This is a genomic window from Acidovorax sp. NN32, assembly GCF_057597245.1.
In genome coordinates, this window is the sequence record NZ_CP199679.1 from 4,846,600 (window position 1) to 4,927,500 (window position 80,901).

The 80,901-nt window shown below is 65.9% G+C and carries 79 protein-coding genes and 2 rRNA genes (2 of these 81 cut by a window edge); 39 read left to right on the plus strand and 42 right to left on the minus strand.

Features of this window, described 5'->3' with window-relative positions; genetic code table 11:
- A protein-coding gene (locus ACT89O_RS22395; protein WP_487261228.1) for a hypothetical protein crosses the window boundary here: on the plus strand, positions 1 to 71 show its end. It extends 568 nt beyond the left edge of the window; only the last 71 of its 639 coding nucleotides appear in the window; the start codon falls outside the window, past its left edge; the stop codon is at positions 69 to 71.
- Between the two features lie 29 nt (positions 72 to 100).
- On the opposite strand, the gene ACT89O_RS22400 is transcribed toward ACT89O_RS22395, so the two are convergent.
- Positions 101 to 1,702, minus strand: coding sequence for a gamma-glutamyltransferase family protein (locus ACT89O_RS22400; RefSeq protein WP_487261229.1), 1,602 nt, complete (start codon positions 1,700 to 1,702; stop codon positions 101 to 103).
- A 164-nt stretch (positions 1,703 to 1,866) separates the two neighbouring features.
- Positions 1,867 to 2,850: a Bug family tripartite tricarboxylate transporter substrate binding protein gene (locus ACT89O_RS22405; RefSeq protein ID WP_487261230.1), complete on the minus strand. Its 984-nt coding sequence runs from the start codon at positions 2,848 to 2,850 to the stop codon at positions 1,867 to 1,869.
- A gap of 152 nt (positions 2,851 to 3,002) precedes the next feature.
- On the opposite strand from ACT89O_RS22405, the gene ACT89O_RS22410 reads away from it, so the two are divergent.
- Positions 3,003 to 3,914, plus strand: coding sequence for a LysR family transcriptional regulator (locus tag ACT89O_RS22410; RefSeq protein WP_487261231.1), 912 nt, complete (start codon positions 3,003 to 3,005; stop codon positions 3,912 to 3,914).
- Between the two features lie 128 nt (positions 3,915 to 4,042).
- Here ACT89O_RS22410 and ACT89O_RS22415 read toward each other — a convergent pair whose 3' ends face one another.
- The 9 genes from ACT89O_RS22415 to trpE all read right to left on the minus strand — a co-directional run bounded on the left by ACT89O_RS22415 (position 4,043) and on the right by trpE (position 10,457).
- Positions 4,043 to 4,759, minus strand: coding sequence for a uracil-DNA glycosylase (locus tag ACT89O_RS22415; protein ID WP_487261232.1), 717 nt, complete (start codon positions 4,757 to 4,759; stop codon positions 4,043 to 4,045).
- A gap of 70 nt (positions 4,760 to 4,829) precedes the next feature.
- Positions 4,830 to 5,633 (minus strand): indole-3-glycerol phosphate synthase TrpC, encoded by an 804-nt coding sequence (gene trpC, locus ACT89O_RS22420; protein ID WP_487261233.1) that lies wholly within the window; start codon positions 5,631 to 5,633, stop codon positions 4,830 to 4,832.
- Positions 5,623 to 5,787 (minus strand): hypothetical protein, encoded by a 165-nt coding sequence (locus tag ACT89O_RS22425; RefSeq protein WP_176887327.1) that lies wholly within the window; start codon positions 5,785 to 5,787, stop codon positions 5,623 to 5,625. The genes trpC and ACT89O_RS22425 overlap by 11 nt, the downstream gene beginning before the upstream one ends.
- Before the next feature lie 7 nt (positions 5,788 to 5,794).
- Entirely contained in the window at positions 5,795 to 6,832 is a 1,038-nt protein-coding gene (gene trpD, locus ACT89O_RS22430; protein WP_055395612.1) for an anthranilate phosphoribosyltransferase, read from the minus strand.
- Positions 6,833 to 6,855: 23 nt separating this feature from the next.
- Entirely contained in the window at positions 6,856 to 7,521 is a 666-nt protein-coding gene (locus tag ACT89O_RS22435) for a LysE family translocator (RefSeq protein ID WP_487257272.1), read from the minus strand.
- An 8-nt stretch (positions 7,522 to 7,529) separates the two neighbouring features.
- Positions 7,530 to 8,036 carry a DinB family protein gene (locus tag ACT89O_RS22440; RefSeq protein WP_487257273.1) on the minus strand — a complete coding sequence of 169 codons (507 nt, stop codon included), beginning with the start codon at positions 8,034 to 8,036 and terminating at the stop codon, positions 7,530 to 7,532.
- On the minus strand, positions 8,033 to 8,617 hold the full coding sequence (locus ACT89O_RS22445; protein ID WP_487261234.1) for an aminodeoxychorismate/anthranilate synthase component II: 585 nt from the start codon (positions 8,615 to 8,617) through the stop codon (positions 8,033 to 8,035). The genes ACT89O_RS22440 and ACT89O_RS22445 overlap by 4 nt, the downstream gene beginning before the upstream one ends.
- Positions 8,614 to 8,961 carry a chorismate mutase gene (locus ACT89O_RS22450; RefSeq protein ID WP_487261235.1) on the minus strand — a complete coding sequence of 116 codons (348 nt, stop codon included), beginning with the start codon at positions 8,959 to 8,961 and terminating at the stop codon, positions 8,614 to 8,616. The genes ACT89O_RS22445 and ACT89O_RS22450 overlap by 4 nt, the downstream gene beginning before the upstream one ends.
- The gene (trpE, locus tag ACT89O_RS22455; protein WP_487261236.1) at positions 8,958 to 10,457 is read right to left on the minus strand and encodes an anthranilate synthase component I; all 1,500 of its coding nucleotides are present in this window, start codon (positions 10,455 to 10,457) and stop codon (positions 8,958 to 8,960) included. Before trpE ends, ACT89O_RS22450 begins: the two co-directional genes overlap by 4 nt.
- A gap of 361 nt (positions 10,458 to 10,818) precedes the next feature.
- On the opposite strand from trpE, the gene ACT89O_RS22460 reads away from it, so the two are divergent.
- Both ACT89O_RS22460 and ACT89O_RS22465 read left to right on the plus strand, forming a co-directional pair.
- Positions 10,819 to 11,406 (plus strand): chalcone isomerase family protein, encoded by a 588-nt coding sequence (locus ACT89O_RS22460; RefSeq protein ID WP_055395601.1) that lies wholly within the window; start codon positions 10,819 to 10,821, stop codon positions 11,404 to 11,406.
- Positions 11,407 to 11,667: 261 nt separating this feature from the next.
- Positions 11,668 to 13,317, plus strand: coding sequence for a methyl-accepting chemotaxis protein (locus ACT89O_RS22465; RefSeq protein WP_487261237.1), 1,650 nt, complete (start codon positions 11,668 to 11,670; stop codon positions 13,315 to 13,317).
- Between the two features lie 7 nt (positions 13,318 to 13,324).
- Here the strand turns inward: ACT89O_RS22465 and gph are convergent, their stop codons facing one another.
- The 3 genes from gph to ACT89O_RS22480 form a co-directional block, all read right to left on the minus strand.
- Complete coding sequence (gph, locus tag ACT89O_RS22470; protein WP_487261238.1) at positions 13,325 to 14,035, minus strand: phosphoglycolate phosphatase; 711 nt, start codon at positions 14,033 to 14,035, stop codon at positions 13,325 to 13,327.
- Positions 14,036 to 14,115: 80 nt separating this feature from the next.
- Positions 14,116 to 15,639, minus strand: a complete 1,524-nt coding sequence (locus ACT89O_RS22475; RefSeq protein ID WP_487261239.1) for a hypothetical protein — start codon at positions 15,637 to 15,639, stop codon at positions 14,116 to 14,118.
- Positions 15,640 to 15,641: 2 nt separating this feature from the next.
- On the minus strand, positions 15,642 to 17,000 hold the full coding sequence (locus ACT89O_RS22480; protein WP_487261240.1) for an SPFH domain-containing protein: 1,359 nt from the start codon (positions 16,998 to 17,000) through the stop codon (positions 15,642 to 15,644).
- A gap of 228 nt (positions 17,001 to 17,228) precedes the next feature.
- On the opposite strand from ACT89O_RS22480, the gene ACT89O_RS22485 reads away from it, so the two are divergent.
- The 3 genes from ACT89O_RS22485 to ACT89O_RS22495 all read left to right on the plus strand — a co-directional run bounded on the left by ACT89O_RS22485 (position 17,229) and on the right by ACT89O_RS22495 (position 20,574).
- The gene (locus tag ACT89O_RS22485) at positions 17,229 to 17,927 is read left to right on the plus strand and encodes a response regulator transcription factor (RefSeq protein WP_487261241.1); all 699 of its coding nucleotides are present in this window, start codon (positions 17,229 to 17,231) and stop codon (positions 17,925 to 17,927) included.
- A 29-nt stretch (positions 17,928 to 17,956) separates the two neighbouring features.
- Positions 17,957 to 20,053 carry a sensor histidine kinase gene (locus tag ACT89O_RS22490; RefSeq protein WP_487262896.1) on the plus strand — a complete coding sequence of 699 codons (2,097 nt, stop codon included), beginning with the start codon at positions 17,957 to 17,959 and terminating at the stop codon, positions 20,051 to 20,053.
- 128 nt (positions 20,054 to 20,181) lie between these two features.
- A complete protein-coding gene (locus ACT89O_RS22495; protein ID WP_487261242.1) occupies positions 20,182 to 20,574 on the plus strand; it encodes a hypothetical protein in 393 nt (130 codons plus the stop codon).
- Between the two features lie 68 nt (positions 20,575 to 20,642).
- Here the strand turns inward: ACT89O_RS22495 and rpe are convergent, their stop codons facing one another.
- The gene (gene rpe / locus ACT89O_RS22500; RefSeq protein WP_055395586.1) at positions 20,643 to 21,323 is read right to left on the minus strand and encodes a ribulose-phosphate 3-epimerase; all 681 of its coding nucleotides are present in this window, start codon (positions 21,321 to 21,323) and stop codon (positions 20,643 to 20,645) included.
- Between the two features lie 88 nt (positions 21,324 to 21,411).
- On the opposite strand from rpe, the gene apaG reads away from it, so the two are divergent.
- The 4 genes from apaG (at position 21,412) to ACT89O_RS22520 (ending at position 26,535) form a co-directional block, all read left to right on the plus strand.
- Positions 21,412 to 21,819: a Co2+/Mg2+ efflux protein ApaG gene (apaG, locus tag ACT89O_RS22505; protein WP_121421421.1), complete on the plus strand. Its 408-nt coding sequence runs from the start codon at positions 21,412 to 21,414 to the stop codon at positions 21,817 to 21,819.
- A 165-nt stretch (positions 21,820 to 21,984) separates the two neighbouring features.
- Positions 21,985 to 24,000 (plus strand): site-specific recombinase, encoded by a 2,016-nt coding sequence (locus tag ACT89O_RS22510; RefSeq protein ID WP_487261243.1) that lies wholly within the window; start codon positions 21,985 to 21,987, stop codon positions 23,998 to 24,000.
- Positions 24,001 to 24,161: 161 nt separating this feature from the next.
- Complete coding sequence (locus tag ACT89O_RS22515; protein WP_121421423.1) at positions 24,162 to 25,421, plus strand: cation:proton antiporter; 1,260 nt, start codon at positions 24,162 to 24,164, stop codon at positions 25,419 to 25,421.
- Positions 25,411 to 26,535 (plus strand): YbdK family carboxylate-amine ligase, encoded by a 1,125-nt coding sequence (locus ACT89O_RS22520; RefSeq protein WP_055395579.1) that lies wholly within the window; start codon positions 25,411 to 25,413, stop codon positions 26,533 to 26,535. The genes ACT89O_RS22515 and ACT89O_RS22520 overlap by 11 nt, the downstream gene beginning before the upstream one ends.
- A 21-nt stretch (positions 26,536 to 26,556) precedes the next feature.
- Here the strand turns inward: ACT89O_RS22520 and ACT89O_RS22525 are convergent, their stop codons facing one another.
- Both ACT89O_RS22525 and ACT89O_RS22530 read right to left on the minus strand, forming a co-directional pair.
- Positions 26,557 to 26,955 (minus strand): tautomerase family protein, encoded by a 399-nt coding sequence (locus ACT89O_RS22525; protein WP_228899204.1) that lies wholly within the window; start codon positions 26,953 to 26,955, stop codon positions 26,557 to 26,559.
- Complete coding sequence (locus ACT89O_RS22530) at positions 26,937 to 27,161, minus strand: hypothetical protein (RefSeq protein WP_147433269.1); 225 nt, start codon at positions 27,159 to 27,161, stop codon at positions 26,937 to 26,939. Before ACT89O_RS22530 ends, ACT89O_RS22525 begins: the two co-directional genes overlap by 19 nt.
- Before the next feature lie 163 nt (positions 27,162 to 27,324).
- Here ACT89O_RS22530 and ACT89O_RS22535 point away from each other — a divergent pair, with 163 nt between their 5' ends.
- The 5 genes from ACT89O_RS22535 to ACT89O_RS22555 all read left to right on the plus strand — a co-directional run bounded on the left by ACT89O_RS22535 (position 27,325) and on the right by ACT89O_RS22555 (position 30,770).
- Positions 27,325 to 28,233 carry a LysR family transcriptional regulator gene (locus tag ACT89O_RS22535; RefSeq protein ID WP_487261244.1) on the plus strand — a complete coding sequence of 303 codons (909 nt, stop codon included), beginning with the start codon at positions 27,325 to 27,327 and terminating at the stop codon, positions 28,231 to 28,233.
- 45 nt (positions 28,234 to 28,278) lie between these two features.
- Positions 28,279 to 29,262: a thiamine-phosphate kinase gene (thiL, locus tag ACT89O_RS22540; protein ID WP_487261245.1), complete on the plus strand. Its 984-nt coding sequence runs from the start codon at positions 28,279 to 28,281 to the stop codon at positions 29,260 to 29,262.
- A 126-nt stretch (positions 29,263 to 29,388) separates the two neighbouring features.
- Positions 29,389 to 29,592 carry a YgaP family membrane protein gene (locus tag ACT89O_RS22545; RefSeq protein WP_010466405.1) on the plus strand — a complete coding sequence of 68 codons (204 nt, stop codon included), beginning with the start codon at positions 29,389 to 29,391 and terminating at the stop codon, positions 29,590 to 29,592.
- A 188-nt stretch (positions 29,593 to 29,780) separates the two neighbouring features.
- Positions 29,781 to 30,317, plus strand: a complete 537-nt coding sequence (locus ACT89O_RS22550) for an RNA polymerase sigma factor (RefSeq protein ID WP_121508328.1) — start codon at positions 29,781 to 29,783, stop codon at positions 30,315 to 30,317.
- Positions 30,318 to 30,416: 99 nt separating this feature from the next.
- Positions 30,417 to 30,770, plus strand: coding sequence for a hypothetical protein (locus ACT89O_RS22555; RefSeq protein WP_436130708.1), 354 nt, complete (start codon positions 30,417 to 30,419; stop codon positions 30,768 to 30,770).
- 36 nt (positions 30,771 to 30,806) lie between these two features.
- Here ACT89O_RS22555 and ACT89O_RS22560 read toward each other — a convergent pair whose 3' ends face one another.
- Positions 30,807 to 30,956, minus strand: coding sequence for a hypothetical protein (locus ACT89O_RS22560; protein WP_487261246.1), 150 nt, complete (start codon positions 30,954 to 30,956; stop codon positions 30,807 to 30,809).
- Between ACT89O_RS22560 and ACT89O_RS22565 the strand changes: the two genes are divergently transcribed.
- Positions 30,951 to 31,094 carry a hypothetical protein gene (locus tag ACT89O_RS22565; RefSeq protein WP_487261247.1) on the plus strand — a complete coding sequence of 48 codons (144 nt, stop codon included), beginning with the start codon at positions 30,951 to 30,953 and terminating at the stop codon, positions 31,092 to 31,094. The genes ACT89O_RS22560 and ACT89O_RS22565 overlap by 6 nt on opposite strands.
- 133 nt (positions 31,095 to 31,227) lie before the next feature.
- Here the strand turns inward: ACT89O_RS22565 and ACT89O_RS22570 are convergent, their stop codons facing one another.
- From ACT89O_RS22570 to ACT89O_RS22580, 3 genes are all read right to left on the minus strand, one after another.
- Positions 31,228 to 32,568: a ferredoxin reductase family protein gene (locus ACT89O_RS22570; RefSeq protein WP_487261248.1), complete on the minus strand. Its 1,341-nt coding sequence runs from the start codon at positions 32,566 to 32,568 to the stop codon at positions 31,228 to 31,230.
- 128 nt (positions 32,569 to 32,696) lie between these two features.
- Positions 32,697 to 33,878 carry an Acg family FMN-binding oxidoreductase gene (locus tag ACT89O_RS22575; protein WP_487261249.1) on the minus strand — a complete coding sequence of 394 codons (1,182 nt, stop codon included), beginning with the start codon at positions 33,876 to 33,878 and terminating at the stop codon, positions 32,697 to 32,699.
- 32 nt (positions 33,879 to 33,910) lie between these two features.
- On the minus strand, positions 33,911 to 34,951 hold the full coding sequence (locus ACT89O_RS22580) for an NAD-dependent epimerase/dehydratase family protein (RefSeq protein WP_487261250.1): 1,041 nt from the start codon (positions 34,949 to 34,951) through the stop codon (positions 33,911 to 33,913).
- Positions 34,952 to 35,093: 142 nt separating this feature from the next.
- Between ACT89O_RS22580 and ACT89O_RS22585 the strand changes: the two genes are divergently transcribed.
- Positions 35,094 to 35,978, plus strand: coding sequence for a LysR family transcriptional regulator (locus ACT89O_RS22585; RefSeq protein ID WP_487261251.1), 885 nt, complete (start codon positions 35,094 to 35,096; stop codon positions 35,976 to 35,978).
- Positions 35,979 to 35,999: 21 nt separating this feature from the next.
- Here the strand turns inward: ACT89O_RS22585 and ACT89O_RS22590 are convergent, their stop codons facing one another.
- Positions 36,000 to 36,944: a LysR family transcriptional regulator gene (locus ACT89O_RS22590; RefSeq protein ID WP_218301443.1), complete on the minus strand. Its 945-nt coding sequence runs from the start codon at positions 36,942 to 36,944 to the stop codon at positions 36,000 to 36,002.
- Between the two features lie 119 nt (positions 36,945 to 37,063).
- Here ACT89O_RS22590 and ACT89O_RS22595 point away from each other — a divergent pair, with 119 nt between their 5' ends.
- The 10 genes from ACT89O_RS22595 to ACT89O_RS22640 all read left to right on the plus strand — a co-directional run bounded on the left by ACT89O_RS22595 (position 37,064) and on the right by ACT89O_RS22640 (position 45,770).
- Positions 37,064 to 37,480, plus strand: coding sequence for a tautomerase family protein (locus ACT89O_RS22595; RefSeq protein WP_487261252.1), 417 nt, complete (start codon positions 37,064 to 37,066; stop codon positions 37,478 to 37,480).
- Between the two features lie 83 nt (positions 37,481 to 37,563).
- Positions 37,564 to 38,004 carry a lactoylglutathione lyase gene (gene gloA / locus ACT89O_RS22600; protein WP_487261253.1) on the plus strand — a complete coding sequence of 147 codons (441 nt, stop codon included), beginning with the start codon at positions 37,564 to 37,566 and terminating at the stop codon, positions 38,002 to 38,004.
- A gap of 143 nt (positions 38,005 to 38,147) precedes the next feature.
- Positions 38,148 to 39,776, plus strand: a complete 1,629-nt coding sequence (locus ACT89O_RS22605; protein WP_487262897.1) for a DUF4139 domain-containing protein — start codon at positions 38,148 to 38,150, stop codon at positions 39,774 to 39,776.
- 89 nt (positions 39,777 to 39,865) lie between these two features.
- Positions 39,866 to 40,342, plus strand: coding sequence for a universal stress protein (locus ACT89O_RS22610; RefSeq protein ID WP_121508323.1), 477 nt, complete (start codon positions 39,866 to 39,868; stop codon positions 40,340 to 40,342).
- Between the two features lie 18 nt (positions 40,343 to 40,360).
- Positions 40,361 to 40,888: a phosphatidylglycerophosphatase A family protein gene (locus tag ACT89O_RS22615; protein ID WP_431151064.1), complete on the plus strand. Its 528-nt coding sequence runs from the start codon at positions 40,361 to 40,363 to the stop codon at positions 40,886 to 40,888.
- Positions 40,885 to 41,412, plus strand: coding sequence for a CinA family protein (locus tag ACT89O_RS22620; RefSeq protein ID WP_487261254.1), 528 nt, complete (start codon positions 40,885 to 40,887; stop codon positions 41,410 to 41,412). Before ACT89O_RS22615 ends, ACT89O_RS22620 begins: the two co-directional genes overlap by 4 nt.
- A gap of 81 nt (positions 41,413 to 41,493) precedes the next feature.
- Positions 41,494 to 42,396 carry an alpha/beta fold hydrolase gene (locus tag ACT89O_RS22625; protein ID WP_487261255.1) on the plus strand — a complete coding sequence of 301 codons (903 nt, stop codon included), beginning with the start codon at positions 41,494 to 41,496 and terminating at the stop codon, positions 42,394 to 42,396.
- 218 nt (positions 42,397 to 42,614) lie between these two features.
- The gene (locus ACT89O_RS22630; protein WP_487261256.1) at positions 42,615 to 44,504 is read left to right on the plus strand and encodes a cyclic nucleotide-binding and patatin-like phospholipase domain-containing protein; all 1,890 of its coding nucleotides are present in this window, start codon (positions 42,615 to 42,617) and stop codon (positions 44,502 to 44,504) included.
- 85 nt (positions 44,505 to 44,589) lie between these two features.
- The gene (locus tag ACT89O_RS22635) at positions 44,590 to 45,078 is read left to right on the plus strand and encodes a nuclear transport factor 2 family protein (protein WP_218301436.1); all 489 of its coding nucleotides are present in this window, start codon (positions 44,590 to 44,592) and stop codon (positions 45,076 to 45,078) included.
- A 185-nt stretch (positions 45,079 to 45,263) separates the two neighbouring features.
- On the plus strand, positions 45,264 to 45,770 hold the full coding sequence (locus tag ACT89O_RS22640; protein ID WP_487261257.1) for a hypothetical protein: 507 nt from the start codon (positions 45,264 to 45,266) through the stop codon (positions 45,768 to 45,770).
- A gap of 400 nt (positions 45,771 to 46,170) precedes the next feature.
- Here ACT89O_RS22640 and ACT89O_RS22645 read toward each other — a convergent pair whose 3' ends face one another.
- Both ACT89O_RS22645 and ACT89O_RS22650 read right to left on the minus strand, forming a co-directional pair.
- Complete coding sequence (locus ACT89O_RS22645) at positions 46,171 to 47,724, minus strand: SulP family inorganic anion transporter (protein ID WP_487261258.1); 1,554 nt, start codon at positions 47,722 to 47,724, stop codon at positions 46,171 to 46,173.
- 130 nt (positions 47,725 to 47,854) lie between these two features.
- Entirely contained in the window at positions 47,855 to 48,712 is an 858-nt protein-coding gene (locus ACT89O_RS22650; protein WP_487261259.1) for a UPF0149 family protein, read from the minus strand.
- 216 nt (positions 48,713 to 48,928) lie between these two features.
- Here ACT89O_RS22650 and ACT89O_RS22655 point away from each other — a divergent pair, with 216 nt between their 5' ends.
- The 4 genes from ACT89O_RS22655 (at position 48,929) to ACT89O_RS22670 (ending at position 53,985) form a co-directional block, all read left to right on the plus strand.
- Positions 48,929 to 50,671 carry an FMN-binding glutamate synthase family protein gene (locus tag ACT89O_RS22655; protein WP_487261260.1) on the plus strand — a complete coding sequence of 581 codons (1,743 nt, stop codon included), beginning with the start codon at positions 48,929 to 48,931 and terminating at the stop codon, positions 50,669 to 50,671.
- Positions 50,672 to 50,679: 8 nt separating this feature from the next.
- The gene (locus ACT89O_RS22660) at positions 50,680 to 51,501 is read left to right on the plus strand and encodes a BUD32 family EKC/KEOPS complex subunit (RefSeq protein WP_487261261.1); all 822 of its coding nucleotides are present in this window, start codon (positions 50,680 to 50,682) and stop codon (positions 51,499 to 51,501) included.
- A gap of 102 nt (positions 51,502 to 51,603) precedes the next feature.
- On the plus strand, positions 51,604 to 53,466 hold the full coding sequence (locus ACT89O_RS22665) for an ABC transporter ATP-binding protein/permease (RefSeq protein ID WP_487261262.1): 1,863 nt from the start codon (positions 51,604 to 51,606) through the stop codon (positions 53,464 to 53,466).
- 90 nt (positions 53,467 to 53,556) lie between these two features.
- Complete coding sequence (locus ACT89O_RS22670) at positions 53,557 to 53,985, plus strand: GNAT family N-acetyltransferase (protein WP_487261263.1); 429 nt, start codon at positions 53,557 to 53,559, stop codon at positions 53,983 to 53,985.
- A gap of 66 nt (positions 53,986 to 54,051) precedes the next feature.
- Here ACT89O_RS22670 and ACT89O_RS22675 read toward each other — a convergent pair whose 3' ends face one another.
- From ACT89O_RS22675 to argS, 10 genes are all read right to left on the minus strand, one after another.
- The gene (locus tag ACT89O_RS22675) at positions 54,052 to 54,282 is read right to left on the minus strand and encodes a hypothetical protein (protein ID WP_147433794.1); all 231 of its coding nucleotides are present in this window, start codon (positions 54,280 to 54,282) and stop codon (positions 54,052 to 54,054) included.
- A 307-nt stretch (positions 54,283 to 54,589) separates the two neighbouring features.
- On the minus strand, positions 54,590 to 55,075 hold the full coding sequence (locus tag ACT89O_RS22680) for a putative toxin-antitoxin system toxin component, PIN family (protein ID WP_228899242.1): 486 nt from the start codon (positions 55,073 to 55,075) through the stop codon (positions 54,590 to 54,592).
- On the minus strand, positions 55,065 to 56,357 hold the full coding sequence (locus tag ACT89O_RS22685) for a THUMP domain-containing class I SAM-dependent RNA methyltransferase (RefSeq protein ID WP_487261264.1): 1,293 nt from the start codon (positions 56,355 to 56,357) through the stop codon (positions 55,065 to 55,067). The genes ACT89O_RS22680 and ACT89O_RS22685 overlap by 11 nt, the downstream gene beginning before the upstream one ends.
- Positions 56,354 to 56,836: an acyl-CoA thioesterase gene (locus tag ACT89O_RS22690; protein ID WP_055402488.1), complete on the minus strand. Its 483-nt coding sequence runs from the start codon at positions 56,834 to 56,836 to the stop codon at positions 56,354 to 56,356. The genes ACT89O_RS22685 and ACT89O_RS22690 overlap by 4 nt, the downstream gene beginning before the upstream one ends.
- Positions 56,837 to 56,903: 67 nt before the next feature.
- Positions 56,904 to 58,493, minus strand: a complete 1,590-nt coding sequence (locus tag ACT89O_RS22695; protein WP_487261265.1) for an RNA polymerase factor sigma-54 — start codon at positions 58,491 to 58,493, stop codon at positions 56,904 to 56,906.
- An 88-nt stretch (positions 58,494 to 58,581) separates the two neighbouring features.
- Entirely contained in the window at positions 58,582 to 59,379 is a 798-nt protein-coding gene (gene lptB / locus ACT89O_RS22700) for an LPS export ABC transporter ATP-binding protein (protein ID WP_055402495.1), read from the minus strand.
- A gap of 11 nt (positions 59,380 to 59,390) precedes the next feature.
- A complete protein-coding gene (gene lptA, locus ACT89O_RS22705; RefSeq protein ID WP_055402492.1) occupies positions 59,391 to 60,044 on the minus strand; it encodes a lipopolysaccharide transport periplasmic protein LptA in 654 nt (217 codons plus the stop codon).
- A 108-nt stretch (positions 60,045 to 60,152) separates the two neighbouring features.
- The gene (locus ACT89O_RS22710; protein ID WP_218301425.1) at positions 60,153 to 60,809 is read right to left on the minus strand and encodes a thiol:disulfide interchange protein DsbA/DsbL; all 657 of its coding nucleotides are present in this window, start codon (positions 60,807 to 60,809) and stop codon (positions 60,153 to 60,155) included.
- 80 nt (positions 60,810 to 60,889) lie between these two features.
- Positions 60,890 to 61,534 carry an SPOR domain-containing protein gene (locus ACT89O_RS22715; protein WP_055397987.1) on the minus strand — a complete coding sequence of 215 codons (645 nt, stop codon included), beginning with the start codon at positions 61,532 to 61,534 and terminating at the stop codon, positions 60,890 to 60,892.
- 9 nt (positions 61,535 to 61,543) lie between these two features.
- Entirely contained in the window at positions 61,544 to 63,253 is a 1,710-nt protein-coding gene (gene argS / locus ACT89O_RS22720; RefSeq protein ID WP_487261266.1) for an arginine--tRNA ligase, read from the minus strand.
- A gap of 203 nt (positions 63,254 to 63,456) precedes the next feature.
- Here argS and ACT89O_RS22725 point away from each other — a divergent pair, with 203 nt between their 5' ends.
- A complete protein-coding gene (locus ACT89O_RS22725) occupies positions 63,457 to 63,825 on the plus strand; it encodes a PsiF family protein (protein WP_487261267.1) in 369 nt (122 codons plus the stop codon).
- Between the two features lie 79 nt (positions 63,826 to 63,904).
- On the opposite strand, the gene ACT89O_RS22730 is transcribed toward ACT89O_RS22725, so the two are convergent.
- Entirely contained in the window at positions 63,905 to 64,351 is a 447-nt protein-coding gene (locus tag ACT89O_RS22730; protein ID WP_055397981.1) for a DUF2214 family protein, read from the minus strand.
- Positions 64,352 to 64,555: 204 nt separating this feature from the next.
- Positions 64,556 to 65,923 carry a dicarboxylate/amino acid:cation symporter gene (locus tag ACT89O_RS22735; protein ID WP_487261268.1) on the minus strand — a complete coding sequence of 456 codons (1,368 nt, stop codon included), beginning with the start codon at positions 65,921 to 65,923 and terminating at the stop codon, positions 64,556 to 64,558.
- Positions 65,924 to 66,153: 230 nt separating this feature from the next.
- Between ACT89O_RS22735 and ACT89O_RS22740 the strand changes: the two genes are divergently transcribed.
- Positions 66,154 to 68,829 (plus strand): hybrid sensor histidine kinase/response regulator, encoded by a 2,676-nt coding sequence (locus ACT89O_RS22740; protein WP_487261269.1) that lies wholly within the window; start codon positions 66,154 to 66,156, stop codon positions 68,827 to 68,829.
- A gap of 49 nt (positions 68,830 to 68,878) precedes the next feature.
- On the opposite strand, the gene ACT89O_RS22745 is transcribed toward ACT89O_RS22740, so the two are convergent.
- From ACT89O_RS22745 to ACT89O_RS22760, 4 genes are all read right to left on the minus strand, one after another.
- Positions 68,879 to 70,081 (minus strand): PIN domain-containing protein, encoded by a 1,203-nt coding sequence (locus ACT89O_RS22745; RefSeq protein ID WP_487261270.1) that lies wholly within the window; start codon positions 70,079 to 70,081, stop codon positions 68,879 to 68,881.
- A 409-nt stretch (positions 70,082 to 70,490) separates the two neighbouring features.
- The gene (locus tag ACT89O_RS22750; protein WP_487261271.1) at positions 70,491 to 71,138 is read right to left on the minus strand and encodes a response regulator; all 648 of its coding nucleotides are present in this window, start codon (positions 71,136 to 71,138) and stop codon (positions 70,491 to 70,493) included.
- Positions 71,139 to 71,168: 30 nt separating this feature from the next.
- Positions 71,169 to 72,104: a LysR family transcriptional regulator gene (locus ACT89O_RS22755; RefSeq protein WP_487261272.1), complete on the minus strand. Its 936-nt coding sequence runs from the start codon at positions 72,102 to 72,104 to the stop codon at positions 71,169 to 71,171.
- A 143-nt stretch (positions 72,105 to 72,247) separates the two neighbouring features.
- Positions 72,248 to 74,173 (minus strand): acyl CoA:acetate/3-ketoacid CoA transferase, encoded by a 1,926-nt coding sequence (locus ACT89O_RS22760; RefSeq protein ID WP_487261273.1) that lies wholly within the window; start codon positions 74,171 to 74,173, stop codon positions 72,248 to 72,250.
- 283 nt (positions 74,174 to 74,456) lie between these two features.
- On the opposite strand from ACT89O_RS22760, the gene ACT89O_RS22765 reads away from it, so the two are divergent.
- From ACT89O_RS22765 to ACT89O_RS22785, 5 genes are all read left to right on the plus strand, one after another.
- Positions 74,457 to 76,667 (plus strand): malate synthase G, encoded by a 2,211-nt coding sequence (locus ACT89O_RS22765; protein ID WP_487261274.1) that lies wholly within the window; start codon positions 74,457 to 74,459, stop codon positions 76,665 to 76,667.
- 260 nt (positions 76,668 to 76,927) lie between these two features.
- Complete coding sequence (locus tag ACT89O_RS22770) at positions 76,928 to 77,182, plus strand: cysteine-rich CWC family protein (protein ID WP_487261275.1); 255 nt, start codon at positions 76,928 to 76,930, stop codon at positions 77,180 to 77,182.
- A gap of 40 nt (positions 77,183 to 77,222) precedes the next feature.
- Positions 77,223 to 77,411, plus strand: a complete 189-nt coding sequence (locus ACT89O_RS22775; protein ID WP_063462131.1) for a 4-oxalocrotonate tautomerase — start codon at positions 77,223 to 77,225, stop codon at positions 77,409 to 77,411.
- Between the two features lie 99 nt (positions 77,412 to 77,510).
- Entirely contained in the window at positions 77,511 to 78,968 is a 1,458-nt protein-coding gene (locus tag ACT89O_RS22780) for a DHA2 family efflux MFS transporter permease subunit (protein ID WP_487261276.1), read from the plus strand.
- Between the two features lie 90 nt (positions 78,969 to 79,058).
- Positions 79,059 to 79,826 carry a class II glutamine amidotransferase gene (locus ACT89O_RS22785; RefSeq protein ID WP_487261277.1) on the plus strand — a complete coding sequence of 256 codons (768 nt, stop codon included), beginning with the start codon at positions 79,059 to 79,061 and terminating at the stop codon, positions 79,824 to 79,826.
- Positions 79,827 to 80,077: 251 nt separating this feature from the next.
- Here the strand turns inward: ACT89O_RS22785 and rrf are convergent.
- Both rrf and ACT89O_RS22795 read right to left on the minus strand, forming a co-directional pair.
- Positions 80,078 to 80,190, minus strand: a 5S ribosomal RNA gene (gene rrf / locus ACT89O_RS22790).
- Between the two features lie 154 nt (positions 80,191 to 80,344).
- Positions 80,345 to 80,901, minus strand: a 23S ribosomal RNA gene (locus tag ACT89O_RS22795) (it continues 2,322 nt past the right edge of the window).

Below are 80,901 nucleotides of genomic sequence, written 5' to 3' on the forward strand. Positions count from 1 at the left end.
ACCTCGACCTTGCGGAGACGATGCCAGCGCACGAGCTCGCCAAGCGGTTTCCGGCCTGCACAACGCGCTGAGCCGCCTCAGTGCGCTGCGCGCAAGGCCGTCAGAACGCTACCGCGTGCCCGTCCTTGCGCGGGTCAGAGCCTGCGATGTAGCTGTTGCCGTTCTTCAGCACCAGCTGGGCGCCGCCAAAGGCGAACACGCCGTTGCCCTCTTCCACCGTCACTTCGTGCCCGCGCGCGCGCAGCGCGGCGACCACGGCAGGGTCAAAGCCAGGCTCCACGGCCACACCCTGGCCGCCCGTCACGCGCCAGCGGGGCGCGTCGGCGGCCGCCTGCGGGTTCTGGCCGTAGCGCAGCACACGCAGCGCCATCTGGGTGTGGCCCTGGCTCTGCATGGGGCCGCCCATCACGCCAAACGCCATCTGGGGCGTGCCGTCGGCATGCATGGCAAAGGCCGGGATGATGGTGTGCGAGGGGCGCTTGCGCGGCGCCACCTGGTTGGCGTGGCCCGGGATCAGGTTGAAGCCGTGGCCCCGGTTCTGCAGGCTGATGCCCGTGCCCGGCACCACCACGCCCGAGCCAAAGCCCATGTAGTTGGACTGGATGAACGAGACCATCATGCCGGACGCGTCGGCCGCCGCCAGGTACACCGTGCCGCCGGGGCGCGGGGCGCCGTAGCCAGGGTCGCCAGCGCGCGTGGTGTCGATCAGCGCGGCGCGGCTGCGCAGGTAGTCGGGGTTCAGCAGCGCATCGGGTTTGACGTGCATGGCGTCGATGTCGGCGTTGTACTGGTGCAGGTCGGCAAAAGCGAGCTTCATGGCCTCGATGCTGGCGTGCACGGTCTCCACATCGTCCACCGGGTGAGCGCCGATGCCATGCGCGTCGAGCATGCCCAGCGCCATCAGTGCGGCAATGCCCTGGCCGTTGGGCGGGATTTCATGAACCACGGAATCACCAAAGCGCTGCTGAATGGTGCCAACCCAGTCGGCCTGGTGCGCGGCCAGGTCGGCCAGCGTCATGGCACCGCCATTCGCCTGCGCATGCGCCGCGATGCGCTCGGCGATCACGCCGCGGTAGAAAGCCTCGCCCTCGGTCTCGGCAATCAGCTCCAGCGTGCGCGCATGGGCTTCGCTGCGGAAGATTTCGCCCGCCTGGGGCACGCTACCATTCGGCATGAAGCACTCGGCAAACCCGGGCTGCGTGCCCAGCTTGGCCGCGCCCAGCGCCCACAGGCGGGCGATGGTGGGCGACACCGGGAAGCCATTGCGCGCATAGTCGATGGCGGGCTGGGCCAGTTGTGCAAACGGCAGCTTGCCCAGGCGCTTGGAGAGCGCCACCCAGGCCGACACGGCACCCGGCACGGTGACGGCGTTCCAGCCCGTCTCGGGGATGCCACCCAATTTTTCGAAGTATTCAGGCGTCCACGCTGCGGGCGAGCGGCCCGAGGCATTGAGGCCGTGCAGCTCCTTGCCATCCCACACGATGGCAAACCCGTCGCTGCCCAGGCCGCAGCCCGTGGGCTCCACCACGGTGAGCGCCATGGCGGCGGCAATGGCGGCGTCCACCGCGTTGCCACCGGCCAGAAGCATGCGCAGCCCCGCCTGCGCCGCCAGTGGTTGCGACGTGGAGACCACATTGCGGCCCATCACCGCGCTGCGGTGGGAGGCGTAGGGAAGGGACCAGTCGAGGGCTTGGGGGTTCATGTGATGGGACTCCATGGCGGGCCAGGACCCGCTCGGATGAAAACTGGCGTGTCCGAGGAAAAGGACACCGAGGAAGGGCCGCCCCGCACCGAGGGTGTCGTCCCCTCGCCCGCATCGCGCAGCGGTGCGAGAGCGGGGGGAAGGCGCGCAGCGCCTCAGGGGGGTTATTCAATGCTTATTTTGTGTTGGCGAATCACCGTCGCCCAGCGGTTGCTGTCCGCCTGCACCATGGCACCAAACAGCGCGGGTGTGCGCGGCGCGGCGGGCTCCACGCCCAGCTTGGCCAGGCTCTCGGCCACCTCGGGCGCCTGCACGGCCTTGGCAAAAGCCTTGTGCACGCGGTCCACCAAGGCGGGGGGAGCCCCGGCGGGCAGGTACACGCCAAACCAGGTCACCGACGAATAGCCGGGCAGGCCAGATTCGGCCAGCGTGGGCAGCTCGGGCGCCAGGGTGCTGCGCTTTTCGCTGGTCACGGCCAGTGCGCGCAGGCGGCCGGCCTTGGCGTGCGGCATGCCGGTGGGCAGGGAATCGAACAGCACATGCGTCTGCCCGGCAATCAGGTCAGGGATGGCCAGGGCCGTGCCCTTGTAGGGGATGTGCGTCATCTCCACACCCGCCTGGGCGCTGAAGGCGGCCGTGTTCAGGTGCACGATGGTGCCGTTGCCGCTGGTGGCGTAGTTGAGCTTGCCGGGGTGGGCCTTGGCGTAGGCAATCAGTTCGCCCACGGTCTTGGCGGGCAGCGAGTTGGTGACCAGCAGCACGCTGGGCGCGTCGGCCACATGGGCGACGGGCACAAAGTCCTTGCGTGGGTCGTAGGCCAACTTGGGCATGAGGTGGGGCGAGATGGCATGTGTGCTGCTGGTGGTCAGCAGCAGGGTGTAGCCGTCGGGTGCGGCCTTGGCCGCCTCGGCCGTGCCCAGGGTGCCGCCCGCGCCGGGCTTGTTGTCCACCACCAGTTGCTGGCCCAGGTCGGCCGCCACGCGCTGGGTGACCACGCGGGCCACCAGGTCGGTCGCGCCGCTGGCTGGGAAGGGCACGATCACCCGCACGGGGCGATCCGGCCAATTGGCTTGTGCCTGCGCGGCAGATGCCAGCACCAGCAGGCCGGCCAGGCCCCAGACACCACGGCCCCAGGAAAGTAGACGCATACAGAGCACTCCCGCAAAGAAATCGGACACAACAGAGGATGGGACCATCTTAGGAAGCCGCGCCTTGCTTGACTACCAGCATTTCAGCAAGTTGCTTTGCTGCCACGGCAAACCGGCGCATACTGCCAGCCTCACTCCCGGTTCGGTCACCCATGCGCCCCCACCTGCTGCAAGACACCACCCTGCGCTACTTTCTGGCTGTGGCGCAGAGTGGATCGCTCACCGAAGCATCGGCCCGGCTGCATGTGGCCGCCTCGGCACTGAGCCGCCAGATCGCGGGGCTGGAGGCCCAGCTGGGCACGCCCCTCTTTGAGCGCCACCCGCGCGGCATGGTGCTGACGGCGGCGGGCGAAATCCTGGCGGTGCACGCGCGCCGCACGTTGCTGGACGCCGAGCGCGCGCTGGGCGAGATCGGCGCGCTGCAGGGCCTGCGTGCGGGGCAGGTGCGCCTGGCCACATCGGATGCGTTTGCGAACGAACTGGTGCCGCGCCTGTGCGTGGAGTTCCAGCGCACGTACGCAGGGGTGCAGTTCAGCGTGATCGCCCTGCCCACGGCCCAGGTGCCCGACGCCGTGCGCAGCGGCGCAGCCGACATCGGCCTGTGCTTCAGCCGTGCACCGCACAAGGACATCGACGTGGCCTACCGCCAGAGCGCGCCGGTGCTGGCCCTGCTACCCCCGGGCCACCCACTGGCCAGCGCAGGCAGCGTGACCCTGGCGCAGATGGCCGGGTACCCGCTGGCCCTGCCCCCGGCCGAAACCACGGTGCGCCAGATGATCGACATCGTCTGCAGCCGCCAGGGCCTGCAGCTCGACGCCGTGCTCATCAGCAACCACGCCAAGACGGTGGTCAACTTTGTACGGCTGGGCGGCGGCCTGTCCGTGGCCAGCGAGATCGCCGTGCGCCACCTGGTGGCCGAGGGTGCCATCGTGGCCCTGCCCATCAGCGACCCCGGCATGGACCTGCGCGACATCGAAATCCAGACCCTGGCCGGGCGCAGCCTGCCGGTGGCGGCGCAGGCGTTTCTGGAACTGCTCAAGGAGCGGCTACCGCAGCCGTGGTAGCCCTTGGCGTCGGTTATCCGGCGTGCTGGTCATCACCCGGCAGCCCCAGGCGAATCGGGCCCCCGGGCACCGTGGCATCCACCGGCACCCCGCCGCGCGTGACGCGCAGGCGGTGCTGCAAACCCTGCTCAGTAACCGTGCTGCGCGCGAAAATCCCGCGCCTTGCCAAAGTGCCCATTGCCAATGAAGGGCACGGGCGGGCGCAGTGCCGACAGGGGCGAGGGGTGGTTGGATGTGAGCACCAGGTGCCCGCGGTCTGCGGGAATCCACGCGCGCTTTCCCTGGGCGTGCGAGCCCCAGAGCATGAACACCACCGGGCGCGGGCCTTCAGCCACGTGGCGGATGACGGTGTCGGTCAGTTCCTCCCAGCCCTTGCCTGCATGGCTGGCGGCCTGGCCCTCTTCCACCGTGAGGCAGGTGTTGAGCAGCAGCACACCGTTCTTCGCCCACTTGACCAGGCTGCCGCCGGGGTTCGGGAACGGGGGGAAGGCCACCCCCAGGTCGCGCTGCATTTCCTTGAAGATATTCTGCAGCGAGGGCGGCAGGCGCACGCCCGGCGCCACCGAAAACGCCAACCCCTCGGCCTGGCCCCGGCCGTGGTACGGGTCCTGCCCCAGGATGACCACGCGCACGTCCTCAGGCGGCGTCAGCTCCAGCGCGCGCAGCGGCTGGGGCGGAAAGATCGCCGCACCCGCCTGCAGCCGCGCCTGCAAGAACGCGAGCAACGCCTGCCCGCGTGCGCCAGCAAAAAAGGCGTCCACCAACGGCTGCCAGCCGGGCGCCACGGGCCAGTCGGCGGGGTTGGCGCTTTGGAGTTGGGGCGGGGTCTGGGGAGTTGAATTCATGGTCAAAATAGGCTCTAGCGCTTTACCATCAAGCGCAAGCAGCTATTAAAACAGGAGTTTTCACCCTCTCTCACCCAAAGAGCTTGGCCAGGGCCAGGCCCGGATCGTCCGCCCGCATGAAGGCTTCACCCACCAAGAAGGCGTGCACACCAGCTTCGCGCATGGCCTTCACATCGGCTGGCTTCAAGATGCCCGACTCGGTGACGAGAAGCCGGTCCGCAGGCACGTCCTTGAGCATGGAGAGCGTGGTGTCCAGCGTGACCTCGAATGTGCGCAGGTTGCGGTTGTTGATGCCGACCAGCGGAGTCTTGAGCTTCAGAGCCCGCTCCAGTTCGGGCCGGTCATGCACCTCCACCAGCACCGCCATGTCCAGGCTGCGGGCAATGGCCTCGAAGTCGGCCATCTGGGCGTCGTCCAGGCTGGCCGCAATCAGCAGGATGGCGTCGGCGCCCATGGCGCGCGATTCGTAGATCTGGTACGCATCCACCATGAAATCCTTGCGCAGCACAGGAAGCAACGTGCTGGCGCGGGCTTGTTTCAGGTAGTCGGGCTGGCCCTGAAAGAACTGCCGGTCGGTCAGTACCGACAGGCAGGCCGCGCTCACCTTGCCATCGCCTTCCATATAGCTCTGGGCAATGTCAGCGGGCTCGAAGTCGGCGCGCAGCACCCCCTTGCTGGGGCTGGCCTTCTTGATCTCGGCAATCACCGCCGCCTGGCCCTTGGCGATCTTGGCGCGCAGCGCGCCTTCAAAGTCGCGCGTGAGCACACGGCTCTCGGCGTCGGCGCGCATGGCTTCAAAGGACAGGCGCTTTTTTGCTGCCGCTACTTCTTCGTGCTTGACGGCGACGATTTTGTTGAGGATGTCACTGCTCATGGTGCGCGGCCTTTGGGTTGTCGGTTTCGGTGTCGTCGGACTCAGGGGAGCCCTGTTTCAGAATTTTGGTGAACACGCGGTGCATCACAAACCCGGCCACGATGAAAAGGGCAGAGATGCCCAGTGCAATCCAGGTGCCAGGGTCGCGCCACATGGCCGTGTCAGGCCGCCGTGGCCAGCGCGTGCGTGCGCGTGACCACCTGCTCCAGCTTGGCCAGCGCGGCGCCCGACGCAATCACGGCACGGGCCTTGGCCAAGCCTGCGGGCACCGAATCGACCACATTGGCGGCATACAGTGCCACGCCCGCGTTCAGGCACACGATGTCTTGCGCGGCGCCAGGCTCGCCCTTGAGCACGCCGATCAGCATCTCCCGCGACTGCTCGGGCGTCTCAACCTTGAGCGCGCGATTGCTCGCCATCGGCAGGCCAAAGTCCTCAGGGTGGATTTCGTACTCGGTGATCTGGCCGTTTTTCAACTCACCCACCAAAGTGGCAGCGCCCAAGCTGACTTCGTCCATGCCATCACGGCCGTACACCACCAGCGCGTGCTCGGCGCCCAGGCGCTGCAGCGCGCGCACCTGGATACCGACGAGGTCGGGGTGGAACACGCCCATCAGGATGTTGGGAGCCCCGGCCGGGTTGGTGAGCGGGCCCAGGATGTTGAAGATGGTGCGTACGCCCAGCTCCTTGCGCACCGGGGCCACGTTCTTCATGGCCGGATGGTGGTTGGGCGCAAACATGAAGCCGATGCCGACTTCTGCAATGCACTGGGCGATCTGCTCGGGCTTCAGGTTGATGTGGATGCCCAGGGCCTCCATCACATCGGCGCTGCCGCTTTTGCTCGACACACCGCGCCCGCCATGCTTGCTGACCTTGGCACCGGCGGCGGCGGCCACGAACATGGAGCAGGTGGAGATATTGAAGGTGTTGGCACCGTCGCCGCCCGTGCCCACGATGTCCACCATGTGGGTCGCGTCCTTGACGTGGACCTTGGTACTGAACTCGCGCATCACCTGCGCAGCGGCGGTGATCTCGCCGATGGTTTCCTTCTTCACGCGCAAGCCGGTGATGATGGCTGCGGTCATGACGGGCGACAGCTCGCCATTCATGATGAGCCGCATCAGATGCAGCATTTCGTCATGGAAGATTTCGCGGTGCTCGATGGTGCGCTGCAGCGCTTCCTGGGGGGTGATGGGCATGACGGTGTCTCCTGGGGTGGCGGTCAAGCCGCCGGTTGATCAGTAAAGGCCAGCTTGAGTCCGAAGCCGATGAACATGGCGCCTGCCAAGCGGTCCAGCCAGTGCATGCCGCGCTGGATGGCTGTGGCACGGCGCGCCATCCACGAGGCCGCCAGCGCCCAGCCCACATTGACGGGGATGGCGTTCACGTTGAACAGCACGCCCAGCAGCACAAAGGCCAGCGCCTTGTTGTCGGTGCCCGGCGCGATGAACTGCGGCACAAAGGCCAGGAAGAAGATGGCGACCTTGGGGTTGAGCACATTGGTCCAGAAGCCCCCCAGGAACACCTTGCGAAGTGGCGTGTGCTGCACAGGGGCGGCCTGCGCCGCCGCCAGCGCGGCCGTGTTGCCATTGTCGGCGCCAGGTTTGGACAGCAGCATGCGCACGCCCATCCACATCAGGTACGCCGCGCCGATCCACTTGAGCACCGTGAATGCCGTGGCCGACGTGGCCAGCAGCGCGCCCACGCCCACGGCGGCCGCGAAGATGTGCACAAAACAACCGGCCGTGATGCCCAGGCCCGCCACGATGCCCGCGCGCGTGCCGGAACGCAGCGCGTTGGTCACGATGTAGAGCACATCGGGCCCGGGCGTGAGGTTGAGCAGCCAGCCTGCCGCGATGAACATGAGCAGTTGATGAAGTTCGGGCATGGGTGTGTCTACCAGCGTCGGTCAGGTTCCAGTCGATGCAGGAAGGTCGTCAGCGAATCGCGCGGAGGCTGCACCGCATGCGCGGCCAGGATGCGCCCTGCTGCCCCCCGGTGGTACGTGCCATGCACAACCAAGTGGTTCAGGATCTCGCTGCGCGACATGCGCCCCGTGTCGCCGTCGGTGAAGCGGAACGCCACCGGTTCGGCCAGCTGCGCATCATCCAGCCCGCCCACGTACTGCACATACCAGTCGTCCGACGCGCGCACGGTATCGCTCAGGGTTGCCAGCTCCGGCGTTTCATCGGTGTTGGTGGCCCGGTAGGTGGTCTGGGGCAGGCCCTGCAGGTGGCTGGCAAAGATGCGGTCCACCACGTAGGTGTGGTTCAGGATGCGCACAAACAGACGGTAGTCGTCGGCAGGCAGCGCGCCTTGCGATGCCGCGCCCAGTGCCAGCAGTTCCTGGTTGGCCCAACGCTTGTACTGGAAAAGCTGGGCCAGGCCCTGGGGGGCTGTCATGCGCGCTGCTCCAGAAAGTTCTTGAGCATGGCGTGACCGTGTTCGGTGAGGATGCTTTCGGGATGGAACTGCACGCCTTCGATGGGCAGCGTCTTGTGGCGCACGCCCATGATTTCGCCGTCGTCGGTCCAGGCGGTCACTTCGAGCACATCCGGGCACGTGGCGCGCTCGATGGCGAGGGAGTGGTAGCGGTTGACGGTGAACTGCTCGGGCAGCCCGGCAAACACGCCCTTTTGCGTGGTGGTGATGACGCTGGTCTTACCGTGCATCAGCTCCTGCGCGCGGATGATGTTGCCGCCGAAGGCCGCGCCGATGCTCTGGTGGCCCAGGCACACCCCCAGGATGGGCAGCTTGCCGGCAAAGTGCTTGATCGCTGCCACCGAGATACCGGCCTCTGCAGGTGAGCAAGGCCCGGGCGAGATGACCAGGCGGTCAAGCTGGCCCGCGTTCAGGCGCGCCTCGATCTCGGCCACGGTGATCTCGTCGTTACGAAACACCTCGACCTCGGCACCCAGTTCACCAAAGTACTGGACGATGTTGTAGGTGAAGCTGTCGTAGTTATCGACCATCAAGAGTTTCATGCGGCGCTCCCGGCAGTGGCGGGCTCGCGCAGGCGGGCGAACTCGCGGTGTTCATAGGCAATGCAGACTTCCATGAGGCTGCGGTAGATGGCTTCGATCACGTCGGCATCGCCGCCTTCGGCCTGGGCACGTTCGCGCACACGGTCCACGATGGCCTGGATGCGCGCTTCGTCGCGCACCTGTTCCACGCCTTGCTTGATGCGGGCGGCCTGGGTCATGTAGCCCACGCGCTCCACCAGCAGGGGCACCAGCACGTCGTCCAGCGCGTTCACTTCGCGGCGCACTTCCTGCATCGTGGTGCAGGGTTTGACCTTGTCGATGGCCTTGGGGTCAGCAGTCGTCATTCCAGCCCCTCCTCGACCAGTTCGGCGGCGCGCAGCAGGGCGCGGGCCTTGTGCTCGGTTTCTTTCCATTCCAGCTCGGGCACCGAATCGGCCACCACACCGGCAGCCGCCTGCACGTAGAGCGTGCCGTTTTTGATGATGCCAGTGCGGATCGCAATGGCCACGTCCATGTCGCCCGCGTAGCTCAGGTAGCCACAGGCGCCGCCGTAAAGGCCGCGCTTGGTGGGTTCGAGCTGGTCGATGAGTTCCATGGCGTGCACCTTGGGCGCGCCGGTGAGCGTGCCTGCCGGGAAGGTGGCCTTGAGCACGTCCATGCTGGTCATGCCATCGTGCAGGATGCCTTCCACGTTGCTCACGATGTGCATTACGTGGCTGTAGCGCTCCACCGCAAAGGCTTCGGTCACCTTGACGGTGCCGGTTTTGGCGATGCGGCCGATGTCGTTGCGCGCCAGGTCGATCAGCATCACGTGTTCGGCACGCTCCTTGGGGTCGTTGATGAGCTCGACCTCGGTGGCCTTGTCCTTCTCGGGCGTGGCGCCACGCGGGCGGGTGCCCGCCAGGGGGCGGATGGTGACCTTGGTGCCCTCGTCGGTCTTCTCCTGGCGCACCAGGATCTCGGGGCTGGCACCCACCACATGGAAGTCGCCAAAGTCGTAGAAGTACATGTACGGCGACGGGTTCAGCGAACGCAGCGCGCGGTACAGGCTCAGGGGGCTTTCGGTGTAGCGCTTGTGGATGCGCTGGCCCACCTGCACCTGCATGAAGTCACCGGCCGCAATCAGCTCCTTGGCGCGGTTCACGGCGGCCAGGTAGTCGGCCTTGGCAAAGTCGCGCTGGGCGGGGTGGCTTTCGGTGGCCTTGACCACGGGGGCACTCACCGAATACTTGAGCTGCTCTTTCAGCTCGCGCAGGCGCTTCTTGGCGCGGGTGTAGGCCTCAGGCTGGGCCGGGTCGGCGTAGACGATGAGGTAGAGCTTGCCCGAGAGGTTGTCGATAACCGCCAGTTCTTCGCACTGCAGCAACAGGATGTCGGGGCAGCCCAGGGTGTCGGGCGGGCAGGTGGTCTCCAGCTTCTTTTCGATGTAGCGCACCGCGTCGTAGCCAAAGTAGCCCGCTAGGCCGCCACAAAAGCGCGGCAGGCCGGGGCGCAGCGCCACCTTGAACCGCTTTTGGTATGCCTCAATGAAGTCGAGCGGATTGCCCTGGGCGGTTTCGACCACCTGGCCGTCCGTCACGACCTCGGTTTTGACCTGCGCCCCAAAGCCGCTGGCCCGCAGCAGCGTGCGTGCGGGCAGGCCGATGAAGCTGTAGCGCCCGAAGCGCTCACCGCCCACCACAGATTCGAGCAGGAAGCTGTGCTTGCCGCCGTCCTTGGTGTGCGCCAGCTTCAGGTAGAGCGAGAGGGGGGTTTCCAGGTCCGCAAAGGCCTCGACCATGAGCGGAATGCGGTTGTAGCCTTCGCTGGCCAGGCTTTTGAATTCAAGTTCTGTGATCACGGGGAGGGCTCCCAGCTGTCGCAGCGCGTGTCCCTGTCAATGAAAAAGGGGCGCTGCGGTCCATTCAATCGGCCTCACCGCATCGGGGTGGAGGCCACGGGTGCACGCTGGGGCTGCTGCCCAGGTGCCATCAGGCGTTCAAAGCGACAGGCTGACGCCAGGGCCAGGCTCCCCGGTCGCTGCAACCTGTGATGAACACGTGGTGAATGAACATGGGCCAAAGTGTAGCAAAGCTTTTTTCAGGGCCTGAGTTGACGACTCTCAAGGCGAGATCGCACAACCACTCGAAAACCCTGTTGCGGCCCGGCATGAGCACTGCAACAATTTGAAACGAACGACCGTTCTTTTTTAGGAGTTGCGCATGAAGTTTCTCCAGCGATGTGCCGCAGCAGCCGTGGCCTGCCTGTTGGCGGCCGGTGCTATTGCCCAGCCCATCACCGTGGCCGACGTCAAGTATGAAGAGACGAGCAGCCTGAGTGGCAGCAGCCTTCAGCTCAATGGCGCAGGGGTTCGCTACAAGGCCGTGTTCAAGGTGTACACCGCAGGCCTGTACCTTGAAAAGAAGGCCTCGACTCCCGCTGAAATCATGGCCCTGAAGGGCCCCAAGCGCATGAGCATCACCATGCTGCGCGAGATCGACTCCACCGAGCTGGGCAAACTGTTCTCGCGCGGCATGGAGGACAACATGGACCGCGCAGCGTTCTCCAAGCTCATCCCGGGCGTGCTGCGCATGAGCCAGATCTTCTCGGACCACAAGAAGCTGCAGGCGGGCGACCAGTTCATGATCGACTGGATACCAGGTACCGGCACGGTGATCACGGTCAAGGGCAAGCCCCAGGGCGAGCCTTTCAAGGAGCCGGAGTTCTTCAACGCGCTGCTGGGCATCTGGCTGGGCAATGTGCCCGCCGACTGGAAGCTCAAGGACGCCCTTCTGGGCAAGCCTGCGTAACCCCCTGGGACAAACCCCGAGGCACTTCCGCCCGGGGCTGTCCCGCGCCCGACAGACGCGCTCCCTACTCGGGAGTAGCCTTTGGACCAACGAGCACACCCGCCCCTCACTGACGAAACAACGGCCTCTTGCTGCGCGCACCCCGCAGTCACTGATGCCACGGCCTGAACCGAGTTTTTCGCGCTACCCGCGCCCCGCAACGAGCCGTCTGTAACGCCCCCATTTTCTGCCCCCAGATACCTTTTTGCGCCAGACCCCACCATGAAACTCAGCAACCTTTCCGTCGGCCTGCGCCTGGGCGCGTCGTTCGGTGCCATCCTGCTCATCACCGCGTTGATTGCCGCCACCGGCATGTGGCGCATCGCGAGCCTGCAAGGCGCCAGCGAACGCGTGGCCACCCAGGAGATCGAGCAGCAGACCCTGGTGGAGAACTGGGCGTCAGACATCCGCCTGAACTGGGTGCGCACCGAGGCCTTCCTCAAGGCCATTGACCGCGACTACATGGAAAAGCTCACGGCCGACACGCAGGCCACAGCCAAAGGCATCGAGGGCAAGGTCCAGCGCATCGAAGGCCTGGTACAGGGAGACAAGAACCGTGCGCAACTGGCCACCATTGCCGCCGCCAGCAAGGCCTACAACGACAAACTCGCCGAGATCCGCGAACTGCACCGTGGCGGCGAGCCCAATGTGCCCACGCTGGTGGACAAGGACTTGCGCCCTCTGGCGGACAAGTACCTCCAATCCCTCGACGACCTGCGCACTGCCATGGCCTCGCAGCTGGCCGACAGCCAGGGCGACACCAGCACGCTGGCCAAGGCCAGCCAGGTGTTGCTGGGCGTGGGCACACTGATAGCCGTGGCACTGGGGGCGCTATTGGCCTTCACCGTCACACGCTCCATCGTGCAACCTGTGCAGCGGGGCAAGCAGGCGGCGGAGAGCATTGCCGATGGCGACCTGACCCACCCCATCGAAGCCAGCGGCAATGACGAAACCGGCCAACTGCTGCAGGCGCTGGCCACCATGCAATCGCGCCTGGCCACCATCGTCGGCAATGTGCGCCACAACGCAGAAGGCGTGGCCACCGCCAGCGTCGAAATTGCATCCGGCAACAACGACCTCTCGGCACGCACGGAACAGCAAGCCTCAGCCTTGCAGCAGACCGCCGCATCCATGGAAGAACTTGGCTCCACGGTGCGCCAAAACGCCGACAACGCGCGCACGGCCAATCAGCTCGCCATGAGCGCATCCACCGTGGCCCAACAGGGAGGCGATGTGGTGGCCGAAGTGGTCGAGACCATGAAGGGCATCAACGACAGCAGCCGCAAGATCGCCGACATCATCAGCGTCATCGACGGCATCGCCTTCCAGACCAACATCCTGGCCCTGAATGCTGCCGTGGAGGCTGCGCGCGCGGGCGAACAGGGGCGCGGCTTTGCCGTGGTGGCCGGGGAAGTGCGCAGCCTCGCTGGACGCAGCGCTGAAGCCGCCAAGGAGATCAAGGGTCTGATCGGCACCAGCGTGGAGCGCGTGGAGCGCGGCACAGCCCTGGTGGACAAGGCCGGCGCCACCATGAGCGAAGTGGTTGCATCGATCCGCCGCGTGACGGAGATCATGGGCGAGATCAGCGCAGCCAGCAGCGAACAGAGTCAGGGTGTCTCGCAGGTGGGCGAAGCCATCACGCAGATGGACCAGGCCACGCAGCAGAACGCGGCCCTGGTAGAGCAAAGCGCAGCAGCGGCCGACAGCCTCAAGACACAGGCGGGGCAGCTGGTGGATGCGGTGGCGGTTTTCCGCCTCTCAGCCAACACCACCCGCCACGGCGATGCAACGCCCGCCCCCGTGCGCGGCAGCAGCATCAGCGCATCGCGGCTGGACTACCGCGCCGTGGCGCCACGCCAGTTACCCGCCTGAGATCGGCTCAGGTCAGCTGCGCCAGCGAATCCACAAAACCGTCGGCATCCACGGCCCGAACGGGCGCGCCGTGGTTGTAGCCGTAGGTGACCAGCACCACGGGGCACCCGGCAGCGCGGGCAGCCTGCGCGTCGTTGCTGGAATCGCCCAGCATCAGCGTGCGCGCGGGGGCAGTGCCCAGCGCTTCGCAGGTCTTGAGGAGGGGCAGAGGATCGGGCTTCTTGCGCTCGAAGGCGTCACCGCCAAACACTTTCTCGAAATACCCGTCGAGGCCCTTGGACTTCAGAAGCGGCAGCGCAAAGTCCGTGGGTTTGTTGGTCAGGCAGGCCAGGCGCAGCCCCCGGGCATGCAGCGCCTTCAGACCGTCCTCTACACCCCGGTAAACCCCTGCAAACTGGCCATTGATCGCCAGGTAGTGGCGCTGGTAGCTGGCCCAGGCTGCGGGATAGTATGCTTCGCTTTTTATAGCATCTTGCGCAATACCATCAAGCGCTAGCACGTGTTTTAGCACTGATCGCAGCAAATGCTCCGAGCCTTTGCCCACCATGTGTTCGATGTGCAGGGCCTCGATGGCCGGCAGGGCCAGCTCACGGAGCATGCGATTGATCGCCTCGTTGAAATCCCCCATGGTGTCCACCATGGTGCCGTCCAGGTCCACGATGACGGCATCTACACGGGACAGCAGAGAAGACAACATGGGGTCGGCGGCGTGGGACATAAGGCAGAAAGACGGAAGAGGAAAAAGTTGCCCAAGTTTAAGGAACCGATGACGCCTTCTTCCTCCCGCCCACCCTGCACTTAGCGCAAGCTCAGCGTCTGCCGCTTCCACGCAGGGTCTTGCCAGCGCTGAAACAAAGGCAGCGCCGCCACATCCCCTGTGACCCGCTCAGTGGTCAGGCCGTCCAACCGCACCACCTCAAAGCTCTTGCGGTAGCGCCCCTGGCCCCGCGCCTCGCGTGCCACCAGCATCTGCTGTCCGCCGGGCACCCATCCGGCCCATTCGGCAACACCGGTTTCTGGCGTGGTGGCCGCTGGCGGCAGCACATCGGCGAGCCAGCCGCCTTCGGTCTTGCGCAGCACCCACAGCTCGCGCCAGCCTTCCAGGGGTTGCACGGCCAGGGCCACCGCCGTGCCTTCGCGGTTGGTGCTGGCCGACGCAGACCAGACCACGCCATAGGTGCAACGGCGCAGCAGCGGGGCCTGGGCCGTGTGCTGGGCATCCACCAGCAGCACACAGGTTTCGCCGGGAGCGCCGGGCTCGGTCACCAGGGTCGGGCGGGCTGCTTTGGACGGGGCCGCTGGCGCGGTAGTGGGCACCAGTGCCCAGCGCACCGCACTCACCCGCATGGCAGCGTCGTTGTAGGTGCTTTGATCCTCGTCGGGCAGGTCGGCCTTGCTCACGCCGGTGAACTCGGTCAGCGCGCGCGCAGCAGCGGCAGCCACCGCTGGATCTGCAACATTTTTGCGCGCCTGCTCGAAAGCCGTGGCGCCCCACACGCTGGCGCGGCGCATCTGTACGCGGTTGCGCAGGTAGGGCGGCAAGCCGGCAACGTCCACACGCTCCAGCACATCGACCTGCCAGGCGTGCAACTTGGCGCGTTCGTGGGCTGGCAGGTCGGGGTTGATGCACTCTGGCCGCGTCAGCGCCAGGGCGGCGCGGGCGCGCTGGGCGGCATCGGCCACCGGCATGGCCAGCACGCGGCGAAAGGCTTCGCCTTCATAGCAAACCTGCATGCGGCCCTCCACCTCATAGGTGGCAAAACGCACGCCGTAGGCATTGGCCACATCCAGGTGCGCGGACAGCGTGGCCCCCGAGGCCTTGCCCGGCACGGCCACCGAGGCGCGACGTGCAAGCCGGTCGGCGAACGTGCCCAGCGCATCAAAAGCCTGCGCGCCCTCGACACCCGCCAGCAGCTGGCCGGGAGCCGCCTGCAGGTACGCGGCGGTGAGGCCAATCCCCAGCGCCTCAGCACCCGGCGTGTCTTGCATGAAACGCAGCACAGCCAGCAACGCGGGGCCTTCGGCCTCGGTCAGTGCCATGCGGCGCACATCGCTGGCGCGGATGAAGCCGCCGCGCTCACGCTTGTGGTCCCACACCTGCAGGTAATCCAGGCGCTCGCCGCGCACCTCCAGCACCTCGCCCTGCCACAGGCTGGCCTGCTGCTGGGCGCCATCGCGCGGCGCGGCACGCAGGCTGGCCTGGTCCTGCACCACGATGGCACTGCCCAGGGTATTGACCGAAGCAGGAGGCACGGCGGCAGAGGCCACCGTGACTGCAGCGCTGGCGACCGCTGCAATGAAGGTCAAGGTCGTGAGATTCATGTTCACTGCTCCACAGCCTGGACGGTGGAGGTGTCGTCGGCCACGCCTGCAGCCTGCACAGCACCGGCTTGCGCATTGCGGCTACCGCCCAGCAGCGCCGCGCCGATGAAATCACCGTTGGTCGGGGGCGGCGCGATGATGACCTGGATCTTGTCGGAGAGCTTGTCGGCCAGCGTCTTCTGGATGAGCAGCGGATGTTTGGTGACCAGCGCTCCTTCGCGCGCCATCTGCTCGGCGTTCACCTTGCCGATGCGGTCCATGCGGTAGGCCTCGGCCTCAGCCAGCTTCTGGCGGGCATCCGCCTCGCCGTTGGCTTCGATGCGGCGGGCCTGAGCGCTGCCCTCGGCGGCCTTGATGCGCGATACCTTTTCGGCCTCGGCCTCAAGCTGGCGCTGCTCGATCTGGCGCTGCTTGAAGGGCAGCACATGTTTCATCGCCTCTTCCTGGGCGCGGGCGGCGATCACCTGCTCGCGGGCCGCAGCTTCAGCAGCCACCTCGCGGCGCACCTTGTCGGCATTGGCGTCGAGTTCGGTCTCCTTCACACGCTTGTCTTTCAGCTCCAGCGTGTAGCGCATCTTCTCGGAAGCCAGTTCCTCGGCCAGCAGGCTGTCCATGCCGCGGCGGTACTCGGCGGGCAGGTCCACCTTGCCGATCTGCACGTGGCGCAGCAGCACGCCATCGGCGGCCAGGCGCGTGCGCAGCTCGGTCTCGATGATTTGTGCGATCTCGGCACGCTTGGACGAGAAAATTTCACGCACGGTGTAGCGGGCAAACACCTTGTAGACCAACCCCTGCACGGCAGGTGCCACGATGTCGGCGTCCACATCATCGGGCAGGCGGCCAGCCTTGACGGTTTCGGAGGACGGATCGAGTGCGTAGCGCACACTCAGGTCAAGCCCGAACGACAGTCCTTCCACCGATTGCAAGGGTGCGCTGCCATTGGCCTGGCGCATGGCTTCAGGGCGGTAGCTCTGGTCCCGCAGAGAGAAGATGCGCACGCTGTGCAGGCCCGGAACCACCCACATGCTGCCATCACGCCACTGGCTCACCGAACCGGTGAACTGGTTCATGCGGACCGCCAGCTCACCCTGGCCCAGCTGCTGCACCGGCGGGTGGCGAAGCACAAGGCCCCCTGCACCGACCACCACGGCACCGGCCACCATCCAGCGCACCGTGCTGGCCGTGGGCTGCAGGTACGCCCAGTGGATGCGCCCTGCGTCCACGTCTGCGGATGCTGGCATGGCAGCTTCCGTCTGCGAAGGTGCCGCGTCTTGCGGCCATTCGCCGCTGGCGTCCAGCGGGCGGGGGGCGGCATTGCGGCCACGCAGGGCTTGTACGATGCGGTTCCAGGCGGTTTTCATGGGGTTTCTCTCTCTCGGTAGGGTGAAGTTGTTGTCTGCTTCTGAGCCGTCCGATCGGGCTGCTCATTGGGGACTGATTCTTCGGATTCACCCCGGAAGCAACAACGCAGCGCGCACCCCAAAGCCCTCACACCCACCGCACAAACCCTCCGGACCCGGAAGAAACCTTCACACCGGGCAAGCAAGGCGCCCCGGATAATCGACGCACCCTTACTCCGCGCCCCGCCCATGACCCGCATCGCCGTGATCGAAGACGACCTGCCCACCAGCAACCAGCTGGCGGGCTGGATTGCCAGTGCGAAGAGCGGCATCGTGATTGACCAGTGGTTCACGCGCGACGACGCCGAAGCCGCCCTGGCGCGCGAGCACTACGACGCCGTGGTCCTTGACATCGAACTGGGCCGTGAGCGCCATGCGGGCGTGGCGCTCATCAACGCCATCAACAAGCGCCGTCAGGGCACACCGGTGCTGGTGGTGTCGGCCATGCCTGCGGCCATCTACCGCAGCATCATGAAAGCGCTGGACGCGTGGGACTACCTGCAAAAGACCACTTTCGAGGAGGCCGACTTCATCGAGACCTTTCTCGACATCCTGCGCACCACGCAGGCACAGACTCCGACCCGCACAGCACCCGCCCCGGTGGACGATGCGCTGGTGCTGGACCCGCTGTGGCAGCGCTCCCCCACCTGGCGCGGCGAGCGCATCAACCTGCCGCTGACGGCCCAGCGCATCCTGGCCACGCTGCACCAGCGCAGTGGCGAGGTGGTGTCGTACGACGAACTTTTTGAGGTGGTGAAAAGCGGGCGCAACCGCGACAACGTGCGCAAGCACGTCAGCACCATCCGCGAGGCCCTGCGCGAGGTGGACCCCAGCTTTGAAGGCATTGAGAACGTGCCCATGCGCGGCTTTCGCTGGACTGGCAAGTGAAGCGTCTGCTCCGCCACCCCGCGCTGGAGATGCCCCGCCTGGGGCTGCCCGCCTTTCGGTTGCGGATTCTGGTGCGCGGTGTGTTTGTGCTGCTGGCACTAGCCACCGTCGCGCTAAGCGTGGTGCTGCTCAAGGAAGAAAAGGAGCGTGGCTGGCAAAGCTACCAGCATGGCTTCGCGCGCAGCCAGTCCGAGGTCATGGCCCGTCTGCGCCACCCCTCTGGGCAGTTGGCTTTGCTCAATGCGGGCAACCGTGGCGCCGGCCCCGCGCCGCTGGCGCCCCTGCTGCTGCCCTACGCGGCGCTGGACTTCGATGACCAGAACAAGGCCCAGCAGGCCGTGGAGATGGCAGGCTGCGCGGTGCAGTACCCCGACGGCTCATCGGTCTGCGCGGCCATCGGCAACAACCCCTATGCCGGGGGCTTCATTTACCTGGTGGGCAGCTTCTACGCGGGCGAGCTGGTGCCCCGCGAACGTGGCGCACTGGATCTGCAGGCCGTGCACCGCGCCCGCATCACGCTGGACATGCGCGGCGCTTCCTACCGCTGGGTGGCGCCTTTTGAAGCACTGCCACCCCAGGGCACGATCAGCACCCGGGGCCGCCTGACGGGCTTTGTGGACAGCGGTGAAGAATCCCTGGATGCCCGCGCGCGGCCAGTGCGGGATTTTCGCGGCTGGCTCTGGCAGAACGGCCAGTGCCGGGATCTGGCGGGCGCCGTGCCCGATTGCCTGCGCCGCACCTTCTACTCCATCCGCCTGCCGGTGGAGCTGTTCCGCGAAGCGCTGTTTGACAAGCAGCGCCTGGTCTGGCCGCCACAGGATCTTGGCAACATGCGCGTGCGGGTGGAAATGCTGGCGCCCGGCACAGGCGCAGCGCTGTTCGACAGCAATGCCCCCGGTGCCCAGGCTGCGGCTTCGCTGGCGGATGTGGCGCGCACCCTGCTGCCCGGCGAACAGGTGCAGATCCGCAAGCTGGGCACGAGCGACAGCGAAGCGATCACACTCAAGGGTTCCGAAGTGCAGGCAGACCCGTCGGCGCCCTGGCTGCTGCGCCTTATCAGCTGGCTGCCGCTGGAGTGGCAAGCCGCTGGCGATCATCAGGCGCAGCCGGTACCGGCCGGCCTCGACATTCTGGACACCCCGGCGGGCAACTATGCCGTCACCTTTACCGGCAACCTGCGCGGCGTGGAGCAGGGCCTTGCCGCCGTGGCCACCCGCATGTCGTGGTACCTGGGCGCCATGCTCGCGGCCATCGCGCTGGCCTGGCTGGTGGTGGAGGTGGGCCTCATCCGCCGCGTGACCGCCCTCACCCGCCGCGCGGCAGCGGTTTCGTACAACGTGCAGGACGGGCACATCGGCCCCCGCCTGGGCGACCTAGACGTGTCGGACCTGCGCGGATCGGACGAGCTGGGCATTCTGGCTGGCGGCCTGGCCGACCTGCTCCAGCGTGTGAAAGACGATATCCAGCGCGAACAGTTGCGCGCCCAGCAGGAGCGCGACATGTGGCATGCCGTGGGGCACGAGATCATGTCCCCCTTGCAATCGCTCATGGTGCTGCACGGCAGCGCCGACGACCCGGGCCACCGCTACATCCAGCGCATGCAACAGGCCGTGCATGTGCTGTATGGCACGGCCTCCCCTGCAGAGGCCTTGCAGGCGGCCGACGTGCCGCAGGGTCGGCTGGACCTGGATGCCTTCCTGCGCCACGTGGCCAACAACGCGCACTTTGCAGGCATCGACAACGTGGTCTATGAAGGAGGGGCGGGCCCGGTCATCGTTCGGGCGGACGAATTTGCATTGGAAGACGTGGTGACCCACATCCTGCGCAATGCCGACCGCTACCGCCCGCCGGGCACGGCCATCACGCTGACGCTGGCGGCCTCCGAGTCGACTGCCAGCGCCACGCTGCGCAACCAGGGTGTCACCATTGCCGAGGATCTGCTGGGGCGCATCTTTGAGCTGGGGGTGTCCGACCCCAGCCTTCCCATGCCCGACGGCGAGAGCGGGCACCGGGGCCAGGGCCTGTTCGTGGCCAAGACCTACATGGCCAAGATGGGTGGCACGATCAACGCGCGCAATACGGCCGACGGCGTGGCCTTCGTCCTGACTTTTCAGCGCCTGGGCTGACCAGGCCCGAAACGCGCGCCCCGCGCACGGCAGGGGGCGGCACTGTCCGACAGGGGCGCGCAGCAGGGGGGCCTACCCTGCAGGCATACGTTCAGACCACCGTCTGCGATTGCCCCAGGAGCCCTTTCATGAACCGCATTCCCTTTGCCACCCCCCTCTTCACCGCCGCCTTGTTGCTGGCATGCGCGGGTGTATCCGCACAAACGCAGCCTCAGGACGCGCGGGCACGCTATGAGCAGGAGCGGGAAAAGTGCATGACCAACAACACCCAGGACAGTCTGGCCACCTGCCTGCGCGAGGCCAACAACGCGCTGGATGCTTCGCGCAAGGGCGATCTGAGCAACCCTGGAGCCGCCGCAAACGACAACGCCACACAGCGTTGTGCTGCGTTCCAGACGGCTGCCGACCAGGCTGATTGCATGCGCCGTGTGCAAAGCAGCCCGGCGAGTGGCTCGGTGTCCGGCGGCGGCGTGTTGCGTGAATCGACCACCACGACGATCACCGTCCCTGCGCAACCTTAACCGAGCTCCAGGAAGGCGTGGTCTGTGAAAACGGCCACCGCACAAAGTCTGCGCAGCGGCTCAGGAGATCATCCCAGTTCTGCGCGCATCGCGTCGATGACGCCTTGGTAGTCCGGCTTGCCAAAGATGGCGCTGCCCGCGACAAAGGTGTCAGCACCCGCATCGGCCACGCGGCGGATGTTGTCGGTCTTGATGCCGCCATCCACTTCCAGGCGGATGTCCTTGCCCGAGGCGTCGATACGCTTGCGCACAGCTTCGATCTTGCGCAGGGCCGAGTCGATGAAGCTCTGGCCGCCAAAGCCGGGGTTCACGCTCATGATGAGAATGAGGTCGATGTCGTCGATCACCCAGTCGAGAACGTCCAGCGGCTCCGCCGGATTGAACACCAGGCCGGGCTTGACGCCCTTGGAACGGATGGCCTGGATGCTGCGGTGCACGTGGCCCGAGGCGTCGGGGTGGAAGCTGATGTAGTCCGCACCCGCGTCGGCAAACGCGGCGGCCAGGGCGTCCACCGGCTGGATCATCAGGTGCACATCGATCGGTACGGCCACACCGGCGGCGGTCTTGGCATGGGGCTTGAGCGCCTGGCACACCATGGGGCCGAAGGTGAGGTTGGGCACGTAATGGTTGTCCATCACGTCGAAGTGGATCCAGTCTGCGCCAGCGGCAATGACATTGCGCACCTCTTCACCCAGGCGGGCGAAGTCGGCGGAGAGGATGGAGGGGGCGATTCGGAATGTGCGGCTCATCCCCCGATTGTCGCAAAGCGCAGAAGGTCTGGGGTTTTACCCCATGGACATGCACTTTTTAGGAATCTCCACGGTTACCATTCGCCCCATGCCAAAGTACCAGTTTGACGTGGAAGTGCTGCCCGAATACCTGCCCGAGCAGTCTGCGCCGGACACAGGGGTGTTCAGCTTCGCTTACACCATCACCATCACGAATTCCGGGGAAACGCCTGCGCAGCTGATTTCGCGCCACTGGATCATCAGTGACTCCCGGGGCCACACCGAAGAGGTCAAGGGCCTGGGCGTGGTGGGCCACCAGCCGCTGCTCAAGCCGGGCGAATCGTTCCAGTACACCAGCGGTTGCCGGCTTCGCACCTCCAGCGGGACCATGCACGGCACCTTTCACTGCGTGGCCGAAGATGGCGAGCCCTTCAACAGCCCGGTGCCGTTGTTCGTGCTGGAGGCGATCAGCCACGGCCCTTCGGGCGAACCTTTGAGCGGCCGGGTGCTGCATTGAAGCGCTATTGCCCCCACGCTTCCCACTTCGTGTGGTCGCTGCCCCCCAAGGGGGCCGCTTTTCATCTTGGGGCGGCCCGGCGATGAAGCATTACCCCCACACTCCCCACTTCGTGTGGTCGCTGCCCCCCAAGGGGGCCGCTTTTCATCTTGGGGCGGCCCGGCGATGAAAAACACCCCGCATTCCGACCTGGCCAGCATTCTGGCGGCTCTCGACCCGGCCGCCGACCTGGCCCATCGCCACCTGTGGCTCATCCACCTGCTGGACTGGGTGCGCGGCAAGCGCGATTCGGTGCCTGCCGCTGTGGGCCGGGTGCAGCTTTTCATCGATGCGGTCGCGGCACGGCCCGATCTCCAGCAGCGGCTGCAAGCCTGGTGGGCCACCTTGGTGGGCCAGGTCGATATCACCACCTTGCTGGCCGATTTTGGCTTTGCGCCCCGCACTGCGCTGGTCAGCGAGATGGCGGAACGTCTGCGCACCAAGCTGCTGCCGGGCAGCCCAGAGACCATCGACGCGTCCGAGCTTTTCATGCTGGCGCTGCCCAGCGCTTTTGACGCCCAGTGGCTCGCGGCGCTCGACGAAGCCCAGCTGAACCGGCTGGTGGAGTTGCTGGCTTCCCCGGGTGGCAACAACAGCCCCGGTGGCGCCACGCGCTGGCACCGCGCCCTGCTCGACGCCATCACTTACTGCGCGGGGCAGATTCTCTCGACCGGCTTTGCCCCCGAACTCCGGTTGCGCATGAGCGAATCCGCGCGCGAGGCGCAGCCTTTTCATGCACTGATCCGCGATGTGGAGAGCCTGCGCGTGGAGGTGCTGCATGCGCTGCGCACGCCTGACCGGCTCAACGAGTCGGCCCAGCGCCTGCGCGAGCGCCTGGAGGCCTGCCGCGCGGCGGCGGCCACCGTGTACACGCATTTCGAAGACAACGGCATTTCAGTGGGCCTGGTCTTTCGCCTGCGGCAGCTGCGCGAGCGCATCCTGCGCGTGCGCGAATTGCTCGACTGCCTGCTGTCGGCCCAACCAGCCGTCACGGCGGCGCAGCTCATGGCGCACCTGGTGATGGTGGGACAGGAGCGGCGCAGCCTGCGCGCGTTGCTGGCGTCCAACTCCTCGCTGCTGGCGGCCAAGGTGGCCGAGCGCAGCGCCGAGACGGGCGAGCACTACATCACCCGCACAGGCACCGAATACCGCGCCATGCTGCGCAAGGCGGCGGGCGGCGGTGCGCTGATGGCGTTCACCACGCTGACCAAGTTCGGCCTCCATGCGCTGGCGCTGTCAGCGTTCTGGGGCGGGTTCATGGCGGGGGTCAACTACGCCGTGAGCTTTGTGCTGATCCAGCTGTTGCACTTCACGGTGGCCACCAAACAACCGGCCATGACGGCGCCGGCCATGGCAGCCAAGCTCAAGGAGCTGGGCTCGGGCGGCGCGATCGAGGCGTTTGTGGATGAGATCACGCACCTGGTGCGCTCCCAGGTGGCGGCCGTGCTGGGCAACGTGCTGGTGGTGTTTCCCGCCGTGCTGGCGCTGGCCACGCTGATTGCCCTGGCCACGGGCGGGCCCGCCATCAGCGTGAAGGAGGCAGAGCATGTGCTCGCATCCTTGCACCTGCTCGGGCCTTCGCTGTTTTTTGCGGCCTTTACCGGGGTGCTGCTGTTTGCATCCAGCATCATTGCGGGCTGGACGGAGAACTGGTTTGTGCTCCACCGCATGGACTCAGCCCTGCACTACAACCCGCGCATCACCGGGCTGCTGGGCGCCGAGCGCGCCGCGCGCTGGGCCCGCTTCCTGCGCGAAAACCTCTCGGGCCTTGCGGCCAATGTCTCGCTGGGTTTCATGCTCGGCCTGGTGCCCGCGTTTGCCGCTTTTTTTGGGCTGGGGCTCGATGTGCGCCACGTCACGCTGTCCACCGGCCAGGTGGCTGCCGCCAGCGCCGCACTGGGCCTGCAGGTGCTGCATTTGCCCGCGTTATGGTGGGCCGTGGCCTCGCTGCCCTTTCTGGGTGCGCTGAATGTGTCGGTCAGTTTTTATCTGGCCTTCAGCCTCGCGCTGCGCGCGCAAAACGTGAGCGGTGTAGACCGCTCGCGCATCTACGCCGCCATTCGCGCCCGCCTGCGCAGCGCGCCCCTGAGCTTTTTTGTGCCAGCGCGGCAAGCCAGCGTTGGTGTATCGTCGCAGGCCTGACGGCGGGCAACCGCCGCATCTGTCCTACATGGCCGGAATGTTTCCGCCTGTAAATTCGGGGCACCAACGCCCAAGCGCACCCCCTCCCATCTGCGGAGGGCCTGTGCGCGGGCCCTTTCACACCAACGGGCACCGCCCGTCTGACGCAGAGGTTCCATGACATGAACGAAATCCTGACCTTCTGGGCGCAGTGGCTGCGCCCCTCGGCCGGGTTGCCCACGGTGCAATGGTCGCTGCTGCTGGCCGTGGCCGCCATGGCGGGCTATCTCACGCAGCGCCACACGGGCCTGCCCAAGGTGCTCGGCTATTCGCTGGTAGGCACCGCCGCCGGGCTGGCCGGGTTCAGCGGTGCCGTGTGGCCGCTGCAGGGCATTGGCCTGTTCCTGCTGGAGCTGGGCATTGCCCTGGTGCTCTTTGAATGTGGTGGCCGCATTCCGCTGCGCTGGTTCCGCCACAACCCCATGGTGCTGGTGCAGAGCATTGCCGAATCGGTGCTGACCTATTTCGCCGTGTACTGGGTGCTGGTGTGGCTGAACCTGCCCACGCAGGTGGCCGGGCCGCTGGCCCTGGTGGCGCTCGCGGCTTCACCCGCCGTGCTCACGCGCGTGGTGGCCGACACCCGCGCCGCCGGGCCCGTGACGGAACGCGCCATCGTGCTCACCACGCTCTCTACGCTATACGCGCTGACACTGGGCAGCGCCAAGGCCGAGCTGATCAACCGCCAAAGCGTCACCATGGTGGAGACCGTGTACCCCGTGATGGTGGTGCTGGGCGTCTCCATCATCGTGGCCGCCGTGCTGGCCCTGGTGCTGCGCATGGCGTTGCGCTTCATGAGCCCCACGAGCGAAAACACCTCCATGCTGTTTCTGGCATTGGTCGCGGCGGGCACCGCCGTGGCAGCGCACATGGGGGGCTCGGCGCCGCTGGCCGCACTACTGGGCGGCATGCTGCTCAAGCAACTCAACCCGCGCCCCTGGGCCTGGCCCCGCCAGCTGGGCAATGCGTCGTCACTGCTCACCATGCTGATGTTTGTGCTGGTCTCTACCGTGGCGGCGCAGGCCGACTGGAGCGCCCCGGTGGCCGGCGTGGTGCTGGCCCTGATTGCCGTGCGCCTAGTGGCCAAGGCCACCGGCGTGGCACTGGGCAACGTGGGCAGCGGTGCGAGCTGGAAGCAGGCGCTGTGGGTGGGCTGCGCGATGACACCGATGTCGTCCATCGCACTCTTGATCGCCTCGCAGTTCGTGCTGGCCTCGCCTTCCACCGGCCATGTGATTGCCGGTGTGGCGCTGCCGGCCATCTTGCTGATGGAGGTGCTGGGCGCCGTGATCGCCACCGTGGCCATTTACCGTGCGGGCGAAAGCTCCAAACCCTGGGCGCCATTGACCCGCAGCAACAACGGAGAAAACAGCCGTGAGTCTTGAAGCCTTCAACCATTCCGAACCGCTGACGCTGGGTGTTGAGCTGGAGCTACAGCTCGTCAACACCAACGACTACGACCTGGCCCCCTATGCCGAGGACATGCTGCGCCTCATGAAGAAAACCCCGCTGCCCGGCAGCGTGGTGCCCGAGATGACGAACAGCATGATCGAGATCTCCACCGGCATCTGCCACTCGGCCAGCGAAGTGCTGGGCCAGCTCACGCCCATCCGCGATGCGCTGGTCAAAAGCGCTGACAAGCTCAACATCGCCGTGGTGGGCGGCGGCACGCACCCCTTCCAGCAGTGGCACGAGCGGCGCATCTACGACAAGCCGCGTTTTCGTGAGCTGTCCGAGCTGTATGGCTACCTGTCCAAGCAGTTCACCATCTTCGGCCAGCACGTGCACATCGGCTGCCCCGACGCGAACGCCGCGCTGCTCATGCTGCACCGCATGTCGCGCTACATACCTCACTTCATCGCACTGTCGGCATCGAGCCCCTATGTGCAGGGCCAGGATACGGCCTTCGACTCGGCACGCCTGAACTCGGTGTTTGCGTTTCCGCTGTCAGGCCGCGCCCCCATGGCCCTGACCTGGGATGACTTCACGGTTTACTTCGACAAGATGACGCGCACCGGCGTGGTCAAGAGCATGAAGGACTTCTACTGGGACATTCGCCCCAAGCCCGAGTTCGGCACCATCGAGATCCGCGTGTTCGACACGCCACTGACCATTGAGCGCGCTGCCGCACTCGCGGGCTACGTGCAGTCGCTGGGCGCATGGTTTCTGGCCGACCAGCCCTTCATGCCCGCCGAAGACGACTACCTTGTGTACACCTACAACCGCTTCCAGGCCTGCCGTTTTGGCATGGATGCGGTGTATGTAGACCCGGCTACGGGCGACCACATGCCGCTGCGCGAGCACATCCTCAAGACCATGGACAAGATCGCCGGACACGCCGCCGTGCAAGGCGCATCAAGCGCCATGCACATGCTGCGCACCGAAGCGGAAGCGGGCCAGAACGACGCGCGCTGGCTGCGCGAGCGTCAACGCGAAGAGCAATTGCTGGCCGAGGTCAGCCGCCAGGCAGCGCAGCGCTTTCGCGGCGCACCAGCCTGAGCGCGCCTCGCACCCGCACCTTCACGCCGCCAGCGCCAGCTTGCGCGCCTGCTGCGTGCGCCCGCCATAGCCCCAGTCGCTGGCGGGCAACTCCCGCACCACCACGTAGCTGGCCGTGGCCAGCGCGCCGTCACCGGCCAGCTGGCGCTGCAGTTCAGCAAATGCGGCCTGGATGAAGGCGGCCTTCTCTTCCCGTGTGTTCGTACCCTCTGTGATGCTGATCTCCAGCAGTGCCGTGGGCTGCGCGATGGGCGCACCGCCGATGTGCCAACGCGCGGCGGGCAGGTCGTCGATGACCACCGCCGTCACCTCGCGGCGCTTGCCCAGCAGGTCCACGGTCAAGTCGGTCAGCGCGCTGGCCAGCTGCCGGTAGCGCTCGGGGTTTTGTAGCGGGGCGAGTTTCAGAACAAGGGTTGGCATGGTGTTTTCAGCTCCGGGGTGGAAGGATTCATGGGCGCAGCTTCAGTACGCGCAAGGTGGAAAGCCCGGCGGACCATGCGCAGGAACCCACGCGCCACCCAGGTGTGGGCTTCGCGAATCGCGTCCTGCCGCAGCTGCAGCGCGTGGCGCTTGGCCTCGTCGCGCAGTCGCTGGTAATCATCGGGGTGCAGGTGCTGTGGGTACATGCTCATTTCCTTTCAGGGTGAAGCCACTGTAGGCAGCACCGGGCACGGCGGAAACCGCCTGCGCTGCAAGGCCGTTTTGCACAGATTGCAAGGGGCCTGTGCGCGCATCGAGCGCGACGATTCGTGCAGAGGCTCCCCAGCCCCCCGCCGTTACCATTGCCCGATGCGCGATATCCGCTTTGAAGACATGCACCTGTTCGTGCGCGTGACCGATCTGGGCTCGCTCTCGGCGGTGGCGCGCGAGCGCGATGCGCCGGTGAGCCAGGTCTCGCGCACGCTGGCGCGCATCGAGAAAGCCTGCGGCGCACGGCTGCTGCACCGCACGACCCACGGCCTCACTCCCACACCCGAGGGGCTGACCTTTCTGGACTACTGCCGCCGCATCACCGGCACGCTCGACGAGCTGGAGGGCGAGTTCGCCCAGCAAAGTGGACAGCCCAGCGGCTGGGTGCGAGTGGCGTCCAGCTCGGTGGTGGCCGAACACCTGCTGATCCCCAGCTTCGACAGCCTGCAGCACAAGCACCCGCAACTGCGTGTGGAACTGGTAGTGGACGACCGCATGGCCGACATGGCGCGCGATGGCATCGACATCGCCATCCGCACCGGCCCGCCGCTGACCGACACCGTGGTCGCGCGCCCGCTGGGCACGCTGGCACGCGCGCTGTACGCCACGCCCGGCTACCTGCAGGCGCACGGGGTGCCCCAGCGCCCCGACGATCTGCGTCAGCACCGGCTCATCACCAACAGCGCGGTGGCGTTTCTGAACCACTGGCCTTTCCAGATCAATGGCGAACCGCAGGTGCTGGTGGCCGAGGGCCACTGGCGCTCGGGCAGCACGGCCATCACCGCGCGTTTGGCGCTCCAAGGCCTGGGTATTGCGCGCCTGGCCACGGTGGTGGCTGAGCCCCTGGTGCGCCAGGGCCTGCTGGCGCCGGTGTTGGCCGACTGCGTGGACCTGCAGCCCAGTCCCATCCATGCCATCACCCTCACCCGCAGGCACCGTCTGCCCAAGATCCAGGCCTGCATCGACCGTTGGGCGCAGTGGTTTTCCACCGCGGAGCCGAGCGCCTGAGCGGGTTCGCGCCGTTTTCTTCCTCCGATTCTTTAGGACCGCACCGTGGGTGAATTCGACCTGATTGCACATTACTTCACGCGCCCCGCGCGCCCGGGCGGTGCCGTGGCCCTGGGCGTGGGCGACGACTGCGCGCTGCTCGCGCCCACACCCGGCATGCAGCTGGCCATCTCCAGCGACATGCTGGTAGAGGGCCGCCACTTCTTCGCAGACGTGGACCCGGAAGCCCTGGGCCACAAGGCGCTGGCCGTGAACCTGTCGGACCTGGCGGCCTGTGGAGCGCGCCCGCTGGCGTTTACCCTGGCCTTGTCACTACCCCGGGTGGATGAGGCCTGGCTGGAAGGCTTCTCGCGCGGGATGTGGACGCTGGCCGATGCCCACGGCTGCGAGCTGGTGGGCGGCGACACCACGCAGGGCCCGCTCAATATCTGCATCACCGTGTTTGGCGAGGTGCCCCCCCGCCAGGCCCTGCTGCGCAGCGGCGCGCGGCCCGGCGACGATATCTACGTGAGCGGCACGCTGGGCGACGCCCGCCTTGCGCTGGAGGCACTGCTGGGCCACACCCCCCTTCCCGCCGACGTGCTGGCCCGCGCGCGCCAGCGGCTGGAGCGCCCCACCCCGCGTGTGGCCCTGGGCCTGGCCCTGCGCGGCGTGGCCAGCAGCGCCATGGATGTGAGCGACGGGCTGCTGGGCGACCTGTCGCACATCCTCAAGGCCTCAGGCGTAGGGGCCCGGATCGACACACACATCACTTCAAAAATGATAGCTTCTAGCGCTTATCCATCAAGCGCTGGAGCCATATTTGATGCTGAATTGATTCGCCAATGCACGTTGGCAGGTGGCGACGACTACGAGCTGGCCTTCACCGCCCCGCCCGCGCAGCGTGACGCGGTGACCGTCGCGTCGCAGGCAAGCAGCACGCCCGTCACCCGCATCGGCACGGTGCTGGCCACACCTGGCCTGCAACTGGTGGATGCACAGGGCCAACCGGTAGACAAGCGCTACGCCTCGTTTGACCATTTCCGGTAACGGGCAGCCGTGACTGGCCGCGACTTTTTTTCGCAACCCATGAATCCTTTTGCGATACCCGCAGCTCTTGGTGGTGGAGGCGCCCTGTGTTGGCACCTCCTTCAACCGACCAAGGAGCCCATTCCCATGCTGTACCGCAAGAACATCACCCGCCCCGAAAGCCTGCTGCGCGTTGTGGGGGGCGTCGCCCTCATCGCTGCGGGCCTCTGGTGGCTGGCCGCATCGCCCCTGGGCCTGGCGCTGGCCGCCTCGGGCGTTGGCAGCATCCTGAGCGGCGCATTTGGCTACTGCCCCGCCTGCGCCATGGTGGGCCGCAAGCCTGTCGAATGACATGAAACAACACCCCCTGAGTCGCTTCGCGCCTTCACCCCCTGCTCTTCTCACGCTGCGCGTGGGCGGGGGACGCAGCCAGCGCGGCGGGGCGGCCCTTGCGCGGCTGCCCGCGCAGGGGTCGCGCCGGTTTCACAGGCTGCGGGTGGCGCAATGCGCTGTGGAGAACTAAAACCATGAGCAACCCCATGACCGCACCCACACTCGCCCAGCTGCTTCCCGCCGCGCGCAGCGGCGATGCCGTGGCGATGGAGCAGCTGCTGCGCCTCACCCGCCCCGATATCCGCCGCTATGCGCTGCGGCACTGCGCGGCCACCACGGCCACCGACGACGTGGTGCAGGAGGCGCTCATCATCGTGTACCGCCGCGTGGGCGCGCTGCGCGAGGTGGCGGCGTTTGGCGGCTGGGTGGTGCGCATCGTGCAGCGCCTGTGCATGCGGCCGATGCTGGCGTGGCTCAAGGCCGAGCCGCTGGCGCAGGTGGAGGACAACCTCGCCTGGTCGCACCGCCCCGACCACGAGCTGCGCCACGACCTGGCCCTGGCCATCGACTCACTGCCGCCCCTGTACCGCGAGGCCCTCCTGCTGCGCGACTTCGAGGAGCTGACCATCGAGGAGATGGCGCAGCGGCTTGGGGTGACGCGCGAGGCCGCCAAAAGCCGACTGCACCGGGCAAGGGCCCTGGTGCGCGAGTACCTGGTGCCATCGGCGCCTGCGGCTCGCTGAGCCCCGCTGCGCACGCAATCTAACGGGCTGCGCAATAGTTCACGCAGCACGCTGCAGGCTTGTGCGTGGCCCGTGCAACAAGGTGCAACATCGCGCTCCATGGCTTATACCTACCTGTTCTTTCAGCCCGCAAGGTTGCCGCTGTCCACCGACGAGCTCTCACCCGACACGGTGCTGGTGCTGCGCGACATCCATCACATCAAAACATCGCTCGCGCAGATGGTGCCGGGCCTGGAGTGGGCCCTGCCCACCTGGGGCCACGCCACGGTGCTGGGCCACGGGGTGGAATTCCATCTCCCCGACAACGTGTCCGATGGCCCGCTCGCCATGCATTGCTCGCTGCGCACCGACTACACCGCCTGGGTGCAGGCGCTGTGCGACGCGCTGGGCTGGCTGGCGTTCGATGAACGGCCCATGTGCCTGCAGCCCCACGGCCCATCGTTTCCCGCCTGAGAGTCCGCCCTGCGGGGCAGGTGCCGCAGACCCCGGCTACTTCGCAATGATGGTCAGCAAATCTTCACGCGAGGACTGCGCGCCCGCATCGGCAAAGGCCATGCGGTTCTGGGCCGAAAGCTTGCCCCACGGGGTGATGCAAACCAGATGGAGGCCTACCGCAGCACGCATGTGGGTGATGTGCATGACACCTCGCCCTACCCGGCCGACAACCCACCGGACATCGAGCCCTGTGTGAAGAGAGACAAGCCCCAGTTCATCTTCACCGCAGACTGGATACGGCGCATGGGCAGGCTGATTGCGTTCGTAGCGCCGGAGGCATGAGCACCTCACGGCCGACATTACGGACACCATTTGCTACATATTCAATAGCTGCTTGCGTTTACCTGTAAAGCGCTGAGTGGCAATTAGAACCATTTTCCCTACCCACCCATAGCGCTGGGGTGAAAACCCCGCCTCAACGCATCTGGAACAGCTCTTGGTGAAAACATGCAGGCGAGCGCCCCAGCTGCTGCATGCCCAGGCGCACCGCCTCGGCAAAACCCTGCGGCCCACAGAACCACACGCTCGCCGCCGGGCTGGTGCCCGCCAGCAGCGCTGTGGGTGTCACGGGCCCAGCATCGTCGCTGTAGTGGATCTCCAGCGTCACGCTGGGCAGGCGCGCGCACAGCGCGGCCATGCGCTCGGCAAACACCGCCTCGCCCGCATGGCGCACGCAGTAGTGCAGGTGCACCCGGGGCGCCAGCGCGGGCGTGGACTGCATCGACTCGAGCCAGGCCATGAACGGCGTGGCGCCAATGCCTGCGGCCACCCACACCTGCTCGGTGGCGCTGTCGCCGCGAAAGTCAAAGCAGCCATACGGCCCCTCGATGCTCACCGTCTGGCCCGGCTGCACCTGCAGGGGCAGCTGCCCCGTGTGGTCGCCCAGCGCCTTGATGGCAAACCGCAGCACGCCGTTGCCCTGGTCAGCATTGAGCAGGGTGAAGGGGTGCGCCCCTTCGGCACGGCCAAAGGTGACAAACGCAAACTGACCGGCCGCATGCTTCCAGCCACTGGCGGGGCTGACCTGGCAGGTCACTTCCAGCACCCCAGCCCCTTGGGGCGACACGCTCACCACACGGGCCGCATGGCGGCGGCTGCGCCCGATGGCCCCGGCCAGCGAGCGCACGGCGCACAGCACCCCCACCAGCGTGCACAGGCCCACCAGCACACCCGCAGGCTGCTGCCACCAGGCAGGCGGCGTGAGCACCACGGCATGGAAGGCCAGCACCAGGTACACCACGGCCAGCAGCTTGTGCAGGTAGCGCCACACGTGGTACGGAAACCGCTGCCACAGCGTGATGACCAGCATGGCCGCGAGGAACCACACGGCCCATTCCCCCATCTCCTCGGCCAGGTGGCGGAAGGTGTTGAGCCACCAATCCGCGCGCGGCGTGCGCACCGGGCGGCCTACCCAGTCAGCCAGCAGGCTGCGCGACAGCTGCAGCCCGTAGTGCAGCAACGCCAGCACAATCGCGCCGATGCCCGCCCACTTGTGCAGGCGGTAGCTCTTGTCCAGGCCACCGAGCGGCTTTTCCAGCCACGCGGGCCGCACGGCCAGCACCATGATCAGCGACATCAGCGTCCAGGCTGCCACCCCGGTGAGCAGGATCAGCTGGTTACGCCACCACCAGACATCGCCCCACGCGGGCGGTGTAGGCTGGGGCACGATCAAAGCCAACATCCACACGCCCATGGCCACCGCCAGAGTGCCCCCCAAAACCTTCTTCCACATCACCAGCCCCACTAATTGTTGCAACGCAGCAACTGTAGAAACCCGCGATGAACGCCACCTGAACAGTGTGTGAAGCAGCGGCAAAGCGCGCCAGCTTGTGGCCGGAGGTTGATCTGCATCAGCCCTTTGCGCAGGTGCTGTCCTCCTCCGAATCAAGCCTGCACAAAACGCGCGAGCGGTCTGCGCGGCGTGGCAGGCACCTCGCCCTGCGGGTAACCCATGCGGCAGAACATCTGCACGGTGGGCTCCTGGGGTGTACGCGGCGCGGGCCGCCCCAGCACCAGCTGGTGCACGCGCTCGAAGTGCGGGGCCATCTCGGCAAATTCCTGCACCGCCTGGCTCATGGGGTGCATGCCCACACCCAGCGCCGTGGCCTGCAACTGCTGGCGCACATGCAGGCGCCCGGTATGAATCTGGTCGCTGCGCGTGTTGGGGCCGGCAATCCACACAAAACCCATGGCCGTGCGGCTGTGGCCTTCAAAGCGGCCCATGGCATTTTTGTACGCCGCGCTGCCTTCGGCGGGTGGTGCGGAGCGGTCGAACAGGCCCAGCGCCGACACCGCGCGCACAAAGGGCGAATTTATCGAGATGCCATCGCGGTGCTGCAGGATCTCGGCCGGGCCCACGCGGGTGAGCTGGATGCTTTCCATCATGGTGCGCGGCGTGAGCAGCTCTACCCGGGCGGACTCCCAGCACAGCGTGCGCAGCGCGGGCAACTGGTCTGCACTGACGGTACCGCCAACGCTGAGCGGGGCTTGAGCCGGGGCGCTGCCCAGCAACCGGGCCAGCAACTCGGGCGCCACGGGGCGGGTGGTGTCGAAATCGGTCTTGGGCGTGCGGCGCAGCAGCACCTGGGCAAACAGCGGGTCGGGCTGGCCGCCCGGCTTGAGGGTAATGCGCGCCACGGGACGGTCGTCCCAGTCCTTCAGGGCCGCAGGCATCTCGCCCTGCGGCCACAGCAGCACCTCGCTGGCCACGCCTTGCTGGGCCAGCGCCATCACCAGCAGCTCCAGAAAGGCGCCATGGCCGATGAGTATCTGGCGCCCACCCGGGTCGGTCTGTGGCAACACCCGTGCAGGGTCGGTGCGCAGGGTGATGACACCGCTCTCGCGCAAGTCCACCAGCCAGGGCTGCAGGTTGTGCGAATTGGGCGCGGTGATGGCGTAGGCCACCGCCCGGCGGCGCACATCGGTCTCGCCCACAGGGCCCTGCCAGGCCTCGACCGCCTCGGCGGGATAGTTCGAGCTCACGGCGCCGCAGGCGACCAGCGTGCCGGTGGTGGCGGCGGCGATGGTGCCACCCCCTGCCAAACGAATGAAGTTGCGACGGTTCATGAGAAGACTCCGGTGGTTCAAAGGTTGTGCCGTCAGGCCAGCGCAGCGCGGGTCGAACGCAAGGCTACGAGCCCCAAATCTGCCAGCGCCTGGCGCACGGCCTGATCGAAGGGGGTGTGGGGCTCGTCGCCGATGAGCGCACGCAGGCGGGTGTTGTCCAGACGGTGGGGCGTGCGCCACAGATAGCGCATGTCCGCCAGCGCAGCGAACGTGGGGGCCACCAGCCCCATCACGCGCAGCAGCGGCCACGGCAACTGCCCCACCCGCAGCGCGCCCGCATCGGGCAGCCAGCCCTGCTCTGCGGCAATGGCCGTGAAGCTGTGCAGCCACTGCTGCGCCGTGACGTGATGGCCAGCGAAATGCAGGCACTCGAAGGGGGCCAGCCGGTCCCGCTCTTGCGCCACACGCACGAAGGTGCGGGCGAGGTCGGGCAGATAGGCCCAGGGCGTGGCTACGTCCAGCGGGCCGGGCCAGGTGATGCGGCCCCGGGGCAGGTCCTTGGCAATGGCCTGGTCCAGCCAGCTGCCGGTGCCACTGCCAAAGAAGTCCCCGGCGCGCAGCACCACGGCGCGCATGTCGCCCCCTTGCGTGGCAGCCTGCAGGCGCAGCTCCAGTTGCACCCGCATGCGGCCCTTGAAGCCCGTGGCGGCCTGGGGTGTGTCTTCGTGCAGCACGGGCGGCATGCCTTCACCAAAGTTGTAGACGTTGCCCGGCAGCATCAGCGTGGCGCGCAGCTGGCGGGTGACGGCAATGGCAGCTTCCATCAACGCGGGCGCCTCTTCGCGCCAGGCCTTGTGCGTGTAGGCGGGGTTGAGCGCATGCACCACCACCTGCGCGCCTTGCGCCTGGGCCGCCAGTGCGGCGGTGTCCTCCACCGCCACGGGCATCCACCATACACCGGCGATAGCGGGCAGCGCAGGCCCGCGCGCACCGGGCCGCACCTGGGCCAGCACTTGCCAGCCGGCCTGGGCAAAGGCCCAGGCCGCCGCCAGTCCCAGCCGGCCCCGGGCGCCCAGGATCAACACGGTGGAAGGGTTGTCCGTGCAGGGCGGAAAACGGGGGTGGGTGGTCATGTCAGGGCTCCATTCACAAGGGATGTATCGATTGTGGAAACGCAGAGCCCGTTACACAATTGGCTAAGCGTCCATAACAGCAATGCAAATTTGAATACCTCCAACCACCCCGCTGCCACCCCGTTGCGGGCACGCTATCGCCATGAACCAAACCTTTGACTGGAGCCTGGTGCAGTCCTTTCTGGCCGCGCTGGACCAGGGCAGCCTGCTGGGCGCGGCGCGCGTTCTCAACGCCAGCCAGCCCACCATCGGCCGCCACATTGCCGAGCTGGAATCGCAGCTGGGCGTGGTGCTGTTTGAGCGCACAGGGCGCGGCTTGTTACCCACCGCGACGGCGTTGCGGCTGGCCGAATCGGCCCGCGCCATGGAGATGGGCGCCCACCAGCTGGCACGCAGCGTGTCGGGCGCGGAGGAAGGCGTGACGGGCACCGTGCGCATCACCGCCAGCCAGTCCGTGGCCTGCGTGCTGCTGCCGCCCGTGCTGGCGCGCATGCGCCAGGCGCTGCCCGAGGTGCAGGTCGAGCTGGTGGCCAGCAACCAGGTCACCAACCTGCTGCGCCGCGAGGCCGACATTGCGCTGCGCATGGTGCGCCCCGACCAGGCCAGCCTGGTGGCCAAGCGCATCGGCGCGGTCACGCTGGGCGCCTATGCCCACCGCGACTACCTGCGCCGCAAAGGCATACCCCGGCAGCCGCCCGACCTGCTGCAGCACGAGCTGGTGGGCAACGACCGGCACGAGGACATCCTGCAAGGCTTTGCCGCCATGGGCTACCCGGTGGAGCGCCAGCACTTCGCGTTTCGCACCGACGACCTCATGGCGTATTGGGAAGCCGTGCGCGCAGGATTGGGCATCGGCTTTGTGGGCAACTACATGGCCCGCACCGACCCAAACGTGGTGGCGGTGCTGCCCCAGCTTGCGTTGCCCGAGCTGCCTATCTGGCTCACGGTGCACCGCGAGATCCGCACCAGCCGCAGGATTCGGGCGGTGTATGACTTTTTGGCGGCGCAAGTGCCCGGGGTGTTGTAGCCCCGTGCCTGCGCTGCACGCCTACCCCCTGTCGGGGCGCAACAGCATGCCGGGTTCACCCGATGGTTTTGCAAACGACGCAAAGCAGGTCTGCAAATAGTCCATGGTGGCCAGCACTTTGGGCGCGCGGTGCCGGGTGCTCAGAATCACCGCAAATATGGGATGGCTCCCGCGTTCCACGGCCTGTGGCAAGACCGGCAAGAGCTTGCCCTGGTCCACCAGCGCCTGGCCAATCACGTCGTTCATGCGTGCAATGCCCGCGCCACCCAGGGCGAGGGAGATCACCGCTGCGCTGCTGTTGACCTGCACTTTGCCCTTCACCATCAGCATGGTGGGCTCGCCGTTCACCCGAAAATCCCATTGGTTGTGCGACGGGGTGGAGGCGTTGGATATGAGCCGATGCGCAGCCAAATCCTGCACGGATATCGGAGCTCCGTACGTTTGCACATACCCAGGTGATGCATAGAGTGCACGACCATGGCTGCCCAGCGACCGCGCCACGGATGCCTGTGCCGGGTCGACGCCAGCGCGAATCGCAATATCAATCGACTCATCGGCCATGTCCACCACACGGTCTTCCACCTGAAGTTCGACCGTCAGCCCCGGATACTGGGCCCCCAGAAGGTGCAGCTTGGGAATCAAGACATATTCAGCGAGCAGCTGGCTGACACTGATGCGCACCGTGCCGCCAATGTGCAGCGAACGCCCACCAAATCCGTCTCGCAACTGGGCATATTCGCCCAGAATCCGCCGCGCGTGCTCCAGGAACATTTCGCCCTCTTCCGTGAGCGACAGGCTGTGGGTGGTGCGGTGGGCCAGACGCAAGCCGCAGGCCGCCTCGATGCGGGCCATGCCGCGCGAGACGTGGCTTGCAGCCACGTTGCGCTCGCGTGCCACGGTTGAAAACGAGTGTGCCGAGGCAATTTGCACAAACAAGGCGAAGTCATCCAGCGTGAGGTTGTCCATGGTTGTGCATTTTCTGCACAAGCGCTGTGTCCGGCCAGCTGTTTCCGAAGTCTTTGCGATTCGCGACAGTCCGGGTGTGCGGATGGTCCGCACCAAGCCATCAACTTTCTGAAGCTGCTATGCCCCTCACACTCATCATCACCGAAGGCATCCTGCCCAAAAACCGCCAGCAAAGCACCATGGCACGCCTGTCGGAGGCCTTTCTCAAGCTGCACGGCTTGGCTGGCAACAAGTTCTTCACACCCAACGTCATTGGGCATATTTCAGAGCTCCCTGAGGGCAGCACCTACGCGGGAGCAAGCCCGACCAACGTCGCCATCGTGGAATGGCTCACGCCCTCATTTGCATTTGCCACACGGGAAGTGCAAACCGCCTATGTCGCCGAGGCCACCGATATCCTCTTTGAAGCCTGCGGCGGCAAGCAGCCCCGCGAAAACATCTGGGTCAACCTGAAATACGCGGTGGACGGCATGTGGGGCATTGGCGGCAAGGCCTACACCAACCAGGAGCTGGGCGAAGCAGCAGCCCGCGGGTAAATCCAGCACGCCTCAACACGGTGTGTGCGACTGTATCGCCCCACATTGCCACACCGTGTGTCCAAACCACCCCAAGGCCCACCATGACGACTTTTGACGATGAAGGACTGAGCCCCCAGCCCACCCGATTGCTGCATACCATGTTGCGGGTGGCAGATCTGGAGCGGTCCATCGAGTTCTACACCAACAAGCTGGGGATGCGCCTGCACCGCCAGGAGCGCTTCCCCCAAGGCCGCTTCACCTTGGCTTTTGTCGGCTATGGCCACGAGTCCACCGACGCCAGCATTGAACTGACCTACAACTGGGACCAGTCTGCCTATCAACGTGGAACGGCCTACGGACACATCGCGTTGGCCGTTCACAGTGTGGCCAAAAGCTGCGCCAGCCTGCAAGCCGCCGGGGTTTCGGTAGTTCGCGAGGCGGGGCCCATGCAGTCACTTTCTCCGGACCGGACTTCACCAGAAAACATTGCCTTCATTGAAGACCCTGACGGCTATCAGATAGAGCTGATTGAGCGGCGGTAGCGCGATCCCCCCACGAATCGCCGGAGGCACTCCACGCGGGGGCACGGCATCCGCAGCGCGGGCTGCTAGCATCCTTCGCTGTCCATCCACGCCCAAGGAGTCTCGTGATTCATTGCCCCAATATCCCGCGCCTGCACCGTACCTTGGGCCTTTTGAGCGCAGCACTGCTCTCCATCGCGGCCTCGTCTGCCCACGCCCAGGACACCTCCCGCATCGCCCGCGTCACCGTCTACCCCGGCAGCGCCACGGTGGAGCGTGTGGCCAAGGTGCCTGCGGGCGCGCGCAGCCTCACGCTGGCCTGCCTGCCCGCGTCGCTGGATGCACAAAGCCTGCAGATCAACGCCGACCCTGCCGTGCGTGTGGGCGAGTTCAACGTGCTCACCGAGGACCGCGATGTGGCGGCAGGCTGCGCGAGCCCGCTGGACGGCCGCATCCGCGAGCTGGAAGACCAGATCGCGGGAGTGAAGGCCGAAGCCTCCGCCCTGCAACTGGTGGATGGTTACCTGCGCAGCGTGGCACAAACCGGCAATGGTCAAGAGGCGGCAGCACCTGCTACAAGCGCCCTCCGTGTCGCCACCCCTACGCCCGCACAGATCACCGCTACCGCCGATGTACTGCGCAAGTCTGGCCAAGACAGCTTTGCACGCGCGCACCAACTGCAACGCAAGCAGGAGGCGCTGGAGCTGGCCCTCAAGCCCCTGGTGGCCGAGCGCGACCGTGTGGCCAGCCAGCGTGCGCGGGTGGTGTCCGTCACCATCAACCTGGCCGCCGAGCGCGAGGCCGAGCTGCGCCTGTCTTACCAGGTACGCGGCCCTGGCTGGCAACCCACCTACCGTGCCACGCTGGATGCCACCAAATCCACCGTGCTGATCGAGCGCCAGGCGCTGGTGGCGCAAAACAGTGGCGAAGACTGGAGCAACGTTCAACTGACCCTGTCCACCGGCCAACCAGGCCGCGCCACGCAGGGCCGCTTGCCGCGCGAATGGACGCTGGATGTAGCCCCGCCGCCGCGTCCCATGCCCGCCGCCGCCCCCGCCGTTGCGATGGCCATGGCGGCAGCGCCTTCGCCCGTAGCACGCTCGCGCAACGCGGTCGAGGAGGCCATGCCCACCTTCGATGTCAGCACCCTCGACAAGGGTTTTGCCACCGAGTTCGCCGTGCCGCAGCGCATCACCGTGCCATCGAGCGGCCAGCGCGTGACGCTGGCGCTGGGCAACCACACGGCCCCCGCCACGCTGATCACCCGCACAGCCCCCGCCGTGGAAGAAGCCGCCTACCTGGTGGCCCACATGGCCCAGCCGCCCGGCGTGTGGCCCGCAGGGCCAGCAGGCCTGTACCGCGACGGCGCGTTTGTGGGCAACGGGCGCATCGACTTCTCCACCCCCAGCGCGGGCGCACCCGAGGGCAGCGCCAGCCTGTCATTTGGCCGCGATGAACTCGTCACCGTGCGCGCCGAGCCCGCGCAGGACCTGACGGGCAGCACCGGCTTTACCGGCTCGCGCACCGAGCGCAAGACCCGCCGCGCCTACAGCGTGGAGAACCGCCACAAGACCGGCATCACGCTGCAGGTGTTGCATGCCGCGCCGGTGTCGCGCAACGAGAAGATCGAGGTTGAATCGCGCTACCAGCCCCAGCCCACCGACACGGCCTGGAACCGCACGCCCGGCACCGTGGCCTGGCAGCAGCCGCTGGCCGCAGGCGCCACGGCGCAGTTCAGCGCCGAGCACACCATCCGCTACCCCAAGGATGTGGAGCTGCAAGAACGCCAGTGAACCGGCAACTGCAGCCCGCACCCACCCACAACAGTCGTTCACAATCGACAGCAGCGCCCCACGAAAAAGCCCGAGGAGCCAGCCCCACCATGAGTTACCAACACATCCTCGTTGCCGTTGACGGCAGCCCCACCTCGGACCACGCCGTGGCCCAGGCCACCAGCCTCGCGCAATCCACGGGCGGCCGCATCCGGCTGCTGAATGTGATGGACCCGGTGGCCCACATCAGCGGCTTTGAGCAGCCCGAGGTCTACAGCCAGGAGGTACTACCCCGCCTGCGCAAGGCCGGCGAAGCCCTGCTGCACCAGACCCAGGAGCGCGTGGCGCAACGCGGTGTACCCGTAGACACTGTGCTGATTGAAAACCTGGACGCCCGCGTGGCGCAGCTGGTGGTGGAGCATGCCCAGGCCTGGGGGGCCGACCTGATCGTGCTGGGCACGCACGGGCGCCGTGGCCTGGCCCGCGTGCTGATGGGCAGCGATGCCGAGCAGATTGCACGCACCGCGCCCGTGCCCGTGTTGCTGGTGCGCCTGCCCGCAGGGGCAGACGTGGCCGCCAGCGACTGACAGCCCCTCCCTCGTGCCATGACCGTTTCCGAGCCCCCGCAGCCCCTGCCCTCCCGCCGCCCTACCGTGGCGTTCATGTTTTCCCACCCGGCGCACTTCATCGCACTGGGTTTTGGTGCTGGGCTGTCGCGCGTGGCGCCGGGCACCGTGGGCACGCTGTGGGCGTGGCTGAGCTACCTGGCACTGCAGCAATGGCTGTCACCCCAACACATGGGCCTGCTGATTGCCGCCAGCACCGTAGTGGGCTGGTGGGCCTGCACCACCACCGCGCGCAACATGGCCGTGGCCGACCCCGGCAGCATCGTGTGGGACGAGGTGGTGGCCTTCTGGCTGGTGCTGTGGCTGGCCATGCCCATGGGCTGGTGGGGGCAGCTGGTGGCTTTTGGGCTGTTCCGATTCTTTGACGCGGCCAAACCCGGGCCGGTGGGTTGGGCCGACAGCCTGTTCAAGGGTTTTGGCTGGCGCGGCGGCTGGGGTATCTTGTGGGACGACTTTGTGGCAGCCTTCTGTACCCTGCTGGTCATTGCAGTGTGGAGGTTTCTATGACAACCGCATCGCTATCAAATAGAGAGCTGCTAGCGCTTGATACATCAGCGCTAGAGGCCAATTTGACCCAAATTTCTCTGGAATTGCTCAAACACAGCCACCTGCTGGCCACGGCCGAAAGCTGCTCGGGCGGCATGATCGCGGCGGCCTGCACCGACCTGGCGGGCTCCAGCCAGTGGTTCGAGCGCGGCTTTGTCACCTACTCCAACGCCGCCAAGGTCGAGATGCTGGGCGTGCCCGCAGCACTCATTGAGCAGGAAGGCGCCGTGAGCGAGGCCGTGGCCCGCGCCATGGCCGATGGGGCGCTGGCCCATTCCCAGGCGCATGTGAGCCTGGCCGTAACCGGCGTGGCCGGCCCTACAGGCGGCAGCGAGGCCAAGCCCGTGGGCACTGTGTGGTTTGCCTGGTGCGTGAATGGCGAAACCCACAGCGAGATGCAGCACTTTGCGGGCGACCGCGCCGCCATCCGTGCGGCCACGGTGCGGTATGCACTGCAGCGGCTGCTGGGCTTTTTGCTGGCCTGATCCCCCGGGTAGGCACCTGACGGGGCGTGCACGCCAACTCAGCCTGTCGCCCCAATGCATTCAACCATCGCCGCATCCCGCATGACCTCACCTACCTGGTTTGAAGGCTTCACCACCCAGCGCATCACCACCGCTGGCGCCGAGATTTTTGTCCGCACCGGCGGTACCGTGGGTGCACCGCCCCTGCTGTTGCTGCACGGCTTTCCGCAAACCCATGCGCTGTGGCACCGCGTGGCGCAGCAGCTGGCGCACGACTACTTTCTGGTGCTGCCCGACCTGCGCGGTTATGGCGATTCATCGCACGCGCCCGGCCTGCCGGACCACCGCAACTACAGCAAACGCGCCATGGCGCAGGACATGGCCGAGGTGATGACCGCGCTGGGCCAGGACGCGTTCTTTCTGTGCGGCCACGACCGGGGCGGCCGCGTGGCCCACCGCCTGGCGCTGGACCACGCCGCGCGCGTGAAGAAGCTGTGCGTGATCGACATCGCCCCTACGCTCGACATGTACGCGCGTACCGACATGGAGTTTGCGCGCGCCTACTACCACTGGTTCCACCTGATCCAGCCCGCGCCGCTGCCCGAGACCATGATTGGCGGCAACCCGCTCGCCTACCTGCACGCCAAGCTGGGCGGCTGGGGCAGCGCGGGCCTGGCCCACATCGAGCCCCAGGCGCTGGCCGACTACGAGCGCTGCTTTTGCACGCCCGAGGCCATCCACACCGCGTGCGAGGACTACCGCGCCAGCGCAGGCATCGACCTGGAGCATGACCGCGAAAGCCGCGCGCGCGGCGAGAAGATCGCGTGCGACACGCTGGTGATCTGGGGCGAACACGGCGTGGTGCACCGCCTGTTCGACCCACTGGCTCTGTGGCAGGCGCAATGCGCGGGCGTGGTGACGGGCCAGGCCGTGCCTGCAGGGCACTTCATCCCCGAGCAATTGCCCGACGCCACGGCCCGCGCGCTGAGCGCCTTCATGCGCTGACGACCGATTTCGCATCGGCACGGAAGGGCAATCGCGAGGGCCCGCCGTGCATTTGTTCACACGCTGCCCGGCCACCATGCCTTGCACAGTGCGCACAGGTGCCCTTGCGTTCCTAGAATCCGCCGCTTCGCACGCTGCGGAACCCATCGCAAACACGACGTGTTGGCGAGCCCCCCGCTTTCCGCAGCGCCCCACCGAGCCTTGCCGATTGCGTGACCATGCCCCCTTTTACCGCCACCCAGAACCAACTGCTCACCGAGCACCTGCGCAGCTTTCTGCCAGGCATCGAACCCGAAGCGCTGGAGCTGCTGCGCGCCCAGCTGGAGTGGGTGGAGGTGCCCGGCGGCAGCACGCTGATGGCGCAGGGCGAGCCCGGCGAGTCGATGTACCTCACCGTGAGCGGCCGCCTGCGTGCCTATGTGCGCAGCGATGACGGCAGCATCGGCCCGCAGCGCCGTGTGGCCGATATGGGCCGGGGCCAGGTGATTGGCGAGATCAGCCTGTTCACCGACGCACCGCGCGCCGCCACCGTGGTCGCCGTGCGCGACTCGGTGCTGGTGCGCCTGACCAAGGATGTGTTCAAGACCCTGCTGGCCAGCAGCGCCCAGGTGTCGATTGCCCTCACGCGCCAGATCATCCAGCGCCTGCAAACGGGCACCGCCATCCACACGGCCGCACAAGAGCGGCCCGTGGCCATGGGCCTGCTGCCCGTGAGCAGCGGCGTGGACCTGCAGGGCTTTGGCCAGAGCCTGGCGCGCCAGCTGGGCACCATCGGCCGCGTGCGTGTGGTCGACTCCGCCACCGTGGACGCAGAGCTGCACGAGCCCGGCATTGCCCAGCGCGAAGGCGCCGACGCCACGGCCAACCGGCGCATCGCCATGCTGCTCGACGAGATCGAGGCGCGCAACGACTTCGTGCTGCTGCTGGCAGACCCCGAGCCCACGCCCTGGACACGGCGCGTGAGCCGCCACTGCGACGAGTTGCTGCTGCTGGCCGACGCTCAGGCCGAGCCCGCCATCCACCCCATCGAAGAAAACTGCCTGCTGCGCCGCGCACCCCTGGCCGAGGCCGCCGAGATCCTGGTGCTGCTGCACCCGGAAGGCACGCAGTGCCCACGTGGCACCCAGCAATGGCTGGACCGCCGCCCCGTGGCCGACCACGTGCATGTGCGCCCCACCCTCGACCGCGACATGGCGCGCCTGGCCCGCATCCAGAGCCGCACGGCCGTGGGCCTCGTGCTGGCGGGCGGCGGCGCGCGCGGCTTTGCGCACCTTGGCATCTACCGCGCGCTGCAGGAGGAAGGCGTGGAGATCGACTGCGTGGGCGGCACCAGCATCGGATCGGTCATGGCCGCGTATGTGGCATCCGACCGGCCGCTGGCGACGGTGATGGCCAACGCCCGAGAGGCGTTTCGCACCAACCCCACGGGAGACTTCAACCTGCTGCCGCTGATGTCGCTCATCAAGGGCCGCCGACTGCGCCACATCCTGCACGAGGCCGTGGGGAGCCTGGTGGGCTTCCCGGCCCAGGTGGAAGACCTGTGGAAGAACTATTACTGCGTGGCCACCAACTACTCGCGCGCCAGCGAACAGGTGGTGCGCCGTGGCAGCCTGGTGAAGTCGCTGCTGGCCAGCATCTCCATCCCCGGTGCATTGCCGCCCGTGGTGCACGAGGGCGACCTGCTGTGCGACGGTGGCACGTTCAACAACTTTCCGGTGGACGTGATGCGCAGCAGCATGCGCGGCGTGGGCACGGTGATCGGCGTGGACCTGAACTTCCGCAAGCCGCGCCGCATCGAGCTGGACGACATCCCCACCAGCTGGGCCCTGCTGCGCGACAAGCTGCGCCCGCGCGCCCAGCGCCGCTACAAGCTGCCCTCGCTGGCCAGCTACCTCATGCAGGTCACCATCCTGTACAGCATGTCGCGCCAGCGCCAGTCGCAGCAGCTCACCGACCTGTACTTCAACCCCCCCATGGACCGCGTCGGCATGCTGCAGTGGAACCGCTTCGAGCAGATCGTGCAGCAGGGGTATGCACATGGCATCCAGGTGCTGGACGGACTGGATGACATCAAGCGCCGGCGCATCGGCGGGCTGCGCACCCGTTGAGAACGCACCACACGGCCCGGTCGCCCAAGCGGCATGCAACAGGCAGGCACCGGTGTAGCATGGGCGCCCTTGAGGAGGAGACCCCATGCACCCCAACGCCCAGACCCTGCAGCGCTTCTACACCGCGTTTGCGCAGCTTGACCACGCCACCATGGCCGCCTGCTATGCGCCCAACGCCACGTTCGACGACGAGGCCTTTTCCCTGAAGGGCCGCGACCAGATCGGCGGCATGTGGCGCATGCTATGCACCGCCACCAAAAAGCCCGGCGCGGCCGAGCACTGGAAGCTCACGTTCAGCGGTATCGAAGCCGACGCGGCCGGCGGCAAGGCGCACTGGGAGGCGCACTACCTCTTCAGCGCCACGGGGCGCAAGGTGCACAACATCATCGACGGCACCTTCACCTTCACGCCCGACGGGCTGATCGCCACCCACCGCGACCGCTTCAACTTCTGGCGCTGGGCACGGCAGGCTCTGGGGGCACCAGGGCTGCTGCTGGGCTGGTCGCCATCGCTCAAGCGCAAGGTGCGGAGTACGGCGGCGGGGAATTTGAAGAAGTTTTTAGCGCAGGGGTGAGAGGTGGTGTTGCGGTGATGCAGATCGCTCAATGCATTGGGAACTGCGGCTCTCGGCAAGGAGCGGTCCGTCACGAACGACCGCTTTCAGGCACGTCATGCGACGCACCCGACAACTACCCTGGATCGCGCAAGAATTAGACTCTTTCAACGATGCATCTATCTAGTCCAGCAGGCATCATTCACGTGGTCAACGAACCGACTTATTCCTTCGGCTCGACTGACAACGTCCGGTGTTACCCGCTTGAAGTGCAGCTCGCGGGTGGAGCGCAGCCCAGTTCGGTTCATGGCGTCTTGCTGGATGATGAGCCAGTCGCAGTGATTTCAAACGGTGGTGGCGCAAGCGGAGTACATCAGCACTCGGCTGTCTTCAAGGACGGACTCTTGTATTTAGCTGTGGGAGACAGCATTGCGTGCTTGAGTCTCGAATCTGCCAAGTTAATTTGGTCGGTTAAGGTGGACTTGGCGACTTGCTTCGGCATCTACTTTGATGAGAACAACACTGCCCTCATTTCGCATGGGGAATTGGAAATTGCCCGACTGTCAGAGGTCGGAGAAATTCTCTGGCGCCAGTCAGGAGCCGACATTTTTTCAGAAGGCTTTGTCCTTCATCCCAAGTTCATCGAAGTCATTGACTTCAATAAACAAGCTTACTGGTTTCGCTACGAGGACGGCGTCCCAGTCTCTCCTTGACCGGTCTCTTCATTCGACCGCTTTCCGGCAATCAGGTCAATCAGGCCTACTTCGGCTTCGGGCCCAAAGCGCCCTATCACTGTGCTCGATCAGCGAAAGGCAGCCACCCACCTTGAACCCCGCCCTCGCATCTGCAACGGGCAGCAGTGGAAAAATCAAGTCCAATTGGCCCCTAGCGCTTATTCAACAAGCGCCAGCAGCTATCAAATCAGTAGCTTCTACCAAAAACCCGTAGCACTCTTGTACTTCTTGCCACTGCCGCAACGGCGCGGAACATTGCGACAGGACATGTGGCGATGCCGTGCACGGCGACAAAAGGGCCGGGAGCCAAGCGCTGGGCCTGCTGGGTGTGCTGCGGGGCTGGTCGCCTTCGCTAAAACGCCAGCGGCCCCCTCCCCGCTCAACCGACCACCCCTCCTTTCGCACGGTCCGGTGCGACATCGCTCCCCATCCGATCAATCAGCACCGCGCTGGCTTCGTTAAGCCCCAGCACCTGCACCGTGCAGCCATGGTGCCTCAAGCGTTCCACCACCTTGTCGAGTGCGGCCACGGCGGTGATGTCCCAGAAGTGGGCGTGCGTCACGTCGATGACCACCGCGCGGCCTTCGGCGCCCAGCACGTCGAACGCCTCGATGAACGCATCGGCCGAGGCAAAAAACACCTGGCCGGACACGCGCCAAGTGCGCTGGCCCAAGGCCGTGGCACCAGCGCCATCTGCGTGATCGGCGCCATCCGCATCGTCGTGCACGCGCACCTCCAGCATGTGCGAGACCTTGAACGCAAAGAACACCCCGCTGAGCACTACGCCCACGGCCACGCCAGCCGCCAGGTTGTGCGTGGCGATGGTGACGGCCACGGTGGCCAGCATGGCGGCGCTGGACAGGCGCGGGTGGCGCACCAGGGCGCCGAGCGACTTCCAGTCGAACGTTTCGGCCGACACCATGACCATGATGGCCACCAGCGCAATCACCGGCACCTTGGATACCCAGTCTTTCAGCGCCACCATGAGGATCAGCAAAAACACCCCGGCAAACAACGTGGACAGGCGCCCGCGCCCGCCGTACTTCACGTTGCCCACGGCCTGGCCGATCATTCCGCAGCCCGCAATGCCGCCGAACAGGCTGGCCGCGATGTTGGCCACGCCCAGCCCCGCACATTCGCGGTTCTTGTCGCTGGGGGTGTCGGTCAGCTCATCGACCACGGCGGCGGTGAGCACTGATTCGAGGAGGCCCACCATGGCGATCGCCAGCGCGGGCAGGAGGATGATGCGCAGGGTGTCGAGCGACGCGGGCACCTGCGGCAGCGCAAACACAGGCAACGCGTCGGGCAGTTTGCCGAGGTCACCCACCGTGGGCAGGTGCAGCCCCAGCGCCGATGCCAGCACCGTGAGCACCACCACGCAGATCAGCGGTGACGGAATGGCGGTGAGCGCAGGCCATGCCAGCCGCTGGCCCAGCCACGGCAGGCCGTAGATGAGCGCCAGCCCCAACGCCAGCGCCCCCCAGGTGGCCGTGCTGGCGCCGTGCAGGTGCGGCAGTTGCGCGGCAAAGATCAGGATGGCCAGCGCATTGACGAAGCCCGTGCGCACCGAGCTGGACACGAAGCGCATCAACACGCCCAGCTTCATCAGCCCAAACGCCACCTGCACCGCGCCTGCCAGCAGCCCCGCCGCCAGCAGGTAGCCCAGCCCGTGCGACTGCACCAGCGGCGCAGCCACCAGCGCCACCGAGCCTGCCGCCGCCGACACCATCGCAGGCCGTCCGCCGGTGAAGGCGATGACCAGGCTGATGACAAACGAGGCGAAGAGCCCCACCGAAGGGTCCACGCCCGCCACGAAGGAGAAGGCGATGACTTCGGGGATGAGCGCAAACGTGGCCACAGCCCCGGCCAGCAGCTCGCGCGGAATGCTGGGCGCCCATTCGGCGCGCAGACGGGTCAGGGTGGAGGGGTTCATGCGGTGTGCTCTGCAAAAAACAAAGCGCGCCCGAAGGCGCGCTGCGAGGAATTTCAGATAAAAACAGGCTCTAGCGCATATCCATCAAGCGCCAACAGCTATCCAATCAATAGCAAATTGCCCAACAAGATCAAGCCCCGTGGCACTTCTTGTACTTCTTGCCGCTGCCGCAGTGGCACGGGTCATTGCGCCCCGGCTCGGGCGCCTTGCGCACCGTCTCCACGCGCGGGCCCATGCTCTTCCAGAGCTGGCGCAGGTCGTACACGGCCCAGATGGCTTCGCCGAAGGCCTCGACGCGCGCCTGGCTGGTGCTGGGTGGGCCGTCTTCGTCGTACATGCAGACTTCGGGCTTGCCGGTGTCGTCTTCGGTCAGGGCAACGATGCGGTCCAGCGCGTCGTCCAGCCACTTGGCGGCTTCCTTGTCGCGCGGGGCGGCCCAGTCTTCGGGCCAGTTTTCCACCGCAAACATGAAGCCCAGGGCCCACACCTGGCCGAAGGACGGGATCTCCTGGTCGTCGCCCATTTCGGCGCGCTGCTCGTCGGTCAGGCTGGCCACGGCGCCGCGCATGTCCATGGCTTCGGGCTGGAAGGTGCGGTCGTCGTCCAGCGTCTTCACGTCGGTGTCGAGCTGGGTCGCGATTTCGGCCCAGCGGCGGTTCCACAGCTCTAAAAAGCGCGCCTGCTGAGCGGCGTCAGCAAAGGCTGGCAACTGCGGCAGCGGGTCGCCTTCGGCAACATCCAGCTCGGCGCCGTCGCCCAGCAGCATGGGCAGGTACTCAGCCGGGGCGATGGGGCGGCGGCTGCAGATCAGCGCGGTCATGAAGCCATCGCAGAACTCCCACTGCGGGATTTCCTCGCCGCGCGAGCGCAGGTCGTCGAGGATGTTGTCGATCTCTTCCAGCTCTTCAGGGCCCAGTGCGGCCGCCGGGGCGCCCGCGGGGTCATCAAGATCGTCGGTGGAGGGAGTGGGCGATGTGGATTCGGTCATGGGGGGCTCCGGTCGTCAAGCGAGAAAGCGGGGGCGGTAAAACATTGTTTTACTTTTATGATGCGCAGGCCTTGTGCCGTGGCGCTGGTGTAGCGGCGGAGGTACGGCGACCCGGGGTGGTGCCGGGCCTCAAAAGCGCCTTGCGCAACATGGCAACCCGATAAAAAGGCGGTCAGTGTAGCCCCCTCTCGCACCGCCACCAGAACCAGGACCCCCATGCTCCACCAACTGAACTCCCTGTACCCGGTACGCTACACGGCCTTTGCGCTGTGCGTTTTCGGGCTGCTGCTGTCGCTGTTTGCGCTGGTGGCTTTTCACGTGGGGTTGCCCGTGGTGCTGGTGTTTGCTGCCCTGGTAGCAGTGGGCGTGTACGACCTGCAGCAGTCGCGCCACGCCATCCTGCGCAACTACCCGGTCATCGGCCACATCCGCTTCATGCTCGAATACGTGCGGCCCGAGGTGCGCCAGTATTTCATCGAGAGCGACAGCGAGGCCGCGCCGTTCTCGCGCGCGCAGCGCTCGCTGGTGTACCAGCGCGCCAAGGGCGACCCGGACAACCGGCCGTTTGGCACGCACCTGGACGTGGGCGCGCAGGGTTATGAATGGGTGAACCACTCGCTCGCACCCACACAGCTGCCGTCGCACGACTTTCGGGTGTGGATCGGCGGCAACCCCGATGCGCCGTCGCAGTCCGTGGCGCCCTGCACCCAGCCCTACCACGCGAGCGTGTTCAACATCTCGGCCATGAGCTTTGGTGCGCTGTCGGCCAATGCGATCCTTGCTTTGAACCAGGGTGCAAAAAAAGGCGGCTTCGCGCACGACACGGGCGAGGGCAGTATCAGCCAGCACCACCGCGTGCACGGCGGCGACCTGATTTGGGAAATCGGCTCGGGCTACTTTGGCTGCCGCAACCCCGATGGCACGTTCAGCGAAGAACGTTTTGCGGCCAGCGCCACCGACCCGCAGGTCAAGATGATCGAGCTGAAGCTCAGCCAGGGCGCCAAGCCCGGCCATGGCGGCGTGCTGCCCGGCGCGAAGGTGACTGCCGAGATCGCCGCTGCGCGCGGTGTGAAAGAGGGCGAAGCCTGCATCTCGCCCGCCAGCCACAGTGCGTTTCGCACGCCGGTCGAGATGATGCATTTCATCGCCAAGCTGCGTACGCTGTCGGGCGGCAAGCCCACGGGCTTCAAGTTCTGCCTGGGCCACCCGTGGGAGTGGTTTGCCATCGTCAAGGCCATGCTGGTCACGGGCATCACGCCCGATTTCATCGTGGTCGATGGCGCCGAGGGCGGCACGGGCGCGGCGCCCGTCGAATTCACCGACCACGTGGGCGCCCCGCTGCAAAAAGGCCTGCTGCTGGTGCACAACACGCTGGTGGGGGTGAACCTGCGCGACCGCGTGCGCATTGGCTGCGCGGGCAAGGTGATCAGCGCCTTCGACATCGCTCGCATGATGGCGCTGGGCGCCGACTGGTGCAACGCGGGGCGTGGCTTCATGATGGCGCTGGGCTGCATCCAGGCGCAAAACTGCCACACCGGCCACTGCCCCACGGGCGTGACCACCCAGGACCCGCTGCGCCAGCAGGCCCTGGTGGTGCCCGACAAGGCCACGCGCGTGGCGCAGTTTCACCGCAGCACCTTGCACGCGCTGCAGGAACTGGTGCAGGCCTCCGGGCTGCGCCACCCCAAGGACATCACAGCCCACCACATCGTGCGCCGCATCAGCGACACCGAGGTGCGCCTGCTGTCCAACCTGATCACGCGCATGCAACCGGGCGCGCTGCTCGGCCCGCTCGACGCGCAGCACAACGTGTTCCGCCTGTACTGGCCCTTGGCCAGCGCGCACAGCTTTCAGGCCAGCGAGCCTGCACTGGAACCCTCCATTCCCCACCATGTCGAGCTGGTGCACGCAGCAGCCGCGGGCACCGCAGCGGCCGTGGCGGGGGACGCCGCTGTATGAACTTGACGATGGACGCATCCGCCCCCACCCACACCGCCGCCCCGGACTACGCCGCCTTTTTGCAGCAGCAGCTGGCCACCCAGCCGCACAACGTGATGGCCCACGTGCTGGGCGATGAGCAGATCTGGATCAAGCGTGCCGGCGCTCCCCACGGCACGGGCCGCTACCGCGCCATGGCCGTGCTGGCCGCCCTGCTGCGGCTGGACGCCCTGCGCCCCGTGCCCAACCCCGGCGGCCCTGCGGCCATTGCCACCGAAGTGCAGCGCCTGCGTGACCTGGCCGCGCGCGGCATCCGCGTGCCCGTGGTGCTGGCCGCCTTGCCCCATGGTTTTGCCATGCGCCACCTGGGCCACACGGGGGAAGAGATTCATTCGCTGGGCAACGAGATCGACCATGCCGTGCTGGCGGGCGACACGGCCACCGTTCTGGCGCTGTGGCAGCAGGGGCTGGACACGCTGGCCCTGGTGCACCGCCAAGGCACGTGCCTGAGCCAGGCCTTTGCTCGCAACATGGTGCGCTGCCCCGATGGCGAAGTGGCCTGCATCGACTTTGAGGACGACCCCGCCGCCGTGCTGCCCCTGGCGGTGTGCCATGTGCGCGATGCGCTGTGTTACGCGCACTCCACCGCGATCTACCTGCACACCAGCGGCACGCTGACCGAGGGGCGCGAGCGCTGGGTGGCGTGGGTGGCGCAGGAGAGCGCGGAGATGCAGACGGTGCTGGCGACCAGTGTCCGGCGGATGGGGTGGATGGGGCTTTTGCCGGCAAGCCGCAGGCTGGGGCGGGATTTGCAGCGGGTGCGGGCGGCGTACGAGTTGCTCAGCAGATGAAACGCAGCCGTTCTTATCAAGCTGTGGTTGTCCGCTGACAGCGCCGAGCGCGCTGATCGCCTATCGTTCAGGTGGAGCTTCCTCCAGCCCTCCCATCTTTCCATGCCACTGCCCGCCGCTGCCAGCCCAGCCGCCCCTGAGCCCACGCCCTTGCCCACCACGTCCGACAAGACCCGCCGCAGCCGACCGCCCACCCTGTCGCGGGCAGCCTGGAAGCAGTTCATGGGCGTGGCCCGGCCCTACTGGGCAGGCGACAAGAAGCGCACCGCCTGGGGCCTGATGGCACTGCTGATCGCCCTGATGGTGTGCGAGACCCAGCTGGCCGTCATGCTGATCGACAAGACGGGGGAGATGACATCGGCCCTGGCGGCCAAGCAGGCCGACCGCTTCTGGATCGCGGTGCGCACCAGCCTTGTTGTACTGGCATTCGCGGTGCCGGTGTACGCCTTTTATTACTACATGCGCGACGCGTTCTCCAACCACTGGCGGCGCTGGCTCACCCACCGATTCCTGGATGGCTATCTGAGCGAGCGCAAGTACTACGAGATCGGCGCGGGCGGCGACATCGACAACCCCGACCAGCGCATCAGTGAAGACATCAACACCTTCACCAGCCGGTCCACGCACTTCCTGCTGATTTTCATCGGCTCGCTGATGCAGCTGGTGGCGTTCAGCGCGGTGTTGTGGTCCATCTCCAAGACGCTGGTGGCTTTCTTGGCGGTGTATGCCCTGCTGGGCACCTTCGGGGCGCTGTACCTTTTTGGCGCGCCGCTGATCCGGCTGAACTTCTGGCAGATCCGCCGCGAGGCAGACTTCCGGTTCGGCCTGATGCGGCTGCGCGAAAACGCCGAATCCATCGCCTTCTACCGGGGCGAACCCCAGGAGCGCGTGCAGATCGACCACCGGTTCGAGGCAGCGTTTACCAACTTCGCCCGGCTCATCAAAAAACAGCTCTCGCTCAACCTGTACCAGCGCTCTTTCAGCCAGCTCACCTTGATCCTGCCCAGCATCCTCCTGGCCAATGCGGTGCTGTCGGGCGAGCTGGAGGTGGGCCGGGCCATCCAGGCGGCAGGCGCATTTGCCGCCGTGCTGGGCGCCATCTCGCTGATCGTGGACAACTTCGAGAGCCTGAGCCGGTTTGTGGCGGGCATCGACCGGCTCCATACCCTGTCGCAGGTCGTGCTCAAAACCCCTGCCGCGCCCACCCCCTGGGCCGAGCCCGCCCCAGCAGGCCAGCCTGCGGACGATGCGACGCCCGCGATCAACGCCCACGACCCCTCCGAGCCCCCACCGCAAATCACCACCCGCATCGGCGACACGCTGACCATCGAAGGGCTCTCGCTTTACACCCCCCACTTCGGCCGCCTGCTCGTGGCCGACCTCTCGCTGCAGTTGCAGCCCGGCGACGCGCTGCTCATCACCGGCCCGAGCGGCTGCGGCAAAAGCTCGCTCTTGCGTGCCATTGCCGGCCTGTGGCACACGGGCAGCGGCACCGTGCAGCACCCGCCCCTGGAAGACATGTTCTTCCTGCCCCAGCGCCCCTACATGCAGATTGACACGCTGCGCAGCCAGATCATCTACCCGAGCAAGCAGACGGCGCTGAGCGACGAACGCCTGCTGGAGCTGCTGCAGGAGGTGCACCTCGAATCACTGTCCGAGCGTGTGGGTGGGCTCAACGCGTCCTACGACTGGGAGAAACTGCTGTCCGTTGGCGAGCAGCAGCGCCTGGCCTTTGCCCGCGTGCTGGCGCGCCAGCCCAGCATCGTCATCCTGGATGAAGCCACCAGCGCGCTGGACAGCGCCAACGAAACCGCCCTCTATGAACGCCTGCGCGCCAGCGGCACCACCCTCATCAGCATCGCCCACCGCCCCGCCGTGCTCAAACACCACACGCACGTGCTGGAGTTCAAGGGCGAAGGGGCTTGGGAGCTGTACGCGGCAGCGGACTTCAGGTTTGATAGCTGAGCGCGGCGGCTCAAACGACGGCGGGGCAGCTTCGCCCGATGAGAGCAGGTCGGGTTACGCTTCGCCAACCCGGCCTACATGACTTCCGCAATGACCGACTTTGAGATCTACACACCCACAGCAGAAGAAGTTCACTCCGGCGTCTTAGGCCGTCGGATGCGGCAATTCAACTACGGGTTCGTCGGTGAGTACGGCCAGTCCCAGCCGGTGTGGGTGAGCGCGCGTGACGCGCAGGGCGAATTGGTGGGCGGGCTGCGCGGATTCGTGTTTTTGGAGTGGCTGAACGTGGAACTGCTGTTTGTGGACGAAGCCGCCCGGCACCATGGAGTGGGCCGCAACCTGCTGGCCACGGCAGAACAGAAAGCCCGCGACCTGGGCGCGCACAGCGTGACGCTGAACACCTTTGAATGGCAGGCGCGCGAGTTCTATCTTAAACAGGGCTATGAGGAGTTTGGGCACATCGACAACTACATCCAGGGATTTCAGCTGGTGTATTTGAAGAAGGTTTTGATGTCCTGATGTCCAGGGCTTGGATTGCCAACGTGGCAGGTCCGACTGCGCCCACCCACCCCACCAAACTTACGATCAACTTCCCAGCAGCATTTCGTACCTTGGCGTGTCTGACAACGGATCTGCAGACAGCACCAGCCCCTCAAAAAAATGGTGATCCTGGTCAGCCAGCAGGTGCGCTGCCTCCTGGTGCAAAAGGAACAGCACCTCTGCATAGGTTGGGTTGTGGTCCCTGCGAATCTGAACCGTAGCGCTCAATTCGGTCCAAACGCCACCGTTATCCCGAACCCAGTACGCATAGGTCACGTCCAACGTCCTGCCCGGAAACTGCCTCTGGAGCTCCTGCTCATCCAGGCTGTGTCCAATGCTCCTGCTGTACTCACGCAGGGCTGAGAGCAAAGTCTCCACATCCTGGCAAGACGGCTCAGAAAAAGACCAGGGGAGATCACGAAGGATTGACGACGGAAGACTTTGAGCCAAAGACGGCCTCGCAAAAAATGAGACAGCGCCAGCGGTATGCCAGAGGAAGTGCCGCCTTGAACTCATGGGCGGTGATACACGATCATCGGAGGGTAACAGTCCCCACGATCTTGTCGAAGACTTGGCAGGCCTATCAAACCGCAAGTGCTGCTACCTCCGCCTCCAGCACCAGCGCAGTCGCCACATCCGCCCCGAAATTCATCAAGCGCTTGCGCATACAGATCACCGCCTTGTCCTTGCTCAGCAAAATCGCCCGGTGTGCCGCCGCCAGGTCGATGAACTTCTGGTCGTCCGCGTCCTTGCAGACATAGGGCACCTTGGGCGCGATCTCCACCAGCCGCGCCTGCGCATCAAATGCAGCGAGTACCTGCGCTGCATCCACGCGGTAGTAGTCCATGCGCCCAACGATGTGCGGATAGGCCAGCACACGCTCCAGTTCGTCGCGCATGACCTGGGTCGCTATCCAGGCCAGGCGCCCTTGGGCCAGCAGTGCGCGCAGGGGGGCGGTGCGCGGGTCGCTGAAGATCAGCAGGTCGAGCGCGACGTTGGTGTCCACCACCACAGGGCGGGCGGGTTCGCCCTGTGCGGCCTCGGCGGGCAGGCGCAGTTCAACCTGCATTGCGCGGGTCGTGGTCAGGGGCGGGTTTTGCAGCACGGTCGCGCACCGCGCCCTTGATCATGTCGAAGCGGAAGAGGCGGCATTCGATGGGGCCGTTCCACATCGGCACGCGGCGCGATTCTTTCAGGCGCATCTTGCCGGGCAGCTTGAGGTCGGGTGTGAGCATCCAGGCCTGCCAACCAGCGTAGTTCTTCTTCCAGTGCGAGGCCAGCTGGCTGAAGAATTCGCCGCCATCCTCGGTCTGCGCCTCTTCCCGGCCCACGGCCATGCCCTGGGCACGGTCGGCAGCTCGCTCGCTGGCGTTGCGGCCGGCGCTACCTGCGGCAGCAATGCGCTCGCCGTAGGGCGGGTTGAGCAGCATCACGCCAAGCTGGTCGCACGGTGGCATGCGCTGCAGGGCGTCGCCGCCGCGCAGCTGCACGGCCTCGGCCACGCCTGCGCGCTCAGCATTGCGCTGCGCAAAGTCGACCATGCGGAAGGCCACATCACTGCCAAACAGGGGCACAGCGCTTGTCTGTATTGCGCTTTCAGCTTCGTTTTTAATAGCATCCCAGACATGGGCCTGGAACGGCAGCAGCTTCTCGAACGCAAAACGCCGCAGCATGCCCGCCGGGATGCGGCAGGCGATCTGCGCGGCCTCGATCACGATGGTGCCGCTGCCGCAGCAGGGGTCGTACAGCGGCTGGGGGTTGTCGCCATGCGGGTCCCAGCCGCTGGCGGCGATCATGGCGGCGGCCAGGGTTTCTTTCAGTGGCGCATCGCCCTTGTCCTCGCGCCAGCCGCGTTTGAACAGCGGCTCGCCCGAGGTGTCGATGTAGATCGTGGCCTCGTCGGTGGTCAGGTGCAGGTGGATGCGCACATCGGGCCACTGGGTGTTCACGTCGGGCCGCACGCCGCTTTTGGCGCGAAAGCGGTCGGCCACTGCGTCTTTGACCTTGAGACCTGCGAAGTTGAGGCTCTGCAGCGGGCTGTGCTGGGCCGTCACCTCGACCTTGAAGGTCTGGCGCGTGGTGAACCAGATTTCCCAGGCCACGTCGCTGGCCATGGCATAGAGATCGTTCTCGGAGCGGTACGGGCGGTGCGCCAGCTGCACCAGCACGCGCTGGGCCAGGCGGCTGTGCAGGTTGAGCAGCAGCGCCTCGCGCCACGAGGCGCGCAGCAGCACGCCGCCGCGGCCGACCAGCAGGTCTTGCCCCGTGAGGCCGGTGATGCCATGCACCTCGTCGGCCAGAAAGCCCTCCACACCAGCGGCGCAGGGGAGAAAAAGTTGGAGTTGGTTCATGTCGATGGGGAGGATACGCGCTCAGACAATGCGTGGGAATCCGGCGTTCCCGCGCGGGCCAGCAGCAATTGGCGGATGGATTCGGGGATCGGCGCCACCTTGCGGTCGGCCTTGCCGATGAAGACGATGCCGATCTTGCCGCGCGCCACCTCGCGGCCTGAGGTCTTCTCGGTCATGCAAAAGACCAGGTCAAACCCATAGCGGTTGAAGTCCGCAGGCGCCATCTCCACGCGCATGGTCTCGCCATGGAAACCTTCGGACTTGTACTGCGCCACGATGTCGCCGACCACGATGGACAGCCCGCCCACGTCGGCCTCGGGGTAGCCCAGCGACTGGAAGAAGCGCACCCGCGCTTCAGAGACCAGGCTCAGCAGTTGCGCGTTGTCCAGGTGCCCGCCCTGGTTGACGTGGCTGATGTAGATCTGCAGCTCGGTGGCAAAGCCGAAGTGCGGGGGGAGGTCGAAGACGATGCGGGCCATGGTGGGGTGGCGGATAGAAAAACGAAAAATTCAAACAGGGCGAGCCATGCGCCCCCAACCGGGGTACCTACAGCGCCTTGCGCAGGTTGGCCGGCGCGATCTTGAGCGCTTCGCGGTACTTGGCCACGGTGCGGCGTGCGCACTCGATGCCCTGTTCCTTGAGCATCTCAGCGATCTGGCTGTCGGACAGCGGCTTGGCGGGGCTTTCTGCGGCCACAAACTGCTTGATGAGGGCGCGCACGGCGGTGCTAGATGCGTTGCCGCCGGTCTCGGTGCCAAGGCCGGAGCCAAAGAAGTACTTCAGCTCATACGTGCCAATTGGCGTAGCCATGTATTTGGCGGTGGTCACGCGGCTGATGGTGGATTCGTGCAGGCCCAGTTCGTCGGCGATGTCGCGCAGCACCAGCGGGCGCATGGCCAACTCGCCGTGGGTGAAGAAGCTTTTTTGCCGCTCCACGATGGCGCGCGAGACGCGCAGGATGGTGTCAAAGCGCTGCTGGATGTTCTTGATGAACCAGCGCGCCTCCTGCAGGCGCTGCTGCATGCCCTGGTGACCCTCGCCGCCCTTGTGGCCGCGCAGGGCGCCAGCATAGATGTCGTGCACGCGCAGGCGCGGCATCACATCGGGGTTGAGGCTGACGATGAAGTTGTGCTGGCCATCGCGTCCATTGGCACGCCCGGCTTTGCGCACGATGACATCGGGAATGATGATGTTGCGCTCCACGTCGGCAAAGCGACGGCCGGGGCGGGGCTCCAGGCGAGCGATCAGCGCCATGGCGGCGCGAGTGCGCTCTTCGCCGTCGCCACACAGCTGCGTCAGGCGGCGGATGTCGCGGCGGGCCAGCATCTCCAGCGGCTGCTGACAAATGCGCAGCGCGGTCTGCACCGTGTCGGGGTCAGCATCGCTGTCCTCGTCGGCAGCCAGCGCCGTGAGCTGCAGCGTCAGGCATTCGGCCAGGTTGCGCGCGCCCACGCCGGTGGGCTCCAGGCTTTGCAGCAGGCGCTGGGCCACGGTGAAGCGGTGCACCAGCTCTTCAATCTGCTCCAGGTCGTCCGGCCCGGCCAGGCTGATAGCCAGCTCTTCCAGCGACTCTTCGAGGTAGCCGTCGTCGTTGAGCGATTCAATGAGAAAACGCAGCGCTGCGCGGTCAATCTCTGACAAGCGCAGCGCCAGTGCCTGACGGTGCAAAAAGGCGGTCAGCGATTCATGCGAACGGGCCAGCTCGGTGGCGTCGGCCTCGTCGCCTTCGGAGTCGTTGCGGTTGCGGGCGGGCGCATCCCCGCCCCACTCCGCGTCGTTGGGCGCCATTTCTACCGTGCCGTCACCGCTCCAGTCAGGCTCGTCAGCGCCAGCACTCGGCGTTTCAGCATCATTTTGGCCTTCAGCGCTTGTGCTGCTTGCGCTGCTAGCTCCTGAAAATATAGCATCATCGGCGCTGTACTCATCGGGCTGCGCGGGCGTGTCGGCGGCTTCCAGGCCAAACTCCTCGCGCGGAGCTTCGTCGGCATTGCGTTCGAGGAACGGGTTTTCGTCGAGCATCTGCTCGACTTCCTGCGAGAGTTCGAGCGTGGACAACTGCAGCAGCCGAATGGACTGCTGAAGCTGGGGGGTCAATGCAAGATGCTGCGAGACGCGCAGCGAGAGTCCAGGCTTCATTGATTGAGCGCCGCCGGGCCGCCCCAAGGCGTGAAGGCCCCTTCGGGGGGCAGCGCAGTACACGAAGTGACAAGCGTGGGGGCCATGTCTACATCCTGAAGTGTTCGCCAAGGTAAACACGTCGTACCTCGGCGTTGTCCACGATCTCGGACGGCGTGCCCTGCGCGAGCACGCGGCCATCGCTGATGATGAAGGCGTGGTCGCAGATGCCCAGGGTTTCGCGCACATTGTGGTCGGTGATGAGCACGCCGATGCCCCGCGCCTTCAGGAAGCCGATGATGCGCTGGATCTCGATCACGGCAATGGGGTCGATGCCGGCAAAGGGCTCGTCCAGCAGGATGAAACGCGGTTGTGTGGCCAGGGCCCGGGCAATCTCGACGCGGCGGCGCTCGCCGCCGGACAGGGCCATGGCGGGCGAGGCGCGCAGGTGGTCCACGCGCAGCTCCTGGAGCAGGGCCGTCAGGCGCTCCTCGATGGCGTCGCGCGAGAGCGGCTGACCGTCATCACCACGCTGCAGTTCCAGCACGGCGCGCACGTTCTCTTCGACCGTGAGTTTGCGAAAGATCGAGGCTTCCTGAGGCAGGTACGACAGGCCCAGGCGCGAGCGCCGGTGGATGGGCATGTGGGCCACCGATTGGCCGTCGATGCGGATGTCTCCCTCGTCGCTGCGCACCAGGCCCACGATCATGTAGAACGAGGTGGTCTTGCCCGCGCCGTTGGGGCCGAGCAGCCCCACGACCTCACCTTTTTGCACGACCAGCGAAACGTCCTTGACGACCTTGCGGCTGCCATAAGACTTCGCCAGGTGCTGCACCTCCAGGCGGCTGCCCGCCTGGGAATCAGGCCCCAGGCGGCTGCCCGCCTGAGTGTCAGGACCGGTACTCACAGCGGGCCCACTCACTTGGCGCCGCCGCCAAGGCTGTTGCTGGGGCGCAGCGCCGGGGCTGAGGCCGGGGACGCCGCCTCGGGGGCCGCCGCAGCGGGCGGTGGATCTTTGGGGGCCAGCACGGCGCGCACGCGGCTGCCCGGCGCGGGGGCATCGCCCGCAGCGTTGGTGGCGGTGCGCTTTCCGTCCACGGAGAACACGTCGGTCAGGTTGTTGTAGACAATCACGGCGCCGGTGATCTCGTCGCTGAGCACAGCGCCCCGGTAGCGGCGCAACTCGGCACGGGTGATGAAGCGCACGTTGTCGGCCTTGCCGTCGTACTCGATGACTTCGCTCTCGCCTTCGATGAACTCGTCGGGTGCTCCCGGCAGGGTGTCGCGCTTTTGCCGGAAGAAGGCGCGCTTGCCAGGCTCTGCCGTGACCACACCGTACTGGTAGCCATCGGCATCCTGACGCACATCCAGCCGCGCGCCACGCAGCACGATGGAGCCCTTGGTCATGACCACGCGGCCAGAGAACACGCTGGTTTGCTTGAGCTCATCGTGGCGCAAAGCGTCCGCCTCGATGTTCATGGGCTTGGCGCGGTCGGCCTTTTCGGCATGGGCCACACCGAAGGTGCAGGCCAGGGCCGCGAGCAGGAGGATCGGAAGGAGGCGATGGTTCATAGGGCACGAATCTTGCAATCATTGTAGCCACCCCGTCGCGTTCCTCCATGAAAAAAGCCCGCATGTGCGGGCTTTTGCCAATGGGAACCGGCGGCCGGGCGAAAACCGTCAGCCTTTGCGGGCCACTGTCGCCAAATGTTCCACCACCTGCAGCACGTTTTGCATGCTGCCCGCCATGGTGCCATCGGTGTAGAACTTGCCCGCCACACCCATCGAGGGCACGCCCTCCACACCGTAGGCGTCCTGCAGTTGCGAAGCACGGCGAACTTGGTTGGACACGCTGAACGAGGTGTAGATTTCCTTGAACTTGGTGGCGTCCACACCCTGTTGGGCCACCCAGGCAAAAATTTCGTCGTCCTTGGCCAGCTTCTGCTTTTCCACATGGATGGCGCGGAACACCTTGGCGTGCAGGGCTTCGAGCTTGCCCATGCCTTCCAGGGCGTAGTACAACTTTTGCTGGGGCACAAAGCTCGCGTTGAAGGCCACGGGCATACGACGGACGGAGAGGTCCTTGGGGGCGGCCTTGACCCAGGCGTCGAGCGCGGGTTCAAAGGCGTTGCAGTGGGGGCAGCTGTACCAGAAGAACTCGATCACATCGACCTTGCCCGCAGGCGCGTCGGGCGCTACCGGCTTGTCCAGCCGCCGGAAGTCCTTGCCCTCCTTGAACTGGCGGGCCTGAGCCAGCGCGGGGGTGGCCACTGGCAACGTCAGGGCGGAAGCGGCAACCGCCGAGGCGGCGGACAAAGAAAACTCACGGCGTTTCATGACAAAGACTCTCCTGTTACAGGTCTGGGGGATGTGAGCCATGCCCCCGCAAAAAGTTCAGCCACCCGAAGTCTGGCGCGTCAGCGCTGCACGCGCACCAGCGCCGACTCCAGACCGGCGCCATCGAGCTTCTCCTTGAGCTGCTCGGCGTCGTCGCGTTTGGTGAACGGCCCCACACGCACGCGGAACACCGCCCGGCCATTTTGCTCACGCTCGCTCACGCGGGCCTCCCAGCCCAGCATGGCCAGCTTGGCGCGCTGCGCATCGGCGTCCGCCTGGGTGCGGAAAGCCCCGGCCTGGACAAAGTAGTCGAACGGGTCCAGATTGCCCTTGGCAGCAGCCTTGGCCACGGCCAGATCGCCCAGCGGGTCGGCGCCGGGCTTGGTTTCAGCCTTGGCCTCGGGCTTGCTGGCAGCGGGCTTGGGTGCAGGCGCCGATGCCACAGCCCGAGCATCCGGCGCGGCCGGGGTGGGCGCCGAGGCAGCCACAGCGGGCGGGGCTGCCGGGCGAGCCGGGTTCTTGCCATACAAAGGCGAATTGGGATCCCAGTTCTTGTTCTTCTGGGTCTCGGCGGCGTCCATGTCCACGCCCCGGCCATTGCCCTTGTTGAGGAAGGGCACCGGCACCTTGGTCACGTACACCGCCACAGCCAAGGCAGCGCCCAGGCCCACGATGACCCCAACGATAAAGCCGACGATGGTCCCGCCCGTCTGTTGTTTCTTCATAGTGACTGCTTACATTCTGGCTGGAGCCGACACGCCCAGCACGGCCAGGCCATTGTGCAATACCTGCGCGGTGGCGGCGACCAGCGCCAGGCGGGCATTCTTCACGGCCTCGTCATCCACCAGGATGCGCTCGGCGTCGTAGTAGCTGTGGTAGCTGGCGGCAAGGTCGCGCAGGTAGAAGGTCACATCGTGCGGGGCTTCGCCGTCGGCCGCAGCCGTGAGCATTTCGGGGTACTTGGCCAGCTGCAGCATCAGCGCCTGGGCCTGTGGGCCTTCGAGAGCCGACAGATCAACGTCGTGCAGCGAAGCCACGTTGCCACCGCCAGCCTCTTGCCACGCGCGCAGCACCGACTGGATGCGGGCATGCGCGTACTGCACGTAGTACACGGGGTTGTCGTTGTTCTGCGCCACGGCCAGGTCCACGTCGAAGGTGTACTCGGTATCGGGCTTGCGGGAGAGCAAGAAGAAACGCACGGCGTCCTTGCTGGTCCATTCGATCAGGTCGCGCAGCGTGACATAGCTGCCTGCGCGCTTGCTGATCTTGACCTCTTCACCGCCCTTGACCACACGCACCATCGTGTGCAGCACATAGTCGGGGTAGCCCTGCGGAATGCCCACGTCGGCCGCTTGCAAGCCCGCGCGCACGCGGGCAATGGTGCCGTGGTGATCCGTGCCCTGGATGTTGACGACCTTCGTGAAGCCACGCTCCCACTTGGCGATGTGGTACGCCACATCGGGCACGAAGTAGGTGAAGGAGCCGTCCTGCTTGCGCATGACGCGGTCCTTGTCGTCGCCGTAGTCCGTGCTTTTCAGCCACAGCGCGCCATCTTGCTCGTAGGTCTTGCCATTGGCGACGAGCTTGTTCACCGTGGCCTCGACGCGGCCGCTGGTGTACAGGCTGGACTCCAGGTAGTACTCGTCAAAGTGCAGGTTGAACGCCTGCAGGTCCTTGTCCTGCTCGTTGCGCAGGTAGGCCACGGCGAACTGGCGGATGTTGTCGTAGTCCTCTACGTCGCCGTTGGCCGTGAACTCGCGGTCGTCGGCCTTCACCGTAGCCTTGGCCTTGAAGGCCTCGGCAATGTCGGCGATGTAGTCACCGTTGTAGAAGTTCTTGGCCAGCGGGTTGTCGCTGTCGGTGGGCCAGCAGTCGTCGCCGGGCTTGAAGCCCTTGGCGCGCAGCTGCGTGCTCTTGGTCAGCGTATCGATCTGCACACCAGCATCGTTGTAATAAAACTCGCGGTGCACGTTCCAGCCCTGGGTGCTGAACAGGTTGCAGATGGCATCGCCTAAAGCAGCTTGGCGGCCGTGGCCCACGTGCAGGGGGCCGGTGGGGTTGGCCGAGACAAACTCGACCAGCACGCGCTGGCCGTTGTCGGGTTGATAGCCGAAACGCTCGCCAGCGGCCAGCACCTCGCGCACGACTTCCTGCTTGGCGGCTGGCTTCAAGCGGATGTTCAGAAAGCCCGGTCCGGCGATTTCAATGGCATCCACCCAGCGGGTGAAGGCGGGCGTGGCCTCCAGTGCGGCCTTGAGCTGTTCACCCAAGGCGCGGGGATTGAGCTTGAGCGGCTTGGCCAGTTGCATGGCGGCGGTGCAGGCGAAGTCGCCATGGGCCGCCACCTTGGGGGATTCAAACGCCGCCTTGGCGCCAGCGCCAGGGGACAGGACTTCCAGCTCGGCTGTAAGCGCAGCGAGCAATTCATTTTTGGCTGTGAGCATCGGCGGATTTTACGGGGCCGGGCCGGGGCGCTCACCGAGCATGCCGCCAGCACCGCCAAAGCAGCCCTGCGCAGCCAGTACGCAACAGATCGTAAAGAATCATGGCCTGGCCTGCGGCGTGTCAGCCCCGTCTCCAGGGCATACGTTGTAATCGGGCAATCCGACGCAGGTTGCGTCAGATGCCACACTCTACTGGAGCCCCTATGAACAAGCTTCTCTCCCTGACAGCCCTGAGCCTGGTCCTTTCGTTCGGCGCAGCCCACGCTGCCGACGCCCCTGCCGCCGGAGCCAAGGCCGCCGCCCCGGCCACGGCAGCACCCCCCGCCACGCCGGCAGCGCCTGCGGCATCGGCCGCCGCGCCCACCAAGCAGCAGACCCGCATGGCCACCTGCAATGCGGAAGCGGCGGACAAGAAGGGCGACGAGCGCAAGGCTTTCATGAAGACCTGCCTGAGCAACAAGCCAGAAACCCAGCAAAACAAGATGAAGGCCTGCAACGCCGACGAAAAAGCCAAGACGCTCAAGGGCGACGAGCGCAAGGCCTTCATGAGCGAATGCTTGAAGAACAAATAAGCCCTGCCAAAACAAAGAAAGCCGCTGCCCGTGCAGGGTCAGCGGCTTTTTTCTGGGCGGAACGTCTTTCTTGCGACGCCTACCAGCCCCGCGCCCAGAACACCGCGATCACCGCCACCACGGGCAACACGTGGGACTGGATCATCACGAGGCGGCGTACCTTGGCCACCTCCTGCGCCGCTGGCAGTGCCCCCGTGCTGCGCAGGGCATGGCGCCAGCGGCGAAACACCAGCGAAGGCCAGAAGGACAGGAGAATCATGACCAGAATGATGGTGATTTTGATGTGAAACAGCGGCTGCGAGAGATACCACGAAGCCCCCTTGATGCCCCAGAGGACACGCGCCACGCCGCTGGCGATCATCAGCGCCCCCGCCACACCGTAGATCACATCCAGCCGCGCCAGACGCTCGACCACAGCGGCGTTCATCCACTCCATGCGGCACAGCGCCGCTTGGCTCGATAAAAAGACCACAAAGGTCAGGATGGCCACCAGGTGCAGGGCGGCGAGGACGGCTTCGAGGGTCATGGGGGTTTCCTTTGCAAAACCCAGGACCTCAGTGCGCGCTGCTTTTCTGAAACCCGGGTGGCCGCCATTTTGCTTGAGGAATTTCGCGACCGCCGCGCAACGCGGCATGCCGGTATGTGTGCCACCGCATTGCGTCCCCCCCAAAAAAAGCGGCGCAGACCCGAGAGCCTGCGCCGCTTTGACCGAACACCGGAGCGGACGCGATCAGGCCACCGTGCGGGCCATCGCGCCTGCGGGCACATCCGCAGGCACCACCGGAGCCATGGCAGTGGCCGGGGCGGGCAGGGGATGACCGTTCAGCGCGGCATCCAGGCGCTCATGGTCCAGCGCGTTTTCCCAACGGGATACCACCACGGTGGCCACGGCGTTACCAATGAAGTTGGTCAGCGAGCGGCATTCGCTCATGAAGCGGTCCACACCCAGAATCAGCGCCATGCCGGCCACCGGCACTTCAGGCACCACGGCCAGGGTGGCGGCCAGGGTGATGAAGCCTGCACCGGTCACGCCTGCTGCGCCTTTGGAGCTGAGCATCGCCACCAGAAGCAGCGCCACCTGGTGGCCCAGTGTCAGTTCGGTGTTGGTGGCCTGGGCGATGAACAGCGCGGCCAGCGTCATGTAGATGTTGGTGCCGTCCAGGTTGAAGGAATAGCCCGTGGGCACCACCAGACCCACCACCGACTTGCTGCAACCGGCCTTTTCCATCTTTTCCATCAGCGAGGGCAAGGCGGATTCAGACGACGAGGTGCCCAGCACCAGCATCAGCTCGGCCTTGAGGTAGCGGCACAGCTTGAACACCGAGAAGCCGCACAGCCGGGCCACAAAGCCCAGGATGACCACAACGAACAGCAGCGAGGTGATGTAGAACGAGCCCACCAGCCAGGCCAGATTGACCAGCGAACCCAGGCCAAACTTGCCGATGGTGAACGCCATGGCGCCGAACGCACCGATGGGCGCGGCCTTCATCACAATGCCCACCACCTTGAACACGGGGGTGGTCAGCGCTTCCAGAAAATGCTGCACCGGACGGCCCGCCTCACCCACCAGTGCCAGGCCCAAGCCAAACAGCACGGCCACGAGCAGCACCTGCAGGATGTTGTCGCCCACGAAGGGGCTGACCAGCGTCTTGGGGATGATGTCCATCGCAAACCCGGTCAGGCTCATCTCATGCGACTTGGCCACGTAGCTCTTCACGGCCGTCTGGTCCAGATCGGCGACGTTGATGTTCATGCCCGCGCCTGGCTGCACCACGTTGGCCACCACCAGACCCACCACCAGGGCCAGCGTGGAGAAGAACAAAAAGTACGCCATGGCCTTGCCAAACACGCGGCCCACGCTGCTCAGCTGCGACATGCCCGCAATGCCGGTCACGATGGTCAGGAAGATCACCGGCGCGATGATCATCTTGACCAGCTTGATGAAGGCATCACCCAGCGGCTTGAGCGCCTCGCCATAGGCGGGTTCAAAATGCCCGAGCAAGACACCCAGGACGATGGCGAGCACCACCTGGAAATACAGCTGCCGGTAAAAAGGCAGCCGCACGGGGTGGGCTGTGGGGGCGGAAATGGCGTGCATGGAGGTCTCCTGAAATCACGAAAGACTGCACCACCGGGGTGCGTCGAGGGTGCCGTTTGTACCGCCGCACGCTGTTTGAGCCGATAACCTATTGGTATTAGTCAGGGGCACCGCCATAGGGCGCCGCTTGCCCCAATATAGGGAAAACACCTAGCACCTGGCCGGGATGCGGCACACTCGCTCCCCGCAACATCCCAGCCTACGGACCGCGCCTGGAACAAATTTTCCCCATGACGATGACGCCCCGCCTCCGAAAATTCTGGACCCTGCTGATCCTGCTTGGGGGCATGGTGGGCAGCATGTTCATCGCCGGCCAATGGGCCTGGCAGCGTTCACTGCAGGAAGAAAACCGCAGCGTGCAGGGCCAACTGGCGCTCTACGGCCAGGCCCTGGCCCAGCGCATCGACCGCTACCGCACCCTGCCCGAAGTGCTGGCGCTGGATGCACAGCTGCGCAACGCGCTGACCCACCCACTGAGTGCGGCCGATGGGGAGCAGCTCAACCGCAAGCTGGAGCAGGCCAACGGTGCCAGCCAATCCTCCACCCTTACCCTGCTCAACCGCGACGGCCTGGCCGTGGCCGCCAGCAACTGGCGCACGGCCACCAGCAATGTGGGGGTGGACTACAGCTTTCGCCCCTACGTGCAGCAGGCGCTGGCCCAGGGGCGCGGCAGCTTCTATGGCATTGGCGTGACCACGGGTGAGCCGGGCTACTTTCTGTCTCAGGCCATCCACGACGACCATGGCCAGACGCTGGGGCTGGTGGCCATCAAGATCGCGCTGCAGGAGCTGGAACGCGAGTGGCTGCAGACCACCGACATCGTGCTGGCGTCGGACGCGCATGGCGTGGTTTTTTTGGCCAGCCAGGATGCGTGGCGCTACCGCCTGCTGGAGCCACTGGACGATGCGGAACGCCGCGAGCTGAACGCCACCCGGCAGTACGCCGACCAGCCGCTGCGCCCGCTGGAAGTCCGCGTGGTGGAAGCCCTGGACACTGGCGGTCGGCTGGTCAGCGTGCAGGCCCCTGCCCTGCCCGGCCGCGTGCTGTGGCGGACCCAGCCCCTGCCCGGCACCCCGTGGCAGCTGCACCTGCTGCACGAGACACACAACAGCTTCGCGGACAGCCGGTGGGCCGCTGCGGCAGGCGCGGGCGGCTGGCTGGCGCTGGGCCTGCTCGTGCTGTTTGTGCGCCAGCGCCAGCGCCTGTCCAGCCTGCGCCAGCGCAGCCGCCAGGAGCTGGAGACCGTGTTGCGCCAGCACGCCCAGGAGCTGCGCACCGCGCAGGACGGCATCGTGCAGGCGGCGCAGCAGGCCGCCCAGCAGACCGACACGGGCCTCTCGCGCAGCCTGGAACATCTGCCGCAGGGCGTGGTCATCATCGACGCCGACCTGAACCTGGTGGCCTGGAACTCGCGCTATGTGCAGCTGTTTCGCTTCCCGGCAGACCTGATGCGCGTGGGCCAGCCCATTGCCGACCTGATGCGCCATAACGCGCGTCGGGGCCTGCTGGGGCCCGGCCCGGTGGAAGAAGCCATCGCACGCCGGCTGGCCCACCTGCGCAGCGGCACGCCACACCTGCACGAAAGCGCCAAGGGCGACGGCACCGTGCTGGAGATCCGGGGCAACCCGCTGCCCGAAGGCGGCTTTGTGACCAGCTACGCCGACATCACCAGCTACAAGAACGCCGCGCGCGAGCTGCGATCGCTGGCCGATGCGCTGGAGCAGCGTGTGGCCGACCGCACCCGCGACCTGGACGCCGCGCGGCGCGAGGCCGAGCAGGCCAACCGCTCCAAGACCCGCTTTGTGGCCGCCGCCGTGCACGATCTGCTGCAGCCCCTGAACGCCGCGCGCATGTTCACCTCGCTGCTGCGCAGCCATCTGCCGGGTGACGCCGAACGGCACGCCGTGGACAGCATCGACGGCGCCCTGGCCGCGCAGGACGCCATCCTCAACAGCCTGCTCGACATCTCGCGCATGGAATCGGGCCAGTTCGATGTGCACATCCACGACGTGGCCCTAGGGCCACTCTTGCAGGTGCTGGGCCACAACTTTGGCGTGCTGGCCGAAAGCCAGGGCCTGCAACTGCGCTGCGTGCCCACGCGCGCCGTGGTGCGCACCGACGACAACCTGCTGCGCCGCATCCTGCAGAACTTTGTCTCCAACGCCATCCGCTACAGCCGGCGGGGGCGCATCGTGGTGGGCTGCCGCAGGGTGGGCAATGACCACCTGCGCATCGAGGTGCATGACCAGGGCCCCGGCATCCCCGAGGCGCTGCAGCGTGAAATTTTCGAAGAGTTCCGCCGTCTGGACGAGGGCCGCGCCGACGACCGGGGCGCAGGCCTAGGCCTGGCCATCGTCGAACGCCTGGGCCGCCTGCTGGGGCACGACATTGGCCTGCGCTCGCAACTGGGGCGCGGCAGCGTGTTCTGGGTGTGTGTGCCGCTGGGCAACCCCGCCGCCGCGCAGCAGGCTGCCGCCGCCCCTGCCACCACACAGCAACCCGCCGACGATGCCCCCCTGCAAGGCAGCAGCGCCTGGGTGATTGAGGACGACGGCCCCACCTGCGCCGCAACCCAAGCCCTGCTGCAGCGCTGGGGCTGCGCAGTGCCCCTGGCCGGTGGCGCACCCGAAGCGCTAGCCGCAGCCCAACCCGGCCAGGCGCCCCAGCTGGTGCTGCTGGACGTGCACCTGGGCAGCCACCACCATGGCCCCGATGTCTACACGGAGCTGTGCCAGCGCTGGGGCCAGGCCCCCGCCGTGATCCTGGTCACCGCCGAACGCGACGCCACCCTGCGCCGCCAGGCCGCCGAACGCGGCTGGGGCTTTCTGGCCAAGCCGGTGCGGGCCCCCGCGCTGCGGGCGCTGGTGAGCCAGACGCTGCTGAGGTTGCAGCAGGGTAAGCTTTAAAGCTATATTTTCGATAGCTTTAAGCGCTTTATTGATAAGCGCTGCGTGCCTATTTCAATGTCAAATAGGTAATCCCTTTGCCATCCGATGCAGTGACAACATCCTTACGTGCTTCCAGCAAGCTCAGCACACGCTGCGCCATGGTCGCTGGGTCTTCTGCCCGTGCAGAGTGGGTCTGGATATGCTTGAGCAAGCCTGAGCGTTGCCGAGGCTTGTTCTTGCTCATCTTCTGAAGGCTGGCCAACACCGCCCGCGCCACCTGGGCTACGGTGGGGGGTTGCGCAGCCTTTGCAGCAGTCTTACCAGCGGCAGGGACGTGCGACTTGGGTAGGGCTGAAACGGCAGATTTCTTCGGCACTGGCAGTTGTGCGGGCGCTTTGGAAGCGGATACCTTCTTGGCAGGCGCGGCCTTTGCAGTTCCTGCTTTTGAAGAAGCCGCCTTCGCGGCGGACGTTTTCGCCACAGGCTGGGCCACCACCACGGGCGGATAGGACACCGCCTCGCCCTTGACCACCACCCGCTTTCGCGCTTGTAACTGGGCCAAGGCGTGCGATGTGCGCGGCGACCGGGCACTGGACTCGCCCAACCAGCTTTGCATCAGCGCCAACAGCGCGTCCTTTTGCGCGGGGCGGTGGGATGGAGACAGCCCGCCCAGTTGGGCCAGCAGTTGCTGCATGTCTGCCCGTGTGGCCTGGGTGCGGGCCGGAGCTGCTTTTGCAGGCGGGGGCCATGGTGCTACAGCTTTTGCTGTTATCTTGACCGTCGCCTCCACCACGGGGTTCGCCGCCAAAGGAGGCGCTGGCTGCGGCTGCGGCAAAGGCGCGGACTTCAGGGCTGTGGATGCACCGGGCGGTGTCGGCATCCTGCGGAACCCACACCGCTGCGCATCAAACCCCAGCTCCCTTGCATGCTCCAACATGGGTTCATACCCCTGGTCGTTGGAGACGACCACAAACGTACCCTCCGGCTGACGGGCCGAGATGTACCCGACGTAGTAAGCCAGCTGAAAATCCAGAGCGTTTCTGCCCGAGCCCGTTCTCGGGACCTGCGTCACCTGCTCTGCCCCGTAAACCTGCTGATGCCCCGAAGCATCCACTGTCTGATGTGGGCCATGGAACAGCCACACATCCGTGCCCTGTGGCACCAATGTCTTGAGTTCATCGCCCTTGGGCTGTACGTTTTCCCAATCAACGAGCAGGTGCACCCTGGGGGCTGTAGGTGCGGGCACAACAGCCACGGCGGCATTGGGCATACGAGGCTCCAGCTCCGGGTGCTTGGGTGGGTGTTCAAGCGCCTTCGCACGCAGTGATTGCTCCACGGCCTCTGGAAGGTCCACCTCCGTCTGGTCTGCCATCTGCAGCAGGCAAAGCAGCACGTCTGCAATCCCATGGGCCACGCGCTCTTTGTGGGCGGGATCGCGCACAACACCCCGCGATTCGCTCAGCGTCGTCCACTGGAACATCTCCAGCAGCCCCGCCGACTCCACCGTCAGCGCCATGGCCAGGTTCTTGGGTGTGTGGCGAGACTGCCAATCCCGGGCTGCGGCAAAACTGCGCAGCCTGGCTTGCAGCGCTGAGTAATCCATTCCCTCACTCCTCTTTTCATAGCTGCTTGCGCTTATCTAATAAGCGCTAGAGCCTATTTTTCTCAAAACCACCCCGTCAATCCGGCTCCATCCCTTCTGCCTCCAGGCTTTTGACCAGCACCGCCGCCTGCGTGCGGCTGTAGCAGGCCAGTTTCTTGAGGATTGCGGTCACGTGCACCTTCACCGTGTTCTCCGCCAACCCCAGCGTGGCGGCGATCTGCTTGTTGAGCAGCCCATCGGCCAGGCACAGCAGCACACGAAACTGCTGCGGCGTGAGCTGCGCCAGCCGCGCGGCCAGCTCGGCGTCGGCCTCGGAGCGCTCGGCCGCCATGGGCGGGAACCCGCTGCCGCCGTCCAGCACGGCCTGGATGGCGTCGCCCATGGCGTCGGCAGGCGCGGACTTGGGGATGAAGCCCGCCGCGCCAAACTGCTGGGCGCGGCGGATGACGCGCGGGTGGTCGTTGGACGAGATGATGACCACGGGCAGCTCGGGGTATTCGCCGCGCACATGCAGAAGGGCCGAGAAGCCGCGCGTGCCGGGCATGCTCAGGTCCAGCAGCACCAGCTCAATCTCTGGGTGCTCCTGCAGCGCCATGCCCAGCGTGGCGGCGCTGGCCGCCTCCAGCGTGCGGTACTGGGGCAGGCGCTCGCGCAGCACGTGCAGCACGGCCGCGCGGAACAGGGGGTGGTCGTCAGCGACGAGGAGCGTGGGCACGGAGGACATGGAGTGTTGTGCAGTCTGCCACGGGGGCAATCAACCGCCGGCCTGCGGGCCTTTCCAGAAAGCGGGCTGCGCGTACTGGTGCTTGAGGTGCTCGATCCACAACCGCACGCGCAAGGGCAGGTGCTTGCGCTGGGGGAAGACCACATAGATGCCGTTGGGCGGCGCGGCAAAGTCCTCCAGCACTGCCACCAGGCGGCCTGCGGCGATCTCGGCCTCGACCTCCCAGGTGCTGCGCCAGGCAATGCCCCAGCCACCCAGGCACCAGTCGTGCAGCACCTGGCCGTCGGAGCAGTCAAGCGGCCCGCCGGGCTTGAGGTGCATGACCTCGGTGGAGCCATCGGCGTGCGGCACTCTGAACGCCCAGCCGCGCGTCTGCGAGGCGTCGCTCGACAGCGTGAGGCAGTCGTGCTGCACCAGCTCGGCCGGGGCGCGCGGGGTGCCGCGCCGGGCCAGGTATTCGGGTGTGGCCACGCACAGGCGGCGGTTGTCGGCAATGCGCACACTCACCAGCGACGAATCGGGCAAATCGCCCACGCGCACGGCGCAGTCAAAGCCTTCGCCCGCCAGGTCCACCACGCGGTCACTGAGGTTGAGAGAGATGGTCACGTCCGGGTGCGCCGAGCGAAAACGCGGCACCAGCGGCGCCACATGGCGGCGGCCAAAACCAGCCGGGGCGGTGATGCGCAAATGGCCCGTGGCCTTGACGCCGCCTTCGGACACGCTGGCCTCGGCATTGGCCACATCGGCCAGCAGGCGCTGGCAGTCCTCCAGAAACGCGCTGCCCTCGTGCGTGAGGCTGATGCGGCGGGTGGTGCGCACCAAGAGCTTCACGCCCAGGTGCTCTTCGAGCGCATCCAGCCGACGGCCCATGATGGCGGGCGCCACGCCCTCGGCCTTGGCGGCTGCAGTGAGGCTGCCGCGCGTGGCCACCGATACAAAGGATTCGAAGGCCTTGAGTTTGTCCATGGGCGGTGATTATGGAGACATCCACGCGGGGGCCTGCACACGGCCGCTGCAGCGCGGCGGCACCCGGTGGCTGAAAAACTTGAAGCAAAGACAGGCCCTTGCGCTCGACCACATTGCCTTGATAGCTATCATTAATATAGCAATCAGGTCAATCGGGACTTGAGGAACCCCACGGTGCCGTAGCGCTTGACCTCCGCGTAGTGGTCGCGCGTGAGGCCCTGCACCATGGCGGTGTAGGCATCCGCCAGGTCGGGCGCGATGGTGAAGTGGTCGTAGTTCACGATCACGCCCACGCGCTCGCCCTGTGCGGCGAGCGGGGCGAGCAGGCCGCGCACCTCCTGCTCGATGGCGTCGATGGTGCTGGCGGTGTTGATCTGCAGGCCCGAGAAGTCGATGTGCAGCAGTTGGCGTGCGGCGTCCAGCTCAAAGCGCTGCACCAGCGGGCGGTTGAGCAACTGCTCGCGCAAGCCCAGCGGGCCGGGCTCGAACAGGCGCATATCCATGGTCTGCAAACCAGGGCTGATGCGCGGCGTGAAGGACATGTGGGCGAGCACGTCGCGGTGCAGGTCGATGCCGGGCGCCAGCTCGATCAGCTCCAGCGCGCCGCCGCCCTCCGGCTCGCCCGAGGGCACGAGGCGGAACACGCAGCGCTCCGTCACATACAGCACGCGCTGGCCGCGCCGCAGGGCTTCGGCGCCGCTGAAGGTGCGGTGCTCCACCTCGCGAACGAACTTGCGTGCGCCCCCTTCGTGCAGGATGTGCAGGTGGCCGTCGACGGCCTCCACCTGCAGCGCGCCTGCCGTGAAGGTGCCGACAAACACCACGGTCTTGGCGTTCTGGCTGATGTTGATGAAGCCGCCCGCACCCGCCAGGCGCGGCCCGAACTTGCTCACGTTGAGGTTGCCGTGCTGGTCGGCCTGCGCGAGGCCCAGGATGGCGATGTCGAGACCACCGCCGTCGTAGAAGTCGAACTGGTTGGGCTGGTCGATGATGGCCTGCGGGTTCACGGCCGCGCCAAAGTTCAGGCCACCCGCCGGGATGCCGCCGATCACGCCGGGCTCGGCCGTGAGCGTGACGAGGTCGATGATGCGCTCCTCGGCCGCCACATTGGCCACGCCCTCGGGCATGCCGATGCCGAGGTTGACCACCTGGTGCGGGCGCAGCTCCAGCGCCGCGCGGCGGGCGATGATCTTGCGCTCGGTCAGCGGCATCGCGTCCAGCGTGTCCATGGGCACGCGCAGCTCGCCAGCAAATGCGGCGCTGTAGGGCTCGGCAAAGGTCTGGTGGTGGTGCGCGGGCTCGGTGGCCAGCACCACGGCGTCGACCAGCACGCCCGGCACCTTGACCTGGCGGGGGTTGAGCGACCCACGCTCGGCGATGCGCTCGACCTGCGCAATGACCACGCCGCCCGAGTTGCGCACAGCCATGGCAATCGCCAGCGCTTCGAGCGTGAGCGCCTCGCGCTCCATGGTGAGGTTGCCGTCCGCGTCGGCCGTGGTCGCGCGGATGATGCCCACGTGGATCGGGAAGGCCTTGTAGAACAGGTAGTCCTGCCCGTCGATGGGCAGGACGCGCACCAGGTCGTCGGTGGTGCGCGCGTTGAGCTTGCCGCCGCCGTGGCGCGGGTCCACAAAGGTATCGAGACCCACGCGCGTGAGCGTGCCGGGCTTGCCCGCGGCGATGTCGCGGAACAAATGTGTGATCACGCCCTGGGGCAGGTTCCAGGCCTCGATCTGGTTGTCCACCGCCAGCTTCTGGATGCGCGGCACCAGGCCCCAGTGCCCGCCGATCACACGCTTGAGCAAACCGGCGTGGCCCAGGTGGTTGAGGCCCCGCTGCTTGCCGTCGCCTTGGCCTGCGGCGTAGACCAGGGTGAGGTCGCGCGGGGTTTGCGTGGACTCCCAGCGCTGGGCCAGCGCCACGGCGATGCTCTCGGCAAAGCCGATGCCCACAAAACCGCCGGTGGCCACGGTGTCGCCGTCGTGGATGAGCTGCACCGCATCGGCGGCGCTGACGATCTTGTTCTTGTAGGCAGCGTTCAGCGCGCCAGCGGCCAGGGGTGCCTGCATGGATTTGTCTCCCGGTGGGGTTATTTTTATGAGCCAGATCACGGCCTCGCAATAGGTTGCGGGGCCGCCCTGGCTCTTCGCGCAGCGTAGTGCTTAACCGGCCGGTGCGCCATTCCGTGCAACTACGGACTGTCACCAGTTTTGCGTAAAAGTCACTGGTTTCGAGCTTTTCACCGTATTTATGTGGGGAAACATTTGCAATACAGTCTGTCCATGGCCTTCTCGCCAAGGTCCGACATTTCTTTGATCCACGTTTCAACAACTCAACTCTTTAGGCACCCCCATGACCGACCGCACCGCAATCCACGGCCTGCAAGTGGCCACCTCCCTGTACCGCTTTGTCGAAGGCAAAGTGCTGCCCGGCACGGGTGTCGATGCCGCTGCCTTCTGGAAGGGCTTTGACGCAATCGTGTCGGACTTGGCCCCGCGGAACATCGCCCTGCTGGCCGAGCGCGACCGCCTGCAGACCGAGCTGGACACCTGGCACAAGGCCAACCCCGGCCCCATCAAGGACATGGTGGCCTACCGCAGCTTCCTCGAAAAGATCGGCTACCTGGTGCCCCAGCCCGCCGACGTGAAGGCGACCACCGCCAACGTGGACGACGAGTTGGCCACGCAGGCCGGCCCGCAGCTGGTGGTGCCCATCCTGAACGCACGTTATGCACTCAACGCCGCCAACGCGCGCTGGGGCAGCCTGTATGACGCGCTGTATGGCACGGACGCGATCAGCGAAGAAGGCGGCGCCGAAAAAGGCAAGGGCTACAACCCCGTGCGCGGCGCCAAGGTGATTGCGTTTGCGCGCCAGGTGCTGGACGACACGGCGCCGCTGGCTGCTGGCTCGCACAAGGATTCGACCGGCTACAGGGTAGAAGGCGGCCAGCTGGTGGTGTCGCTCGCCAATGGCAGCACCACGGGCCTCAAGGACGCATCGCAGTTCAAGGGCTACCAAGGCAGCGCAGCAGCGCCTTCATCGGTGCTGCTGCAGCACAACGGCCTGCACCTGGATATCCAGATCGACCGGTCTACCCCCATCGGCCAGAGCGACGCTGCGGGCGTGAGCGACCTGGTGCTGGAAGCGGCCCTCTCCACCATCCTGGACCTGGAAGACTCCGTGGCCGCCGTGGACGCCGAAGACAAGGTGCTGGGCTACAGCAACTGGCTGGGCATCATCCAGGCCACGCTGACCGAGCAGGTCGCCAAGGGCGGCAAGACCTTCACGCGCGGGCTGAACCCTGATCGCATCTACACGGGCCCCCAAGGCGGCGAAGTGCGCTTGCATGGCCGCTCGCTGATGTTCCTGCGCAATGTGGGCCACCTGATGACCAACCCGGCCATCCTGTGGAAGGACGCACAAGGTGCCGTGCGCGAAATCCCCGAAGGCATCATGGATGCGGTGGTGACCACGGCGATTGCACTGCACGACCTGCAGGGCCATGGACAAAACGGCATCCGCAACTCCCGCAAGGGCAGCGTCTACATCGTCAAGCCCAAGATGCACGGCCCCGCCGAAGTCGGCTTTGCCGCTGAACTCTTCGGCCGCGTCGAGAAGCTGCTGGGCCTGCCCGACAGCACCGTCAAGCTGGGCATCATGGACGAGGAGCGTCGGACTTCGGTCAACCTCAAGGCCTGCATCGCTGCCGCATCAAGCCGCGTGGCCTTCATCAACACCGGCTTCCTGGACCGTACGGGCGACGAGATGCACACCGCCATGCATGCCGGACCCATGGTGCGCAAGGGCGACATGAAGACCAGTGCGTGGATCCAGTCGTACGAGAAGAACAACGTGCTGGTGGGCCTGAGCTGCGGCCTGCGCGGCAAGGCGCAGATCGGCAAGGGCATGTGGGCCATGCCCGACCTGATGGCTGAAATGCTCAAGCAAAAGATCGCCCACCCTAAGGCGGGCGCCAACACCGCCTGGGTGCCCAGCCCCACAGGCGCCACGCTGCACGCGCTGCACTACCACCAGGTCAAAGTGAGCGACATCCAGATCGAGCTGGAAAAGACCGATGTGAACGCCGAGCGCGACAACCTGCTGACCGGCCTGCTGACCGTGCCCGTCAGCGCCAACCCGAACTGGACAGACGCTGAAAAGCAGCAGGAGCTGGACAACAACGCACAGGGCATCCTGGGCTACGTGGTTCGCTGGGTGGATCAGGGCGTGGGCTGCTCCAAGGTGCCCGACATCCACAACGTGGGCCTGATGGAAGACCGCGCCACGCTGCGCATCAGCAGCCAGCATCTTGCCAACTGGCTGCACCATGGCGTGGTGACCGAGGCGCAGGTGCGCGCCACGTTCGAGCGCATGGCGGCCGTGGTGGACGGCCAGAACGCTGGCGACCCGCTGTACCAGCCCATGGCCGGCCACTTCGACACCAGCATGGCCTACAAGGCGGCCTGCGACCTGGTCTTCAAGGGCATAGAGCAACCCAGTGGCTACACCGAGCCGCTGCTGCACGCCTGGCGCCTGAAGCTGAAGGCCGCGCAGGCCGCCTGATCCGGCGCCCGAAGGCCCTGTGGTGAGCGCCCAGCAGGGCGCCACATCACTACACATTTAATAGCTTCTAGCGCAATACCAGTGGGCGCTGGCAGCTATTTTTTATTGGTGTTCTTTTTCGACGGATCACCACAGCATGCCGCCCTCCACGAAACCTAGCTCCGCGCGCGTGGGTGAGCCCTGGCAGCTAAGTGCAGGAGCCTCCCCCTTTTGCACCTCGCCGTACACTGGTTGCCCCACGTTGCCACCGGCCCGGCACCATGTCCACCCCACCCCTTTCCAGCCCGTCCCGCTGCCCGCTGTGCGGCGGACCCAACCAGTGCGCCATGGCAGCAGGCCGCCCACCAGAAAGCTGCTGGTGCATGACCCAGCCCATCGCACCGGCCGCCCTGGCCGCCCTGGCCGCCGTGCCCGAGGCGCAACGGGGCCAGGCCTGCATCTGCCCGGCCTGCGGCACGCCCTCCAACAACGATCAGCAACCCTTTGCACGCCCATCTGGGCCTGCGCCGATATGATTTCCGCTTTTTGCGGCGATACGCCCTGAAGGAGTCTGATATGCCCACGTACCACGTTGAAATGATGGAAGGCCGCACGGTCGAACAAAAGCGCAAGCTGGTGGAAGAGATCACCCGCGTGAGCGTCGAAGTCCTGGGCGGCTCTCCCGAGTCGGTGGACATCCTGATCACCGATGTGAAGCGCGAAAACTGGGCCACCGGCGGCAAGCTGTGGCTGGAACGCAGCTGACCTGAAGCACGGTCCGGCCGTGTGAGGCGACAACCCCACGGCCGCATTGCATCCCTGCCCCTTGGGCCCTTTTCACCCGTTGCGCACAGTGACCCACCCATGACAGCCGCTCCCGACTCCCTGTCGGTGCTGCGAGAGCGCTATGGCGAGCGCTACCGCTGGCTGCTTTTGCTCTCGGTCATGGTGGGGACCATGGCGTCGATCATGTCCTCCACCATCGTGAATGTGGCCATCCCGGACATGAGCCACTATTTCACGCTGGGTCAGGAGCGCGCCCAATGGGTCACCTCGGGGTTCATGGTGGCCACCACGGTCTCCATGCTCACCACGCCCTGGCTGCTGTCGCGCTACGGCTACCGCGCCACTTATGTGGGCGCCATGCTGGTGTTGCTGCTGGGGGGCGTGGGCGGCGGCCTCGCGCAGGACTTCGGCCTGGTGCTGGCCGCGCGGGTTGTCGAGGGCCTGGCCGCCGGTGTCGTGCAGCCCATTCCCGCCGTCATCATTCTCTACGCCTTCCAGCCACATGAACAAGGCCGCGCCAGTGGCATCTTTGGCATGGGGGTCGTGCTGGCACCTGCGATCGGGCCCAGCATTGGGGGCCTGGTGGTGGACTGGTTTGGCTGGCGCTCCATCTTCTTCATGGTTGTACCGTTGTGCCTGGCCTCGATCTGGCTGGCCTACAAGTTTGTGCCCGTCACGGCACCCGGCGGGGTGGAGGCCAACCGCCAGGGCGAGCCGCTGGACTGGCGCGGTCTGCTGTTGGGCACCATGGGCACGCTGTGCCTGCTCAATGGGCTGGTGTCGCTACATGGCGGCTCCATGGCCGAGGCCGTCGTGCTGCTGCTGAGCGCAGCCTGTGCGGTCGGTGTATTCGTTGCCTGGCAGCAGCGGCTGATCCACCAGGGCCGCAAGCCCTTGATGGACTTGCGGCTGTTCCAGTACCGGCAGTTTGCGATGGGCAGCGTCGTGGCCTTCATCTATGGCACAGCCCTGTTCGGGTCCACCTACCTGCTTCCGGTATTCATGCAACTGGGGCTGGAGTTGTCGGCCTCGCATGTGGGCACGCTCATGCTGCCTGCCGGGTTGGTGTTGGCAGCCACCATCGCCGTGGTAGGTCGGCTTGCAGACCGCCTGCCCACGCATCTTCTGGTCAGCACCGGGTTGGGCCTGTTGGCGCTTTCTTTTGGCCTTATGGTGTGCGTGGGCCTGGGTTCTCCCCTCTGGATGCTGGTGGCTTTTGCGATACTGGGACGCATCGGGCTCGGGTTCATCCTGCCCTCGCTCAACCTCGGTGCAATGCGGCCGCTGGACAAGTCACTGATCTCCCAAGGCTCCAGCGCCATTGGTTTCCTGCGCATGCTGGGCGGTGCTGCGGGCGTGAGCCTGTGTGGCATCGTGCTCGAATGGCGGCTGCTTGCCCATGGCGCGTCGCTGGCCGCTGGTGGCAGCAATCCGGCCCGCATCGCCGCCTTTGGAGAAACCTTCTTGATGCTGACTTTTCTGTGCCTGCTGGCCTTGGTGGCCGCCTGGCAACTGCGCGAGGCCAAGCCCCGCTGAACTGCAGACAACCATCTCTCTCCCAGCGGCGGTCCGGCTTCAGGCATCATCTATCGCCCCACACGACACCCTAGAAACGGAACTCCCGCCATGTGCCAACTGCTCGGCATGAACTGCAATGTCCCCACCGATGTGACCTTCAGCTTCACGGGGTTTGCGCAACGCGGCGGTAAAACCGACCACCACAGCGACGGCTGGGGGATTGCTTTTTTCGAAGACAAAGGCCTGCGGCATTTTGTGGACCACCAGGCGGCGGTGAACTCTCCTGTGGCAGAGCTGATCCGTCGCTACCCGATCAAAAGCAAGAACGTCATCGCCCACATCCGCAAGGCCACGCAGGGCGTGGTCAGCCTGCAGAATTGCCACCCCTTCGTACGGGAACTGTGGGGGCGCTACTGGGTGTTTGCCCACAACGGAGACCTCAAGGATTTCCGCCCCCGCCTGCACTCACACTTCCGTCCCGTCGGCGATACCGATAGCGAACATGCGTTCTGCTGGATCATGCAGGAGCTGGCGAAATCCCACGCCACGGTTCCACCCATCCCCGAACTGACATTGACCCTGAAGGAGCTGGCGTCCCGGATCAGTCCCCACGGTACGTTCAATTTTTTGTTGTCCAACGGGCTGGCGCTGTGGGCACACGCGTCCACCAACCTGTACTACATCGAAAGGCGCCACCCGTTTGGATCCGCCCAACTGAGCGACGAAGACGTGTTGCTGGACTTTTCGAAGGAAACGAACGAAAAAGATGAGGTGGCGGTGATCGTGACCAGCCCACTGACCACCAATGAGCAGTGGACGGCCTTTGGCAAGGGAGAACTGCTGGTGTTCGAACAGGGTCGGCGACTACCGGTCTGAGCCCATTCAGTATCCCGATACTCTTCAACAGGTATTCGCGTGTAAATCGTCTTTTCGGGACGCCGGACATACCACGTCACTCACCCACAAATGCAATCAAACCAGTGGGCCCATCCAGAAAGTGTCGGCGTGAATTGGGGCGAACACCCTTGCCCTCCGCGACGCCCCAGGATCAATCATGCGCATTTCAGTGCACTCCCAAAGCAAAAAACCCCAGTCTTTATGAGACTGGGGTTTTCTGGGCTGTAAGAGCCTGACGATGACCTACTTTCACACGGGAACCCGCACTATCATCGGCGCAAAGTCGTTTCACTGTCCTGTTCGGGATGGGAAGGAGTGGTACCAACTTGCTATGGTCATCAGGCATAACTGGGTGCTGGGCTGTTCGAGGAACAGCTCGGCGAATTCATAGAGTTTGGAATCAGATTTTTGTGTTTTTTGACTGCGTCAACTTGGCATAACAATCTTTGAGCTTTTCACACATTCCTTACGGTTTGCATATTGGCTATCAAAGTTATAGGGTCAAGCCGCACGAGCAATTAGTATCAGTTAGCTTAACGCATTACTGCGCTTCCACACCTGACCTATCAACGTCCTGGTCTTGAACGACTCTTTAGGGGGCTCAAGGCCCCGGCAGATCTCATCTTGAAACGAGTTTCCCGCTTAGATGCTTTCAGCGGTTATCTCTTCCACACTTAGCTACTCGGCAATGCCACTGGCGTGACAACCGATACACCAGAGGTGTGTCCACTCCGGTCCTCTCGTACTAGGAGCAGGCTTCCTCAAATCTGCAGCGCCCACGGAAGATAGGGACCAAACTGTCTCACGACGTTTTAAACCCAGCTCACGTACCTCTTTAAATGGCGAACAGCCATACCCTTGGGACCGGCTACAGCCCCAGGATGAGATGAGCCGACATCGAGGTGCCAAACACCGCCGTCGATATGAACTCTTGGGCGGTATCAGCCTGTTATCCCCAGAGTACCTTTTATCCGTTGAGCGATGGCCCTTCCATACAGAACCACCGGATCACTATGTCCTGCTTTCGCATCTGCTCGACTTGTCAGTCTCGCAG

Coding starts and splice junctions, on each gene's coding strand:
- ACT89O_RS22400 (WP_487261229.1), bottom strand. CDS start 1,702: ATGAACCCCCAAGCCCTCGACTGGTCCCTTCCCTACGCCTCCCACCGC.
- ACT89O_RS22405 (WP_487261230.1), bottom strand. CDS start 2,850: ATGCGTCTACTTTCCTGGGGCCGTGGTGTCTGGGGCCTGGCCGGCCTG.
- ACT89O_RS22410 (WP_487261231.1), top strand. CDS start 3,003: ATGCGCCCCCACCTGCTGCAAGACACCACCCTGCGCTACTTTCTGGCT.
- ACT89O_RS22415 (WP_487261232.1), bottom strand. CDS start 4,759: ATGAATTCAACTCCCCAGACCCCGCCCCAACTCCAAAGCGCCAACCCC.
- trpC (WP_487261233.1), bottom strand. CDS start 5,633: ATGAGCAGTGACATCCTCAACAAAATCGTCGCCGTCAAGCACGAAGAA.
- ACT89O_RS22425 (WP_176887327.1), bottom strand. CDS start 5,787: ATGTGGCGCGACCCTGGCACCTGGATTGCACTGGGCATCTCTGCCCTT.
- trpD (WP_055395612.1), bottom strand. CDS start 6,832: ATGCCCATCACCCCCCAGGAAGCGCTGCAGCGCACCATCGAGCACCGC.
- ACT89O_RS22435 (WP_487257272.1), bottom strand. CDS start 7,521: ATGCCCGAACTTCATCAACTGCTCATGTTCATCGCGGCAGGCTGGCTG.
- ACT89O_RS22440 (WP_487257273.1), bottom strand. CDS start 8,036: ATGACAGCCCCCCAGGGCCTGGCCCAGCTTTTCCAGTACAAGCGTTGG.
- ACT89O_RS22445 (WP_487261234.1), bottom strand. CDS start 8,617: ATGAAACTCTTGATGGTCGATAACTACGACAGCTTCACCTACAACATC.
- ACT89O_RS22450 (WP_487261235.1), bottom strand. CDS start 8,961: ATGACGACTGCTGACCCCAAGGCCATCGACAAGGTCAAACCCTGCACC.
- ACT89O_RS22460 (WP_055395601.1), top strand. CDS start 10,819: ATGAAGTTTCTCCAGCGATGTGCCGCAGCAGCCGTGGCCTGCCTGTTG.
- ACT89O_RS22465 (WP_487261237.1), top strand. CDS start 11,668: ATGAAACTCAGCAACCTTTCCGTCGGCCTGCGCCTGGGCGCGTCGTTC.
- gph (WP_487261238.1), bottom strand. CDS start 14,035: ATGTCCCACGCCGCCGACCCCATGTTGTCTTCTCTGCTGTCCCGTGTA.
- ACT89O_RS22475 (WP_487261239.1), bottom strand. CDS start 15,639: ATGAATCTCACGACCTTGACCTTCATTGCAGCGGTCGCCAGCGCTGCA.
- ACT89O_RS22480 (WP_487261240.1), bottom strand. CDS start 17,000: ATGAAAACCGCCTGGAACCGCATCGTACAAGCCCTGCGTGGCCGCAAT.
- ACT89O_RS22485 (WP_487261241.1), top strand. CDS start 17,229: ATGACCCGCATCGCCGTGATCGAAGACGACCTGCCCACCAGCAACCAG.
- ACT89O_RS22490 (WP_487262896.1), top strand. CDS start 17,957: ATGCCCCGCCTGGGGCTGCCCGCCTTTCGGTTGCGGATTCTGGTGCGC.
- ACT89O_RS22495 (WP_487261242.1), top strand. CDS start 20,182: ATGAACCGCATTCCCTTTGCCACCCCCCTCTTCACCGCCGCCTTGTTG.
- rpe (WP_055395586.1), bottom strand. CDS start 21,323: ATGAGCCGCACATTCCGAATCGCCCCCTCCATCCTCTCCGCCGACTTC.
- apaG (WP_121421421.1), top strand. CDS start 21,412: ATGCCAAAGTACCAGTTTGACGTGGAAGTGCTGCCCGAATACCTGCCC.
- ACT89O_RS22510 (WP_487261243.1), top strand. CDS start 21,985: ATGAAAAACACCCCGCATTCCGACCTGGCCAGCATTCTGGCGGCTCTC.
- ACT89O_RS22515 (WP_121421423.1), top strand. CDS start 24,162: ATGAACGAAATCCTGACCTTCTGGGCGCAGTGGCTGCGCCCCTCGGCC.
- ACT89O_RS22525 (WP_228899204.1), bottom strand. CDS start 26,955: ATGCCAACCCTTGTTCTGAAACTCGCCCCGCTACAAAACCCCGAGCGC.
- ACT89O_RS22530 (WP_147433269.1), bottom strand. CDS start 27,161: ATGTACCCACAGCACCTGCACCCCGATGATTACCAGCGACTGCGCGAC.
- ACT89O_RS22535 (WP_487261244.1), top strand. CDS start 27,325: ATGCGCGATATCCGCTTTGAAGACATGCACCTGTTCGTGCGCGTGACC.
- ACT89O_RS22545 (WP_010466405.1), top strand. CDS start 29,389: ATGCTGTACCGCAAGAACATCACCCGCCCCGAAAGCCTGCTGCGCGTT.
- ACT89O_RS22550 (WP_121508328.1), top strand. CDS start 29,781: ATGACCGCACCCACACTCGCCCAGCTGCTTCCCGCCGCGCGCAGCGGC.
- ACT89O_RS22555 (WP_436130708.1), top strand. CDS start 30,417: ATGGCTTATACCTACCTGTTCTTTCAGCCCGCAAGGTTGCCGCTGTCC.
- ACT89O_RS22560 (WP_487261246.1), bottom strand. CDS start 30,956: ATGCACATCACCCACATGCGTGCTGCGGTAGGCCTCCATCTGGTTTGC.
- ACT89O_RS22575 (WP_487261249.1), bottom strand. CDS start 33,878: ATGAACCGTCGCAACTTCATTCGTTTGGCAGGGGGTGGCACCATCGCC.
- ACT89O_RS22580 (WP_487261250.1), bottom strand. CDS start 34,951: ATGACCACCCACCCCCGTTTTCCGCCCTGCACGGACAACCCTTCCACC.
- ACT89O_RS22585 (WP_487261251.1), top strand. CDS start 35,094: ATGAACCAAACCTTTGACTGGAGCCTGGTGCAGTCCTTTCTGGCCGCG.
- ACT89O_RS22590 (WP_218301443.1), bottom strand. CDS start 36,944: ATGGACAACCTCACGCTGGATGACTTCGCCTTGTTTGTGCAAATTGCC.
- ACT89O_RS22595 (WP_487261252.1), top strand. CDS start 37,064: ATGCCCCTCACACTCATCATCACCGAAGGCATCCTGCCCAAAAACCGC.
- gloA (WP_487261253.1), top strand. CDS start 37,564: ATGACGACTTTTGACGATGAAGGACTGAGCCCCCAGCCCACCCGATTG.
- ACT89O_RS22610 (WP_121508323.1), top strand. CDS start 39,866: ATGAGTTACCAACACATCCTCGTTGCCGTTGACGGCAGCCCCACCTCG.
- ACT89O_RS22615 (WP_431151064.1), top strand. CDS start 40,361: ATGACCGTTTCCGAGCCCCCGCAGCCCCTGCCCTCCCGCCGCCCTACC.
- ACT89O_RS22620 (WP_487261254.1), top strand. CDS start 40,885: ATGACAACCGCATCGCTATCAAATAGAGAGCTGCTAGCGCTTGATACA.
- ACT89O_RS22625 (WP_487261255.1), top strand. CDS start 41,494: ATGACCTCACCTACCTGGTTTGAAGGCTTCACCACCCAGCGCATCACC.
- ACT89O_RS22630 (WP_487261256.1), top strand. CDS start 42,615: ATGCCCCCTTTTACCGCCACCCAGAACCAACTGCTCACCGAGCACCTG.
- ACT89O_RS22635 (WP_218301436.1), top strand. CDS start 44,590: ATGCACCCCAACGCCCAGACCCTGCAGCGCTTCTACACCGCGTTTGCG.
- ACT89O_RS22645 (WP_487261258.1), bottom strand. CDS start 47,724: ATGAACCCCTCCACCCTGACCCGTCTGCGCGCCGAATGGGCGCCCAGC.
- ACT89O_RS22650 (WP_487261259.1), bottom strand. CDS start 48,712: ATGACCGAATCCACATCGCCCACTCCCTCCACCGACGATCTTGATGAC.
- ACT89O_RS22655 (WP_487261260.1), top strand. CDS start 48,929: ATGCTCCACCAACTGAACTCCCTGTACCCGGTACGCTACACGGCCTTT.
- ACT89O_RS22660 (WP_487261261.1), top strand. CDS start 50,680: ATGGACGCATCCGCCCCCACCCACACCGCCGCCCCGGACTACGCCGCC.
- ACT89O_RS22665 (WP_487261262.1), top strand. CDS start 51,604: ATGCCACTGCCCGCCGCTGCCAGCCCAGCCGCCCCTGAGCCCACGCCC.
- ACT89O_RS22670 (WP_487261263.1), top strand. CDS start 53,557: ATGACCGACTTTGAGATCTACACACCCACAGCAGAAGAAGTTCACTCC.
- ACT89O_RS22680 (WP_228899242.1), bottom strand. CDS start 55,075: ATGCAGGTTGAACTGCGCCTGCCCGCCGAGGCCGCACAGGGCGAACCC.
- ACT89O_RS22685 (WP_487261264.1), bottom strand. CDS start 56,357: ATGAACCAACTCCAACTTTTTCTCCCCTGCGCCGCTGGTGTGGAGGGC.
- ACT89O_RS22690 (WP_055402488.1), bottom strand. CDS start 56,836: ATGGCCCGCATCGTCTTCGACCTCCCCCCGCACTTCGGCTTTGCCACC.
- ACT89O_RS22695 (WP_487261265.1), bottom strand. CDS start 58,493: ATGAAGCCTGGACTCTCGCTGCGCGTCTCGCAGCATCTTGCATTGACC.
- lptA (WP_055402492.1), bottom strand. CDS start 60,044: ATGAACCATCGCCTCCTTCCGATCCTCCTGCTCGCGGCCCTGGCCTGC.
- ACT89O_RS22710 (WP_218301425.1), bottom strand. CDS start 60,809: ATGAAACGCCGTGAGTTTTCTTTGTCCGCCGCCTCGGCGGTTGCCGCT.
- ACT89O_RS22715 (WP_055397987.1), bottom strand. CDS start 61,534: ATGAAGAAACAACAGACGGGCGGGACCATCGTCGGCTTTATCGTTGGG.
- argS (WP_487261266.1), bottom strand. CDS start 63,253: ATGCTCACAGCCAAAAATGAATTGCTCGCTGCGCTTACAGCCGAGCTG.
- ACT89O_RS22725 (WP_487261267.1), top strand. CDS start 63,457: ATGAACAAGCTTCTCTCCCTGACAGCCCTGAGCCTGGTCCTTTCGTTC.
- ACT89O_RS22730 (WP_055397981.1), bottom strand. CDS start 64,351: ATGACCCTCGAAGCCGTCCTCGCCGCCCTGCACCTGGTGGCCATCCTG.
- ACT89O_RS22735 (WP_487261268.1), bottom strand. CDS start 65,923: ATGCACGCCATTTCCGCCCCCACAGCCCACCCCGTGCGGCTGCCTTTT.
- ACT89O_RS22740 (WP_487261269.1), top strand. CDS start 66,154: ATGACGATGACGCCCCGCCTCCGAAAATTCTGGACCCTGCTGATCCTG.
- ACT89O_RS22745 (WP_487261270.1), bottom strand. CDS start 70,081: ATGCCCAATGCCGCCGTGGCTGTTGTGCCCGCACCTACAGCCCCCAGG.
- ACT89O_RS22750 (WP_487261271.1), bottom strand. CDS start 71,138: ATGTCCTCCGTGCCCACGCTCCTCGTCGCTGACGACCACCCCCTGTTC.
- ACT89O_RS22755 (WP_487261272.1), bottom strand. CDS start 72,104: ATGGACAAACTCAAGGCCTTCGAATCCTTTGTATCGGTGGCCACGCGC.
- ACT89O_RS22760 (WP_487261273.1), bottom strand. CDS start 74,173: ATGCAGGCACCCCTGGCCGCTGGCGCGCTGAACGCTGCCTACAAGAAC.
- ACT89O_RS22765 (WP_487261274.1), top strand. CDS start 74,457: ATGACCGACCGCACCGCAATCCACGGCCTGCAAGTGGCCACCTCCCTG.
- ACT89O_RS22770 (WP_487261275.1), top strand. CDS start 76,928: ATGTCCACCCCACCCCTTTCCAGCCCGTCCCGCTGCCCGCTGTGCGGC.
- ACT89O_RS22775 (WP_063462131.1), top strand. CDS start 77,223: ATGCCCACGTACCACGTTGAAATGATGGAAGGCCGCACGGTCGAACAA.
- ACT89O_RS22780 (WP_487261276.1), top strand. CDS start 77,511: ATGACAGCCGCTCCCGACTCCCTGTCGGTGCTGCGAGAGCGCTATGGC.
- ACT89O_RS22785 (WP_487261277.1), top strand. CDS start 79,059: ATGTGCCAACTGCTCGGCATGAACTGCAATGTCCCCACCGATGTGACC.